Below are 115,343 nucleotides of genomic sequence, written 5' to 3' on the forward strand. Positions count from 1 at the left end.
GCGTATTTACTGATCACCCAATAGTTAGGGTCATCGGGGTATTTGATAAACAAACTGGTGTCATGTCCGTAATTGAAAAGCCTCAGCAATCCTTCGGCAAGCAACAAAATAAGTACCGGGGTGCCGAAAGCTATGACCCTGAACCATCTTAATTTTTTGCGGGAGAGTTGCTGAGGCTTCATATGTTTATTTGGTAGTGGCATTTACTTCGGGAAACCAAACGGTCATTTCGCCTTTACCACGGTTTGCCCATGAATAATAAGGGATGGCCGTAAGCTCTACCTTTTTAGCAGCTTCGCCTTTTGTTTTACTTAGGATCTCTCCTTTTAAAACAGTTACGCCATTTAACAGGCTGGGTTCGGCTACAGGTTTAAAAGTTGCATTTGCAGGGATTGCTAAATTGCTCACCGTTCCGCCGTTATCTTTCCACTCGGCGCAATACATGATCGGGCCGCGTTGAAGGGCTGTTTTACCTTTATCATCAACCAATGCTTTATTGGCAATAACCTTTTTAACTTCCATAGGCAGGTTTAATTGGATGTTATCACCTTTTTTCCATTGCCTGTTAATTACAGCGTAGCCATTTTCAACTTTATAAGCAACCGCTTTGCCGTTTAGTTTCAGGCTGATTTTTGCAGCCGATTTATTTTGGAAAGCATACAGATCAGACGGGATCGCCTCTGCCCTTGCCCAGCCCGGGATCCGGATGTGCATAGCAAAATTAGTTGCCGTCTCCGGTGTTACGGCAAACGACAGTGCACCATTCCACGGGTAATTATTGCTTTGAACAATGCTCACTTTTTTATTATCAATCTCCATATTTGCTGTACCAGCAATAAACAGGTTTACAAATACATTATTATCCTTTTGAGCATACATATAGCCTGATAACGACGGCAGGAAACGCGCCATATTGGTTGGGCAGCATGAGCACTCAAACCAGCCGGAACGCTCGGGCTCAAGCTCATGATGTGTAACCCCATTGGTTACCTGCATGGCATTGGTGTAGAAGAATGTCTTACCATCCAGCCCAACACCCGAAATTAACCCGTTATATAAAACCTTTTCCATCACATCGATATATTTCGACTCACCGTGCAGCAGGAACATCCGCTGATTCCAGAAAACATCGCCTATGGCAGCGCAGGTTTCATTATAAGCAGTTGTATTTGGCAGCTCGTAATCGGCACCAAAACGTTCACCGCCCGGTACTGCGCCGATTCCCCCCTGCACGTAGATCTTTTTGCCAACCATGTTGTTCCAGATCTTGTCAATGGCGGTAATGTATTCCTTGTCACCGGTTAAAGCGGCAACATCGGCCATGCCCGAGTACAGGTACATTGCCCTTACGGCATGACCTTCGGCATCTTCCTGTGCTATAACAGGTTCATTGTCCTGCCAGTACATCCCGTTCTTCCATTCGTCAGTACTGGTTTTATCATAGGTGCGGTGCCCTCTTTCGTCAATAAAAAATTTAGCAAGATCGAGATATTCTTTTTTGCCGGTGATACGGTACAGGCGTACCAGGCCCATTTCCACAATCTCATGTCCCGGTGCTACATGCCTTTTGCCCGGTCCAAAAGTTTTAACCAGCAGATCGGCATTTTTAAGGGCAATATCTAAAAAGTTGCGTTTGTTGGTAGCCAGGTAATGTGCCGCGGCTGCTTCAAACATATGGCCTGAGTTATATAGCTCATGACTTAGTTCATTCTCTTTAACCCAACGCTCCGGGCCCGACCATGCATGAGGATGCAGTGGGTCAATAGTACGAGCGGTGTAAAGATAACCGTCCGATTCCTGTGCTTTACCTACTATTGTGATCAATGAATCAACATAAGCATCCAGCTTTGCATCGGGATGAACGGCCATTGAATAAGCCGCTCCTTCAATAGTTTTATAAATATCGGTATCATCAAAAGGAAACTTAGTACAAAACTTACCGCTGCGGGCAGCCGCCATTTCAAAATTTTTAACCCTGCCGGTATTTTCGCAACGGGCAAATGAGGCCGGAATGGTAACCGTGCGATTGGTTTCGATACGCGAGGTCCAAAACTTATCGTTAAGCTTTACATTGGTAAATGATACCGGCTTAATGGGGTAATCCTTAGTTTGCGCGTAAGCAACGCCGCAATAAAATGATAATGCAATAAGTAATCTTTTTTTCATCCTGATGATATATTATTTCAAAAGCACAGGAGATCAGCCGACCATCCTGTGCCTGGTATTAATTTTATTAGTAGCCTGTATTTTGTTTCAGGTTAGGATTTTTAACAACTTCCTGCCTTGGCAGCGGCAACAAGGCCCTGTAATCGCCATTAGGCGAATGTGAAAGCCAGGATTTTTTGGTAAATACGCCAAAGCGGATCAAATCCTGCCTGCGGCGGCCTTCGGTATTAAATTCCCAGCCAAGCTCATCCAGAAATCTTCCGTATTGAATATCGGCCCCACCCTCAGTTGTGGTTTTTATGTGGTTTCTCAAGCCATAATCATACACGCTGCCCGCCTGCAACTGGGCGCCTGTTACGGTTGCTTTTGCCGGGTTTGCTGCAAAATCACGTTGCCTAACCTGGGTAACCAATGTGGCAGCACCGTTAGCATCACCTGTACGCAGCAAACATTCAGCCTTCATCATCAGCACATCCGCATAACGGAATAACGGAAAGTCATTACTCAAACCTAATAAAGCACCCTGTTTATATTCAAACTTACCTAAACGGAAGCCATGCACTTCTTCTGTTGAATCAACACCCGGCACCACGTTGATATAATTTAACGGTTTACCGGTGTATGCGCCTAACGAACCGTTGATAGGTAACCCGGCCAGCGTATACTGCTGCCCCTGGATCCAGTTATTTTTCAGGCGGCTGTCGTCAGGATCAAACGTATTGATGAACTGTGGTATCGCGCAGATGCCGCCCCATGGCGAATATTGAAAATTATAGGTTGCCTGATTTTCAGGCTCAAGACTTTCCATATGTAAAGCAAAGGCGTTAGCACCATCTGCAGTGTATTTTTCATCAAACGGGATGGCAAAAATGATCTCTTTTGAAAGTTCATTCTCCGTAGCAAAAACCGAACTTTGGTTTGACTCCAAACCAAAGCCTACACCCGAATTGATAATGGCATTACATTCGGTAATACATTTATCCCAGGCCGGAGTGCCGGTATAAACGCCTGCATTCAGGTACACTTTCGCTAATAAAGCATGTGCCGCCCACTGGTTAAACTTCCCATAAGTAGTTTGATCATTAGCAGCGCTCAATTGCGGCAAGTTGGTGGTAACCTCGGATACAATGAAATCATAAACTTGTTGACGGGTACTTTGCGTAGGCAAAAATCCCGATGGCAGATCAAATTTGGTAATGATAGGTACACCGCCAAAAAAATCGCACAGCGGGTAATAGAATGAAGCACGTAGCACTTTCAATTCGGCCAGGGCAGCTTCTTTACCTGTTGTCATCGGGATAAGGCCATTTTCAATCTGATAGATAACACGGTTACAGGTAGTGATACCGGCATAGGCATTGTTCCAGATCTGATAGCTGTTATCTTCGTCAGAGGTCCATTTATGTTCGTGCATGCGGCGATAGATACCACCGTCAACCCACCCGTTAGGACGTTCCGGGATTACTAACTCATCGGCTGAAATCTCATTGGTCCTGAAAACTGAGTTTGCACTGCGGCCCAGTTCAAGCGGGCGCCAATAGGTATATCCTGCGCCAAGCAATGATGCAAGATCTTCGGTACCGGGTTTAAAGTCACTGGCTACAATGGTTGCGTAATCCTTGTCCTTTAATTTCGTACAGGAAAATGTAAAGGTAATTACACTGATTATGATGATACTGCTTAGTATATAAAATATCTTTTTCATGATGTTAATGATTAAAAGCTTGCGCTTGCTCCTATTGTAAATGTCCTTGTAGTTGGATACTTGTCGCGGCCATCGTTACCGGGAGCAAGTCCGCTCCTGTCAACCTCCGGATCAATACCCTTGTACCCGGTTATCACGAACGTATTAAGCGTTGATACATAAACACGTAGCCCATGTACATATTTAGACTTAAGGTTATTAAAGGTGTAGCCAAGATTTATGTTATCAATTTTCCAGAAATCGCCGTTTTCAATATAGTAGCTGTTAAACTCAAGCGGCATGGTATTATTCAGTACCGCAGTGCCAAACACTTTGTCTTTAGCCGACTTTAAGCGATTATAGTATTGAATGGAGGTATTCTCGTAGTACATACGTTGAAAATTCAGGATCTGGTAATCAAAAGCGCCACGCATGGTTACGCTAAAATCCCAGTCTTTATACCGGATATTATTGTTCCAGCCGGCATAGTATTTAGGTAAACCATTGCCAAGTACCCGTTTATCTTCAAACGAGTGAGTGAAATCTTTATAAGCGACCGATTTGCCATTGGCATCTTCGTAAATCCACTGGCCGTCCTGCGATACCCCGGTAACTTTAAAGCCATAAAAATCGCCTATATTTTTACCTATCCTTACTATGTTGGTAAAGGTTTGGATTGGCTCGCCTGTGCCGCCTGTAGTAAAATAATCGCTGGTAGTTTTATAAATGCTGTTTGATAAACTGATGAGTTTATTAGAGTTGGTTGAGAAATTAAAGCTGGTTGTCCACTGAAAATTTGCCGAACGGATCGGTGTAATATTCACAATCGCCTCAAAACCTTTATTTTGCATCGTACCCACGTTAGCCCTTGTGCTGCTGTATAAGTTTGGAGGACTCGGTACCGCATAGTCATATAACAAGCCTTTGATTTTGCGGTCATACAAATCTACCGAACCTGTAACCACGCCTTTTAGCAAACTGAAATCCAAACCAAGGTCAGCCTCGTGCTTCTCCTCCCATTTCAAATCAGGATTTGGATTTTGTGATGGACCAAGCGTTTGGATCCATTGCCCGTTTGATAGTACATAGTTTCCGTATCCTAATAAACCAACACCCAAAAATCCCTGCCTTGGCTGGTTACCGGTAACACCGTAACCCGCACGAAATTTCAAATCATCGAAAATATGCTGGGCCTGCATAAACGGCTCTTTGGTTAAACGCCAGCCTACCTGTACTGCCGGGAATGTACCCCAGGGTTCTTTGGTTCCGTATAGTTGGCTCGCTTCTTCACGGCGTACACTGGCTAACAACAAGTACCTGTCTTTATAGTTATAAGTTGCACGACCGAAAAAGCTGATGAGGTTTGTTTGGGATCTTGAGCTACCTTCCACACCCAAACCTTTAGCAGCGGCGCGGCCAAGGCCAATGTTGTTATAACTGAAGATGTCGGTAGGAAAATCATGGTTTTGTTCAAAAAAGCCGAATGTGTCATTATCCTGGTAGCTATAGCCGCCTAAGACCGAAAAGCTATGACTACCGATAGTTCTACGGTATTCGGCTGTTAGCTCTAATAACCTGTCGACAGATTGGGTTTGACCTACACCTGCATAACCATTCAGGTGATCGCGGATATTGGAGATATGTTGCTTATTTTCTGAATAACCTGCCACCTGGTTAAAACGGGTATACGAGCCCAGTGCCGAAAGTTTAAGTCCGGTAATTGGCGTGTAGGTTATGGTTGAGTTATATTTTGAGGTTGTATTAGATGTACGGCCATCGCTGTTGTACAACATTGATACCGGGTTCTGGTAATTGAAAATGCTTGGCTGCTCAAAATAAGTACCATCGCCATTTTTTATTGGCGATGTAGGATTTTGCAATATGGCCTGGCGATAAGTATAGCCGTTGAAGGTACCACCATCCTGAGTTTGGGTAAAGCTGTTATTTTGCTGCAGTAAACCAAAGTTGATCTTTACCTTATCATCAAACATGTAGTGATTGATATCAACCCTGCCCGAAAATGTTTTATTATCCGACTTTTGGAAAATACCATTCAATGAGCGATAGTTAACCGAAGCCAGGTAATTGGTTTTGCTGGTGCCGCCACGTAAAGTTAGATTATGTACCGTGGTGATGGGCAAATTATTAGATATAGCTTTAAGCCAGTCGGTTGAACTGCCATTGTCATATGATTTATCCCTTGTACCAGCCGCGATTTGCCCACGGTAATCGGCTGCTGTAAATAGCTTAGGTTCACGGGCAAGCGTTTGGGTACTTACGTATCCGCTGTAATCAACAGCATTGGTAAAGTTCCCTGTTGCCCTTTTGGTGGTGATAATTATAACGCCGTTTGTACCGCGTACACCGTAAATAGCTGCCGCAGAGCCGTCTTTCAATACGTCGATGGTTTCAATATCTTCAGGTACTACCGTTTTTAAACTTCCCGGCACACCATCAACCAAAACCAGGGGATCTGAATTGGCACCAAATAATGTAGTGTTACCCCTTAATGCGATCTGCGAACCTGATGTAGGGTCACCGCTCGGTGCCGATACTGTTAAACCGGCTACTTTACCCTGCAAAAGCTGACCGGCATCCAATACAGGGCCTTTTACAAAGTTCTCGGCCTTAACAGTAGCTACCGAACTGGTTACATCACCTTTACGCTGGCTGCCGTAACCAATTACAATTACTTCGTTTAATGAGCTTGGTGTAGCTTTTAACTGCACGTTGATCACTGTACGCCCACCGGCCGGAATTTCCTGTGATGTAAAACCAATAAATGAGAATAAAAGGATAGCCCGTTCCGTTTCAGAATCCGGAATATTAAGGCTGTACATTCCGTTTGCATCAGTTTGCGCGCCCATGGTAGTACCTTTAAGCGCTACTGTAACACCGGGCAGGGGCTGATCATGATCATCAGTTACCTTACCCGTAATGGTTTTGGCAACCGCCAGCGATTCGTTTTCTTTATCATCGGTATTGTTTTGTTTAATTACCGAATTTGCCTTGCCTAAAACTATCTGATCACCTATAATATCAAACGTTATTCCTCTTGGGGTTAGCAATTTATCAAGCACTTCGCCAAGTTTTTCCTGTTTGGCATCAAGCGAAAGGCCCTGTTCTTTTTCAACAAGGTTCATATGATAAACAAACTTGAGGCTGGTTGCTTTTTCCAGCTGTTGGATTGCTTTAATGAGGCTTGCATTTTGAATATTATAATCAACACGCCTGTCAAGCAGGCTCTGCCCCTTGCTGGGATTAGCCAGGGAAACGCCTGTAAAAACGAGCAGGATTATAACTTGACTAAAAGTGATTCTCATAATTTTACACCAGTCAAAGTGGTTTTGTAAATAAATCTTCATACATTTAAGTGTTTCTTTTTGAAAAAATTGAGACAAAGGATTCCCGGATCACCTTGTTAAAGGCGTTGCACACCGGGGATTAAAAGTTTATAGGAGTGTCTCCAGCACTCCTATTTCCTTTTCCAGGAAAATTTGAGGATTGTTTATGTATCGGTTCTTTTATCCATATAGGTTAATTAGGGTTTTATTGGTGTTTTATATAATTGGTTATTTAGTACTTTCCAATACAAACTGGTTACCGTTAACACGATAAGTTACATTCAGCGTTTTTTTCAGGATCTCCAGTATTGTGGGAAGGTTTTCGTTGGTAAAATCAGCCTTCAGGTTATCAGTATTGATCTTATTATCGGCCGAACTGATATTTACATTAAAACTTTCATTCAACGTCCTGAAAACATCCCTTAGCGGCGTGTTATTAAATGACAGGCTCGCCTTTTTCCACATACCTATCGAAACATCTTTGATTTCCATGTTCTTTGTCAGGTTATCAGTAGGCTTATCGTACACAGCCTCCTGGTTGGGCAGCAACATTACACCATCACCAGAATCGGCAATAGCTGTCTGCGTATTATTTACCTGCGTAGTACCTTTACCGGCAACCGATACCGAAACTTTCCCGGTAACTACATCAACCTTAGTTGTTTTATCACCGCTATAGGCCCGGATGCGAAAACTTGTTCCCCATACTTTGGTTATTACGTTACCTGTGTAGATAGAGAACGGGCGCGTGTGATCTTTGGTAACTTCAAAAAATGCCTCTCCGCTTAAGGATACTTTTCGGCTTTGCTTTTCAAAGGCTTTTAAATAGGTTAAGGTTGAATTAGGGCTCACCCATACCCTGCTGCCATCTGACAAGGTGATTTGCCTGATAGTCCCGGTCGTATTGGTAAATACCAGTTGCTGATCGTTAAATGTTTTAAGCGTACTTCCCGCAGGAGATGTTCTTAGCCAAACAAAAAACACTGCTATCAGCACAGCGGCCACACCCGATAGCCAATAAGCTATCTGTTTCAGTCTGGACTTTCCAGACTGTAGCGAAACCACATTTTCATTTTCTGCAACGTCAATATTCTGTTTGATATTCTCCCACATCAGGGCCTTAAACAGGCGCTGTTCATCTTCGGATAAAACAGATATATCATCGGGCGCATGTTGATAAGAAGCATACCAGGCATGAATTGTAGCCAACTCCTGCTCATTGCAGGTGCCGGCAAAATATTTATCCAACAGTTCGGCAGGTAAATTCTTCTTCATTGAGCTTGTTTTAGGACAAGAATTATTTATGGTTTATAATAAGATGTAACCCAGGTAAGGCCCAACCCCTACTTTGATTGTTATTTTTTTCAAAAAAATTTAAGGAAGTGCGATTAAGACAAAAAAGAGAGATGTCTGAATGCCTAAACAACCTCTTGTAAAGCGGGAAAGCTATTTGCGCAGAAATAGGAAAGTAAGTAAAAGCAAGCTGTTAAGATTAACCCTTAAATATCTTAATGCTTTGGTAAGATGATTCTCGACGGTTTTTTCTGAAATACCCATCAATTGGGCTATTTCCTTATTGGTTTTGTATTGCTTGCGGCTTAGCTCAAATACATTGCGGCATTTTGGAGGTAATTGGTTTACCTCTGTTTCAACACGTTCCAACAGCTCTTTGTAGTAGTAATTCTCTTCTGTTGAATTATCAAAGCTGTTATTCACCATCAGCAGGATCTCGGCATATGAGTTTCTTACAGCCTCGGCCCTTTTATAGTTTAATACAAGATATTTGATAGAAGTAAAAAGATAGCCTTGCAATGATGTCTGGATTTTCACCTGCTCCCTGTTGATCCAAAAGCTGGTAAAAAAATCCTGTACAATTTCTTGTGCAGTTTCTCTTTCTTTCACGCGCTTATATGCGGCTGAGTAAAGCTTTAGCCAGTATCTGTTATAGATCTCTTCAAACGCATCAATATCTCCAAGCGTAAAGAGCTCTGTTAATTGAATATCCGTATGATCACTAAGCCTTTTCATTCAAGATAAATCACCTTTACCGTCATTATGCATCCGGCATTATAAGCGTTTAAATTACATTTAATTAAATGCAATAAATTTAATCAATTCAGATTACTGTTTACGTTTGCACACCCTAAGCGGATAATATTGTTAAAGGACAAATTAATTTTAGGTTATAACGGAGCCAATATACAATTAATTTATATTGAAAAAGCAAATTAATTGTATTTAAAACACTAATAAAATTAACAAGACAGCCTTTTTCGCAATTTTCTTTAATAATAAACCATAGGAGGTTGACCTGTTAATTTATGTACTGATACCTTCATCTTTGTTAAATAAGCACAAGCGATTTGGTTCTATAAGGTGGTTTATTAGGTGAGCTCTAATTGAATGAAAATACAAGGCGTTGATTTATAGCGGAAATTAATCCAGTTATTATTCCCTAACTCTCCTCCGCTCTAATTTAGAAAAAAGGCTCTCAGTGCCTCCAGAGGACTTCTCAGATTATCCTGTCCTCTTGGAAACTAAAACGACATTCTCTTTGATCTCGTAATAGTCATATAAATTCTGAATTTGGCTATCTACCGACGAGCATAATTGTATTTTGATATCGAATAAAATTGTATTTTACTAACAAACAATTTTGTATTTTTGTGTCAAATGAATTATTATGGTACTTCAATCCGCTATTAACCAGGTTATCGAAACTCAAAAAGCGAACTTGGCGCAAAAAGATCCTGGTCTGAAAAGAGATGCGCTGGCAACTTTGCCAGACCTTTCGACATTGGCATTAATTGTTTCAGGAATAAGGAGATGCGGGAAAAGTACGCTGCTCTTCCAACTACTAAAAGAGAGATATCCTAATGCATTATATCTTAATTTTGAAGATCCGCGACTTTATGAATTCGGCCCTACCGACTTTGCCAGGCTGGATGAATCCATAAAGGCCAGCGGAAGTAGTGTGCTTTTTTTTGACGAGATCCAAATTATCCCAGAATGGGAAAGATATGCGAGGCAAAAGCTGGATGAGGATTATAAATTAGTAATAACAGGCTCTAATGCCTCTTTATTAAGCCGGGAATTGGGAACCAGGTTAACCGGGCGGCACATCACAAAAGAGCTTTTCCCTTTTTCTTATCACGAATTCTGCGCCTTTAAAGATTTATCTTATGATAAATCCTCCTTATTGAGTTATTTAGAATTAGGCGGCTTTCCGGAATATTTAAAGCAAGGGATCCCTGAAATATTAAATCAATTATTCGAGGATATTTTGATCAGGGACATCGCAGTTCGCTATGGCATCAGGGATGTTAAAACGTTGCAGCGGCTGGCATTTTACCTGCTCTCTAATGTTTCAAAGTTGATCACAGGTAACAGGCTCAAGACACTGTTTGAGATCGGGTCTACCAGTACAGTTATGGAGTATTTGTCACACCTGGAGTATTCATATCTATTACAATTCGTGCCAAAATTTAGTTATTCTTTAAGAAAACAAATCGCAAACCCGAGGAAGGTTTATGCGATAGATACCGGCCTGATCAATGTTAATTCAGGTTCTTTTACAGAAGATAATGGCAGAAAGTTCGAGAATTTGGTTTACCTGCACCTGCGTCAAAAACACCGGGAGATCTATTATTTTGCTGAAAAGAATGAATGCGATTTCGTTACCACGAATAACGGCAAATTGATAGAGGCCGTTCAGGTTTGTTTCGAATTAAACCCTGATAATATCAACCGTGAGTTGGATGGTGTGGTTGAAGCGCTTACATTTTTCAATGCTGATGAAGGCTTTATCGTGACGCTTGATCAAACCGATCGCCTGGAGAAAAATGGTAAAGTTATCCATGTAGTTGCGGCCCATCAATATTTATCAAAATAATGACGTCGAAAAGCATGCATTTCGTGCACATTGCTTTTTTGCCCCCTCTATTTGGAAGGGACTATTAAAGATTTTGTTCCTTCCGCTGACGTTAAAAATACGACCTAAAGTGGGGGCTACATGTGAAAAATTATTCGATAATCTTATTTCTTCTATACACTGGTTCCTGATTGGTTAGAGGAGCAACAACGAATAAATTACTATCGTGAGATTACCTTACTCACCACTATCGCGAAGGTAGTCCAAGCCGGAATAAAATGTCAAGTATTTATGTAATAGCTTTGTTTAAAACCAAACACTAAGCTTATGCAAACACCACGGTTGTTTATCGGCATAGACGTTCATAAAAAGAGCTGGGCGGTTAGTATCAGGACCGACCTTTTCGGCACAAGACGTTCAATATGCCATCAGAGCCTGATACGCTGATTGGATACGTAAATCAGCACTTTAATAATTATCCTGTAGAATGTTGTTATGAGGCATCCTGCTGTGGGTTTATACCTTATCGGCAATTGACACAGGCTGGCTGGGACGTCAAAGTGCTTAATCCATCTGATATACCAACGAGTGCCAAGAACAAAGATCAAAAGAATGACCGGATGGATTGCAGGAGTTTAGCCAAGCAGTTACAATCAGGCCATCTTACCAGGACCTACGTGCCAGATGAGCAGCAGGAACAGCTGAGAAGCCTTTTCAGGCAGAAGAACAACATGGCCAAAGTTATGCGTAAACTTAAAAGCCAGATCAAGGGTGAGCTATTATATTATGGTATAAGTTGCCCTTGAAGTTTGATAATGCTACCTGGACCAGGGAAATGACCACATGGCTGGGTAATCTTGAATGGAAATATCCTACCGGTAACTCCAGCTTGCAAAGTAAACTTAGACATTTGAGCTTTGTGAGGCAAGAATGGCTAGATATTAACATAGAACTTCAGCGGTATATTACGATGCACTTTAAAAGCGATTTTCAATTACTAATGACCATACCTGGAATCGGACCCATCATAGCCATTGGCATACTTGCCGAACTTGGTGATATGAAAAGGGTTCCGGAAGTTTGATCAGTTAGCCAGTTTTGTGAGGCTGATACCGAGCATTTACAGCACGGGTGAAACGGTACAGGTAAGAGGACTAACTCATCGAAGTAAAACGCTGATCAGAAGTTATTTGATTGAAAGTGCCTGGGTATCTGTAAGAAGAGATGCAACAATGCAAACCTATTACCGGACCCATGTGGGGAAACAATCAAATAAGATAATCGTTAAGTAGCCCATAAGTTCTTACGAAGAATATGGCATGTAGTTAAATCAGGGGAGGGTTATAAAACCGGACATAGCGGGAGCAATAAGGAACCAGATAGCACTGCGCCTACGTGTTAGTATATGGAAAACTCTCTGAGTTTACACACATACTAACCCGACAAACAATAATAACAAGAAACCCTTTTGTGCTCGAAAGAAAAAGAGGAGACTGTATTGTATACCCTGCAACTAGTAGTTTGCAACGTCAAGTAGGCAGCACCTTTTATTACAAACCCATGATTAATACTGGCGGCTTCTTTAGGATGATCGCAAATAGGAGGATGAGAAACACGGGGTGATCTTTGGAGAAATGTCAGTGAAAACTGTCAGTGAAATGGTATTGCCTTTCTCGTAGACTTTGAGAAATAAAACGCAAATAATGCTTTAAAATAAAAAAAATCACGAAAAACCCCACTCTGGCGAGTGGGATTAAATCATTGATTTTAAGGCTCCCTAACTGGGCAGAATTCGAACCACTTTTTAGAACAAATGCGCATTCTGAACGAATTAAAGCATTTTTAATGAACTCCTTCTGTGCGTTTCTCGAACCGCACAGTTTAGGGTTCGAGTCTGCTCGGGCTGCCAACCCAATAGAAAATATTGCAGGAATGACGAGCGTTCTATAATAAAACTTGCATAAGCAATATATAATAATGAATCATCGCAAGTTGCTAATGCAAAATATTTATACGGTGTAATTATTCTCTTACACAAATGTAGTGAACAAAGTTTTTATCATCCGGACAAGTTTCGGTTACACATATAGAGCCGGTTAGACAAGCGGAAGTAGAGCTACATTCGTTAGTACAATTAGACGGAGGTTGCGCTGTTCCACCTAAAATATTTTTCATTTCAGCGCGACTGAGTTTGGCAAATTCTGGCATATCGTATTTGTTTTTTTGATTATTATCGGAATTACGCACCGACAGTTAACGGCATATTTATTTCAAAGGATATGCTCCTTTACTTTTGCGAAAAGTTTCTTTACTTTACTATTTGACAAACATTTCATATCGACTTTCACGGTTAGTTTCAGCGAGAAGGATAGGACTATTGTCATTGTGTATTTATCACCCTTATTAAATTGCGGGTAAGCCTTTGTAAAAGTGTAGCATCGTCGGTAATAATATCAGCATCGGCAATCATACCCTGCCGCAATCTTATGCTTTTTTTAATGGTTGGATTAATGGTCTCAAAGCTAACCTTGGATGAGAATACACTATCCCTGTAAGGTACCTCAGAAATATAAATTATCCGACCCTTTAGTATTCCGTATTCTTCAAACTTATAACTACGCAATTTTATTAAAACCTGCTGGCCTTGTTTAAGCTTACCCATGTTGTCCTGAGGGATACTCATATCGCCAAAATAGGTTGTATTGCTTTGATTAATATAAAAGATTTCGGTAGACGGAGATACCATTTGGTTTTGTTGAATATTGCCAGCAAATGTTATCTTACCACTTTGGGAAGCCGATAATACATATTGGTTTTTCCAATCTTCCATTTGGCTTATTAAACTGTTTAACGCCTGAGAGAATTTTGTCTTTTCCTCTATAACCTGGTTATCGAGCTCCAATATTTCCTTTTGCTTTGCCAGTAAATTTGTTTTAGCTGTTATCAGTGCTGCTTCTGATTGTATGAGCGGTGATTTTTTTGCTATGTATCTGCTTTCCTGTTGTCTTAATTCTGCCGGTGTTTCGACTTTTTGATCAGCCAGTTTACGGTGCACATTATAATCTTCTTCAGCGAGAGAAAGGTCTTGTTGCTGTAACATGCGCTCATTATTGAGTTGAACAGTTTGTTGATTTAAACTGATTATATCATCCATTAGAAAGGCGCGCTTTTTTATCAGAAAACCGCTTCGGACAGTAGCATTGTACGTAAGGAACGACTGGCTAAAGGTTTGAAAAGCTGTTTGCAATTCACCGAGTTCATCATAATGCTGCTTATTAAAAAAATCCGCAAATATCGTATTTCCCGATGTAAACTGCCGTTGATACTGTTTTAACGACACTAATAAATTAAGCACCTGTTGATGGTTTGCCGTGCTTTCCAGATACGCCAGCGGCTGGCCCGCATTAACGGTTTCGCCGTTATTTATAAGCAATTTTTGCAATCGGCCGGTAATTTTCGGAACGATGGTCTTAGCTACGTTAGGGGATGTGATGCTGAGTTTTGTTTTAACAATTTCCGGATACTTTATTAGAGCTGACAGACTCAGGATCAGCAACAAAGCAAAAAAGAAAACAGTTGTTCCCCAGCGCAGTATCCATGAAGGTATAGCAGTGATAATATCCTGCATATCATCGCTATGGCGGGTAGAGCTTTCTACTTCTGTATTAAATGGCATAAAATATTTATCAGGTGCCTAATTCAAGCTGATTTTTCACAAGTTCATAATATTTCCCCTTAATTGCGGTTAGCTGCTGATGGGAACCCTGTTCAATAATGGCGCCGTGCTCCAACAAAATAATGTTATCGGCATTACTGACCGTACTTAACCGATGGGCTACAATTACCACCGTTCGGCCAGTAAAAAAATCCCTCATATTATTCATTATAACCCGCTCGTTATTAGCATCAAGTGCGTTTGTTGCTTCGTCAAAAAAAACATACTCGGGATTTTTGTATACAGCGCGCGCGACTAAAAGCCGCTGGCGCTGCCCCTGACTTATGCCATTGCCCTCCGCGCCGATTTTCGTTTTCAAGCCAAGCGGTAAACTCTCTATCAGATCTAGGATATTTGCTACATTAATTGCGTGAGCAAGTTTAACCTTGTCAGGATATTCATCCCCTACGGCTATATTGCGTTCTATTGTATCAGAAAAAATAAAGCCATCCTGCATAACAACGCCGCAGGCGCTGCGCCAACGTTTAAAGCCGATATTATTTAATAATTGCCCACCAACCTTTAAATCTCCCGTATCAGGTTCATAAAAACGCAGCAACAATTTCAAAATTGTCGTTTTCCCGCTACCACTCATACCGACAATCGCTGTGGTCTTGCCTTGTGGAATTTCGAAGTTTAGTCCTCTAAGAACAGGTTCATTCCCGACACCAGGGTACTTAAACGTAATATCATTAAGGCTAATGCTTAAGTTTTGTGGTAAATGCTGACTGAATTCTTTTTCTACAGGTTCTTCATCCGACAATTCGTGTATTTCGTTTAACCGTTCAAGGCTGATCCTTGCATCTTGAAAGTTTTGAATAAATAGCAGGAACTGTTGTACAGGAGCGTTTAACTGCCCGATAATATATTGCACTGCCATCATGGCTCCCAGAGTAAGTTGCCCATCGATAACCGCCTTAGCGCTTAGAAGCGTGATAAGCAGGTTGGTGGATTCATTAATGAATGTGGAACCACCTTGCTGGTATTGATTCAGAGCAAGGTTTTTAACATTGAACTTGAACAAACGCGCTTGCAGGTGTTCCCATTCCCATCGTTTTTGCTGTTCGCAGTTGTTTAGTTTTATTTCCTGCATCCCACTGACCAGCTGCACTACACTGCTTTGGGTTTTGGCAGAAATCTCAAAGCTTTTGTAATTAATATCGCGTCTCCTTTTTAAGAAAGCTGCGATCCAGCCAATATATAGCGCGCTGCTGAGCAGATAGACGCCAAATATCAAGACGTTGTAATAGACCAGTACGACAGAAAAAATCAACAAATTAAATAGGGAGAACAACGTAGTAAGTGTTGATCCCGTGAGAAAACTTTCTATGCGGCGCTGATCATTCATACGTTGCATGATGTCGCCCGTCATCTTTGTATCAAAGAAACTAATAGGCAATTTCATCAGTTTGATCAGAAAATCGGTAAGAATAGATATGTTTACGCGTGTACTGATATGAAGCAGTATCCACGAGCGGATAAATTCCACGCTCACTCTGCCGACAATTAACATAGCCTGCGCAATTATAACAATGTATACGAAGTTTAGATTACGGACATTGATGCCAATATCCACTATCGATTGTGTAAGAAAAGGAGCGACAAGTTGAAGCAGGCTGCCAATTCCTAAACCGAACAAGAGCTGTACTATTAATTGTTTGTAGGCGATCAGATAACGCAATAAAAAACTCCATGTAATCGAGTTGTTTCTTTCATCTTCCTGTTCATAAAAATGCGGTGTTGGGGTAAGTAGCAGCGCGATTCCTTCGTTAACATCTTGATCAGAGACCCAGCTTTTCCGAAAATCCGACTCTGATAAAGTAACAAGGCCGCTGCCCGGATCAGCAATATAATAACGACCGTGCTTTATTAGGTAGAGTATTACAAAATGATTTTGCCGCCAATGGAGTATACAAGGCATTTCCGCTTCTTTAAGATCTGTTAAATTCAGCTTGGCTCCAAGCGACCGGAAGCCGATCTTTTCTGCGGCGTCACTTATCCCTAAAAGAGAAACCCCTTCCCGATTGATTTCGCAAAGTTGACGTAAAGTTTGTATCTTAAAATTACGTCCAAAGTGTTTTGCAACCATGCGTAAACATGTAGGGCCGCAGTCCATTTGGTCGGGCTGCTTATAAAATTGGAAAGCCATAAGTTTGAAATAAGGTAGGCTATACTGTTACTACAACGTGTGCTATGTATCGATTCTTCCACTCAGTTTCACAATAGTGACCTGATCATCAATTCCAAGCTTCGTTGGTTTTTTTGATCGATAGTAAAGTTTTTAAAAGCAATCTTTCCTTGTTTATCAATAAGAAAATTCGTGGGCTCGCTTTTTACTCCGAAGTTTTTTAAAGCAAAGTCGGCGCTACCACGTAATGGAATAAATGAAAACTTGGAATTTTTTAAAAACGGAAGAACATAAGGGTCCTGATCAGGGTAGACGTTTATACCGAGATAAGCAATATCTGTATTATTTAACTTATTGATTACGGATTGAAAATAAGGAAACTCGGCTCTACACGGCCCACAAGCTGGAAACCAAAATGTTATCAAAACTACTTTACCCTTGAGCGAATTCAGATCGAGGCTGTCCCTGCCAGTATAAAGTCCCAATTTAAATGGAGATGCCAGAGAAGCAGTTTTGGCTATAGCAGTTTTAATGTCATCGTTAACTTGTCGATCAGACTTTCCTAATTTTTTGCCAAAATTCTCTATCGCGTTATTCATGCTATCAGTGGGAAGTTTTGCCGCCTTTTCAATTAAACTATCATATGCGGTTTTGACATCGCCCGCTTTCTCCTGTAGCGATGCTTTTTTCAACGTTATAAATTCATCTATGTAATTAAACCGGGGAAGAATCAGCTCATCAAATTCGATAACTGCGGCCTTGTAATTTTTCTGCTTTTCAAGTTCCTTAATTTTGATTAGCTGTAAAGCGGCTTGTTTCCTAAGTTGCCAGTCTTTATTGTCGCCCATGGTATTGATGAGGATCAACGCTTTTTCAGGATCGGTTTGTAAATAGGCATCCGCCAATGATGTCATACCGTATGTAGTCCATTTGTATTCTTTTGGCGGGTATGATTTTCGTAATTTTTCAAAATAATCAATTTTCTCGTTGAGATCCGTTGCATCTTCTCCCAACCAATAGAGAACCTGTGCTCCCTGAGAATCGGTCGGAAAACGATTTATAAATTCGATGGCTTTCTTTCTATAGACATCCTGATCTACATCTTTGAAAGTAGTTAAATAATAGTAAGCGTAGGCAGCGTTTGAAGGCTCAACAGATGTAGCTTTCAATAAATATTTAGATTGCAAAGTGGATTCACCTCTATTGAAAGCGTCGGCCGACAGCATATACCATATTTGCGCGTTGTTCGGAGCGAGTTTCGCAGCCCTTAATAAAAATTCTTTTGCCTGAGACATTTCCGCCTTGTAATATGCGGTACCCAACGATAAAGGGATACTCAGCTTTTGAGGATATTTACTGATCCAGCCACGATATTGACTTAACAAGAGAGGGTTATTCAACCCCATTTTATAAATATAGTCCTGGTGGGCATTAATACTATCCATATTTTGGTTAACAACAGACAATGCTTTTTCGATTTCGATGGCAGAGACAGGGCCCTTTCGCACAGGAATTTGAGCAAAAAGGTTCCCGGACCATATGGTCGACAAAATTGTTAAAACATGAATTAGATATATTATTTTATTCTTCATCTTTGCCTAGGGTTATCTCCGCTGCCAGCAAAATGGGAGCTTATTAGGTTTGAGCAAAACATGCACTGTCGTGAAATTTAAAAGCAATCCGCGACTACGAATTATCGCGAATTGCTTATTTACATCAAATATATATGGCGCAATTATTTAGCCACACATATGTTATGAGTATAGTTTTTATCATCTGGACAGCTCTCACTAACGCAATCATATCCTGTTGAGCATGTGCCGGCGGTGCCGCCGCAATCGTTAGTGCAACTGGTAGGTGGTGGTGGAGCTGTTCCTCCCAATACATTTTTCATCTCAGCACGGCTGAGTTTGGCAAATTTTGACATGTGAAATAAATTTGTTAGGTATTATTGTTGGATTAACGTACCAACAGTTGACGGCATACGTTCTCAAAGGGTAGGCTCCTTTACTTTCGCGAAAAGTTTCTTTGCTATTGTTGTGCTAACAAATATTTTATATCCCTTAGACGGTAATTTTCCGGCAGTACGTGTCCATTTATAAGAAAAGCTGGCGTTGCTTTAATTTCAGCAGTAGAGCACCATTTTTTTTGATTATCCAGTTGGGCAAAATCGCGGTTATTTAACTTAACCGGATATAGTTGCGCCCAGTCGTCATAGTTCTTTTGCTTTTGTTCATACCAGTCGTGCAACGCTTTTTTCACTAAAGTTTTATCCTCCAATTGATTTAATGCCATAAAGTGGCGCACTACGGGTGTTTTATAATCCTCGTCAGTGTTATTAGCAGTAAACAGGATCCGAACCTGGATATCAAAATCCTTGGTTAGCCATTCATCAATTATTTTGTGGGCCAAGCTACAGGGCGGGCAATATGGGTTGCTTACCATAGTTATTATAGTGCTGGCCTCAACGTTACCCAGAACAATACTCCAGTCAGGGCTGGGCATAGCATATTTGGGTTTGACTTTTAATAAGTTCTTAAAAACGTCAGTATTGTATTTAAAGCTTCGTAATTGATCTTCAATCAAATCAACTTGCTGACTTTTCAATAGCACCGGTTTTATTAGTAGCCATCCGATTGCCGGGATAACCATACAAATCAGCATAATCAACAGATTATCATTGGTTGGCAATTTGAATTGGAATTCAAAAATTGTTGCGAATGAACCAAACTCGAACCATAGCAAAATTTGAATTGCACAACAGAAAAGACACCATTGTTTCGCAACCTTCGCCTGATAATAAATTGAATAAACAGTATATGGGAGACTTGCAAAATTTAACAGGGCGAGAATTTGTCGCGTTGATATATCTTTACCAATTATCAAAGTCGTAAGCCATGTGCCGGCAAAGTAGAAAAAACCTATATCACTCCAACTAAGCCCATTAAAAGCGTTGGCTGCCTTTGATGATAGAATGGCATTACAATTTGTTTTACCGACACCGCAAAGTGTTTGAACCAATGGATTATTATGATCTACGCTTTGGACCAACAGTAAGATAGACACTGCTAAACCTACAGTTTTTAAAAACAACTGGGTGATAAATTGCCATGGAGAAGGATCGTTGCCGATCAGTATCCCACCCGCGCAAAGTAACAAAATAGCGAATGCTAATATTACCGGGTTCCGGATTTGATCGAAATGAAAATAGTTAGATTTAGCGGCAGTTTTGTTTTCCATGATTTTGATATCTTCGGGCACAAGGATTACACCGGCAAATGCATCTTTAAATTGAGATAGCGACAATACCTCTGGCTTCCGGCTATTCCCCACTAATTCGGCTTCTTTTTCATCCACCCGTGCAACAATTAAAAATTCCTGTCCCCTTTTTTTCGTATTTACAATGAACGGGGACGGAATTTCTGTAAGATGCTCAGGGGGAATCCGATAAGCGTTTGTATTCAAACCGTAATTATTCAACACGTCGTTTATGGCGAGTAAGTTTGGAAAATCAGGGTGCTGTCGTAATTCTTCAACAACAGCCTCCGAAGTTACTTTAGCCCCCATTCTTCTTAGAAACTCAATAGTGATTATTTCGGAGTTAGTGTAACGTGACTTAGATATCATAAATGGCTTAGGGTATAGTTATTAAACTAGCGCCTTTCAACAAGCGCGAGTAATTTTTAATATATAAAACTTTAAATTCATACATAATCTACTGCGCTATTCCATCCTTCTGAACACGGATAGTAGTAAATATAAATTTTGATAAAATGTCCATTTTCAGCAATATGCCCTTGTTAAGTAAGCCAGGCATAGGCGCATTGATATTTTCATTCGTCACCAGGTAAATATGTATATGTACAATTTCTATAATATAAATTAATATAACAAGCGGTCATAAAAATAATATTCGCCTCATTTTTAGTATATTATATCCAAAATGCTTTTCATTTTTAAAAAAATGAATAAAATAAACCTCTTTTTAAAGATGAAAAGAATTAAAATTAAAAAAAGCGTTTTAAAAGATGCACTGGTTACTTTTTTTTAAGTATTATAAATTATCAAGAAAAAAATTACGGAAATAAAAGATAAATATCATCAGTTACGCAAAAGGGCAATTTATACAAAATAATTTCTCGTTTTTCTATCTGAATTTTAGGTTAAAACCACTTTAATCATGCAATAACGAAAGTTACAGCAAACCAAACAATCATTATCCATGAAGCTAACTCCTCTTCACAAAAAAATAACTTGAATTACCGATCAATAAAAAGAAATAAATTTCAAGTACCGTTATTATATTTATAACTAAGTTTTAAGCGCCATGAACCGGGTTAGCCTTCGTTTTATTCATTTTTAGCAGTAATTACCACGATCACCATTATCATTTTAATAGTTGCTGAGCATTACCACGATTTCCTACCACTCGGGGATTATTATAATATCGCCAGTATTATCCAAGGCACAGTCGGGGTAACGGTTAGTTTTGAGGGTGCTTTAGTAGCAATTAGACTAGCCCAACTCGGTACTGCTATTGTCGAAAAAGAGAAAAGCGCGAGGATGGAAAAACATTATACGAGGTTATAGATAGCGCTTTAAAACCGATGAAAAACTTAACCAATAGCTTTCTACCACTCTTTGATACGGCGATAAACTATAGCCAGGTGCTTGTTGAACAAGCTAAAGGGATAACCTCAGTTAAAGAAGCTGATTTAAACCGATTAAAACAAGACATTTTGGACAATTTAGATGGCATTGCAGAAGCAGTAAAGCAAGTCGCCGAAAGTCAGGTCGCCCATTCACTTTGGTTATTTCCAAGCTAAAAAAAGATCTACTTTAAATAAGTTTGTCGGGCAAGGTTCCATAATGGACATTGTAGCCGACAGCCAAAGGTATTTTGCCCTATGTTAAATTCACATTCTTTGCATTGGATTTATCACGAAGCGATTTAAATAATACAAAATCCAAGGGTGCCGTCTGGTTACCCTTCACAAAATTCTTAGTTAAGAGATAGCAAATTTACCGGATGGAGTATGATAAGTAGCTATTCTGAGATACCGCGCAATGGCAGGAACATTTAATAACCCAGTAGGTTTCCCCTTTGTCCTCCCAAAAACATAGATTGGTAAAAGGCAGGTTTATCAATACTCTACCCGCCGCCAACACGATCCACAATTATGAAAGTGCCCTTTGAATTGGGACTGCGGCCTAACAAGGAGGAGAAATCGACTAAACACTTCATCATATACCTATTAGATGGTTATCATTAGCTGCAAAACCATTAGGAAGAAATAAGGTTGGTCGTAACCAAAATGGGGGTTATGTATGCAAATTTTATGCAAATAAAAAAACCACTTTGGCGAATGGTATTAAATCATTGATTTTCCGCACACTAAGACTGTGCTCGAACCAACGACCCTCTGATTGACAGTTAAAAAAATTCTTTTGCGCTGATTTAACCCCGGCTGATAACAGTTATTTATTACAAGCATAATTCCTGAATTACTTTTTTGATTTGAGCTAAACATTCTATCCTTATTCAGGATTTGCGCCACGTAAAAAGGCAAAAAATGGTAAGTCACCCGGTGAGTCATTTTTTTTATTTAGTTAATTTACTGATAATAAATAATATACATGGAAATGTTCGAATCCCTCCCTCTCCGCAAAATAAAACCGAACCCAAAAGTTCGGTTTTTTGTTTTGATATTTATTTGAAAATTTATTTTTTAGGTTTTTAAATAAAAACATCTGGGTTCAAATCCACCATACTACAAATCCCTTAGTCAATAAAAACAAGGTGGGTTCCTATCGCAGCTTTTACTTGTACAAAATTGCCATTTCGAACAGGAAATAATTATTCAGTATAAAAACCACTGTTCTTTTTCAGCATAAGTGTCAAATTCAAGAGCATTCAGCAAAACCAAGCCGGGCAGCGGTATTATAGTAATAGCATCATCTCTTTACAAAAATAGGATATTGAAAAAAGTCAATCTATACTGGATATAATGTGTATATTTATTGTCGCTATCCTTATCATAAATTTTAATGATTTCCTCTTTTTCTGTTTGCTTAAAATACCATTGGCAACATACAAGTAGCCCTAATATCTATAGGTATATCTTTTTAATATGCCTGTTGCTATCCTTTACGAAGCCCGCATTTTCCCAGTTTAAACAGCTACATGTTGAAGCTAATGAAAACAGCCATATACATCGCGTAGATTTTTACGCCGGTGCCGAAGGTTATATCGCTTTTTCTAAAATGCTTGGTTTTACTGCGGATAGCGGCAAAACAATTACTTATAAGCCCATTACCAACACCAATGTTAATTTTAACGGCTACACGGTTAACCTTACATTTGGTTTTGAACTGAGCGGTGTAAAAGCTTTCGACCGGAACAGAGTTTTGATTTATGGTAACTATGGGTTGGTACCTGCTATTCTTTATTCAACTAATGGTGGTAGTACCTATAAAGTGGTATTTCATTCGCAGTTTAGCCAAATTCCCGATTCCTATATCACCGACATGGCTTTCGCTGCAAACAACCTTACGGGATATGCGGTTGACAAACACCGTATCTTAAAAACGACTGACGGCGGGCTTACCTGGGTAGTGAGCTTTACCCAGGAAAATTTCAATTTCACTAATTTACAAGTGTTAAGCGAAACCGTTGTACAGGCCTACCGTGCCAATTTGGGGGGCTTTGCTCCGCGCTACGCCACGGTTGACGGCGGTAGCAACTGGACCCTCAATGCAATAATTAACCACGGCGTTAGCTGTATGTATTTTGTAAATAATAATAATGTTTGGGCAAACACCGATGATGGAAGGCTTTTGATCTCGGCCAACAGCGGCAATACCTGGGCCCAGCAAAACGATGAAGTGTTGGCACCTGTCAAATTCTCAAAAATGATAGTAGTGAACGATAGCACCGCGTATGCTATCCAAAACGTAGGTTTTGATGTATTTAAAACAACCAATAAAGGTAAAATATGGGAGCGCCTGTATCGCGATAACAGTTACAGTTATTTTAATTATTCACTTAATGACATCCAGATAAAAGGTAATGCAATTTGGGTTGGCGGTGGCCACGGGTATCTTGCACTAAGTGGTAATAGCGGCGGAACGGTGGTACCGAGGGCGTATTTTACCATGGATGAAACAGGTGCCACCAGCACTGGCATAATTAAGTTAAATAATTATAGTAAAACGGGCAACACCTATAAATGGTTAGTAAATGGTAAGGTTATAGCAAACACATATAATGCCTCTTATACTATTGATCTTTATGGCCCTAATGATACCTTGAAGTTGGTTGTAGGCAATAAGCTATATACCGATACCTTAATCAAAGTAACCACCTTTAGCCAGGCTGTAAAAATAACCGATATACAGCCGCTTGCCGCGGCCTCCGGCCAAAGTGTTAGTATTTATGGCGAGCATTTTGTTAATGTCACAAGCGTAACATTTGGTGGTGTGCCGGCTGCATCTGTAACGGCAAGTTCCAACGGCTATATCACAGTGGTTGTTGGCAAAGGTGCAAGCGGCGATGTAAAAGTAAGCACTAAAAAAGCAAGTTCAACTTTTGCCGGCTTTACATATATCCCTCCGCCAAATATCTTATCATTTTTGCCGGCCAATGCTGTTAAAAACGATACCGTAACCATTAAAGGCACCGGCTTTGATTGGGCCAATAAGGTGTTCTTTAATAATATTGAAGCAAAGTTCAGATTAGTATCTAAATCAGAAATCCGGGCTGTTGTACCATACGGTAATGCTACCGGCAATATTATAGTGAAAAGTGATTTCAACGGAGCCGATACAACAGCCACCGTCTTTAAACTCAAACCAGTCATTAAATCGCTGAATAATAAAGATGGTTGCTATAATTCGACTGTTGTGATATCAGGCATCGGTTTTTTTGATGTTAAAAGTGTTACCCTGGATGGTAACGCTGTATTAAGTTTTAATGTATCCAATTCCTACTGGAACGATGACGAGATCTCGATACAACTGGGAGAAGGAAATAAGGAGGGCAAATTGGTTATAACCATGAAGAATGGCCTTACTGTTGCTTATAACGGTTTTAAATATCATTTTACACCACTTATTACATCATTTGCCCCGGCAACTGGAAGCCCCGGTACCCTGGTTACCATCACCGGTAATAATTTCAGTACAGTAGCTGCAGAAAATTTTGTGTATTTCGGCGCAGTAAAGGCCCGGGTTGTTACGGCCACAGCCAACTCATTACAGGTTAAGGTGCCTATAGGTGCTACCTACTCATCGCTTACCGTCGCAACAGCCTATGCAACAAGCACTTCTACAAGATACTTTACACCTACCTTTAACGGTGGAGGGGATTTAAGCGAAGATTTATTCGGCGCTCCTACTAATACTTGGGCCGGCAACAACGCCCGGTCGTTTGTTGTTGTTGATTACAACAACGATGGCAAGCCCGATATATCAGTTTCTGCATATGGTGACGCAGGTAATTTAAACTACTTTGTAGATAACAAAAGTACTCCGGGCAATATTAGCATTCAACGTGTACAAAGTGTTTACATTTCGGGCGGTTCGGATAGTTACCGGAATGGATCGTCGCACCTGGCAGTGGCCGATTGGGATCTGGATGGTGATCTTGACGTAATATTGGCGGGTTTAAACAACCAGAAACCTACCTATATCAAATCAACCTATAACCCAACTAACTTTTACGGCAGCGCGAGTGTGGTAAAAACAGTTTCGGGGTGGGAAGCCGACTTTTTTTATGATGACAGGTTTGCCCCAACAGGTATAGCGGTTTCAGACATGGATGGCGATGGGCAGTCAGATTACCTGGTTTCAGGTTCGTTTCCGCAGCAGCCATTTTTACCCAACGTTACCTTAGCTGATATAGACGGAGATGGAAAAACCGACATATTAGTGCACCTTGCCGATACCCTTGGGGTTTATCGTAATATCAGCACCAAAGGCAGTGCCACTTATGCACCGAGGGTAGATTTTTTAGCTGGTGGTACAATTAACGGTATCACAGTTGGTGATTTTGATAATAACGGAAAAACCGATGTTGCCATGACCATGAAAAGTACGCCGGGCATAGCGGTGTGGAAAAACAGCAGCACTCCTGGCAACATTGCTTTAGTTAAAGCAACCTCAATGAGCACGTCGGCCGTACCATCAGCTATTGTTGCTGCCGATATTAATGGGGATGGTAAGGTGGATATAGGCGTATCCAACGATGGCAAAGTATTGCTTTATCAAAACAAGAGTGGTGTATCCATTAACTTCGGCACACCTGTAACTATAAACCTAAGTGCGCCTATGGACCTTGCATTTGCCGATCTTGACGGCGATGCCAAACCTGAGATAATAGGGCTGGATGGTACAGGGGGCGAACCTGGCATTAACATTATGCGTAACCTAACCGGTGTTCCGCAAATAACCTCGTTTAGTCCCGATGGTGGACCGGCCGGCACTACCGTTGAAATAAGGGGAACCGATTTTACAGGTACCACAAGCCTTACCATAGGTGGTACGCCGGTACGCTCGTTCAAAGTAAATTCAAGAACGAGTATAACCGCTGTAGCAGGTGAAGGTAGCAAGGGCTATATCGCACTTGATGGCCCATCCGGTCCGGGCACGTCATTATCGGTATTTCATTTTTTGACTAAGCCTGCTGTTTACGTAAATAGTTATATCACCACCGAGGCCGCCGTTAATCTTGGCGATTCGGTTTTTATGAGTGTTTATCCCTATGACGAGAAATTTAAGGTGCAATGGTATAAAGACGGTAAGGCGATAATCAAGGCAACAAGTCCGGGCCTTTCGGTGAAGAATACCGGCAACTATACTGCCAGTATGTTTTATGGCAATGATATAGTAACATCAGATCCGGTGCGGCTACGTGTGATATTATCGTTACCGGTTGATAATTTCAGACTGTCGGCTACAAGTGTAACCTGTAAAGGCAGCAATAACGGCAGCATTGCTATTCATGCCAACATAGCTATCAATTATACGGCCACGATAAGCGGGGGAACTAACCGAACGATTAAGTTTAAATCAGACACCCGGTTTGACGACCTGCCTCCGGGCAATTACTACGTTTGTATTACCGTAGATGATTATCCCGAATATCAGCAGTGCTTTAACATTTTGGTTAACGAGCCTAAAGACCTTTGGGCTTATACCACTGTAAACAAAACCAACAATACCGTTAGCCTTGAACTGGCTGGAGCCGATGTTTATAATATAACCGTTAATAATAAACTATACACCGTAGGGGGTAATACTACACTGCCCCTTGATAATGGTGTTAATAAAATTGCAATAAGCACCGATAAACTTTGTCAGGGTATAATTGAAAAGCTGATCGATTTGGCCGATAATATTGTTCTTTACCCAAATCCGGTGCATGATGTGCTGAATGTTAACCTTGGTAGCCGCACAGCCACAAACGCGTCAATAAGTATTACCGGCATAAATGGCGGCAGGGTGCTTTACAGTAAAGAAATAGCTAACCCTTATGGCGTACTACAGGTAAACATAGCCGATTTTCAACTTGGTGTTTACCTTTTGCGGTTAAAGCTGGATAATAAAGAAAATGTTTACAAGATAATAAAGCAGTAATGAAAATAAAGTGGTTATTATTGGCTCTTTTGATAGTGACAGCAGGTTGCGGCAAAAAAAGTGACAACCCAATCGTTAAACCTGATGATAAGCCGGCTGGCCCATTGCTGATTACTCCGGCACCAAACGAGATCTGTACCAGCGGCACCATATTATCTGATACTACCGCTGCTATAACATTTAAGTGGGGAGCCGTTAGCAACGTTAGCAGCTACCGGTTTTATGTACAGGATTTATTTCATGAATCCGGGATTATGAAAATCTTAAATACCAATTCGTTTACTATAACACTGAAACGAAACAAACCTTATAGCTGGACTGTTGTGGCAGTGAACAAAATAGGCGAAGGGCAAAGCGAAGAGCGAAGGTTTTACCTGGCCGGCAAAGGGGTAACTACTTACGCGCCTTTCCCGGCCCAACTGCTAAGCCCATACCAGGGCGAAAGCCTGGTAACATCGTTTCCTACTGTAACAGTATCCTGGAAGGGAAGCTCTGTATCCAATAATATTGTGGATTTTGATCTTTACTTCGGTAATGTTAATGATCCACCCCTGTTTAAGAGCGATTTGCCTTTCAATGCCAATATTGTTTATTATCCTGTGCCCGTAGAAAACGGAAAAACCTATTTCTGGCGCGTTGTAACTAAAGACGCCAATGGAAATACATCCACATCTCCCCTGTTCCAGTTCAACAACAGGTAATAGTTTAGTTATTTGTTTGGTACTATGAACCAGCAACCCACCTCCGCGAACCCTTTAAAGCGGTTCCTCACAACAAGCCTGATCGCCGCCATTATCGAGTTTTTCGATTTGTATATTTATCCCGATGCTGTGGTGCTGGTATTTCCAAAATTATTTTTACCGGCCGTTGCCCATGGGCGAAGAGTGCAATAAATTCATACGTGATCTTTTAGAGAAATATGGAACTGCCATATAAATAGTATTATATAGCACACTTGAAAGTTCAACTGATTCAACGCATATCATGCCGCGATCTGCAAATAAAAAAGCCGCCCACAAACGTGGGCAGCTCCTCAATCAACTATTATCTGGTATCTCACTTTACATCCCAGAAGATCTTTGTTGTACGTGTATCTTTTGCTTTTACATCATTATAATGGCTGTTGAAACCAGTTTCGACACTTGGATATACCAAGCGGGTTGGCGGCGTAGTGTAATTGGCCAGTTTACCAGTACTTGGAAACGTCAGTTTAGGGTATTTTGTACGTCTGTATTCGCTCCAGGCTTGAGTGCCTTGCATAAAGCCAAAATGTACCCATTTCTGTATCCATATTTTTGCCAGCTTCTCTGTTTGTGAACCCGTATACAGCACAGTTGGTCCGCCCGCAACCGTCGTGGTGTTATTCAGAAGAAATGCTTGTACATCTGCTGCGTTCAACGTTGGCTTAACACCGGTACCTAAACTATTCAGATAAAAATAGAAATAAACAGACTGGCTTACCGCAGTTTCGTATGCCTTTTTAGCATCACCGCCTCCCCAACGCTCAAAAGCTTCAGCTTTCAGGAAGTTAACTTCAGGCGCGGTCATCACGATACCTGGAAGTTTATTATTGGTTAAAAAAGTGGTTGGGTTAACAACTGAATACTGAGTAAAAGTTCTTGAACCTTCCTCACCTGGCATTGTTACTACCTGTGCCTTATACTCTGTGTTCGGTTTAGGGTTATTCGGATCTGTCAGATCAACACCCTTATCAAATATTACAGGTATCCTGGGGTCATTAGCCGGCAACATCACAGTGTTTAACATATAATCAGGTGCACCATTACTATTTCCTTCAGTAAGAGCGTCTTGTAATGATCCTGTGTAGTTGGTTAATGGAGTAAGTAACACATCTGTAGAAGCAGGATTGTAATTAGCAGCATTGCCGCCGTCAATCAATGGATATGAAGTTGGGTCAGCCAGCATTTTAGCTACTTCAGCTTTTGATCCGGCTTCGTCATAAAAAGACATACGCATTAGTAATCGCAAACGGATAGAGTTAGTATATCTTCTCCATTTGTCAACGCTGCCACCTAACAAAATATCCTGTTTTGTAAACGCCTTAGTGGCCTGATCTGATAATGTAGCTGTTTTAAAATAGGTTGAAGCAGCGTCCAAACCAGCGATGAAGCTTTTGTAAAGCGCTACCTGATCATCAAACTTAGGGTTTTTAACCGTTGCGCTTGTTTCAAGGCTGCCAGCCTCGCTAAACGGAATATCGCCCCAGCAATCAACCATTTGTGATGCCTGATCATATAAAGTTACCCGGGCAGCATTCATGATCACATCATTAGTTGCCTTATCTGTAGCCGACATTTGGTTATACGTAACTTCCATTGTGCGATACAACGCCATTACACCATTGGCTGAGCCGTTAGGGTGGTAAAAGTCCTCCCAACGGTTACCCATGTAGCCGTCATTCGGCTGATATACAGTGTTGGTGTTTGGTAAATAAGAGGTTTGCCCAAAATAAGATGTAGCGGTTAATACAAACGTTCTGTATTGCCAGTACTCGGCCCTTACCCTGGTATTATTTAACATACCGGTAAACATGTACGGAATAGTTACCGTTGCTGTTTTTTCAGGGTTATTAAATTTTTCGTCGATGCTTTTTTTGCAGCTCCCTAATGATAAAGCAAGCAAAAACGCGTATCCTATATATTTAAAATTCTTTTTCATAATTAATGACTTCTACTATTAAAAATTCGCGTTTAATGAAAATCCAAAACTCCTGGTTGCAGGTGAGGAACCTTCATCCACACCTTGCCTGTACCATTTGTCGCCAATCGGCGCTTCCGGATCAAGGTTTTTAAGTGTGCGGTATACATACAATAAGTTTCTGCCTACTAAAGAGAACCTTAAGTTGTTTAGGTGCAGTGCTTTGCTTACGCTTGCAGGCAACCTGTATCCCAACACAACTTCACGTAATTTCACGTAGTTGTTTTTAAATACTGCGTTTTCGTTTACAGAGTTTTCGCCCCAGTCATAGGTATTCAGGTAATATGAAGCTGCATCAACAATAGTGGTGTTTTTTTGCCCGTTTTCGTTTACACCAGGCAACACAACACCATCGTTATAGGTTTTTCCTCCGTTTGGAGCAGTTCCTAAATGCTTGTCGCCGCTGCCATCAATGTAATAGGCCAAACCACCATGGGCTGCATCACGATACTGTAAAGTACTTTCGTACATGCCGGCAGCAGTACCATATTTTAACGGATTTGATACCATTTTGCCACCCCAACGATAATCAACCAATACATCAAGAGAGAAGCCTTTATAGTTGAAAGTGTTGGCAATACCGCCTACAATTTTAGGTTGTATATTACCTACGTTCACATATTTTGATTTATCAATAGTGTATAAACCATCGCTATTAACAATCTTGTTGCCATTAGCATCTTTGGCTATAGGGTAAACCAATATGTTACCTATAGGCTGATTTGGCTGGGCCACCACCAATAATGCAGATTGATCGCCTGTGTAGAAGGTAAGCCTGTCAAAACCTGGTGCCAGGTTGTTTACTTTTGAATGATTGATAGCAAAGTTTAAACGCACATCCCAGTTAAATTTACCAACAATTGGCTTGCCGTTGAAACCAACCTCCAAACCATTGCTGTGTAAAGTAGCGGCATTAGCCAGTAAGCTGCCACCACCCGTTGATGGAGCAACGTTCAACGCCATAATTACGTTTTTAACCTGATTGCTGTAGTAAGTGAAATCAAAACCTATGCGGTCTTTCAGGAAACGGGCCTCCAGGCCATATTCCTGCTCGTATTTCATTTCGGGCTTTAACTGCAGGTTACCATAGGTAGCATCAAAAGTAAGTTGGGTAACTGAGCCATTTTGTGTTTGTAATGATGATTGGTTGTACAATACGTTAGGGACATATCTTGGTGCTTTATTACCAACCACACCATATGATGCCCTTAATTTTCCGTAGCTGATAAATTCAGGCATTTGAAATGCGTCTGTAAATACAAAACCCGAGTTTACCGATGGATAAAAATAGGTATTGTTTTGTGTAGGAAGCGTCGAAGCCGATTCATTACGTGCGGTACCTTCTAAAAATAAATAGTTTTTGTAGTTAAAGTTCAAGATTCCGAAAACGGCCTGGCTTTTCAGGAAACCACGGGTAGCGCTTGTATTTGCCACACCGTATGAGTTAGATATAGAAAAGAAATTTTCGGTAACCAAGCCCCCATTAGTACCTGATGATTGATCGCGGTATGTTTCGCTGCGCGAAGTATAACCACCGCTAACAGACATACTTAGATCTTTGGTTAATTTGGGCGAATAGGTTAACAATAAGTCACCGTAAGTAACTGAATACTGTCCTTTTGTAACACCATAATAACCTGTGCTTGACGGGGAGTTAAAAGCTATAGGATATTCATTGTATTGTTGTGACTCGGTATTACGGCCGGTATAATCACTGCCAATACGTCCGCGGAACTTTACATTTTTAAGTACATCCCAGTTTAACGTAGCACTGGTGATCAAACGGTTTTCGTTTTCATCTTCGCTGTTCTTTAACTGAGTCCAAAAAAAGTCCATAATATCCGCACCGCTCATATTATATTTGAAAGCTTCAACTGGGTTCCTAACTGCATTGGCAAGCGTTACGTATTTATAACCTGCTGATGTTTGATAATTATCAAGCAATACATCCGCTTTTTCCGAACGGTTTAAAAAGCCACCAAAGTTGGCTAAAACACGGCCCAACTGGTACGGACGGTTATGGGTTAAGGTATTTACATAGCTCGCAACGATATCCGCGCTAATTTTATTACTTAACTTAACAGTGGTATTTAAGTTAAATGAGTTTTTTTGTTGTTTTTGACCGCGCTGGATACCGGTATAATCCAAACGGGTTGCCGACAAACGGTAGTTAACATTATCTGTTTGGTTTGATATAGCGATGTTGGCGTTTGAGCTATAGCCTGTTTGAAACAGATCTTTGTAGTTATTTGGCTGCGGAGTGTAATCCCTGATCTCGCCATCCCACCACCTGATTTTCTGGCCTTCCATTTTAGGGCCAAATTGCGCATATGAGCTAAAACGCGGCCTGTATCCTGATGGTGAATTAGGATCAGCTAACCAGCCATCTTCGGTAAAACCACCTGCAAGGTTGGTAGCACGGTCATAACCCGGGCCATAAACGTTTTGAAAATTTGGTGTAAAAGCAACCTGCTCTGCAGTGCCTACATAGTTGAAATCAACACCAAGGCCTCTTGATTTTGAACCTTTTTTGGTTGTGATAACAATGGCACCGCTCATAGCGTCAGATCCGTAAAGCGCAGTAGCACTTGCGCCCTTTAACACGGTAAGCGTTTCGATATCCTGTGGGTTGATATCCAGGATACCGTTACCCCTGATCCGCTGATCAGACCAGTATCCGTCATTATTTGAACCACCGGCACCTGCCTCGCTGTTATTACGGATAATAACACCGTCTACAACATACAGGGGTTGAGTGTTGTAGTTAAGTGAGTTGATACCGCGGATCTGCACGTTTACAGCACTGCTTGAACCACCTGGAGCAGTAGTAATTTTAACACCAGGAGCCTTACCGTACAATGCCGAAGCAAAGTTAGTATTACCGGCCTCCGTTAATTGCTTTGCGGTAATGGTAGTAGTGGCATAACCCAATGCTTTTTCCTGCCGTTTGATACCAAATGAAGTAACTACTACTTCATTTAATTCGCCTTTGCCCGCAACCAATGTTACGTTGATCACGGCATCGTCACCAACGGTAACTTCTTTTGGTGTATAACCTACAGATGAAAATTTAAGCACTGCGCCTTTAGCCACTTTAATGCTGTATGCACCGTTTATGTTGGTTTGTACACCGGTTGTTGTACCTACAACTAACACGGTAACACCCGGTAAAGGCCCGGCGTCATCGCGCACCACTCCCGTAACATTGGTTTGGGCAAATAAATTTGCCGAGATAAAAAGGGGCAGTAGCAGTACCACCCACCTTTTCAAGTTTAGATAAAATTGTTGCATGAAAATTGATTAATTGAGTTAAAAAAAAGACCTTGAATATGTTTATGTCGGCTCAGAAATATTGGCCTGCGGATTAAGTTTATATAGATTTTCAATCACTGTGGTTACGCCTCCTAACAGTTGCGCGTTATTACCCAGGTTTGAAACCGCTAATTGGGTGTAGGTGGTTAAGTGGGGAATGCAGTGCTCGTTCATGGCCTGCTGAATGGGGCTGAGCCATAATTTACCGATAACGCTCCCCTTTCCGCTTAAAATGATGCTTTCGGGATTCATTAAATGCAGCAATATGGCCAGGCCCTGGCCAATAAAATAAGCTGCCTCGGCAATGATTTTTATTGCAAAGGCGTCACCTTTAAGTGCTTCGTCAATGATATTATCTGCCGATACATTATCGTATTTTAGGAGGCTGCTAACCTGCCCCTGTTTCAGGCCCTCAGCAGCTTTAGCTTCAATAGCCAGCAAAGAAGCCTCTGTTTCCAGGCAGCCCTGCTTACCGCATGAGCATAGCTTTCCGTTTTTATGAAGCGGCAAATGGCTAAACTCTCCCGCAAAACCGCTGTGCCCTTTAAAGATCTCTTTATTGATGATCATCCCCAAACCAACGCCCCAGCCCAGGTTGATGATCATGGAATTATTACGGGCAATAGGGAGCCCAAATTTTTGCTCGGCCAGGGCTATGGCCGTCGAGTCGTTTTCAATAAATACAGGAAGTCCGGCTTGTTTCGTAATGTAGCTTACCAATGTTTCTTCCGGAGCTTTAAGAAAGCTCAGGTTATTACCCAAAAACGCGTCAATAAACCCAGGCATGGTAATGCCTATAGCTAAAAATTTATCTTGTGGTAATCCTGAATTAACAACTACTGCTTTGATAAAGGTTATTACTGAATGGATTGCATCCTTGTTATCGCCCAGTTTTAACTCAAACTCCTGCACCCCTCCCACAAACTCATTATTCATATTGACAATTACAATTCTTGTCAAAAACTGGTTCATAGCTACCGAAATGATAAAACCGGTATCAGCTATCAATGAATAAGTTGCAGGCTTTCTGCCCCCGCTTGAGGCCCTTATACCGAATTCCTTAACAATATCTAACTTCATCAAATCGGCTATCCCCTTGGTCACATAAGGAATGCTTCGGCCCGTATAAATACTCAGGTCGTTAAGGGAAGCTGTTTTACTGTAATACAGGCCTTTAATGAGGTCAATATGCTTAAGAAACATGCGGCAGGGGTTTATATCTGCATATTTAAATAAATTAATTTAATAAAGAAAGAAAACTTTTTATTTTTTTTAAAAAGTATGGCTTAGATTTATAAAACCAATAATTACTTTTGAAAATGAGAAGAAATCTATCACACCTTTTTATGGTATTTTTTACCATGTTATACACTGGTTACGCGCAGGCGCAACACCGTGTAAATCCTGATGAGATCAAAGAAAAAATGCAATGGTTTGCCGATGGTAAGCTGGGCATATTTATTCATTACGGCATCTATTCTGTAAAAGGGATAGATGAAAGCTGGAGTTTTCATAACAAAAAGATCAGCTACCCTGATTATATGAGCCAGCTAAAAGGCTTTACGGCAAATCAATATAACCCAGATGAGCTGGCAGAGCTGATTAAAGAAAGTGGCGCCCGTTATGCGGTAATGACTACCAAACACCACGATGGTGTAGCTTTATGGAACAGCAAACACGGCCCGCTGAATGTAGTACAAAAAACTCCTGCCAAAAAAGATCTGTTAAAGCCATTGTATGATGCCTTGCGCGCACGTGGTGTAAAAGCAGGCGCCTACTTTTCGCTGATAGATTGGAGCCATGCAGACTATCCGGGCTTTTTGAAAGACAGCAGCAGGTACCAGGTAAATGCACAGCCGGTGAAATGGGCAAAATATTTAACCTTTATGAACGGACAGCTGGATGAACTGGCCAAACAATATAACCCCGACCTTTGGTGGTTTGATGGCGATTGGGAACATAGTGCCGAAGAATGGAACGCACCGGCAGTGCGACAAAAACTATTAAGCTACAACCCCAACACTATCATAAACGGACGCCTGCAGGGTTTTGGCGATTATGATACCCCTGAGCAAAACTTCCCGGTATCAAGGCCTAATTACAAATGGTGGGAACTTTGTATGACCATTAACGATAACTGGGGCTATCAGCCACAGGACACAAATTTTAAAACCCCTTATGAAATCATCAGCATTTTTACTGATGCCGTAAGCTATGGTGGCAATTTACTACTGGATATCGGGCCCAAAGGCGATGGCAGCATTCCGCCGCAGGAAGTTAATATGCTTAAAGAATTGGGTGCATGGAACAAAAAAAACGGCGAGGGTGTTTTTAATACGGTAGCCGGTATGCCACAAGGGCATTATTATGGTGCAAGTACCCTGTCAAAAGACTCAACAACTGTATACTTGTTTGTTCCGGCTAAAACAAGCGCGCCGGTATTGGTGAAAGGTTTAAAAAACAGCATCAAAAAAATAACCGTTCTCGGCAGCGATACAGCGTTAACGTATAAAATTGTAGGTAAAATTTCATGGAGTGCGGTACCGGGCTTGTTGTACATCCCCATTCCCGAAAGCCAGCAGGATAAATATATGTCTGTAATAAAAATTGAGCTTAACGGCAAGCTTGATCTTTATCATGGTAAAGGAGGTTTTCTTACCAATGAGTAGCAGGAAAACCGAAAGTTAAAAGCAGAGGGCCGAAAGCCTGTATTGTCTGCACGACTCCTGCTTTCCTTGATATCATTTTATCAAAAGCCTGTAATCAATTGCAGGCTTTTGTTTTTATATTGATCTCTACTCTTAATCGGGCCCCAACCCACCATTCATTATGCGGATAAACCGTATCAGGAAAAAAAAATTTAATTTTTTTTTCCATTAAAACAGCTCCCCCAATCGCGAAGTGCCATTGTGGACAAAGCGTATCGACAAGATTACATCTTGCTTTTAATCAATACTTTACAATAATTTTGCTTCATCAAACCAATTATCCGGCACCTTCTTAAAACAACAGCAAAACCTAATGCAGGCAATAACGCGCCTCGTAACCTTAAGTTGTTTGTTTTATAAGCTATGCCAGTAAAACCAATTGTAAACAAAAAAACCAATTTATGAACAGCAAACCAAAAACTACCTTTGCAACTCTATTGGGCCTGGCCCTTTTTGTGGCGTTATTTTTTACTTATTGCACTAAAAAACAAATCTCGCCGGCGGGGGCGAGCAATGATGCTACCTCACCGGCATTAAAAACCCAGGCTACCGGCTTTATCCATCCCGGCATCCTCAACACGCAGCAAACGCTTGATTATGTGGGGCAGCAAGCCAATTCAAATGATGCCAACCGGCTTGCGGCTTACCAGTTTGTACTCAACTATTGCAACAACCACAGTCCCAGCGGCGCCTACAAGGCCACTGTACAGGTTGCCGGCGGCGTTACCACGCCCGATGAAATTGCTTTTAAAGGCGATGCCTTGTTAAGCTATGCCCTGGCACTACGCTGGGCTAAAACCGGTAACGCCTCATATGCAACTACCGTAAAACAAATACTTGATGGCTGGGCCAATAGCTTTCAAAACTTCAGTGTAACCGGCTCACAGCCTAACCAGGCTTCGCTTGAGGCTTCGTGGGCAGCGCCTACCTTTGCAGCAGCAGCCGAAATCATCAAATATTATATCCCGGCCAGTGGCGTTGGCGGCGGCTGGACTACAGCCGAAAATACCCAGTTTGTAAACTTTCTGAACAACATGAAAGATAATTACATCAATAACGTGCCCAACTTTAACAACAACTGGAATGTATCTGCCGGATATGCAAAAATGGCTATCGGTGTGTTTGAAGATAGCCAAACTGTATACCAAAACGGCATTACCGCTGTAAAAACTGTATTGCCCAATGTAATTGCCTCAGATGGCTCGATGAACGGCGAGATCTGCGGCTCGCACAATGATTATGTGCATTACCAGTACTCACTTACCGGATTGAGCTATGCCGGAAACATCGCAGGCATCCAGGGGGATCTGTCTATTTACTCAGCCAGCAGCAGCCGTTTGTTAACCGGGTTTAATTATCAATACAAATTGATGCATGGCACCGTGTCGCCGCCATGCTCTCCTAACGGAAATGTAAACAACCCCATCTGGCCGGGCATTGAGGTGGCTAACCGTCACTATGGTACTGCCGAAACCAGCTACATCGCCAGCAATTATGTATGCGACAGTAACGGCCTGCCTAATGGTGATATCGGTTTCCTATGCTGGACAAACTACACCCATAACAATGTGCCAACCACATTTTAATAAAGCATTCGCTTAATAAAAATTTTATCCCGGCTGCTCCGTTTATGACTGACCTCATTTAACGGAGCGGCTTTTATTTTGCTTTATACAGATTGACTTCTGCATTACCGGTGAGCAACATCCGCAAAATATATAACTGAAATTATTCCCAACATGCCGAAATTAACCCGGTCTGTTTTTGTATGGATCACTTATAATTATAAAGCTTGATTCGCTGGATCCCATATTCGCCCAACGGGATCCTTAAGTGCCTTCCCTGGTGATCTTCATCTCCATTTAAACGGCGTTCCGGCTGCCACTTTCCGTTAACAAATATCCCTTCGTCTACCTGTAAAATACCTGCACGTAGTCCATCTTTTACCGGCTTAAAACTGATGACCAAACCTGTGCCGGCTACATAAAACTCATCATTAGCCAAAGCTGTTATAATGCCTCCGGTTAACGGCCAGTTTGCATCCTTTGCTTTGGGCGACCAGCCCAGGGCTAAATCATGCGAAACCGTGAGCATGTAATCGCCCATTTGCAGCCGTATAGTATCCGCATCCTTACTTAACAATACACCATCCATAGTTCCCTTGCGTTTAGCCTTACTAATCTCACCTGATAACTGATGAATGATATTATACGATTGGGAAAGTGGCTCTCCTGCCGTTATGTTATCGGTTTCGATAGAAAAAGGAGAAAAGCCCAGCGCTTTGTAATGGCCAATGGCATAAAAAGCTTTGGCATCCATTCCATCCTCAAAACGATGCTCGGGGATAAACAGGGCATTATCAGGCCGGGTATAACGGTCATTCCAGTACTTAAAGTTAGGGTTATAAAAATCGGGCGACAGCAAGTCAATATCCGGTGCTGCTGCTTTCCATACGTCAATCAAATGCGGCAAGGGGCCTGCAGAAGGGTACTGTCCCGGCTTTTTACCCGGAGCGTTAAGGGCTGCGTTCACATACATCGGCAGCGGGTAAACGGCCTTACCTGCTTTAGCTACAGCGTCAGCGTATCCGGCAAAGTACCAGGCCATAAACAGCTCGTCGGTAGTCGGGCTTTTGCCAAAAACCGATTCCCAGTTACCTGAAGTTTTACTTCCTCCATCCTGCCATATTTTTTGCATTTCGGGTACAAGCTTGTCTTTGTGCGAATTTAACCAGGAGATTAGCTTTGTCGGGACTGGCCGGTTAAAAGCTTCATCGGCCAGTTTCGAATGATCGCGGGCATCCGGCAGCATACCTATCTCATTTTCAACCTGCACCATCAGCACTGTGTGGAGCTTACTATCGACCTCCTTAATATGCAGCATTAACGCGCTAAAAGCTTTAATATCTGCCTGCAAAGCATCTTTGGAGAACGGCGTAATGATCTCTTCAGGCCCACATGCACTGTTTGCCACACGTGGGAAACGTTTTTGATCGGTTTTAACCCAACCTGGCGCATAACAGCTCATGCTGTTTTTCCAGGTGCCAAACCAAAGCAGCACCAGTTTCATGTGGTACTGCCGGGCACTTTTAATCAAATCATCAACCAGTGTAAAATTAAACTTGCCCTCTTGTGGCTCCAATAGTTCCCAATAAACCGGCGCTATCACTGTGTTAAGGTGCATTTTTTGCAGTTTGGGCCAAATTGGGGTCATGTAGGCCGCGCTTGAGGCGCTCGAGTTTCCAAGTTCACCGCCTGTCATTAAGTACGGCGCTCCATCTACCAATAATTCAGCATTATCGCCATAATATTGTAAATGTGGTATTGCTTTTACGGTATTTTGTGCCTTAGGTTTAAAGGCTACCAAACAGCACAAAACAAATATCAATATGCGAGCCTTCATAACTCTTTTTGAATACGCGGATATAAAAAACAATCTTATCTGTTACTTACGTGCATACGCCCATGCCAAAGCCTTGAGCATGGTAACAGGTTTACCCGATAAATGAGTAACATCATCAATAATGATATGCTTAAAAACAAGATTTTCATAATGACGGCTTTCCAATAACGCCACCAATTGTTTGTTAGGCACAACCTGTCCCGGAGTTTCCAATCCGCCCACTTCCATAAATACATTTACGGGCAGGCTTTTATGTTTGGCTGCATATTGCTTTTCAGTTTCAAATACAGCTCCGTTACCATAACCCAATGCAGGGCTGCCTATCAGGATATTTTTAAACAGCGTTGGCTTTTCAAACAAGGTATAAGTTGCAAATAGGCCCCCCATCGAATATCCGTACAGCGTACGGTTTGTAGGATCGGCCTTTAAACCGGCATCTATCGCTGGGATCAATTCCTTCTCAATAAAAGCAAGGAATGCCGGCGCACCACCGCTTTCGGCCACATTGGGAAATGCAACCGGTGTGAAATCACGGTTACGTTTGTTGCCGGGCGTACCAATCAGGCCGCCATCGCCAATGGCCACCAATATAGGTTCAGGAATATGATATTCGGCCATCAATAGTCCCAAATACTCCAGCGACGGTGAAAAGTCGTTATCACCATCAACCACATACAATACCGGAAATTTTTGTTTGGCGGTATCATAGCCTGCCGGGTAATGAATATAAATATCATAATCATTACCGGCCAGTTCAGAGTGCATTTGCCGGTGTTCGGAGTTGGGGATAGTAACCGGCTTAACCTGCTGCGCAAAACCATGCGTCCCCAACAAATCAAGCAATAGCAGTAACAGGGTTAAAGCTTTAAGGATTTTCATATCGATGAGATTACAAAAACGGATCGATCAGTTTAATAGATCCATCAGCGTTATGCTGCAGTTCGGTTACCTTCACGTTGCGCAGGTGTGTTTTGCCCGATAGTTGGGTATCATGATAAAATATATACCATTTACCTTTTATCTGGATAATGGAATGGTGGGTTGTCCAGCCTTCCACCGGTTTCATAAATATGCCCTTATAAGTAAATGGCCCAAGCGGACTATCACCTATTGCATAGCAAAGCAAATGCGTATCGCCGGTTGAATAAGTGAAGTAATATTTACCATTGTATTTATGCATCCATGAACCTTCAAAAAAGCGACGGTCGTGATCTTTGGTCAACAGCGGCTTGCCCAGGCTATCTAAAATAACCGCGTCTTTTACTGCACCATCAAAAGTTTTCATGTCGGGTTTTAACAGGGCTACTTTACAGCTTATGGCTGGGGCATCTTCCTGTTTCGAATCTGTTTTCGATCCATCTGCCTCGTATTTACCGGAGATCCAGCGCTGAAGCTGACCACCCCAAATGCCGCCGAAATACATGTAGGTTTTACCATCGGTATCCGTAAAAACGGCAGGGTCAATACTGTAACTTCCTGCTATCGGTTCAGGTTCGGCTTTGAACGGGCCAACCGGGCTTGCAGCAGTCGCCACACCAATATGGAATACATCTTTTTTATCCTTTACCGGAAAATACAGGTAATAAGTACCGTTTTTAAAAGCTGCATCAGGCGCCCACAGCTGCCGACCAGCCCAGGGGATATCCTTGATATCAAGTGCCACACCATTATCTGTAACCTTGCCGCCAATACTATCCATCGACAGGATGTGATAATCTTTCATGGCAAAATGGTCGCCGTTATCATTTTCGGGGATGCCCGCATCGATATCATGCGATGGATAGATATAAATTTTGCCGTTAAATACATGGGCCGATGGGTCCGCTGTGTAAATGGAACTGATGAGCGGCTCGGAAAGATATTTTACTTTTTTGCCGGTATCTGTTTTTGTACTATCGCCTGCATTAGCTGTCTTTTTTGTTGATGAGTCACATGCACTCAAAATGCATAAGGATGCAAAAAGTGCGGGGATTAATTTTGCGGTGATAAATTGCTTGTTCATTGGCGTTTGGTTTATGGTGGTGATTAATTGGTCATGTAGTTATTGCCCCCTATGCCCGGCACATAATAAAACTTCATCTTTTTATAATAGTCCAGCGGGTGCTCCGGCTTGGGGTAGATAACCGGGACAGGCATTTTTGAAAATGTTTGGAAATATAAAACACAGGCATCGCGCCAGGTTATTGCCTCGCTTAACTGAACCTGCATCAGTTGTTTTACTTCCGTAAAACGTTCGGCATCTATCCTGCCCTGCATTTTATCCCAGGTAAGGCCCATTTGTTTAACAGAATCGGCCCCCATATAGTAATGATGAACGAGCTCATCCCACAATGATCTTCCGGAACGCATTTTATAGGTCCAGCTTAAATGGTGAAACCACAGCAGGTATTCGTCAGGGCAGGTTTGCAAGTTTCCCCAGTGTGCCTTAACTTCGGGTGCATATTGTAATAGCGCATTACTGCCTGTTCCGGTACGGTCAAAGCCTATCCCAGCCGAATCGGCTTTATGGTAATAAGTGGCATTCCAATCGGGGCGACCGGCATTATCTACCCAGGGACCAGGGCCGTAGTGCGTTGACACCCCCATAATATGGTGCAGCCCAAGCGGGGTCATGTAATTAACTGTATTTTCCCTCGATTGCAGCATGAAGTTTTTTACCGGCGACACAAACCTATCGTCATTAGTAAAAGTCATTTTGAGCCAATCGGCGGCAATTACACCTGGAGACTGGTCAGGGTTCCAGGCCATGCGGCCGAAGGCATACCAGTTAGCCTGAGCAAAGGGATGACCGCACCAGTTTAAATCAGTGCCAATATTAGCCACGCCCGCCATGCCGGTTATCAGTTTTTTGTTAAAATCACCCTTGATCACCCGCGCAACGGTTGTACCTTTTCCAGGCGTATATGTATCCGATTGCAGGCATTCGGCAAACAAAGGCGCTTCATAAACCAAATGGGTTGAAAAGCCAAGATATTCCTGGGTAAGCTGGAACTCCATCATCAGCGGGGTATTGGGCATAGCACCAAACAATGGGTGAAATGGTTCTCTTGGCTGAAAATCTATCGGACCATTTTTTACCTGGATAATCACATTATCCCTAAACTTTCCATCAAAAGGTTTAAATTCATTATAGGCCTGCTTAAAGCGATCGTCGGGTACCTTATTATCATAAACAAAGGCACGCCACATCACTATGCCATGATGAGGAGCTAAAGCATCGGCGAGCATATTTGCTCCATCGGCATGGGTACGGCCATAGCTTTGCGGACCGGGTTGTCCCTCCGAATTAGCCTTCACTAAAAACCCGCCGAAATCAGGGATGTAGCGATAAATTTCACTAGCCTTATCGGCCCACCATTTTTTTACCGCGGGATCAAGCGGATCAGCAGTTTTTAGGCCCCCCAGCTCAACCGGGCTGCTGAATTTTACCGACAGGTAAATCCTGATACCGTATATTCTGAATACCTTGGCCAGCGCCTGCACTTTTAACAAATATTGGGGCGAAAGGATCAGTGCATCGGCATTTACATTATTGACAACCGAGCCATTGATCCCTACCGAAGCATTGGCCCGCGCATAATCAATATAACGTTGGTCAACCACACCTGGCAGCTTGTGCCAGTTCCAAATGGATGAGCCCGCGTAGCCCCGCTCCACGGTACGGTTCAGGTTATCCCAGTGATCCAGTACCCGGTACATCATCCTCGGGTGACCTGAAAGATCAAGTTTATTAATAGATTGATTGGTTTGGATCAGCTTTAAAAAATTAAAAACACCGTACATAACCCCTGCATCGGTGTTGGCCGTTATGATGATACATTTCTTTTGATTGACAAGGGCAGTTTTGATAAGATACCCTTCGCTGCCGATGCTATCGGGGGCAGTTATCGAAAAAGCCTTTAGTGACCGCGGCGTACCTATTATAATAGTTTGCCCATTGATTATGCTTTTAGTATCTCGTGGCTTTAGGGCCAGCATTCCATCAAGGCCAGTTAAGAACTCGGCCTTTGCAGCTTTAAGCTGATCAGACTGTGCCGGGAAGATCATGAATTGCAATTGTTGCCTGTAAGTAACGGCCAATTGCCGATTGGTTACCTTATTATATTCAAGCCATAATTTATAGCTATCGTCTGCATACACTCTATTTATCGCTGCCATGAAAAGCAGCACCAGTAAACACCTGTTCGTTAATGAATATTTGGCCATGGCGTTATTAAATTCAAGCTTTATAAACCCATAGGCGGTTTATAAAAACACAATTGATCTGTTGAAAAATTCATGAACGAAACGGGTAAAATCCCGCTTCATTTAGTATGGTTTATAAAGTTTTAGCTTTATGCAATCGATTGCAAGATAAAAACTTTTATGACTTTTAACAATAGGAATTTAATTATTGATTCCTAATTTAAGCTACCTTACTTATTGCAGCTATTGCTCGTCGTACAGTATGTGTTTAATCCCCATCTCCAATCCGCGTAACTCGGCCAGGCCCTTTAACCTGCCAATTACCGAATAACCGGGATAGGTATTATAATTAAAATCATCAAGTAGTTTATGCCCGTGATCAGGCCGCATGGGGATAGCTATATCGCTCCGGCCTGCATTTTTACGGGCTATCTGTTCATTGATAATGGCTTTCATCACGGCATACATATCAACGTTGCCTGTTAAATGATCGGCTTCATAAAAACTGCCATCCGACTGCCGGGCCACGTTGCGCAGGTGTAAAAAGTAGATCTTATCACCCAGACAACCTATAATTTCAGGAAGATCATTTTTGCCCGATGCACCTAACGAGCCGGTACAAAGCGTGATACCATTGGCAACTGAAGGATAACTATTTACAATATCAGTAAGATCATTTAAGGACGATGCTACACGGGGCAGCCCCAGGATAGGAAACGGGGGATCATCGGGGTGGATACACATTTTAATGCCCAGTTTTTCGGCATATGGGACTATCGCCCGTAAAAAATAAAACAGGTTTTCCTTTAATGCTTGCGCGTCTACCTCTCTGTATTTATTAAGATGCTCTTTAAATTCCACAATGGTAAAAACCTCGTCTGTACCGGGTAAGCCTGCCAATATTGTATTGGTTAATAACGTTCTATCTTCGTCATTCAGCCCATCGAGGTAATGCTTTGCAGCTACCTGTTGTTCGGTGGTAAATTCGTTAAAGGCATTCTCTCGTCCTAAAATATACAAGTCAAAGGCTGCTAAAGCCGGGGCGTTATAAAGCAATGCCGAGGCACCGTTTGCTAATCGATAATCAAGATGCGTGCGGGTCCAGTCCAATACGGGCATAAAATTGTAACACACCGTAAAGACTCCCTCCGATGCTAAATTTTGCAGTGTTTGAATATAATTATCAATATACTGGTCACGTTCCGCACTACCAATTTTGATACTTTCATGAATATTCACACTCTCTACAACCGCCCAGTTAAAGCCCGCACTTTCAATTACCGCTTTCCGCTGCCTGATTTCTTCACAGTCCCAGACGTCCCCGCAAGGTATATGATGAAGCGCGGTAACTATCCCGCTTGCTCCCGTTTGTTTTATTGCGCTTAAAGTTACCGGGTCGCCGGGGCCAAACCACCTGAAAGTTTGTTTTAAATCTGGTACCATATTGTTTAAAAACCAATTGCTATCAACGCGATAAATTTATGCAACCGATTGCATAAATTTTAAATAATCTGTAATAATTTTATATTTTTATCCCTGAACAATCTGACTGCGGTTATTATCGAACCTGCAACATCGTTTATGTATTTTAGATTAACTATATGTCGGGCAGCGGAAAAGAGATAACCATATATGACATTGCCGAAAAATTAAAGGTTTCGGCAGCTACAGTTAGTCGTGCGCTTAAAGATCACCCGCGGGTTAATAAAAATACCAAAAAGAAGATTATTAAGGCAGCCGAAGAAATGGGTTACCGCTCCAATTCATTCGCCAGCAATTTACGCCGTAAAAACAGCAACATCATCGGCGTTATTGTACCGCGGCTCAACAGCAGCTTCATGTCGGATGTGATTGCAGGTATCGAAAAAGTGGTGAACGACAATAACTACAACCTCATCATCAGCCAGTCGTTAGAAACGATAAAGAAAGAGATCAGCAACGCGAGGGCCATGCTGAATAACCGGGTTGACGGCTTGTTGGTTTCATTAGCTTATGATACCACCAGCATTGAGCATTTTGAACCATTTATCAAACGCAATATCCCGGTGCTTTTCTTCGACAGGATTTTTGAGCACGAGCAGTATCCGCAAATCTATATCGATAACTTCAAAGCCGCTTATGAGGTAACTAACCACCTGCTTGAACAGGGCTGCAAACGGATAGTACATATTACCGGCAATCAACTGCGCAATGTTTACGCCGAACGCCTGCGCGGATATAAAAAAGCGCTTGAAACACACCAAATTGATTTTGATGAGCAGTTGGTGATCATCAACGACCTGAGCGCTAAAGAAGCTGCGGCCGCGGCAGAAACTATTTTACAAATGAATCCCCTGCCCGATGGCATATTTACAGTTAATGATGTCAGTGCCGTTAGCTGTATCCAGGTGCTGAAAAAGGCAGGCATCAAAATTCCCGAACAGATAGCAGTTGCGGGCTTCAATAATGACCCGGCGGCCTGTGTGATTGAGCCCAATCTCACTACAGTAAATTATAAAGGTTATGAAATGGGCGAAGTTGCAGCCAACATGCTTATCAATCATTTGGCAAACAGGCAAGATCTGCAACAAACGCATAGCCTCATCCTCAGATCGGAATTGATAATACGTGAATCCTCCAGAAGAAAATAATTTAAAAAATCTATGAACTCAAAGACCAAACTTGCTATCGTAACCGGCGGTGCCTCGGGCCTTGGCCTTGCTACCACCAAAAAATTCACAGAGCAGGGCATCAAAACCATCATCATAGGCCGCGACGAGGCAAAACTCATTACGGCAGTAAAGCAGTTTGGCGATCTTTGCAGTTACAGGCAATATGATCTGAGTGATACCACCGGTATACCGCAACTGATAGCAGAAATTGAAGCTGAATTTGGCGCACCTGATATTTTAGTTAATAATGCCGGCATTAACCATAAAAAAGCTTTCGCCGAGGTAACCGATGAGGAATTTTCAAGGGTAATTCAAACCAATCTTACTTCCGTATTTGCGATAAGCCGCGAGGTAGTAAAAATCATGTTGAAGGCAGGCGGCGGGAACATAGTTAATATCAGTTCGATGGCTGCACAATACGGCATTCCCTATGTTATTGCCTATTCCGCATCTAAAACCGCTATCGAGGGCATGACAAGGGCCATGGCCACCGAACTTTCACCGCAAGGCATCAGGGTTAACTGCGTTGCTCCGGGCTTTATAGCTACAGACATGTCGGCGAAGGCGCTGGATAATGATCCTGCCCGCAAACAAAAAGTGATGGGTCGTACCCCAATGGGCAAATTAGGTGAACCTGCCGATGTGGCCGAAGCCGTTTATTATTTAGCTACAGATAGCGCCAAATACGTAACCGGGGTTGTTTTACAGGTTGATGGGGGTAATTCGATAGGGTTTTAATAAATTCGGCATGACGTGAAGGAGACGTCATTTTCCGTTTCCTTCCTTACCATAATGCATCAGCTTATTGGCCCAGGCGATAAAATATTTTACGTTTGGAGCATCGGTATGCCCACCATCATGCTGACGCCAGGCGAGCTCGCCATCAAGCAAGCCAGTATTAACCGGCGGCATTTTTTCGGTTTTATAATCGTTTGAAACGCCGAGGTCCTTTGCGCCAAGCAGTTTAAATACAGAACCCGCAGCTACAGTTGCCATGTAGCTGCCCTGCTGATCGAGCCATTTGGCGTCGCCCTGTTCCGGCACGCCATAGCTTATAAAAGTATGCCGCGGGGCACATAAGGCAATCAGCTCATGCGCATCTACCGGAAGATCTTTAGCTGTTTTGTCACCAGACACAGCATCCGACGCGCCATATTTCATAAAGTTACCGGCCATCCAGTAGTATTCGCCGCCGGTAAGGCTTTCAACTGCTTCGCCAAAGTTCCGGCGATGCAGCTTAGCCCCTCCCTCACCCGACGAACCTATCAACCCCATGGCAAACCTTTGTTCAAAAGCAAGTGTTACCAGCGCTGCCTTTCCATAGCGGGAAACACCTTCAATACCTACATGTTTGGCGTCAACCGCAGGTTCTGTTTCCAGGTAATCCAATGCGCGTGCCGCTCCCCACGACCAGGCACGTAAAGCTCCCCAATCCTCCGGCTTACGGGGCTGGCCTTTATTCACCAAGCCGATGATCCCTTTGGTTAAACCTTCGCCATTATCTGCCTGGATAGACGACGGATCTATAAGTACATACCCCCATCCATTGGCAATTAGTTGCGTGGCAGTCGGTGGGTCGCCTTTCATCACTGGAAAACCACCGGGGCCAAAGGGAGATTGTTCGGCAATAGGATTATAAGCGGGATATTGCTCAAAAATAGTTTTAAACTCGGGATGTTCTTTTAAAAGAAGTTCTTTCAATGCAGCGTTGATTTTTTCAACATCAACAGCCAGCGGCTGCGCCGGCGCCGGTAGCGCGCTCCGACCAAACATCATCAGTACAGGTACCGGTCCTTTGGCATTTGCGGGGAGCACTAAGGTCATTTCAATATTGACGTTGATAAGCGGATAAGCCGTATTATCAACATGGCCGATAAGCTGTTTGGCAATCACCGGATAAAAGCCAACCCGCTCTTTATCGGTTACTTTAACCGTCCAGGTTACCTTGGGTACATTAGCAGGGATGCGGCCATAAACCTCACGCTCCATATCCTCCACAATTTCGGGGCGGCGCTGTTTCCACCACATTTCAGCTGTAGTTACCTTTTTACCATTCTTTAGCGTAAGGGCGTCAGGCAAATCAGGGTAGGGGTTAGCCAGCGCTTCATCATAATTAGCATGATTAGGGGCCGATTCATCGCCGCTGGGTCCATTACGCAAGGTTTTAATTCCTAACTGCTTCATCATATACTGATGGTCCTGATCAGCAGTGAAATTTACCGGGGCCGGGGTTTGCGCTTTCGCCGCAATGGCCCATGTGAGTAAGAAAAAGAAGGCAGTACTTTTCATCGCCCCTGGTTTCAAATTAGTTTATGGTTATTGCAGTTTACCGGTTTGGAAAGGTGATGCCGGCAAGCCTTCTTTATTATAAAGGTTCGCGCCATCCGGGTTATCGGCCCAGGCATACCTTACGTAAAGCGGTGCAGGGATTTTATCGCTCCAAACCAACACCTTACCTCCATTAATAATTGCCTTTGCCCAAACAAACTTTTTATCAGCCCCGGCGATGGCAAATTGTGACAGTTCCTCGCCATCAATAGCGACAAGCCCCGCACCTGTATTTTTAAAAGCAATCTCAATCTTATTCCCCTCAATTTTAGCCGATTGGTAAATCGGGCCGGATGGTACTACATTCACATCGCCATAAGCAACATTTTCGGCAGCGCGGGCAAGCCTCTCACCCACTGTTTTTTTATTAAGAGGATGGATATCATTCCATTCGCCGGCCTCAATGGTTACCGCCATCCCAGTATTGGGCACTTCAAGGGCCTCAAGCTGACCGGCGCGTATTTGCGCCCAGTCGCTTTCTGTTGGCGAATATTGCACCTCGTTAAAGTTAGGAAGCTGTGCATATATAAAGGGAAGAATACCTTGTTGCCAGCGATTCCGCCAGTCGGCAATAAGAGCCTTTAACAAGGTTCCATATTCGGATGCGCGGCTGGAATTGCTTTCTCCCTGGTACCAAACCATGCCTTTAATGGTATAATTGATAACAGGCGCTACCATGGTATTATAAAGCCCGGCAGGTTCATTTTGGGCCGAAAATTCCGGTTTCATCCTAACCGGTTCAAACACCTGCCCTACCTTGTATTGCCAATCGCCGCGAAGATCGATAGTATCACCGGCTATCGCCAAATAGTAACGTTTATCGGGCACAAAACCACCTTTGCCCGATGTATTGGTAATGCGTACCACAATAATATTTTTGCCCGGCTTTAATAAACCAGCAGGTACCGAGTAACGCCTTGGCGGATACTGATAGGTAATGTTCCCCACCTTTTTGCCGTTAACATAGGTTTGATCGGCATCTATTATCCTCCCTAAATACAGCTTGGCCGCTCTACTCTGTGCCGATGCGGGCAGTGTGATTTCTTTCCTGAACCATACCACGCCATTCAGGCCTTTTACTCCCTGATCGGCCCAGTAGCCCGGCAGCCAGAAACGGTGCCAGTTATGCGGCTGATAGGTGGTATCATACCATGCTTTAGGCTCATTCAAGCCTTTATCTGCATCAAGCGGTTCCACTGGTTCCGGATGCTTTTTCAATACACTATCCATAAATGCCGTATTGCTGAACTGGGCAACCCGGTCGTGATAGGATTTAATATCTTTCAGGCCATCGCCGCTGATCCATGCCTCAATAGGTGTGCCGCCGACGCTTGAGTTAATGATACCGATGGCCACATGATATTTTTGATATAGCTGTTTAGCAAAAAACCATGATGCGGCACCAAAACCTAAAACGGTTACAGAATCGGCCTTAACCCATTTACCAGGTAACAGATCCGAATGTTGCCTGGTTACGTCAGACTCCGTTTTAACAAAAAAATTCCTGATCTGCGGATAATTGGCTTTTGCTATTTCATCAGGATATTTTTCCTTAACCCGCTCCATAGGCAAAACCATATTCGATTGCCCCGAACAAAACCATACATCGCCAATTAAAATGTCCCGGATAGTAGTACGGTTATTACCGGTGATTTCCATAGTATACGGCCCCCCGGCTTTCATTGGCTGAAGGGCAATTTTCCAGGAACCGCTTTCGTCAGTAACGGTGCGGTATGTTTTATGCTGAAAATTAACGGTGATCTTTTCGCTTGCATCGGCCCATCCCCAGATCTTCACTTTGGCATCGCGCTGTAATACCATGCCATCGGCAACCAGTTGCGGCAGGCGCACTATTCCATAACACGGTAATATTAAACAAGCGAACAGCGCGACAAGTAATAGCTTCACCGACCTCATAACTCCGAAATATTTATTGATGGTTTATTTGACTAAGTAACAAATAAAAAAAGATTTGTGCAATCGATTGCACAAATCTTTTTCATTTTAATTTCAGATTAGTCAGTAAACGATCATAAATGTGTTCATAGTCCTGCAACGCAGTAGCAATGAACATTTTTTTGTTTAAAATCGCATTTATCAAAACCGGCAGATGGCTAAAACAAGAAATATCAAACCAGAACAAAAGATCTCATTCAGAGAGCGCTTGTCGGCATTAAGCAATCTCCCTGGGTTTTTCAGGCTGGTATGGCAAAGCAGTCCTGGTAAAACAACAGCAAGCTTTTTGTTACGTATTATGCGTTCAGCCATGCCGGTTGCCTTGTTGTACGTAGGTAAGCTGATCATTGATCAGGTAGTATTACTCAACCGCCACGGCGGAAGCCAGCATGAATTATGGAAACTGGTTATTATCGAGTTTTTGCTTGCTGTGGCAACCGACGGCCTAAACCGGATGATCAGCCTGATGGACAACCTGTTGGGTGATCTTTTTGCCAACTATACCTCCATGCGTATCATGCGCCATGCGGCCACGCTGGACCTGGAGCAATTTGAAGATTCTGTTTTTTATGATAAACTGGAGCGTGCCCGGCAGCAAACCGTTGGGCGTACTGTGCTTTTATCACAGGTGATGAGCCAGATCCAGGATTTTATATCCATGGCTTTCCTGCTTACCGGTTTACTGACTTTAAATCCCTGGCTGATCCTCTTGCTGCTCATATCAATCATCCCTTCGTTTCTGGGCGAAAGCTATTTTAATAGCCAGAATTACGCACTTACGAGGAGCCAAACACCTGAAAGACGAGAGCTGGATTATGTACGCTACCTGGGCGCTAGCGATGAAACAGCTAAGGAAGTCAAGATCTTTGGCCTGTCTGATTTTATTATTAACCGCTTTAAAACGCTATCAGATAAATTTTATGCCGATAACAGCAAACTAGCCGTGCGGCGTTCGGCCTGGGGCACCTTCTTTTCTGTCTTAGGCAGTGTTGGCTACTATGCCGCGTATGGTTTTATTATTTATCAAACTGTTACGGGTAAGTCTTCTGTAGGTACGCTTACTTTCCTGGCGGGCTCAGTCCGGCAGTTGAGCAGCCTGATGGAAAATTCGCTTAACCGGTTTACATCAGTTTCACAGGGTGCTATCTACCTCAACGATTTCCATGAGTTTTTTGAGATCAAACCAAAGATCAAAGTTGCTGCCTCTCCTTTACCATTTCCAAACCCAATAAAGCAAGGGTTTACTTTTGAGGACGTTGGATTTAAATATAACAATGCCGAATCATGGGCCAACAGGCACCTGAACTTCACCCTGCATCCCAGCGAAAAGATTGCGCTGGTAGGCGAAAATGGTGCCGGCAAAACTACACTTGTTAAATTATTGGCCCGCTTATATGACCCAACAGAAGGGCGCATCCTGCTGGATGGTGCAGATTTGAGGGATTATAACCTCACCGACCTTCGGTTAAACCTGGGCATTATTTTCCAGGATTATATCCGTTACCAGATGAGCTTTTCGCAGAACATTGCGGTAGGAAACATTGATGAGCAGGACAATACCGAACTGATCCGTAAAGCTGCCCGGGAGAGCCTTGCAGACGCGCTTGCAGGCAAACTTCCTCTTGGGTACGAGCAATGGCTGGGCAGACGGTTTAACGAAGGTGTTGAGTTATCGGGCGGCGAATGGCAGAAAGTTGCATTGGCAAGGGCCTATATGAAAGATGCACAGGTGCTCATCCTTGACGAGCCTACTGCAGCGCTTGATGCCCGGGCCGAGTATGAGGTATTCCAGCGTTTTTCGTCCTTAACCCAAGGTAAATCGGCTGTGCTTATCTCCCACCGGTTTTCAACAGCAAGGCTCGCTGACAGGATCATCGTATTGGAAAAAGGCAAAATCCTTGAGGCTGGCACACATCAGGAACTAATGGCAAACAACGGCCGTTACACCGAATTATTTAGCTTGCAGGCGGCAGGGTATCAGTAAGGGATGATATTTAAGCAAACATCCTTTGGGCTTTGAAGAAGAAATGCCAAAAGAGGGCCCGTCACCCTGAGCTTGTCGAAGGGTCGCGCGCAGAGGCCAGCCCACCATGCTTCGAGGGCCTACCCATGACAACTTAAAAAAAGGGGTGTCATACTGAGTGTTTAAATCCGTGGCCTCTGAAGGTGAAATGACATAGATTTGCTGAACCGTGCAGTGTGGCCGACCGAGTTATAGTGCTTATTGCCTGTTGCTGAGTATGGTTCCGAAGCAAGAGTCTGAAGGTATGGTACGATCCCTTGTGTGGGTGATTTGTCCGATGGGTAGCCTGTCTTTTCTTTAAACTCCTTCGGGCACGGTTTAAAAAGCGTTATAAGTATGGAAAAGATGCATTTTCATGCGGCAGGTATAGATATTGGAGCCCGCAAGGTATTTGTGGGTCTTGAAGGCCAGCCGGTTCGTTCGTTTGAGACTTTCACCAGTGATCTGGTATCACTTAAGAACTATTTATTGGAGCATAAGGTAAGTACAGTGGCAATGGAAGCCACAGGAGTATACTGGTATGTACTTTACGATATTCTTTTAGATGGGGGATTGGATGTGTGGCTTGTTGACGGAAGACAGACGCGCCAGTTACCAGGCAGGAAAACAGATGTAAAAGATTGTCAGTGGATACAGCAATTGCATAGTTATGGCTTGCTGAACCGCTGTTATGTATCCGAAGGTCATATCAAAGAATTGCGTAGTTATCAGCGCCTTCGTGAGGATCATCTTCGGAGTGCGGCCATGCATGTTCAGCACATGCAGAAGGCCTTAATAGAAATGAATATCCGTTTGCCGGAGGTATTAAGCCAGGTCCATGGAGTAAGCGGGATGGCGTTAATCGATGCGATACTGCAAGGCGAGCGAGATCCTGATAAGTTGTTTTCACTTTGCCATAAAAAGATCAGGGAGAATAAAGGGGAAGAGCTATTGAAAGCCCTGCAAGGTCATTATACAGCGCAAGGGCTTTTTGCATTAGGTCAGGCCTATAAGGCTTATGGTTTTTATCAAGGTCAGATAATGGAATGCGACAGCCAGATTGATAGTGTTTTACAACGGATCAACAGGGATAAGAACCTGCCGCCGGGAATAAGCGAAGGAAAACGCAAGGCGATCCGTCACAACAAACCTCATATCAACAACCTGGGAGATCATCTGTTAAAAATATTTGATGGTAAGGATGCAACTAAACTTCCGGGTATTACAGATTACAACTGGTTACAGTTATACACAGAGGTGGGTTCGGATCTTAGCCGATGGCCAAGTGAAAAACATTTCACAAGCTGGCTTGGTTTATCTCCCGGCCAGGATCGTTCAGGGAAAAAGAACAAAAGTAAAAGTAAGGGTAAACCGGCCGTCGGGCAAATATTCAAACAAATGGCCCATGGATTATTGAACAGCAAGTATATCGGCTGGGGTTCATTTGCAAGAAGATTAAGAGGCAGAAAAGGTCCGGCAATAGCTATTAAAGCAACAGCCAGAAAACTGGCCGCTCAATACTGGCGTTTAATTGTAAAAGGAGCCGACTTTGTGGAAAAAGGGCTGCAAGCCTATGAAAATATCATTAAGAAACAGAAACAAAGGCGATTAGAAAAACTCGCCTTTGAATTAAATAGGGAACTTGTACCTGCTTAAATTATTATGTCATGGGTAGCCCGTCGAAGACTCGCGCGCAGAGGCCCTGCCCACCATGCTTCGACGGGCTCAGACTGACAAGCCCCCTTTGTCATCTAACCTTCAGCGTCCATGAATTTAATCACTCAGCATGACACCCTTTTTAAGTTGTCATGAGAGATGAAAGCACCATCTTCGCCCTGTATAGCAACTCCACTTATCGAAAAACTCTTTCGCCACCGCTCATAACAACCATGCTTATATCTACGATTTCTTTTGCCCGCTCATTTTAGCAACAACCAGGTTCCCCACTTTATTCCCCTGTACGATACCATTGTCAATAGCATCCATAAAATGAATACCGCCCCAAAACCTTGATATAGCAGCTTCTTTGGCAGCCTGTGTAAACGAACTGAAATACCTTGGCGGAATGCCATAATTTACTTCCACATCATCGGTATATGTAAAATTATCGCCAAAATAATGCGTGAGGATAACCGCAGCTGTTGATGAAACTACCGAATGCCCGCTGATATATTCCGGGAACGGAGGGGTTTGCAGCAGGGGTTTCCAATGCGGGTCTATATACCTGCGGATGGCCGTTTCCGGCCTGATGCGGTTGGTGCGGTATTTATCTTCCCAGCAGCAAATGAAACCATCCAGCAGGCCTATGGCTACAGCGGTATTGATCTGCACCGTTTTAGAGAAACCGGTTTTGGCCTGCTTACAGGCGATGGCCGTTATCCCCATCCAATGTGCACCCGGCGAGATCTTTTTTAGGCCAATAAGCATGTGCCCGTCATTTTGAACGGCAAAAGGGTTACAGTCCCAAAAATTGGCAATATCTTTTTCTTCCTGCTTTAAGCCGTTACCGCTTTTGGCATAGCTCATTTGCAGGTATTTATAAAAAGTTGAGTTTTTATCCGTTGAAAATGGGATGGGCGCATCAGGCACAAATTGTGCGGCCGAATCAAGCGTCATAGGCCGGATAGTGTTAAAATATGGCTCGACAGGTAGCATATAAGCAGGCGGGGTAAGGTCCCAGCTACCGGGTGTTTGCTTAAGCTTATAGCGTGGATAGTTACTTATTTTCCGGTAACCATCGGCCCTGGCATAAGCCAGGATCTGTTTACTGATTGTTTTGGCATAGCTTTTTGAGCTGTCGATCACTTCGCTGCTGAAGCCAATATTTTTGCACGAATCAATAAAGGAAGACTCGTAGCCCAGCATTAAGGTACCCGATGGTAACAGCCTGGCAGATGTTTCAAACATGGCCAGTACCGCACTTAGCTGATAATTATAACCGGTATTTGGTTTGGGATGTTTGATATCCGGATATTGATTCAATACCCCGCGCATACTGTTGATCTGTTTGTCGTTTTCGGCAACTACCTCATACCCGGCAAGGCAGGTATAAGCAAAAAAACGGGCGGCCAATGGCGGGTTGGTAACGTCATGGATCATTACGCTGGTCATATGGCCAACAACTTTGCTCACGTCCTGGTTGGTTAGTTCGGGTTGCTTTTTCGGGCTGCAGCTTATCATCGCAAATAAGCCGCAGGCAGGTATTAGCATTAACAGTTTTTTCATTGCCTTTGTATTATTGCTTATAAGCCTTTAGTTTGCCTTTATCAAGGGCAAATAGTAAAACGTTATTTAATGGAAGTACGCTCCTGACATCGCCCCGGATGTTGAAGCCCGATTGCTGCTGGTTTATATATTGGTAATTACCCCTGCCATCCCCCTTTAGCAATACGCCATAGTTAGCATCATATTTACCAAAACGGATGCGGGCCTTGTTGATGTTGCCGCAAAGCAAAAGATCCTCCTTGCCATCATGGTCATAATCAAATGAAGTAATGGTAAAAACCGGCGAATACTGGGCCTGTAAGGGTAATACCGCCTGTTTTAATTTTCCTTGTGCATTACTGATAAAACATGCTGTAGCCAGTTCATTGGCTGTCAGTTTTTTTACATCTTTCATTTCTTCGGCAGTAAAAATCTTGTCCATGGTAGCATCGGCATAGCTTTTATAATCGGGGAACCGGCCGCGCATGACACTCATCTGGTCAAGCAATTCATCACGGCTTACAAAGGGGTAACTTTTATGCTGAATGTAAAAACAAAGCATCGGGTCAACGGAGCCGTTATCATCAAAATCTTTATAAAACATTTCCGCAGGCTCGGCGTCGCTTGCTTTACATTGCGTATTTAAACCTACGTTTCCGGCTATAAGATCCGGATGGCCGTCATGGTTGATGTCGCTTACCTGTAAACAGTTCCACCAGCCGGCATATTTTTTATCAAAGTATTTTGTTGTGGCATCGGTTAGCTTAGTGCCGCTATTTTCAAAAACCGTGATCGGCATCCATTCGCCGGCCAGCACCAGGTCGGGCTTTTTATCGCCATTCATGTCAACCCAGGCGGCATCGGTCACCATCCCTATATTTTTTAACGCCAGGTTATATTTTGCGGTTTCATTAGTAAAATGCCCCTTGCCATCATTGATCAAAATATAGCTTTCTGGCGCTTCGGGATACTCTCCGGGTATTACCCTGCCGCCAACAAACAAATCGGGGAAACCATCGCCATTGATATCGGCCGCTTTTACACAGCTTTTACTGCTGATCATTTTGGGCAAAGCGTTGTTTGTCTTGTTAAAATTTCCTTTGCCATCATTGAGATAAAGCCTGTCCTGCAATAAGACATCATCCGGTTTATAATCGGCATAGCCACCAGAGGCTACATACAGATCGGGTTTACCATCGCCATTGGCATCAAAAAATAAAGCGGCGGCATCGGTACTGTTTTTATCGGCTTCAAAGGTGGGTACAGCTTTGCTGATAAATTTTCCATCCTTTTGCTGCAGGTACAAAACACCGGCTTTGCCATCATGCGCGCCGGTGTAAATATCCTCAAGCCCATCGCCATTTGCATCGCCTTTGGTAAGGATGGAACCCGAAAATGATATGGAGTTAACCATTAATGGCTGCCGTTTAAAATCATTGGTGGTATTATCGCTTTCGCTGCCTGCGATAGGGGCAGGTACCTCTTTAAATATTGGGTTGATCTGTTTTTGTGCAGGACTGCCGTCCGTGGCGTCCTTTTCATTTAAAACAACCTGTTTGTCAGCTTTTACTTTTTGAAGCACCTGCGATTTGCCGCTTTGCCAGGTAATTCTTAATGAATCTACCTGCTTATCTTTTCCCAATCCAAAATGAAGTACTGTTGAAACGGTTGACTGGTAACCACGGTTTGGCATCTGCTCCAGGTATTGCGTTTTATTGCCCGAATAAATGCTCACCTTAGCACCTACCCCCTGCGTATTTGCACCGCTGCCGTTTAATTTTACAGCTAAATAATGGTTGTCATTTTGTTTAGCCGCCTGGTTTTCATAAACAAAAGCAGGCTGATTGATATTATTTACCACCAGGTCAAGGTCACCGTCATTATCCAGATCGGCATAAGCGGCGCCGTTACTGTTTGATGGCAGCGTTATGCCCCATTGCTCACTTTTATTGGTGAACGTTGTATTGCCATTGTTTTTAAACAGGTAACTTTTCATTTGCGATGATGGCATCTGGCTTACAATATCCAGGAGGTCCTGCCGCATTACACGCCGGTCTTTAAGGTTATCACCCATAAACTTCAGGAAATCCATGTTGGTGTAGTCACGGGTATAACCGTTACTTACAAACAGGTCTTTCCAGCCATCATTATCATAATCGGCAAAAAGGGGCGACCAGCTCCAATCCGTATTGGAGATGCCTGCCAGCTGTCCTATCTCGCTGAACGAGTTATTGCCGTTATTGACCTGCAGCATATTACGCATGTACTGGTAATAAAAGCCTACCCTCAGGTTCAGGTCAAAAGCTTCGTAATTATCAATGCCGAACAGCAGTTTTTGCCGCTTGTTATCTTCGGGAAGCATATCCAGGGTGTAGATATCGGGTTTGCCGTCATTATTAATATCGGCTACATCATTCCCCATAGAGTAAAACGAGCTGTGACCAATCTGTTTCTGGAGCTCATCGGCAAAACTGCCCTTGCCATTATTAATGTACAACCTGTCGGGAATGCTGTAATCATTGGATACATAGATATCCGGCCATCCATCGCCGTTAATATCGGCGATACCGGCTGCAAGGCCATATGACAGTGGTGTATTGATAATGCCTGCACCGACGGTAACGTCAGTAAAATGATTATTGTCATTCCGCAGCAGCCTGATCCCCGATTCGTTATCCCTTTTGGCCGACATCTCTTTAACAAAGGCATCATCCATAATACTGATCCGCCCTGGGTTGTGGTTAACTAACAACAGGTCGAGGTCACCGTCCCGGTCATAATCAAAAAAGTATGCCTGTGTACTGAATGATGGGAAATCGAGGCCAAAATCAGCGGTCTGGTCTTTAAACATGGGTACACCTGCGGCATTGTTTCCCTGGTTTATAAACAGTTGGTTAACCCGCTTCTCGGCCCGTACCTTACCCGAATAACATATGTAGATATCCAGCTTACCGTCACCGTTAACATCGGCCATGGTAACCCCCGTTTTCCAGGGACCGGGCCTGCCTGCTACTCCGGCATCTGCGGTAATATCCTTAAACTGCATATTGCCCTGGTTCAGGTACAATTTATTATCGGTCATGTTGCCGGTAAAATAAAGGTCCTGCAGGCCATCGCCGTTTAAGTCCCCAACTGCCACGCCGCCGCCGTTATAAAAATACTCGTACATCAGCACATTGGTGTTCAATCCTTCGGTTAAGGTATTGGCAAAATCAACATGGGTTTGTTCCAGCTGCAACAGTTTAAATAAAGGCTGACCGGAATTTTCGGAAGGCCCATGGCTACATCCTGCAAATAACATCAGCGTACATACAGCAGGGAATATCAAAAACGATCGTTCTTTTCGCGTTTTAAGCGGGAGGGGGAACCGGAATATCTTCATTGTGGTTTATTGTGGCTGCGATAAATAGGCATCGCAAATTTGATGTCAATATAACAATTATTCTACATGCAAAGCATTTTTAGAAAAATCGCTTTAAGAAGCTACATATAGTGACTCTGCAAATTGGAATTGTCCTTACTTATCCTATGATAAAGCCAAAGCGTATCATGATCCTCCTATTCAAGGGACAGCCGAATATGGTATTGTTTACTAATGCTGTCATAAGTAGCCATATGCGCATTAATATTTCCCTGTTTATCAACAAAGGTTTCGCCCCAGCTAAAGGGCTCCCAAATAAAAGTGCCTTTAACTTTATTACCAGGTAATGAAAAAGCTATATCATTTACCTCGCGTTTGCGCTGCGAATATTCCACCACTATCACATCCTGTTTATAACGGGCGGTGAGGTCGGCAAGGTTGTTGCGTAAACTATCCGGTGTGCCATGCCACTCGGGATAATATGATTGGCCAATGATATCGAAATTAACGCCGCGTTTGAGCATGTTATCTACAAAGTATCTTGATTCTGCATTTTGTCCGCCGCAGGCAATATGCAGCATTACCCTGATATTGCTGCTCACGCTTTTGACACAGTTAATGCCAGCCTTTAAAAAGCCGGCCAGGGTATCCGGGTTTTTGACACGGCCGTCGGGCCATAAAATGCCGTGGTTAATTTCGTTGCCTACCTGCACCATATCGGGCAGCGTGCCCTGCTTTTTTAGGGCCAGCAAGGTAAGCCGGGTAAATGCCTTTATAGAATCCTGCAGTTGCTGGTTGTTGAGCTTTTTCCAGGCGGCAGGTTTGTATTGCTTACCGGGATCGGCCCAGTTATCACTGTAATGAAAATCGAGTAAGAAGCCCATTCCGGCTTCTTTAATACGCAGAGCCATCTTCTTGGTATCTTCCAAACCACAATAGCCTTTTGCCGAGTATCCGCTATCGGCCTTAGGATTATTGAATATACGAAGCCGTACATAGTTAAAGCCATGATCTTTCAAAATGGTGAAAGGGTCCTTGTTTACGCCGTTATCATAAAACTTATGTCCCTCAGCTTCCAACTGAGGGACAAATGAAATATCGGCGCCCATGATCTGCTTAAACTTAACCGGAACGTTTTTAGCCGGCGAATATTTGTAGGCAGATAAAGCGCCGGTGCATACCAGGCTAATTGCTGTTAATAGCAGTTTGTTTATTTTAATTTTCATGTACCCCGCTTTGATAATCAAAAATACATAGTATATTAATCATAGCCTGGTAAAGGTTATCGAAATTAATCTACATCAACAAAATTCACACGCACATTATTTAATTTCATATCGTAAAAGGAATTGCCATAAATGGCGCCAAATGCAATTATTATGGATTTCACAGCATATCAGCAGCTATTTTTCGATATTTTGAACAGCCCTAATCCGCCGGCCCCGTACGACAACCCGGATTATTTAAATTATACAAAGCTTAATTGGTCGCGTCAGCAGCGCTGGCTAAAGGTTGGTGTACTGAACCCGGATCTGACAAATGCCATCGAAAAGATCAGCAAACCACAATTATGGACGGTTATTACCGAGGCTTGGTGCGGCGATGCTTCGCATACCATACCGTTCCTGCATCGCCTTTCGGAACTAAACCCGCTTATTAAAGTTGATTATCAGCTAAGGGATTCGCCGCCGTTTTTGATTGAAAGCTATCTTACCAATGGTACCCGGTCAATCCCCAAGATCATTATTGCAGATGAACACCATCAAGACCTTGCGACATGGGGGCCGCGACCGGCCGAATGCCAGCGATTATACCTTCAAATGGTTAAAGACCATATTGAAATGAGCGAAAAAAAGATAGCATTGCAGAAATGGTATAACGAGGATAAAGGTGAAAGTTTTCAGCTGGAGTTTTTGGATATTATTAACCAGATATTATAACTCCGAAAAAGCGTCATTGCGAGGTACGAAGCAATCCCCGAATAGCAGAGAAGCTTTGCAAATCCGACTTGTAAAGTCGGGGATTGCTTCGTACCTCGCAATGACGATTCTTTATATTATGTTACTATTTTACTTTAAGTTCTTTGCCCGCTATATCTTCCCAGCGATAATAGTGAAAAGTTTTATCGGTACTCATTACCACAAAAATGCCATGTTTAAAGGTATCATTTAAAGAAGTAGCAGTTACATCACTGCCGTCACTTTGCCTTGCGGCTACGTTGGCTATTTTTAGCAACTTGTGTTCAAAAGGATTTGCTTTGGTGCCTTCCCTGCTGAAGATTTGAAAGCGGTTGGCACCCTGGTCAGATACAAGGATATATCCGGTTGTATCCGTAAGCTTATAAATCGAGATTCCTTCATGATCGGCATTAAAGCCTGTGGTGCCAAATAAAGCCAGTTCCTGGTCGCCTTTTTCAGGGTCGGCATAATACTGGCGTACCCCTACCTGTTCGTCTGAGTAGTAGATGTACCCCAGCTCATTATCAACAGCTATTGATTCAATTTCTTTTTTGCCGCTGTATTTGCCGAACTTACGTACCAATGTAGCCCTAACATTTCCCGTACCATCATCTTCAAGCAAATACTGCCAGATATATCCGCCGGTTTGCGGACCATTTTTGCGACCCGCGATGGCATACATTTTCCCATCTTTTGCAGTATAGATGGAGATACCCATTAAATCGCGGTATTCAAAGCCGGTTTCTCCAACAAAGGCATCCATACCGCCATTGTCTACGGGTTTCATGTCAGGCAATGAATAGATCCGCAGTTTATGGGCCATGCGCTCGGTAGTAATAGCAATATCGGTGGGTTTGCCGCCAAGCATCAACCCATAGGCCAGGTCAACATTGTTTGGCCGCTTTAAGCCACGAACAACCTTATCCTTAATAATTTTACCCTGCAGGTCGAACACATAAAGGGCGCCTTCGCTGTTTTTATCGGTGCCGATGATCAGGCTTTTAGCCGGATCAGCCGAGTTGATCCATATGGCCGGATCATCAGTATCATATAATACAGGTTCTGTGATAACTACCGGTTTTATTTCGGGTGCTGTGCTGCCCGGGATGGTAAGCCCTTTACCGTTTCGTATCTGGCTTTGGCCGCAGGCGGTATTACCTATGGCAACAGCAAGTAGTACAAATGTTAATTTGCTCAGTTTATTCATTTTTTATTAATAATAAAAAATGATCCTGCAGAAGTATGCAGGATCATTGCCATGAGTTAATTTATTTTGTTCCGAAAGCGCCAATGTAATTAGCCGGAGCAGGAGATACGTAATTTATCCCGTTTACGGTGATACCCGCAGCGTGGTGACGGGTGAAGTTGGTTATACCATGATTTAAAGCAGGAGAACCGCTTTGCAAATGAAAATCCCAGTTTACATCATAAACTGCGTTCAGTACCGGGGTAGATTCAGGATAATTCACAAATTTAGGATCGTTATCGCCTGCTTTTGTGCCTCTGACCTCATTAACACCACCAATAATATCTTTTGATGGCTGAAACTGGTTTACCGTAGTTTGATCGTAGCCGTAGTAAAGGTTATTGCTGATCACGGTACGTTTATCTTCAGTTGATTTGGTGTCGCGTTTGATACCAAAACGGGTGTTTGCAAACAGGTTGTTGTAAATATCGGCATGTACGTTGTTTTCCAGCCAGATAGAACCGCCCTTTGCCGATGGCCTGCGCCAGCCGGTATTTACCATGGTGTTATTATAACAGATGATGTAAGCCTGCGGCGTACGGTCGCCCGAGTTCGATAACTTCAATGCATTGGTGTTGGCGCTGTAAACCAAGTTAAAGCCAACGTCAGCCAAACAGCCCGATTTAAAGTTCATGGCCTCACCGCCTGTTACCCCTGTGGTATAAAAAGTATTGTTGGCAAAAATGATCTTGCCACCCTCTATATAAGTACAATCTTCCTGAAAGTTGCGGATAGTTGAGTTTACAACAATCAGTTTGCCGTTAACGTTCGAAAACCACAACGCGGGTACATTTTCGCCGGCTACTGCTTTGTAAAGGCCTTGTTTTACCGACGTTGAAGCATCAGAAGTGGTATTACCGCCATACTCCAAAATAGTATGGTCAAGTACCAGCTCGGCGCAGGTTTTAGCTGCAAGGATCCCACCCCACATTTTTCCGAATTTTTTGGCGTCGGTACGATATGCCGGGTTTACGGTTATCCTAACCGGGTTTTCGGCGGTACCTAATGAGTACAGATTCCCTTTTACTATAAATTCAGGTTTAGCAATGGTATCCATCAACACGGTTACCCCCTCTTCAATAGTAAGCGATTTACCTTCGGGAATAATAATATCACCCTTAATGATCTGCATGCTGCCTTTAGCCCAAACGCCTGATACTTCACCGCTTGCCGATCCATCGTTTGAGCTGGTGTCAACATCAAGGTTGGCTTTCCTGCAACTGCTAAAGGCTATGGCCGATAGCAGCACTGCCGCGAATATTTGTTTTAGTTTCATTATAATGCCTTTTATTTATGATTGATAAATTATTTTAAAGTTTGTATCTAACACCTATCAGGTAAGTTTGCTTATAGTAGTCACTGCGGATTAAGGTTTGTCCGTTTGCTACGATGTTATCATCTTTCAGCGTAGCATTTTCAGGGTTGGTACCTTTCAGGAACAACTTAGCTGGGGTATTAAGCAGGTTGCCCGCTTTGATAAATACGCTCAGGTTATTTTTAAAACGTTTTTCGGCTGATGCATCCATCTGGATAAAGCCACGCTGCCAAAGGTCATTATTCACAAACTGCGATACAGTGTTGATGCGCGGACCGGTATAGGCTCCGGCAATTTGTGCATCCCAGCCCTTCTTAGTGTCCTTATATAATAATGACAGGTTGGCGATATGCTCAGACTGACCATATAAAGGCCTGGTTTGATTCACCGTAGTCAAGTGGGTATCACCATTTGCATCGGCGATATAAGTATCTTTGATGGTAGTGATGCGTGAATGGGTATAAGTATAATTAGCTTTTACGCCAAACTTGTTAAAAAACTTAACCAAATCAAGCTCTAATCCATAGTTTTTAGCTGTACCGAAATTGCCCGGAACATAATAAGTATCCTGGCCGCGTGTAGCATCCGCCTGGAAACTATACTCTATCGGGTTCTTAATCTGTTTGTAAAACGCCCCGGCTAAAAACTGCATGCTTGCGTCAGGGAAAAGTTCATATCTTAAATCGTAATTATCTGCAATAGCATGTTTCAGATCGGCATTACCACGTTCGTCATAGTCCTCACCCGGCCTGGTTCCTGGTATAATCTCGTAAAAACCAGGTCTGTTAATCGATTTGAAATAAGAGGCATGCAGTTGCTGTTTATCGGTTAAAAAGTATTTGAGCGTTAGGCTTGGCAATACATCAGTGTATGTTTGATTACCTGTCGGCCGTGATTCACCCTGGGGAAAAAGCATGTGATAACCCTGATTAGTGTGCTCAACGCGTGCACCACCAACTACCTGAATAGTTTTTGTAGTAAATTTAAACATACCATAGCCGGCACCTACCTTTTCAGATGCATCATTAGTTAATGAATTGGCAACTGCACCCGCCTGATTTGTAACGTTAAAATTCAGTTGGGTGTAATTCGTAAAATCAGTACCATACAATGCGCCTGGATTGGCGGCAGCAAGGTTATAATTGTTATAGAAGCTGCTGCGCTCTTTATCGCGGTATAAACCACCGGCAGAGAAATCGACATTAACACCGCCAATTGGTGCGGTATAGGTGAGGTCTAAATAACCTGCTTTATCTTCGTCTGTATTGCGTTCCCAGCGGTGGGTAAGCGATGTGCCGTTAGTGAGATAAGTGCGCCTGTCGACAAAGTTTTCGCGTACACCGTTTAGGCTGATGGTGGTATTGTTAGGCACTTCGTTTTCGGCCGAAGAATAAACTGCCGACCATTGTACCTTAAGTTTATCGTTAAATAACTTATGATCACCACGCAGCGTTCCGCTGTAAATTTGTTGCTCGGTAAAACGGCTGCGGGTTGAATAACCTAACTGGGCATTTCCTTTATCCGGGTCGTAATCAGTTGAAAAATTGGTAGATTTTTCGTCGCGGACCTGGATACTGGTTAAGTTAACATAGGTATTAAAAAAGCTCAGTTTATTGCGGCTATCTAACAAGTAATCAATTTTTGAAAATAAGCCGTAACGTTTTTGCTGTTCAGAATATTCCCTGTCATCCCGGCTGGTAACCGCGGCATACTCGGCCGTTGGATTTACTTTAGTGTTGTAGAATACACTGTTGCTACCCCGATAGGTATTTTGATAGCTACCGGCTACCAGCACGCCCAATTTGTTATTAAAAAAGCGCTGACCTAACGATAAGCTACCAACAAGGTTTGGTGCAGGATGTTTAAGCGAATAATTTAAAGTTCCGGTACCAAAATCGGCCTGCGTTGCCTGATAGGCTTTACCGTTAATTTCATAAGGGGACTTATGGTTAATACTTGAATAATCATAGCTCATAAACTTACGATCCAATAGCAGCTGGCTGTAACCGCCCGCGATGTTAGCGTTAATTTCAAAACGCTCAGGAGCATCTTTCATGACCATGTTAACAACACCACCAACAGCATCACCTTCCAGGTTTGGGGTAAGTGTTTTATAAACCTCCAGCCTTGATAGCAGATCTGAAGGGAAGATATCGAGCGGCACGTAACGGTATTTACTATCAGGACTTGGGATTTTGATGCCGTTTACCAGGGTATAGTTATAGCGTTTATCCATACCACGTAAAATGGCATACTGGCCATCGCCGTTGGTATTACGCTCAACCGATACACCTGATACGCGGGAGATAACGTTAGCTACCGTTAAATCGGGAGATACCTCGATAGCCCTGCCCGATACGATGTTCATTACCTGTGTGGCCTGCTGCTCAATTCGGCGGGCTGTCCTTTCGGTCGAGCCATTTTTTTGCGATACAACGCTGATCTCCTGTAATTGCTTGTTTGCTTCATCCAGGTAAATTTTCAGATGCGGGTTATCATCTTTAGTAATTTCAACCTGTTGCGTTGCGGTAGTGTACAAGATGTAAGATACCCGAACGGTAAAAGAACCTTTCGGTACATCTTTTAACTCAAACGAACCATCCAGACCGGTGGTGGTGGCAATCTTCGTTCGGTCGAGGCTAACGGTGGCGCCTACCATAGGCTCACCCGTTTTACGGTCATAAACATGACCTTTTAGCTTTGTTGCGTTAGCGGCTGTAACGCATAAAAGCATGAGTAATAATGTTTGTAAGTATTTTTTCATTTTGCGAAACGATTAATGCAATTGTGATTTGCTTTTTGACGGCGCAAAGGTGTTTAAACAACTCATACTTGCATTAATACATAGCGTTACAAAAAGGAAACAGCGTTACATGCAGTGTATACGACAGGGCAACATAAAAGTATAATAAACTGATTATCAATAAAATAAAAAAAATAAAAACCTCCATTATCATTCAATTACCGTTACATTAAGCTAATGTTAAGCCACAAAAAGACAAGTAAATCAGCGGCAATTAAACTACAGCGCCTGTATAAAAGTGGTAAGATTTTCGCCCTGTTCAATATTGAGTTTTTTCCTTAAACGATATCGTGCAACCCGCAAGCTATCAATAGAAATCCCTAATAAACCGGCAATATCCTTAGAATCCATATTAACCTTAAGGAGGGCAATCAGGCGTAGGTCTGTTGAGGTGAGATCATTAGTGCGCTGCTTGAGCTTATCGAAAAAGCTTTGGTGAACCTGTTCAAATGCAACGGTAAACTCCCTCCAGTGCTGCTCGTGGTTAAAGCTTTGATTTATTTGCTGAATAATTTGCTGCATCTGCCGCTTCTGATCGCGTTTATCCTCTTTCACCATATCCTGCAACGTATTGCGCATGCCCTCTAACAACTGGTTATTCTTGATCAGGTTTAAGGTGTGCGATGACAGCTCCTGCCCCTTAAGGTCCAATTGCTGTTTAAGGCTTTCTTCTTCCAGTTGCTTGTTCTTCAACTCCAATTCCATTAAATCGCGTTGGGCTTCAAATATCGAGCGGTTCTGTTCGGCCAGGGCACGCTGGTCACGTATTTTAAGGCGCTGCCTGCTGAAGGTTACAAATCCCAGGATAATAAGCAGCAGGGATATAGTAACACCTGCAATAGTGACTATCTGGTTGGTTTTACGGATATTGTTAAGGCGCGTAATTTCATCGCTTTTCTTATCCATATCATATATCACCTGTAAAAATGAGGTTTGCTTAATGCTTTCTCTTGAGTAAACCTCAAGCGAATACCTACGGCTGAGTTCCAGGTAATGATAAGCACTATCCAATTTGTTAAGCAGCTGATATGATTTGCCCAGATCACGGCAGGAGGCTGCCAGCTGGTACAGGTTATCTGTTTTCAACGATAATGCATAAGCTTTACGCGATTGAATGATCCCCTCTTCGTACTTACCGGTTTTCCGCAAAATATCGCCTATATTATTGATCACCTCAATACTGGCAACTTCATTATTGTACTTGTTGTAGATCTCTAACGATTTTTTAAAGCAGGAATATGATGAATCGTAATTTGCCAGGTCCTCATGAATGCTGCCAAGGTTCTCGTATATTTTTGCCTGTCCGTAATCGTCGCCTATCCGCTTGTAGCTACTTAGGGCCAGTCGCTGGTAATAAAACGAACTGTCGTATTTATGGTGCTTTTCGTACAGGTGGCCTATAGCGCCAAAGATCTCGGCCTGGCCTTTTTTATTATTGGTTACCTTATATAAAGTCAGTGCTCTTTTGTATAACTGGAATGACTTATCTGATTGCCTGTTGTAATAATACAGGATCCCCATTTTACCCAAATTTTCGGCCAGCAGGTCCTTATTGCCAACCTGCCCAAATACCTTATTGGCATGTAAATAAAAATCAAGGGCCTGGGCATAATGCCCTTGGTTAAAACAGATCTGCCCCATTTGCTGCAGGCTCAAACCAGCAGCAAGGTTATCATTATCCTGAATTGCATCAGCATGGATCTTTTTCAGCACGAGGAGTACCGAATCGGGATGTTGCTGAGAGAGCAATTGCAGCTGCTGAAACCGGTCGGTTTTGTTGGATTGTGCACGTACCGCTGTACCAGATATTAATATAAACAGGTAAAAGGTTAATTGAATAAGCCTGATGTAGCGTTTAATCATATCTGAAAACTAAGCGGATTGTCATTGCAAAGAAGTTGTCTCTTGGTGCCTGCGCACAAAAAGACAAACAAAAGAAGTATTTCAATATGAACTTAATGTTAACAAACTATCGCGTGTTAACTATTTTATATTCATGAATATGCATCGTGAGTTTTTTATTCCCTCCCTTGGGAGGGGTGCGTTGGGATTGTGTATTGGCAGGCAGGGGCTTATTGGCCATTGCAATGATCAGGCATCTCGCTAAAACCCTTCCCTACCCCCTTCCCAGGGGAGGGAATCGCACAATCCCTGCTTTTATTTCTTTTGCAAATGAAATCGGCAGACTATCAGACACTCTTAGTCTTAGTCTTCGTCTTGTGTCTCCTTAAGTTCATCTTCTTTTTTGCCTTTACCCAAATGGATGATGGGCTTATCCTGGGTGCCGGTAATGGTCATTGGGATACCGAAGATGCCGAAAGGAGGCAACCCTAACCTGAATTTCAGGTTTAGTTTACCATCCAAGCCTACCTGACCTTCAAACCTTGGCCTGAAGCCGGCAATACGCATTTTGGTGCGCTCGATAGTCATGATGTTATTAGCTATGGTACTTTTGATATCAACCTTTTTCACATCACCATGTCCAACACTGTCATGACCGGTTTGCTTGCCAACCGCGCTTAATAATTTTAATCCGTATACTTTTACTTGTTTTACAGAAAGTACACCGCCGCCTTTTAGTGACGGATAAACAGGTTTCATATCGCTGTTAAGCTTACCTGCCAGCTTATAATCTAAAGATACAACACCTTGTACATGCTCGGCCGAAGTTGCCATATCATGAAACAATTTGATCTCACGGTAAGCACGTTGAATGTCAAACTCTTTGGCGTTGATATGGTAATCAAAAAATGCTTTTTGCGGGTTGATGCTGCCATAAGTGGCATCCATATCTACGGGAGCACCTATCAGGCTGAAACCGGTTTGCTTAAGTACAATTTGCCCGTTCGTGACGTTCATTGCACCTTTAGCATCACTGATATCCAAACCGTTATATTTTATCTTTTTAACATCAGCAGCAAAATTAAGATCAAGATTGGAGGGCACCAATATCACACCCGATGATTTGGTTGGTTTGGCAGATGCAGGCACACCGGCAAAAGCCATAAAATCATCGGCAATGATCAAATCGCTCTTCAAATTAAACTCACCTTTTAACGGCGAGTTTGGTTGCATGGCATAGCCTATCACATTGGATAAAGCACCGTCAAGCACTACTATTGATTTACCATAGTTAGCCTTAAACTGATCAAACTTCATTTTATCCTGGTTAAAGCTGAATACGCCGTTGGTGATAAAAAATGGTTTCGGGAATAGCTCAGTTGTAAGCTTGATATTCTTCACCTTCATGCTGCCCGAGTTATCCAGCTTGTCATAAGGACCGCTGGTTGCATCGCTTTGCTTTCCTTTCAGTTTAAAGTTGGTGCTTACAAAACCATTTACATCATATCCTTTTATGGCAAATACTTTATAAATTTTACCAAGGTCAAGGCTACCGCGTGAAGTTACGTTATAATCAAGGTCATCAAAATTACGGAGGTTAGCCCTCAGCAAAAATTGCTGTCCTTCAAAATTGAACGATACCGGTTTAATGTTCACTTTAAGCCCTTTTAACGAGCCGGTGTTGTTAAAAATGTTTACGCTAACCTGCACATTTTGCATGGGGTGCGGATAGTACTTGGTTTGAATATATCCGTTTTTCAGGTTGATCTCCGCATTGGTAACCGGAAAGATGCGGCGGGCCGGAATATACCTGCCTTTACTTTGCAGGTTGGCATCAAAATCACCGCGGAAATCAATACTATCAACCGGATAAAACTGCTTGATATCATCTAAACGGAATTTAGCATTCAACCCGGCATCAATCAATGCGCCTGCTTTATTGCTTAATTTTAGATAGCCTTTGATGTAATTATTAAGTGCATTAATGTTCAGGTTGCGCACATCCACAGTGGCATTGCCAATGTTATGGTCCGGACAAGCGGCATCCAGGTCAAAACTAATATTGTTGATAGACTGCGGCAGCTTGCTGTATTTAAAATAGCCATTTCTGAAAGTTGACCTGAGTTTAAATTGGGGAATACTGGTTATCACGGTATCAATCTTTTGCCTTAGTCCCGTTTTCCTGATGCCGGTGGTGTACTTACCCTCGGCCAGTAAATGCAAACCATACCTTCCTTTTACCTGGAATGGCTTAATACCAAAAACCTTGTACCATTGCTCCAGGTCAATTTCGGTATTCACTTTAGCATAAATATATGGCGATTTGATTCCCTTTAATTTCAGCACCGAACCAAAGTAGTCCTTACCAATATTAAAATAAACCGAATCAATATTAACTTTTAAACTGTCGGGGTTGAGGCCAGGCAAACTGGCATCCATATTCAGGTACAGGTTTTTAACCGGCGCAGGAGTACTTTTGTTAACGATGGAACCGTCGCGCACTTTCATGCTGATACCCAGGTTGGGCATAATATTTTTTGAGGCGATGTACTTTCCGCTAAGATCAAGCTGGATGATGCCATTACCGCTGATATCCATGTTATCAACATATTTGGCGTATTCATCCGGAATGGCGGTAAAAACGTCACCAAGGTCATTCTGATCGCTCCTGATCTTGAAATCCATATCATAACCATCTTTCAGGAACTCAAACCGGCCTTTAAATTTAACCGGGAGTTTGTTAATAAGCAGATCATTTTTTTGAAATGCGAAGGCCAATGATTTGGTATTGATACTGGTAACCAGATCTGCATTTACTTTTTTCTTAAGTACGTAAGCTTTGTTACCGTAATAAAAATCTACTGACGCCGCGTCCACATGGCTATAAAGGTCAAAGATATCTTTGCTTAAATCACCGCTGCCTTTGTAGTTAAGCTCGCGCGCGTTGATCTGCATGGGCAGCGAACGGTCGTCATAAACCAGGTGGCTTTTGTCTATCAAAATCTGTTCTATGCCTAATGATGCGCTTGCGGTATCCGCTGTGTTATCCTGTTTGGGAGGAGATGATTTGTAAACATTATAATTGGCTTTACCGGCACTGTCAACCTGGATGTTGATTAACGCGTGATCAAGATAGATCTTGTTTACGTTGATCTTGCTTTTAAAAACCGAAGAAAGATCGATAGCCAGCGAAATTTCTTTGGCAGAAACCAGCGTGTCATTTTGAAAAGGTGTGCTGCCATTCAGCACAAAATCATTAAGCGTAAGGGTTAGAGACGGGAACTTTTTAAAGAATGACAAGCGCGTACTTGAAAACGAAAGCTTGCTGTTTACGCTGCCTGCGGCCCATTGCTTTATCTTTTGCGTTACCGTTTCGGGAAAAAGATAAGGCAACAGGAACATTAACAGCAATAAACTAACAACGGTGATGGCGCTTATTTTAAGCGTTTTAACCAATATTTTTTTAAAGGGGAGCGGCATAGAACTTATTATAGCTAACGAAGCATGAAAGTAATCATAAAACCCAATTATTGAGTATCAAATAATGTTAGGAGAAAATGATGGGGGGATGGCGCAAGTAGTGCGGTGAAAACACTGACCACAAGCTGTATAGACTGTGCACTATAGTTTGATTATTCAATGCAAAATTTACAACCTTATCGGAAGTCATAAAACTCCAAAGCCTATGGTCAGTGTTTTCACCGCACCATATGATTCCTTACAACCTATGCTCACTATAGACTGTATTACGATTAAAATCCCAAAAGCCTGTGGGTTGGTGTTTTCACCGTACCACATGATTCGTTATATTCGTATTACAAACATCAATAATGCATCAGGGCATAGAATTTTTTACTGCAACCTGCCTTAACTGGCAACCCTTACTTGATCCGGATAATCACAAAGAAATCGTAATCGACAGTTTAAGCTTTTTAGTAAAGAATAATAGGATATGGCTTTATGGTTATGTGATAATGCCTAATCACGTACATATTTTGTGGTGCAAACAACCTCATTGGCTTAACAAAAATGTACAACAGCATTTCAGCAAATTTACCGCGCAACAACTCAAGTTTAGCTTAATAAACACCTCGCAAAGTTTGGACAATTACAAAAGCACTCAGAACGATCGCGAGTATCAGTTTTGGGAACGGCGACCATATAAGGCAACAATGTACAATCGCACAGTGCTCGAACAAAAGTTAGATTATATACACAACAACCCTGTTAAAGCCGGGCTATGCCAATTACCTGAAAATTATTTGCATTCATCAGCTTCGTACTATATCAATAATGAGGACAATGAATTGATAACGCACTATATGGAACACATGTAGAAAAAAGTTGTTGGTGACAACACCATATCCGTTAACCTAAGGGATTGAATATGTCGTAAACAATCTCAAAGGCTGCTTTTTTCCGTTTCTTAGGTTCAATGAGCATGTTTTTTATAATTGGGAAAATGAATATCTCGCACCACTGTTCAAAGCTCATGGAGCTTTTTACCACTTTTCTTAATGCATAATCAAACTGGCGTGCCTGCTTGAAAAACTTCCACATAGAGCAAGCGTATCCGGGCACTCCCTTTTGAATAGCTGCATCGATACATCGGAAGATCTTCCAGTTGAGTAATATCCATATGAATTTGGCGATCAACTGGCATTCCAATCTGTCTTTTTTAACTGCCTTGATCTGATGTATACCGAACAACGATTTCCATGTTTTGAATACTAATTCAATCTGCCATCGTAAGCGATACAATTGAATAATAGCTGCCGCGTTAAGGGATTCTTTCGTTGTATTGGTAATGAATACGCTGAATTTACAACGGGTCTTGTACTTATCAGTAAGTTTACTTTTCTGACTTTTTGCTTTTTGTTCAGCTTTTCTTATTCGTTCTGACCATACCGCCTCCGGTACAGGTAAAGCGATCAGGCGACAAGTGATGGCATCTTTACCTGTTCCAACAATAACCTCCGTATCAAAATGATTATTATTATTCTGCATCTTTTGGTACAGCTTTACCCAATCTATCTGCTTACCATTGCTGCACTGGACAAACTTTACCTGTGGGTGAGGTCTGTTCAGGAAAAATGCCTCTTCCTTAATTACTCTTGCAAGATATTCTAATGTTACAAACCCCAGGTCCCGGATATGCAATTCGTCTTTGCAGATCCGGTCTAATGTCTTTCCCGAATGACTTTGGTCATTTTCAGTTGCTTTTGTTAATTCAAGGTTCTCCCAGTTCCCGTGCTTCAAATCAAAAGAATACTGAATGTTCATAATAGAAGATACTCCAAAGTTTCCAAAGCCTGGATAATCTTCCGCGAATTGGTCGGGTAGCGTAAACTTAGAGGAATCAGCGATTAGCACACGTGAAAAAGGCTGCCAGCTGTTTAGCTGGCCATGATCCAGCTTTAAAGCCATTTGGGTTGACAAAACCGATTTCAGAAAGTCAAGCGTTCTTGTATTGAAGCGTTTGTGCAGTCCAACTTTACTTAAAGATTTCTGATGTTGCTGGGCCAGATCGTTACAGCAATCCTGCAGACTAAGCTGGCTATGGTCTAAATCACTAAACATCAACGTGTCGATAAACTCCGATGGTTTTAGCTTGGACTGCCTTTGTAGGAAACCACTTTTTCGAGCTAATTCAGAAAGTTTATCAGGGTCTATAACTGAGCGGATGCTGGTTTGTAGTTCGGATGCATAATCAGTAACAAATGTACTTTGATCGAAAATAAAAGGCGCTTTTCCCCTTAAAATGAATGATTATCGCGAAAAAAAACTTATTTTTATAAAAGAAAAGGCGGTAATTGCCTCGAAAACAAACCGCCTTTTTAATAAATATTAAACTATACAAATATGGGAAAATCTAAGTGGTTTTGCCCAATGGCGAAGCCCCGTCATTTATAACTCCTCAAAAAAACTTTTTTAAAATCCTTAGGTTAACGGCTATGGTGAAAACACCGACCACAAGCTGTATCAGTACAAGGTAAGACCTTCGCTTACTGGCTGAAGTTTAGTGGTCGTAACTTTGACCAGACTTTAACAAAAAAGGGGAGCTTGCGTAGCGGGCTCCCCTTTTTCAATTGATATTTTAGCCTGTGGTCGGTGTTTTCACCGCACCACTCATCATCAAGGCTTATTACCCGCCAATTTATCTCTTAAAGTTTTCATATAATAACCACCAATTACACTCCGAGCCTGGAAGCCTACCATTTTACCATTGGTAGTTTCATGCCAGTCGCTTAGTGGTACGCGCGATGAAGTTTCGGTAGCAAATTTGTAAACCGGGGCAACTAAAGCGTTGAAATCAACTTGGTTATCGGCCATTGCTGCTGTCCAAAGGATCCAGTCGCTTTTGGTGTAGGTTTTACGGCTATCAAGCGGCAAACCAAACTCCTTTTGGTGTGCTAAATAGTATTTAAGCTCGGTATCGTACACTTTTTGAGGGAATAATTTCAAGCCCAACACTTTATCCCAAACCATGTTGTATTTCTGGCTCCAGGTATCTTTGCTGTCAAACACCAGGCCGTAGTGATCGCCCGCGTTGGCTTTGTCTTCCCATTTTTTAGCCATGTCTTTAGCCATAGCTTTGTACTTTTTAGCTGTTGCGGCATCACCTAACATACCGGCTAATTCGCCGTAGGCGTCAATGGCTACAATAGCTTTTACTGATAAGTTGGCATTGTGTGCCAGGTGACCGGCGAAGTCATCAGTACACAATTGGCTACCCGGATCAAAACCTGATTTAGCAAGGTATTCAGTCCAGATAGTTAATGTTTTCCAGTGTTTTTTAGCATAGTTGGCATTGCCTTCAACTTTTGCTAAAGCAGCGTTAAGGATGATCATATTACCACTTTCTTCAACCGGCATGTCCTCGCCATAAGTTTGGCCGTTAGCCAATGGATAAGTACCTAAATCGTGCGATGAGTAAGGTTTATTCCATTTACCGCTTTCGCTGAAATAGAAGATGCCGTTCATCATGCCCTTCAACAAATCAGGATTGTATAGCAGGTACATTGGAGCCGAAGGGTAAGTAATGTCAACCGTGTTGATTGAGCCATTGCTAAAGTTCTCTTTAGATAGGAACAGCAATTCACCCTCCGGGCTTTTAACCAATTGGTGTGCGGCGATACTTTGACGATAAGCCATTACACATAACTTGGCATATTTTTCACCGCCGGCTTTAACCGCGTCGGCCCAGATCTTAGCATCTGTTTTTACACAAGTGCCCATCACTTTAGCGTAGGTTTTAGTAGCATCGCTCAGTACGCCTTCAATAGTAGCGCCTGGAGTATTTCTCCACCATGGCCTTAAATTGGTTTTAAAATATTGGATAGCATAGATATCATCATACCCAACAGAAATAAATTTAGATACCGGCGCAGCAGTTACTTTACCAAATGGTAATACTGTGCTTAACATGAATTGTTTACCAGTAGCCGTATTTTCACCTTTTTGGGCGCCCAGGAATGATGAAACAGCATCACCTTCGGGAGTGATGTATTGCTTAGCACCGGCAGTTGATGAAGCTACATAAACATAGCCCCAGTCAATACGCAGGTTATCACCTTTTTTCTGTAATACGGGTTGTTCCACAGTGCCGGCTTTTAACAGCTTAAGGCCGTTTTGACTGTATTTTGATGCAGTAACTTCCTGTGATGGTGTATTTACAGCCAGATTACTTGATACCCCCTGATAGATCTGAACATCATGAGCTTTCCCATCGGTTGATTTCAATTGGTAAGTGATGTATGATACCGGGGTGGTAAGTAATTTCAAATCGCCCATAACCAATGGCGAAGTGAACGTAACTTTCAGGTTTACCTCACCTGCTTTAAAGTTATATACGGTTTGGGTAGCTGTAACTTTAACGCTGGTTTGCTCAGCCAGTTTAACGGCTTCGTCATCCTTGCTCAACACTTCTTCAGCAAGACCGGCATCAATAAACGAGCCGCCACCGGTGTTTTTGCAATGAATAGCCAAAACGTTTTCACCCGCTTTCAGATTCGATTTTGCACTGGCAGGCAACGCAACAGTTTCAAAATCGCCGTTAGCGCCACCTTCGGCAGCAATCTGCTGGCCGTTCAGGTATACTTCGGCTTCATCATCATGATAAATTTTCAGCATTAAACGGCCTTTCGGTAATTCGGCAATATTGAATTTGCGACGAACCCAAATGTCTTTACCTCTCCATTCGGTGCCTTTGCTTGCACGTTCATCGCCAAATGGCGCAGCGCTGCTTTTCCAGGCCTGATCATTAAAGCCCGGTTTTTCCCAACCTGCTGCCGGGGCAGTTTCGGCCAGGTATTGGCTGTTGTACGATTTTTCGTCGGTAGCTGCTAAAATGGTTTTATAATTAACGGCCGATGCGCCCATAAAACGGTAGTAATTGCCATCAACCTTAATGAGGCCCAGTAACGATTGGTCTTTCCCGGTCCAGTGTTTGGTGGTTGATTCATTTAACTTATCGGTGTTTGACCAGATGCTGAAATAAGTGTTGTGCGTGATCAGCGGATAAGACGGCATCTTATCCTGTGCCAGCGCTGTTTGTGCAACAAACGATGCTGCCAGTCCGGAAACAAGCAAGTACGTTTTTTTAAAAATGCGGTTCATAAACTACGTTTTACTTTTGGTTTTAATTTATTGTTGGTTTTTTATTATTTACTCTTATTTCCGGGCTTTGGAAAAACCTGGTGCGTATTTGCCCAAATATGCCAAAGGCTATCCAGTTGGTGCACTTTTTCCGGGTATTTCGATTTCAGATCGGCAGTTTCGGTTTTATCCCGCGACAGATCGTACAAATGCCAGGTAGTATCATTACTCAGCGATACCAGCTTCCAGTTCCCTGAACGCGCATACCTCGCGCCGAAGTGCTCGTTAAACAAATCCTCATGACCCGGAGCATATTTTCCTTTAAAGCTTGGCACCAGGCTGATACCTGTAGTCGGTAGAATGTTGTACCCCTTATATGTTTTAGGGTATCTGGCCCCGGCCAGCTCAACAAAAGTGCTCATGAAATCCATCACATGGCCCACATGGTCATTAAAGCCACCTCTATTAGCAGTAATCCCCTTTGGCCAAAAGGCGATCATCGGTGTATGAATACCTCCTTCATATGATTCGGCTTTCCAATATTCATACGGCGTGTTGGCTACGTTTGCCCAACGCGGCCCGATTGACGAATAAGTAGTCTCCGGGCCCGGCAAAGCTTCTTTCTTTGTGGCATAAACAATTTTCCGTCCGTCGCGGGTTTCATTAGGGCGATCAAATCCCGGACCATAAGCAGCGCAGTTTTCAGCACTTGCCCCATTATCCGACAGGAAAACGATAAGCGTGTTATCCAGCTGCCCCGTTTCTTTCAGCGTTTTAATAATGCGGCCAATACCCTGATCCATCCTGTCAATCATGGCGGCATGAACAGCCATGGCCATGGCATCCCACTCTTTATCAGGATTGTTTTCCCATTGTAGATCGCCTTTCCAGCGATCGGACAGCTTCGTTTTTGCAGGGTCGATAAGGCCAAGCTTCACCATTCTTTTATACCGCGCTTCGCGAATAGCCTGCCAGCCCGCTTTATAAGTGTCTTTATATTTGGCAATATCTTCGGGTTTTGCCATCAGCGGCCAGTGCGGTGCATTTTCGGCAACGTACAAAAAGAACGGCTTTAACGATTTAGCGTAGCCTTTGATATAAGCTACCGCTGTATCGTTAATAGCATCTGTATGATAGTAGTTTTTGGGGACTGTTTTAATGGGCTTAGTACCGCTAACCAAACTAAAAGGATCGTAAAAATCGACCACGCCCCAAATGGTTCCGAAAAATTTCTCGAACCCGCGGCTGGTTGGGTACTGGCTAATGGGCGAAAAATCGCCAAAGTCTTTATGATGATTTAACCAGGCCATCTGGTCCTGCGCGTTAGGCTGTCCGTTGGTGTTGGACACATGCCACTTTCCCGACATGGCGGTATGGTAACCTGCGGATTTCAAAACTTCGGCAAGGGTTACTGCATTTTCTGTAATATGACCGAGATAGCCGGGTTCGTCTTCGGCGTCGGTCATTTTGCCTATGCCTGCCTGCTGATTGTATAAACCGGTAAGTAAAGATGCTCTTGTTGGGCAGCAACGCGATGTGTTATAGAATTGCCTGTAGCGGATACCATTTTGAGCAAGGTAATTGATGTTGGGGGTATTAACCTCACCACCATAACAGCCCAGATCAGAAAAACCCATATCATCGGCCAGGATCACGATAATATTCGGGCGTCTCCTTGCCTGCCCAGCTTGCTTCACGACTTTAGTTTGCCACGCAACTGAAACAAGCGCTATTGCACCGGCACCAACTAAACCGGCATATAGTTTATATTTATTCATAGGTGATCAAAATACCTGCGCCAGTTCGGTTAAATTTACGTTTTAATAAAGCAGGAAGGTTAAAAAATGACCGGGGCTTTTATGCCTGAACATATAGCACTACGGACAGTATTACACATTCCAAATTAAAGCAATCATTTTACACAAAACGGCTCAATCATTGGTAAAATCGTATCATTTTTGTGATGAATTTTTAAATTAACCGTAAGGCATATGAGCTTATATACATCACTCTCCGAAAGACTAAAAACCCAGCATCTTACCATAGAACAATTGGTTGCCTATATAAGCAACGATAAATTAATTACGCCACCGGTACCCGGCAAATGGAGCGCTTTAGATAACATAGCCCACCTGGCCCGGTACCAGAAAATATTTACAGACCGTATACACCTGATATTGAATAAAGATACGCCTGTTTTTGATCGTTACACCGGAGATCTCGATCCTGAGTTTATACCTTTCAGATCAATGGGTTTAAGAGAACTGCTGGACGTGATAAATACGGACAGGACAACAATTATCGATCTGTTATCGGGGCTTAGCGACAGCGAATTATCGTGCATTGGCGTACATCCTAAATATGGCAGGCTAACCATCTTAAAATGGGCCGAGTTTTTTGTATTACATGAGGCCCATCATTTATTCACTATTTTTCAGTTGGTTAACGGTACCGAATAATTTTATCTAACAAAAAAGGCAGCCCAATGAGCTGCCTGTGGTTTCCATTGAAAATTTTTATTTACTGTGCCAGCTTAACCTCAACACGACGGTTAAGTACACGGCCATCTTCGGTAGTGTTATCAGCTATCGGTTTGCTTTCGCCCCAGCCTTTTACAGTAAGGTTATCGCCATTAACACCGCTGTTTACCAGGTACAATTTTACAGAGTTTGCTCTATCTACAGATAATGACATGTTATGCTCGGCAGTACCTTCGGCAGAAGCATTGCCATTTAAAACGAATTTCGCCGACGGGTCTTTTTTCAGCTCTTTAACAATATGATCTAAAGTTTGGTACGAAGCAGTTTTTAACACTGCTGAGTTAAACTCAAACTGGATATTGCTGAAATTATAATCTGGTTTCTCCGGTGCAGGAGCAGGTGCCGGCGGAGGGGTTGGCGCCGGTTTTGGTGCGGGCGGAGGTGTTGCAGCTTGTTGTGTTGGCTGGGCCGGCGGTGGTGTTTGCACAACCGCTTTTTTGGTTTTGCAGGCTTGGGTAGTGATAGCTAAAACAGCTATTGCAAGAGCTAATAAAGGTGTTTTTAGAGTTTTCATATCTAATGATTTGCGTAAACATAAAAAACGTTGGCATAATGTTTATAGTGCCTAACCATAATTTTATGGCGGAATAACGCTTTTTACATACTGATGTAGATTATTTAATCAATAGTTATGCCATTTGCCAATTATTGAGTTGAAACTTTATTCCCCTTACCTGGATTTAGATTGTTGTTAAGTATATTGTTAAACTTATCTGCACATTATAACGAGTTATTATGACCAAAGCAATCTATCTTTTTGAATCAATCCGATGTTATCAATTATTTGAAAAGCCATTTAGATGAAACCGACGTTACGTTATATGAGGGTGCAACCGATCAACAGATAGCAGAGCTTGAAAATAGTGCAGGTGTTAAGTTGCCCAACGATGTTAAACAATTTTATAAGTTTAGTAACGGTTTTATATCCGACGAGTACCAGTTTCGTATCGTTCCGCTTAATGAACTTTTATCTCACGATAGAGGGCAAAATATACTATACATTGGCGAATATTTGTGTTATTGTGACACGTGGGCATTGATCATCAATCCTGAAAACAATTGTTATCAAATAAACTATCCGGACGAAAGGGGTTTTGTGTTAACCAATTCTTTTTCCGAATTTCTTTCAAGGTTTTTTATAGGAGGCGTATTTGAGCAGAATGGCCTTTATGATTGGCGGGAAGATAAAATCAAAAGAAACTGAATAGCGTCCCCTTCAAATCCCCTACACTTCAAAAACAGCTACCCAATTTCATTGCCTATCGTTATCTTGTCGGCACCATTATAAACCATCGCCATGAAAAAATTATTTGCTGTAATTTTAATTGCTGTTACAACCTTAACGCAATTTGCTTTTACGCCCGTACAATCAAAATCAGATAAATCTCCTGTAGAAAAAACTGCAGAACAAACCCTTAAAAAGCAAATAATGACCGAGGCCGCCTGGGCCATGCAACAGCAGCCGGTTACAGTTACAGCGACATCTTCACCCAGAAGTGCGGGCGGTAAACACGACTTTTTTTCAGAAGCCGATTATTTCTGGCCGGATCCTAAAAACCCCGATGGTCCTTACATCAACCGCGATGGCATGACCAACCCGGATAATTTTGTAGAACACCGCAAAGCCATGATCCGCTTTAGCAAGATCATCGGCGCCCTGGCATCGGCCTATAAAATAACCGGAGATGTAAAATATGTTAAACAGGCTGTAATCCACCTTAAAGCCTGGTTTATTGATCCCGAAACGTTGATGAACCCAAGTCTTTGGTTCGCCCAGGCAGTTAAGGGGCAGTTCACCGGCCGTAATTATGGCATTATTGACACCATTCATCTCATGGAAGTTGCACAAGGCATTATTGTAATGGAAAAAGCCATGGACGCGGAAACTACAGCCGCTGTTAAAAAATGGTTTACCGATTATACCAACTGGCTCATGACCAGTAAACCCGGTATGCAGGAAAGGGATGTTAAAAATAACCATGCCACCTGCTGGGCTATGCAGGTAGCCTCCTTTGCCAAACTTTGCAAAAATGAAATAGTACTCGATTCGATTCGCATGCGATACAAAACGATATTGCTTCCCCGCCAAATGGGTACCGATGGCAGCTTCCCCTTAGAGATGGCACGTACCAAACCCTATGGCTATTCTATTTTCAACCTCGATGCCATGACCATGCTATGCCAGATCCTTACAAGCCCGCAGGATAATTTATGGAACTTTGAAACACCGGATGGCAAGTCCATCAAAAAAGGAATAAGTTATCTATATCCTTTCGTAGCAAATAAAAGTAAATGGACTTTAAAACCCGACGTAATGTATTGGGAAAACTGGCCTATTGCGCAGCCTTTCCTGCTGTTTGGCGCTAATGCCTACCATGAAAAAGCGTGGTTAACAACCTGGCAAAAACTGGATCATAACCCTCAGGTTGAAGAAGTTATCCGAAATTTACCCATCAGGCACCCGCTTATCTGGTTTTAAATCGGGTAAGCGATTTCCCCACTCAACGCTTTTTCCCGTCTATAATAATATATAAACTGTGAGTTAAGCGTATCATCAAAATATTTTTTTGTCGGGAAGGCGGGTTTTCTCCGTATATCATCACACTACAAAAGCACTACCACGCTTGTGATCGAATCGTATTGAGGTTATTATAAGGTATTTATAATAAGATGTTTATATAATTTTACTCATACAAAAACATCTGTTACACCTATTAACGCGCCTTTCCTGGTATTAGTATATGATATTCATAAGTATCATGAATTTGGTTAACAGGTTTGTGTTTTATTGCCCGGCTTATTTATAAACCCAATAATACATCTAAAACCACTTAACAAATTAACTTATGAGATCGAAATTTAACTCTTACCTCCTTGGCCTTTTTCTGGTCGCACTGGCAGCACTATCATCCTGTAAAAAGGATAACATGAACCAGTTTAAAACCGGCAGCGATTCAAACAACGATAACAGCAGCAAGCCTGTTGCTGTTAATAATGCTGTACCTGTCGCCTCGTTTAAAGTAATTGGTTACCTACCCAGCTGGCAGGGCGATGTAAATACAGTACAATACAGCAAACTGACCCACGTTAACTACGCCTTTCTTACCCCCACCAATACCGGAGGGCTGAACCCGCTTGATAACCTTTCAAAATTCACCAGCCTGGTATCAAACGCACACAGCCATAATGTTAAAGTAATGATATCTGTCGGTGGCGGTGGCGGCGGAGATGCCTTTCATCCTATTGTAGCCAATGCCGGTTACCGTACCACTTTTGTTAATAATATGGTCAACTTTTGTAACCAGTACAATGTTGATGGCGTGGATATCGACTGGGAGTTCCCATCGGCAGGTACTGAAACCAGTAACTTTTATTTATTACTGCAGGAACTATCAACTGCCATGCATAACAGCGGCAGGTTATGTACCATCGCCTCCATCTCGGTTGGGGCTACTTACGTTACCAACAATATGTTCTCTATCCTTGATTGGATCAACATCATGGATTATGACGACAACAACTTTCAGCACTCTACCTACCAATCGGCTGTTGATTGTTTAAGCTATTGGGCAAACCGTGGTTTACCTGCAGCCAAAACTATACTGGGGGTTCCGTTTTATGCAAGGGATAACCGGTACGATTATTCGACCATGAACTATGTTGATGTTTTAGCTATAGGCGGTAGCCCCAACTCGGATACCTTTCAAACTTTTGGCTATAACGGTATCCCAACTATTAAAAGCAAAACAACACTGGCGCTTAACCAGGCAGGGGGCATGATGATCTGGGATTTGGGCGGCGACGCTTCGGGTGCCAACTCCCTGCTTTCGGCTATGAACACTATTATTACCGGCGGAGCTACCAATCCTCCGCCAACTCCTCCAATAGGTACAGTAATTTCGCTTAAAGGCTTTAACGGCAAATATGTAAGCGGCGAAAACGGCACGCAGGCTATGACCTGCACCCGCACCGTCGCCGGCGACTGGGAACATTTCACCGTTCTTGACGCAGGCAACGGCAAAATCTACCTGCGCAGCATGGGTAAATATGTTTCGACCGAAAACGGCACACAAGCCATTACCTGTAACCGCACCACGCCAAGCGACTGGGAAAAATTTGACTGGATAGTTACCACCGACGGAAAAATAACGCTGCGCGGCAACAACGGCAAATTCATTTCCAGCGAAAACGGTACGCAGGCCATGACCTGTAACCGGGCTACCGCATCGGGCTGGGAAGCATTTGGGTTGAATCAGTAAACTATTAACTGCTTATACCAAAGGCCGGGGCTATGATACTAAAATCATAGCCCCGGCTGTTTTTCAAGAGGATTGGTATATTCTTTTAATGTATTTTACTTCGCAAACCTGGGCGGCAGGTTAGTCGCGGCACCCATCATTTTTATTTTGTAGCGATACCCCCCTCCAAAAGAATCCTCCTCTTTTAAAAACTCATGATTCTTTTTACTGATCCAGTAGGTTTCGGTAAAATGGCGGCCATTGTAATCGCTTTCGTTATATAGCTTCCAGCAATCAACTTTGTTACCATCCAATGTAGTAATTAACTCGCTGCCGGTTACTTTGTATAAAACATAAAGCGGTGCAGGGATCCCGGCCTCATAAAAAGGGATAGCAAAACTTTTGCCTTCGGCAAGCGGTAACATCTCGAAGGTTTCAATGTCTAAATTCCAATTAAAGTTGGCGAAGGTAAAATCAAGCTTAAAGTTCTTAGCCTCATTATTGGCAACGGTGTCGGCACTTATCACTTTATCGGCAGCCCAGTTAAAGGCTTTTGTTTTTTTGCCGATGGTTTCTGAATGATAAATCGGCGCGAAATCAGGCACCTTGTTAACGGAATAAATGGAACGGTATGATAAGCTATCGCTGCCATACCAGTGCTGGGTTATAGTAAATACCTTTTCACCGTTACGGGTTTCGAGGTTTATATCACGCAGCCAAAGCCAAAATTTCAGGCTCCGGTTGTCCTTTGTATTTTGAAAATACACAAGGTATTGCTTTAACCCAGGTTTAAGCGCCGATGTTAGCAGGCGTTTGTCTTTTACACGGATGGTATCGGTTTGAGCAAATACTTTTGGCGTATGCGATAGCAGCAGCAACAAGCTAAGGCTTACAGCTACTATTTTTTCGGCTAATTGTTCGGTTTTCATGATAATTTGATGGTTTGATAAGGATACATTTCTGTTAACAATTCAAAACTGCCTTTTATCAACCATCCGACGAAACCGCTTAAACCACTGCTGCGTTCTTTTTAGCCTAATCCTGTATTTATTCAATAATATACCTGCAGACCAACTTATTGAACATTTAGTGCCATTTATTGAATAAATGCCGGCAACTATTTAAAACCGGCATCCACAAACAAAAAGCTTAGTAATTTTAAAAATGCAACTACTTAAAACCCGTCCATCCATTACACAACTCCAGCTTTTGATATGGTTAGCGGTGTCGCTGTTGCTATTTTTTTCTTATCTGCCGATGGATGGAGCAGGCCAATCGGCTGTTTATACCATTGTTAACACCACGTTTTACGCGGCCATTATATACGGTAACATCCTGTTCCTGTACCCTGTGTTTTACCAAAAGGAAAAATATGTTTGGTATGTATTACTTGTCATCATTTTTTTAGTGGCAACGGGTGTGCTCCGGGGCTATTCAACGCTGCTTATTTATAATACCTTTTTTGCAAAAACACCAGAGCATATCAGTCAAAAAGCCATCATTAATTATGTTTCGGGTGGAGTGCTCATTTTCATTATGAGCCTGATCTTTCGCATAGCAATAGCTTATTTTAAGCTAAAGCAGCAAACGGAAGAGATTATGATTCAAAAAAGCCAGGCCGAACTGAACCTGCTTAAATCACAGGTTCAGCCGCACTTTTTGTTCAATACACTCAATAACATCTATTACGAAGCTTACCGTGAGGCCCCCCGTACCGCGGCATTAATTGAGCGGCTTTCGGACATTATGCGCTATTTTGTTGATGAAAGCCCCAAGGATGATGTAGCCATCGGAACCGAAGTACAGTTCATTGAAAACTACATCGCATTAGAAAAAATCAGGATCAGGCATGAGGTGGTTGTTTTTTTTGAAAAAAACTTCAATTCAGATCTCCGCATCCCGCCTATGCTGCTCATGACCTTTGTAGAGAATATTTTCAAGCATGGCATCGACAAATCAAGCGAGCAAAACCTTATTGGCATATCTTTGGTTCAGCAGGGTGATTACCTTTTTTTTAAAACCAACAATGCTATCCATGCCGAAGTAGCAAGCAAACGCGCTGCCGGTTTCGGCATTGTCAACTTAACCAAAAGGCTAACCATGCTGTACGGTTCAAATTTTGACCTGAAAATTGATAAAAGTAACAACACCTTTGCCGCGTTTTTAAAGATCCCGATAGCATGAATTTAAGCTGTATCATAATTGATGACGAACCTAACGCGGTTAACCTGCTGGAGATGCTGGTGCAGCAAAGTACGCAGTGGCAGCTTAAAGCCAAATGTTATAACGCGCTTGAGGCACTGGCCTTTTTAAAAACCAATAAGGTTGATTTTATTTTCCTGGATATCAACATGCCGCAATTAACGGGCATGGAGCTGGCAGGCTTGCTTCCACCGCAAACCAAAATTGTGTTTACCACTGCCTATTCAGAATATGCTGCCGAAAGCTATACCTATCAAACTATTGATTATCTGCTGAAACCCATTACACTGAAACGTTTCCTGGCAGCCATGCAAAAAATTGAAGGGTATTTTGGCCAGTCCGAACCGGTGATGCAACAAACCCCGGTTAATGATGAGGGCTATTTCTTTATAAAATCGGGCAAGGTATTACGCAGGATCCTGTTGGACGAGATCTTATACTTTGAAGGCGAAAAGGAATATGTGCGGCTTGTTACCAGTCAGGAACAGCTACTAATTTATCGCAGGCTCAAGGATATTGAAGAGCAGCTTTCGGCCCCCTTTGTGCGGGTACACAACTCTTATATTGTAAATACCAAACAACTGGTAAAAATTCAGGACAACCATATTTATATTGCGGATAAACACATCCCTGTAAGCGAAAAATTTAAAGATAGTTTTATGAAGCTTATTAATAGAAGGATATTTTAAATCTTACATGAACATCTCCGCTTATTAACCAAAACTCAATGTTTAGATTTTGAAAATATCCGCGATGCAATAAAAGGGATGCGAAAAGATCTTTAGGAATTTTAAACATGGGCTAATGCAGCCTCATACTGCTCTTCGCTTTTAATTGGCTTTTACATAACTCACTGTTTTAGCATTAGAATCCAGACTTACGAAGTTTTTGAAACTTCGTAAGTCTGCAAAGATATCTCATTCAGTAATCGATGAATTTATGATACCGTAATCTCGCCTCTCAAATCCGTTTCCAGCCATTCTTTTACCTGCAAAGGATCATCGCTTTGGCCCAGCAGGTACATCATTTTGGTAACAGCCGATTCAAAGGTCATGTCATAGCCGTTGGCTACGCCGATATCTTTGAGGTGTTTGCTGGTTTCGTAACGGCCGAGTTCAACCGTACCTACCTTACATTGCGAAATATCAAGGATCACCTTACCGCTGTCGATAGCGTTTTTAAGCAAATCGATAAACCAGCTATCGGTTGTGGTGTTACCGGCCCCAAAGGTTTCCATTACTATGCCCCGCACATCGGCGCTTAAAATGTTCTCAACCACTTTAGGGCTTATGCCTGGGTATAACTTCAATACGCCAACATCATTCACCAGGTTATTGTGTACAATCAGCGAGCTTTCGTCTTCTGGCTGCCTGATATCATTCGCGCTAAAGCGTAAATGAACGCCCGATTCGGCCAATATAGGATAGTTTGGCGAGCGGAAAGCCTCAAACTTTGATGAATTATATTTAAAAGCCCTGTTACCACGGAACAGTTTATAGTCAAAATAGATACAAACCTCGGGCACGCGGGCGCGGTCATTTTTTTTAGCTTTAGCTATTTCAATAGCTGTCATCAGGTTTTCCTTTGCATCAGTACGGATGGCGCTTATCGGCAGTTGCGAGCCTGTGAAAATAATGGGCTTGCCTAAGTTTTCTAACATAAAACTTAATGCAGATGCGGTATATGCCATCGTATCCGAGCCGTGCAAAATCACAAAACCATCATTATCATGATAGTTTGACTGGATCAAACCGGCCAGCTCGCTCCAGATTTCAGGGTTCATGTTTGATGAATCAATGATCTCATCAAACGAGTGTACTTTGATACGGCAGTTAAGCTTTTCAAGCTCGGGCACGTTATCCATTATTTGCTCAAAGTTGATAGGCTTGAGCACCTTTGTAACCGGATCACTCATCATACCTATTGTCCCTCCGGTATAGATGATCAAAATTTGGCTCATTAATTAAGTTTATGCTGTATATAAATATTAAACAATTTTAAATTCCGAATACAAGCCTGGAATTTTCGGTAGTGACCTCTGCCACTTTTTCAAGGCTTGTTTGGTGAAGCTCTGCTACCTTTTGGGCTATATATACCAGGTATGAGCTTTCGTTAGGTTTACCCCTGAACGGAACAGGCGTAAGGTACGGAGAATCTGTTTCTAAAACGATATGTTTAAGGTCAATTTCCGGTATTACTTTATCAAGCCCCGAGTTTTTGTAGGTAACTACCCCACCTATGCCCAGGTAAAAATTAAGGTCGATCACTTTTTGGGCTTGCTCAACAGTACCTCCAAAACAATGAAAAATACCCCGTAACTTTTCATCCGCTTCCTGCTTCAGCACCTCATATACCTCATCAAATGCATCGCGACAGTGGATCACAATGGCCAGATCAAGGCTTTTGGCCCAGTTGATCTGTTTCACAAACGCATCTACCTGCTCCTTTAAATGCGTTTTATCCCAATACAGGTCAATACCTATCTCGCCTATGGCATAGATCCTGTTTTGCTGATGGGCATTCATAATAGCCGAAAGTTCTTCTTCCCAATTCTCCTTTACATCACAGGGGTGTAGGCCCAGCATCGGATAGCAATATTGAGGATACTCATTCGCCAAACCATAAACCAGCGGAACGGAAGCCGCATCAACATTGGGTAAAAACAAACGGGTAATATTATTATCGATACAACGCTGCATTAACGCCGCGCGTTTTTCAGGAATGGTTTCGTAGTATTGATGGGTGTGCGTGTCGGTTAAAACCATGCTGCAAAAATAAACCTTGAATACTTAATAACGAATTTATGGCGGTAAAGTATAAACCACTTTAACTAAAAATTATGCCTTATAAACAAAAAACCTCCCGCTTTTGGCGAGAGGTTTCTTCAATCAGTTCTTTTTAGCGACCGGTTTCTTTGCTCCGGCTTTTTTTAGCGGGGCTTTACCGGCAGCAGGTTTCGGGGTTACCAGAGCATGTTTACCCGGTTTTATTTTAACCAGTTCGATATCGAATACCAGTGTGCTGTATCCTGGGATTTCCGATCCGTAAGGACGTTCGCCGTAGGCAAGGTTTGAAGGGATGATGAATGTTGCTTTTGAACCTTCATTTAATAAAAGCAAACCTTCATCCCAACCTGATATTACCCTATGTTCGCCCAAAACAACGCTTATAGGCTCATACGGGCGGCCAGGTTGTTGTATACCTGCCGCTTTGGCGTTAGCTTCAATACTGGTATCAAACAGTTTCCCGTTAAGCAACTTTCCGGTATAATTTACCAGCACTGTATCGCCGTTAAGCGGCTTTCTTTTGGCTGTTGGGCTGGTTATCACGTATTTTAAGCCTGAAGCTGTAGTAACAGGTTTAAGACCATGTGCCGTAATATAGCTTTCTCTGTCGGCTGTTTCAGCTTGTTTTAGTTTTTCAAGGCCTGCATTCCTTTCGGCAATGGCATCATTTAATGATTGCACCTTCTCTATCTTTAAAATAAAAGTAAGAAAGCTGCCTTTAGGTAAAAATGGCGGACGGGCTTCTTCATGACCAACAAATACCGAATCGGTTGGAATTTTAACCAGGGCACTGTCTTTTGCTGCAAGCAGCGGGAATATCTCCATCAGGTCGCCTACATTTTGCGAGGCCTGCACCTGGGCTTGTACGGGATGCCCTGCCTTATAACTACTGAACAGTACTGAATCTTTATCGGTTTTCTGGATAAAGTTAAAAGTAAGCACATCGTTGATCTTAGCTTTGTTACCCGGGTTAGCAGTATAGATCTGGTAAAGCGCGCCTTTAGCGGTTTTCTGCAAACCAGTCGTTTGCGCACCTGCATTTAAAGCAAGCGCGGAAAGCGCCGGCAATAAAAAAGAAAAAATATGTTTTTTCATACGTTATAAATAAAAAAGCCTTTCCTGTTTTAAGCAGGAAAGGCTTTGTAAAACATGATAACTATTTAGTCGTCGGAGTTGGCATTTGCATTTGCGGCATAACCGGTTTTGGTGCATTTGGATTTGGGTGGACAATATTTACCAGCTCAACTTCAAACACAAGCGGCGTATAAGGCTGCATTTGCTGACTTCCCTGATCGCCATAACCTAATGATGACGGAACAACCAATACTGCCTTAGTACCTTTGTTAAACAATTGGAAGCCTTCATCCCAGCCTTTGATCACTTTACCTTCACCTACCGGAATACGGATTGGCTGATAAGGGTTCATCGGGTTGATCTGCATCTTTTCTTTTACAGCCACTGCTTTAACACTTGTTTCCAAAACTTTGCCAGTAACAAGCCTTAAAGTATAATTAATTACTGCTGTATCACCTACTGCTACGTTAGCACCGCTGCCAGGTGTAGTAACAGCATAATTTAAGCCTGATGCAGTTTTAACAAATTTCAGGTCTTTATGTGCATCCAGGTAGCCCTGGATCTTAGCAGGCTCTTTACCTTTAAGGGCGTCGGTTTGACCTTTCATGTATTGGGTAACGCGATCGCGGAAAACTTGCTCGGTAAGTGCGCCTTTAGCAACTACCTTTTCAATTTTAATAGTATAAACCAGGTACTTACCTTTAAAGCCCGGCGGGCGTTGCTGACCGCCTTTAAATACCGAATCGGCAGCAATTTTAAATGTGGCGCTATCACCTTCGCCCAATAATGCCAAGCCAGAAACAATATCACCTTTCGTTTGGGGTTTAGGCATCAGCGTTGGTATAGGCTGGCCGTTATCATAAGAGTTATTGATAATTGAATCCTTATCGGTTTTGAGGATCATGTTCAGTGTCAAAAAGTCACCTTCCTTAACTTTAGGATTGCCTTTTGAGGTGTGGATATTATAAAGCAAGCCGCCTTCGCCCTGCTTAAACCCACCGTTGCAACTTGCAAATCCAATAGCCGCAAGTGACAGAAACATCAGTTTTCTTTTCATCATTACTTTTTTACTGTATTAATAGTTTTTTATATTCGGGTAAAATTTGTTTAAATTGTTGTATAACCTGTTCAAGGCTGTCCTCAGAATGGCCGCCGGCTGCATTGCGGTGACCGCCGCCATTAAAGTATTTTTTGCAAATCTCGTTGGCCGGGAACTCACCTTTCGAGCGTAATGAAAGTTTTACCCTGTCGCTTCGTTCAACTATGAAAGCAGCCAAACGGATGCTTGCCATCGATAATGCATAATTTACCACACCTTCTGTGTCGCCTGTTTCAACATCAAAGCGTTCCAGGTCATGTTTGTTAACTGCAATTATAGCTGTATTAAACTCAGGCAATACTTCCAGGCAATTAGCCAGGCAATGACCTAAAAAACGCAGCCTGTTTTCAGATGCGCTATTATACACCAGCTCATGGATGCGCCAGTTAACCGCACCAGCATCTATCAAATCGGCAACTATGCGGTGAACTCCGGATGTTGTGTTAGGAAGCCTGAATGAAGCCGAATCGGTCATGATGCCTGTGTAAAGGCAGGTTGCCACATCCTTATTTACAAGTTCTTTGTGGTGAAGCTGGTTTACTATAAAATCATACACTAACTGCGCGGTAGCACAGGCATTGATATCCCAGTGCCTGTAATCGTCAAAATCGGCAGGCTCCAGGTGATGATCGATCATGATCTTATAGGCATTACTCTCGCCAACCAGCTCCCCCATATCATTGATACGGCTCAGCGCATTAAAGTCGAGGCAAAATATAAGTTTCGCATCGGCTATCAGGGCGGCAGCTTCTTCGCGGTGCTCGGTATAAATAATAACATTCTCGTTACCCGGCAGCCAGCTTAAAAAGTCAGGATAATCTGTAGGGGCAATAACCCTGGCATGATGGCCCTGCTGTATCAAATAATTATATAAGCCTAATGACGATCCCATAGCATCACCATCAGGTTTATGATGGGTAGTGATCACTATTTTTTGAGGTTTCGTTAAAAGGTCAGTAAGCGAAGCTAAATCTAACATCAATTCTTAAAAAAAGAGTTGCAAAGCTAAATAAATAAATGAAATACAAACCATCTAATTTAATTCAAAAAGCTTTATCTTACAGTTACAAAAGCCTATTTTTGCCGCAAATTTTAAATGTCATCATAAGCAAAGTAAGCTTATGTTTTTAAACTAACGTAACAAAGGCATTTAATCTATTAATAACCCAAAAAAGAAACAATTATTTCAATGAAAAACAACAGGACATTTACCATGATAAAGCCTGATGCTGTTGCAGACGGGCATATCGGTGCTATTTTAGACATTATTACTAAAAACGGCTTTAAAATCGTGGCGCTTAAATACACTAAATTATCTGCCGAAAAAGCGGGCCAGTTTTATGAAGTGCACAAAGAACGCCCTTTTTATAACGGATTGGTTGAATTTATGTCATCGGGCCCTATTGTAGCAGCTATTCTTGAAAAAGACAACGCTATTGCCGAATTCCGTAAACTGATTGGCGCTACTAACCCGGCCGATGCCGCTGAAGGTACCATCCGTAACCTGTATGCAAGATCAATTGGTGAAAATGCCGTTCATGGCTCAGACTCTGACGAGAATGCCGACATTGAAGGAAACTTCTTTTTCTCGGCTTTTGAAAGGTTTTAAGTAACCTATTTCGGGTGTAATTATATAAACCAAAAGTTACACCCGAATTTTTTACGTTTTTTTTGTAATTGTGGTTACGTTTTTTGTAACTTTACATTATCCACCTAAACAATATTACATAATTTAATCAACCAACAATATCACAGAACATGAAACCATTATTCAAATACATATTTTACGTACTTATATTGGTAATGTTGGTTATTGGATCGCTAATGCTTTACAGAACACACCCCGAAGCCCAGCTTGCGCTTACCATTCCCGGTCTGTTTATTCTTGCTTATTCAAAGCTTACGGATGATATCAAATTAAAACATAACAGCTTACGCATGCTTAGAGGAAGATAATTTCCTCAACAAGCACACTTTTAGCTTCGTTATTTATCTTTTCAATTATCTGGCTGCGCATCAGCATCAATTCATTTTTTATTACTGACGATTCTATCCGCAGGAATAATTTCTTATCGCGTACAAATAACTCTTTAGTGCGATTGGCTACCGATTTGCCTACCAGGTCGGGCCAGGCAGTAATAACACCGGTTTCGTCAAAACGCCGCTTAATCTTATACACATTAAGCATTTGCTCAATAGCTTCCTTAAGTGTTTTGTCATTGGTTTTACGCATCAATCGCTCCTCCCTTTACTTTAAATAGTTTAACAGGTACCCCTATTTTATTAAAAACGCTTTCAACCCGCTCAACCCCGGTATCGGTTATAAAAACCTGGCCAAAATCGTTGTTGGATACCATTTGCATTAATTTGGTAACCCGGCCGTCATCAAGCTTATCAAAAATATCATCAAGCAAAAGCAAGGGTTTAAATCCCTTTTGCTGATATAAAAAAGTATATTGAGCAAGCTTAAGGGCAATTAAAAATGACTTTTGCTGCCCCTGCGACCCAAACTTTTTCATAGCCATACCATGGATATTGAATTGCAGATCATCTTTGTGAATGCCCGCCGTGGTACGCTCTAACGCCCTGTCACGGTCAAAACTCTTTTTTAATAAACTATCGAAGTCATCAGCAAGCAGTTGCGATTCATACACCAGGTCGACATGCTCGGCATTATCGCTCAAAAAACTGTAATGCTTATTAAATATAGTAACAAAACCCTCCATAAAGGCCCGGCGCCTTTCAAAAATGCGATTGCCCGAAGCGTTCAATTGCTCATCAATCACTTCAAATAAGCCGGCATCATATCGCCCTGTATCCGCTACCTGTTTTAAAAGCGCGTTACGATTGGTAAGGATTTTATTATAGGTGATCAACTCATCTAAATAATGGTTATCTGTTTGTGATATCACATTATCAATAAATTTGCGGCGTTCTTCGCTCCCTTCGGTTATGATACTGGTATCATTTGGTGATATCATTACCAGCGGTAACAGTCCGATATGATCGGCCAGGCGCTGATAATCTTTTTTATTGCGCTTAAACTGCTTCTTTTGATTACGCTTTACAGAGCAGGCAACAGCTTCGGGCTGATTGTTTTTATTAAAGATGCCGGTGATGATAAAAAAATCGCCCCCCTGCTTAATCTGCTGGCTGTCTATCGGGTTAAAATAGCTTTTGCATAAGGACAGGTAATGAATAGCATCAAGCAAATTGGTTTTGCCGGCGCCATTATTACCTGTAAAAGCGTTAACCCCCTCACTGAAAACCAGTTCGGCCTCATCGTAATTTTTAAAGTTGATAACTGACAGCTGTTGCAGGTGCATGGGATGGCAAAGTTAATGTTTTTTGAGTTGTTCATGGTTCATGGTTAATAGTTCATAGTAATCTTTAGATCTGTTAGGCATTAACATCCTTTTTAACGTGTAAAGAAGCTACCAGCTAAAGCTATAAACCATGAACTATTAACCATGAACCATTCACTTTAAAGATTTAATACAAAAGGTATTGCCAGTAAATTTGAAAACCGTATTTTTGCAAACTTAATTTTAGAACAACAATGTCAAAAACCCAGGCGAACACCAAAATTGCAGCACCAGAAAACAATTTTGGTCAGAGTGGCAAATTTGTACGCGAGAACCAGAAAAGCTTACTATTTATTGTAGGGGCTATTATTGCCCTTATTGCTATTTATTTCATTTACATTAAATTATACTTAGGTCCACGTGAAGTTACTGCCGCTAACCAAATGTACAAAGCGCAGGATTTTTGGCAGCAAAAAAACTGGGACAAAGCTATTAAAGGCGATGCCGGTTTCCCTGGTTTTGAAAAGATCATCAGCGATTACAGCAATACCAAAGCTGCTAACCTTGCTTATTTTTACCTGGGTACTGCTTATTTAAATAAAGGTGACTACCGCAAAGCCATTGATAACCTAACCAATTACCGCGGTGACGACAACATGGTAGCAGCCGAAGCTTTTGGCAGCACAGGCGACGCTTATGTTGAACTGAAAGATTACGAAAAAGCAGAAACTTATTTCAGCAAAGCTGCTGATAAAGCAAAGAATAAATTTTTATCGCCGCTTTACCTTAAGAAGTTAGGCTTAACTTATGAGGCTCAAAAAAACAATAAAGAAGCTGCTGAAGCTTATAAAAGAATAAAAACCGAATATCCTGAAAGCGCTGAGGCTCAAAATATCGACGAGTATATAGCCCGCGCCGAAGCAAAACAATAATTTTAATATCGGATTTGAGAATTTCGATTTCGGATTTATCTGGTTTTAAATACCTTTAAATTCGGAATCGATTTTTTTTATAAGCAGATTTTGATCGTCGATCACAAGGCTTAACAAATCCGAAATCGAACCTTCGAAATAAAAAATATCCGAAATCGAAATTCCCAAATCCCGAAATCAAATGGCTACCCATCTTAAAAACCTTTCCGATTTTTCAAATACCGAAATACCATCTGCAGCACCGTACCGTTTTGGCATAGTTGTGGCCGAATGGAATGCCGAAATTACTAATGCACTTTACCAGGGTGCATACCAAAGCCTGATAAGCAATGGCGCACTGGCCGAAAACATTTTTTCATACCAGGTACCGGGCAGCTTTGAGCTTACATCAGGAGCAGAGCTGTTATTAAAAAAGGGCAACCTTGATGCCGTAATTTGCTTGGGCTGTGTAATCCAGGGCGAAACGAGGCATTTTGATTTTATTTGCAACGCGGTAGCAAACGGAGTAAGTAATGTTGCCATAAAATACTCAAAACCTGTTATATTTGGTGTTTTAACTACCGATAATCAGCAACAGGCTATTGACAGGGCCGGCGGCAAACATGGTAATAAAGGCGATGAGGCAGCTATCACGGCCATTAAAATGGCAGCTCTTGCTGAAACTTTAAACAGTTAAAACCCGTTAAAGCAATTAATTTTAGCTCAACATGAAAAAATTAGTTTACATAGCACTTATAGCCGCGGCAGTTGCAACAGCATCATCCTGCTCAAATAAATTATGCCCGGCTTATGGTTCATATCCTAAAACAGGCCGTTAACAGTTAATTGTCATTTTTAAACCTGTTTAAACACACTACACAGTTTTTGTGTTATAATTACGTTATAGCATTTTAACTATTAATAATATGAACTGGATTTCGTTGGAGACGGCCGATCAGCTAATGGCGATCAAACAACAAGAAGGATATAGCCTTATATTTAAACATAGCACACGCTGCTCCATCAGCATGATGGCCAAAAGGCGTTTTGAGCTTGACTGGGATAGCCTTCCCGAAAATATGCCCCTTTACTTTTTAGACCTGATCAAATATCGAGACCTGTCAAACCAGGTAGCACAATTGTTCCAGGTACACCACGAATCGCCCCAACTGTTACTCATTAAAAATGGCGAATGCATTCTTGACCAGTCTCACAGCGGCATCTCCGTTGATGAAACTTTAGAAGTGCTGATTTAGATTTTGTTCATGGATCATAGTTCATGGTTCATGGGTTCATAAAGTATTTTTAGTATTAATTACGGTACTGCAAATGCTGATGATCATTTTGCAGTCATTTGCTGCTACTATGACCTATGAACCATTCCCCATCAACTAAATATTTAACTACATTTGTACCATGATTGAATTGCCGGTAGTTCCTGCTGTTAGCCAGCCTATACGTAAGCCTGATTGGCTTAGGGTTAAGCTTCCTACAGGAAAAGAATATGCTCACGTACGCAGCCTTGTTGATACCCATAAACTGCATACCATATGCGAAAGCGGTAACTGCCCTAATATGGGCGAGTGCTGGGGTGCCGGCACAGCCACTTTCATGATCCTTGGTAATATTTGCACCCGTTCGTGCTCGTTTTGTGCCGTTGCAACCGGCAGGCCTTTAGCTGTTGATGTTGATGAGCCAAACCGCGTAGCAACTTCTGTAAAATTAATGCAGGTAAAACATTGCGTTATTACCTCTGTTGATCGTGATGACTTGAAAGACGGCGGCTCCATTATCTGGGCCGAAACCATCAATGCCATTCGCCTTGAAAGCCCTGATACTACTTTAGAAACCCTGCTGCCCGATTTTAAAGGCAACTGGGATAACCTTGCCCGCGTTTTGGAAACCAGGCCTGAGGTTGTATCACACAACCTGGAAACTGTAAGGCGCCTTACCAAAGAGGTGCGGATCCAGGCAAAATATGACCGCAGTCTTGAAGCCCTGAAACATATTTCGGAAGCGGGTTTACGCACAAAATCAGGCATTATGCTTGGCTTGGGCGAAATCGAGGAGGATGTTTTAGAAGCAATGGATGATTTGCTGGCTGCAGGTGTTCATATACTTACACTGGGGCAGTATTTACAGCCTACACGTAACCATCATCCGGTGATTGACTGGATCCATCCCGATCAGTTTGCACGTTATAAGGAATTGGGTCTTCAAAAAGGATTCAGGTATGTTGAAAGTGGGCCGCTGGTGCGCTCATCTTACCATGCAGAAAAACACTTGTTTGAAATGTGATAATTCCTTTATATCTTCATCGGGTTGAGTAAGAAACGAAAAATATCGATGTCAGAAGAAGAACTGGTGTTGTCATTACGGCACCGGGAAAAAATTGCCGTCGAAGCTTTATATGATATGTATTCGGCCTCGTTATTCGGGGTTATATCACGCATTATAAATGATACCGCTATAGCCGAAGATGTTTTACAGGAAACTTTTGTAAAAATCTGGCATTCCTTTTCAAGCTACAGTGCTGAAAAAGGCCGTTTATTTACCTGGATGGTTAATATCGCGCGCAACCTTGCAATTGATAAGACCAGATCGAAAGATTTTAAGAATCAGAATAAAAACCAGGATATTGAAAATAACGTAACTTTCATTGACGAGCAACGAAACACGGTTTACAAACCTGAGTTAATGGGGGTTAAAAATTTAGTGCAAACACTAAAACCTGAGCAAAGACTGATCATTGAGCTGGTTTATTTTAAAGGCTATACCCATGTGGAAGCTGCCGAAGAATTGGGCATTCCGTTGGGTACCATTAAAACCCGGTTAAGAATGGCTATCCAGGAACTCAGAAAACATTTTAATTGAAGTGGAAGATTTAAAAGCATATATTGAAACAGGGATACTGGAGCTTTACGTATTAGGGGATGTTACCCCTGCCGAAAAGCTACAGGTTGAAGAACTGGCTTCAAAGTACCCTGCTATTAAGGCAGAGCTTGCCGCAATTGAACGCTCAATGGAATTGTATGCCGGAGAAAACGCAATTGAACCATCTGAATATTTACGTAGCCGCATATTGGGAAGTTTACTAACTAATTTTGGCGACGATAATGACTTTCCTACACAAACCCATACAGAACGGGAGAGCGTTATGGTTACACGGCCCGATAAAGAAAAAGAAATCAATTTTTATAAATACGCATTTGCCGCATGCCTTGTTTTATTGTTAGCAAGCGCAGCGGCTTTGTATAGCCTTTACCACCGCCTTAATGATACCAATACCCGGCTAAATGCCATGCAATTGCAAAACCAGCATTTTAGCACTACGGTTAGCGCAAAGGATAACGAGCTGAACCTCTTACGGGATACCTCATTTAAACTGATCCGTCTGAAAGGAACTAAAAAATCGCCTGAGTCGGTGATGACCGTAGCCTTTAGCCCATCCAAACAAAAAGTGGTGATTGACCTGGAAGGCCTTAAATTGCCTGCAAATGACCAGGCTCATCAATACCAGCTTTGGGCACTGGTGGGCGGTAAACCTGTTGATTTGGGTGTATTTGACGCCACGGCAGATTCAAGCGGATTCAAAAATATGAAAGCCATAGCCTCGGCCGATGCCTTCGCGGTAACGCTTGAGCCAAGAGGTGGTAGTCCAAGTCCAACACTATCACAAATGGTGGTAATGGGCAAATTTTAAAGCGAAAAAAGGCATCCCAGGGCTCAATAATGATTAAAAGCTTACATTTTTCGGGAATAAATCCGAAAAAATGTAAGCTTTTCGATTTTTATACGTTAATTACTTGTATTTTGTGTAAACCTAAACTACACTGGTTTAATAATTTAACATTTTTTTAACGAAAACCAAAACCAATTATTAGTTTTTTTGTAACTAATAGGAACGTGCAAACGTCTTATGATTAGTTAGGACATAACGAGAAACAGTGAACCTGGTAAACCTAACTCCCCGGATTTGAGTATTTAGTTCTTTATAAGATCAGTTAATAGTTAATTAAAACGGCTGTATGATACTTGCAGCCGTTTTTTTATGCCCTTAACTTTGCCATAGCAACAGGCAATTGCGCAATGAGCTTACCGGGTAAAACAACATGCATCCGGTTTGGCAATGCGAGTTCATCGCCGGCCTTACCGTGAATGTAGGCACCAATGATGCAAGCCTGATCCGGCGGATACTTTTGCCCAAGCAACGCAGCTATTACGCCGGTAAGTACATCGCCCATACCTCCGCTTGCCATAGCAGCATTTCCTGATGAGTTAAAATAAGCTTTGCCATTGGGTGTAGCGACGATGGTGTAATCATTTTTCAGCAGGACACACAAGTTTAACTCCTTTGCCTTTTTTATAGCGGTTTGCAGCCGCTGCCACCAACTGGTATGTTCGCCAAAAAGCCTGTCAAACTCTTTCATGTGCGGGGTTAAGATGCTTCCCGCGGGTAGCTGAGTTAATAATGTCTTATTTTCTGCAATCAGGTTTAACGCGTCGGCATCAATAACCAACGGTTGTTTATAGTTTTTGATGATTGCTTTTAATAATGTTAAAGCCTCAGCGTCTTTGCCTAAACCAGGCCCCACAGCTATCGAACTAAATTTATCCCATTCAATATCAGGCAGTTTATCACCGTTCCTGACTATGGCCATAATCTCGGGCTGATAACTGTTTAATGCGGTTAAACCACTTTCGGGGATGCAGGCGGTTGTCAGGCCGGCACCTGCGTGTGCTGCAGCTGATGAGCTTAATAGCGCCGCTCCCATGGTTTTTGCCTGCCCTGCAATAATCAGCACATGACCAAATGTGCCTTTATTGCTGAAACGATGACGTGGTTTTAGAATTTGTCTCACATCTTTCTCTTCAACAAGCTGGTATGTTGAATTTAACGACTGGATAAATTTTTCATTAATGCCAATATTCACGGCCTCCCAGCAATTGATATAAGGTGCCGATTCCGGTAACAGGAAATTGATTTTAGGCTGCTGAAAAGTAATTACAAGGTCGGCTTTTATTGCAATGGTATCCCTGGCTACCTCCCCTTCCGAAAAAAAACCTGTGGGTATATCAACAGCAACAACTGTTCGGCCCAAATCATTAATGAACTTAACCAGCCGTTCATAATTGCCGGTGAGCGGTTTGTTCAAGCCGCTGCCAAGCAGGGCGTCAATAATTACCGGGCTGCTATCCGCCGGGATCTCTTCATCTTTGGCAAGTTCTTTTATAGATACGCAAGTTTGTTTTAGCCTTTCAAAATTGATGTTAAAATCCTCCGATGCCTTATCAGAAAACCGGGCTATGACAACGTTGAGCCTATTATAATGATGATCACATAAAATACGCGCAATGGCAAGCCCGTCGCCGCCATTATTCCCTGTACCACAGTAAAAAGTTATCGGCTCGTTTTTATCGGGGAAACGGTTAACGAACCAACCCACAAAAGCTTTTGAGGCACGTTCCATCAAATCAATAGAAGCAACAGGTTCATTAGCGATAGTATAAGCATCGCCCTCGCGAATTTGTTCGGCAATTAATAAAGGAAGCATATATCCTAAAGTAAGGATTTAATGGTTTTGTTTTAAGAGAAATTATTGGCAGAGATACCGAACTGCGGAACAAATAACAATATCCAAAAATCTGGCTGCAAAATTTATTTTAACAGAAGGACTGGCAAGCTGTTTTACAATATTTAAGTGCCCGTTTACGGGACTTTAGTTTATTAGAAATGCGGGTATTTAACATCTTTTTTGTTTTCATATTAGTTGCATTTATAATCCAGCCTTGCGAAATATTTGAATAGATAAAATCAATATTTATTACCTTTACATAGCATTTATCTATATTACATGACTATCACACAACTGGAGTATATTGTGGCTGTTGATACTTATCGCAGCTTTGTTTTGGCAGCCGAAAAATGTTTTGTTACCCAACCAACATTAAGTATGCAGGTACAAAAACTGGAGGATACGCTTGGCGTTAAGATCTTTGACCGAAGCAAACAACCCGTTGTGCCTACCGAAATAGGGATTGAAATAATTACCCAGGCCCGTGTAATGCTGTCTGAGAGCGAAAAGATCAAGGAAATTATATCCGACAGGCAAAAGGAACTGTCGGGCGAATTACGGGTAGGCATTATCCCTACCGTTTCACCCTACATATTACCCAAAATCATCCATGGCTTTATTGAAAAATATCCGCAGGTAAAACTGATTGTATGGGAACAAACTACCGAAGAGATCATTCAACAGCTAAAACTTGGTATGCTTGACTGCGGCATTCTTTCTACCCCGCTTCATGAAAACAACCTTATCGAAATCCCTGTATTTTATGAAAATTTTGTAGCCTATGTATCCAAAAACAGCAAACTTTCTAAAAAGAAAAATATTGTGCCGGATGATATAGATATGGAGGAGATCTGGATCCTGAACGAAGGCCATTGTATGCGCGAGCAGGTTTTAAATATTTGCCAGCGACGGAAATCAACCCGTGGCTTTCAGCATTTTGAATACAATACCGGCAGCGTTGAAACCCTAAAACGCATGGTCGACCAAAATAACGGGGCTACCATCCTCCCCGAGTTGGCTCTGTCTGAGCTTACCGAAAAGCAACTGGACAAGGTGCGCTATTTTAAATCACCCGAACCTGCCCGTGAGGTAAGCATTGTGATACAGCGCAACTTTTTAAAACGCCGCATGATTGAAGCACTAAAAGCTGAAATCCTGGAATTTGTGCCAAAGCGGATGAAAAGCAAAAAGAAAAAGGAAGTGATGGATATTTAGTAATTGCTTATCTATCTACCAGATTCACGAAGTTTGGGGGACTTCGCAAGTCTTCATTAGATGATGACAGCCTTCAGGATTATAGAAGGAACCCGTTTACATGATTCTTAAATTTAACTACTCTTTTTCTGAAGAATTTCGGTGGTATTGCTTTGGCAATCCCTTGCCGGATTAGCAATTTTCCATTCTTATATCCACAAGCATCTGAACAACAGGTACATTAAGTGTACTATTTAGATTTATTATAAATAATTTGCATTATAACACCCGCCTGACTACTTTTGCGCTATTATTTATATTTAGTCTAAATAAAATGGATCAACCCAAACCATCTTTCTCAAAAATCTTTTCACTTTCATTTATAGTGCTACTTATCGGCACCATCCCGGCCCTTGCCCAGCAAGCCAGAGGCATCCTTAAAGGTAAAATTGTCACCATAAAAAATGGGCCTGCCGAAAACGTTTCGGCAGTACTTAAAGGCACCAGGTACGGTACCATAACCGATGAAAACGGCTTATTTGAAATTAAAGCCCCGCAAGGAGATTATATACTTGTAGTATCTGAAGTTGGCACAAAAGGACAGGAAAAACCAGTAACCGTAACAGCCGGGCAAACAACTGTGTTGCCTGTTATTACGGTTGATCATACTATTCATGGTTTGCAGGAAGTAAATATAAATGCTAATAAAACCAATAAATTTAAACGTTCACGAAGCGAGGATGTTGCCAAAATGCCTTTAAGCAACCTCGAAAACCCACAAGTTTATAATACCATAAGCAGCCAGTTGATGCAGGAACAATTGATATTTTCTGTTGATGACGCTATAAAAAATGCCCCTGGGATCCAAAAAATGTGGGAAGCTACCGGTCGTGGCGGCGATGGCGGCGCTTATTATAATAGCAGGGGCTTTATTGTACAAAGTACCATGCGTAACGGCATTGCAGGGATTATAACTAATGGCATCGACGCGGCTAACATCGACAGGATTGAGATTATTAAAGGCCCCTCTGCTACTTTATTCGGAAGTTCTTTAACCTCATATGGCGGCCTGATCAACCGTGTTACCAAGAAACCTTATGATACATTTGGCGGAGAAGTAAGTTTATCTGGCGGCAATTTTGGTTTTTACCGGGGCAGCGCCGATATTAACACTCCGCTCGATAAAGATAAAAAGGTACTCTTTCGTTTAAACACCGCTTTTAATCATGACGGCAGTTTCCAAAACAACGGCTTTTCGCGGAATGTGGTTATTGACCCAAGCATTGTTTATAAGGCTTCCGACAGGTTAACCATTAATGCCGATGCTGAATTGTCATATGGTACCAATATCGGAAAATCTATTTTCTTTTTCCCTTACGGACAAACCATCGATGCCCTGGGTTACAGTCGTGCCGATCAGCTCAAGCTCGACTACAAACAAAGCTATCATGGAAATGACCTGACTCAAACCTCACAAAACAGGAATTTTTATGGCGAAGTAAAATACAAGATCTCCGACGCCTGGACAACACGTACCAACCTGAGCCTCACCCATAGCTATTCGAACGGCTTTGGCCCTTACTACTACCTGTTGCCAGGCGATTCTATTTCTCGTAACGATCAGTCAACCCGCAAAAGTAAAGATGACATGATCGAGATCCAGCAAAACTTTAACGGCGACTTCAAAATAGGTAAATTCCGTAACCGGTTTGTAGGCGGCCTGGACTTCTTCAGGGAAAACTCGCAGCAATATTTTTTTGGCAGTACGCTCGATACTATATCTGTAACCGGCAATCAAAACTACCGCAATTTCAACAAAGCGGCTATGGACGCCCTTTATGCTACCGGCATTTATGGTTTTACCTACCCTTCCATGTTTAAACGGAATACCTACAGCGCTTATATCTCTGATGTGTTTAATATTACGGATCAACTGATAGCATCGGCAGGTTTACGCGTAGACAGGTTTGACAACAAAGGCAACTATGACCCAACGACTCAAACCACATCCGGGGCATATAAGCAAACCGCCTTTTCGCCAAAATTTGGTTTGGTTTACCAACCCGTTAAAGACCACATATCGCTGTTTGCCAATTATCAAAACAGCTTTAACAACAAAACCGGTACTACCGAAAACAACCAACCGCTTAAGCCTGAGCAAGCCAATCAAATCGAAGGTGGCGTAAAACTTGATCTCTTCGATGGTAAATTGAGCGGTACGGTAAGTTACTATGATATCAAAGTGAAAGATATCGTGCGCCCTTCCACCATAAATCCCATTCTTTCGGTACAGGACGGAACCCAATACAGCAAAGGCTTTGAAGCCGAAGTAATAGCCAACCCAATAATTGGCCTTAACATCGTAGCAGGTTTTTCATATAATGATTCAAAGCTTACCAAAAGCGCCGATGCCGGCGTTGAAGGTCTTCGGCCAGCAACCGCCTCATCGCCATATCTGGCAAATTTTTGGATAAGCTACAAATTTCATCAAGGTGCAGTGAAAGGTTTTGGTCTGGGTTTCGGCGGCAACTATGCCAGCGATAATAAGATCGTAAACAGCCGGACCATTGGGGTATTTACCCTGCCGGCTTACACCGTATTAGGAGCATCAGCATTTTATGATACTAATAAATACCGGTTTGGCGCTAAGCTTGACAACCTTACCAATGAAAAATACTGGATAGGTTACACCACCATTAACCCTCAAAAACTAAGAAGTTTTGCATTAAGCGCAACCTATAAATTTTAAAACAGCCATTAAATAAAAAGCAGGAGTGTATTACAGTTCCTGCTTTAAGTTAACAACCCTATCATTCCTGTTAATCCTGAATAAAATGTCCAAATCCATACACTCTTTCTGTAAGCTTCCTCCTTTTTTATTATGTGCAGTTTTGCTGCTCTTCAATATACCCGTGCTGGCCGAGGTAAAACCCGGCACCATAACCGGCACGATCACAACGGCCGATGGCCAAACCGTTCCCGGTGTAACCGTAAGCCTTAACGGTAATGGGATATCTGCCGGCACAGTTACCAGCGAAAGCGGAAGGTTTACCTTTAACAAGGTAAAACCGGGAAGCTACACCATCAAAGTAACGTTTGTGGGCCGGGCTCCTGAAGAAAAAGCAGTTGAACTGGCCGATGGACAACGCGTTACCGTAAACTTTATGCTGCGCGAAAACGCCAACCAGATTGGTGAGGTCTTAATTTCGGGCAGGAAACAAAAATATAAGATCGATGCACCCTCACACAGCCTGAGGCTAAACGAGCCTTTACTTGAAGTGGCACAAAACATCCAGGTGGTATCTTCCGACCAGATTAAGGATCAGCAGATCTTTAACATGCTCGAAGGCGTATCGCGCAATGTGAGCGGCTTAACCATGCAGGAGCATTGGGGCAATTATGCCCGTGTAAATGCCCGCGGCGACAGGCTTGCACCTTTCCGCAACGGTATGAACATCGAAGCTACCTGGGGCCCGCTAACCGAGGATATGTCATTTGTTGACAGGATTGAATTTGTAAAAGGCCCAGCTGCATTCATGCTGGCCAACGGTAACCCATCGGGCTTTTATAATGTAGTTACCAAAAAGCCCACCGGCACTACCAGCCGGGCATTCAGTTTTACTGCAGGCAGTTTTAACAGCTACCGTGCCACTGCCGATTTTGACGGCGTACTTACTAAAAACGGTAAACTGCAATACCGCCTCAACCTGATGGGCCAGCTTTCAAAATCATGGCGCCCGTATGATTTTACCAACCGTACGGCTATCGCTCCCGTATTACGCTACAAATTCGACAGCAAAAACACCCTCACTGCCGAGTATACCTACCAGTACCAGCGCATGAATGCCTTTGGTACCGCGTACCTGTTCTCCACTGATGGCTATGCAACACTGCCGCGCAACTTTACTAACGCGCCTTCAAATTCGCCTTCATCGGGCATCCAGGACCAAAGTGCGTTTTTAACTTATGAGCATACCTTTAACAGCAAGTGGAAAGTTACCGCGCAGGGTGCTTATTTTTATTATAAGCAAACGGCGTATAGCTATTGGATAAACAGCATCAGCAGCAATGGCGATGTTGACCGTAACCTTGGTTTATGGGATGCCGTTAACAAAAACAAATTTGCCCAGGCTTTTTTAAACGGCGAATTTAATACAGGCAAAGTTGTTCACCGCCTGCTAAGCGGCCTTGATATTGGCGACAAGTACTACATTCCGGATTATTTTCAATCAGGCTCGCTTGATCCTGATCCCGCAAACCCTTTCAATATCCACAATCCAAATAATGGCCCTGTTACTTTACCTGTGTTTGATAGATCGGTTCCGCTTAGCGAACGTGGTAAAAACGCTGTAAATACCGAAAAATATCAATCATTTTATGTACAGGATGAGTTGGGCTTTTTTGATCAGAAATTGCGTTTAACTGTAGCCGGTCGTTACACCCATGCCACTACAACCGATCCTTATGCCGGCGATACCAAAGGGCATAAATTTACGCCCCGTTTTGGGTTAAGTGTTAACATTGATCCCACTACAACTGCTTATGCGGTATATGATCAATCTTTTGTGCCGCAAACAGGTAAAGTATACAGCGGCCAAAAAGTTAAGCCTATTACAGGCAACAACATGGAACTCGGTTTAAAACGCGACTGGTTTGATGGAAAGTGGAATACTACCTTATCTGCTTACCAGATACTTAAAAACAACCAGTTGGTAACCGACCCCGACAAACATGGTGAATCTGCAGCAAATTACGTTTTGCAATTAGGTCAAACTAAAACAAAAGGTGTTGAATTTGATGCCCGCGGCGAAATCATAACCGGCCTCAGCCTGATGGTTAACTATGCGTATACCGATTCGAAGATCTCTAAAGATACCGACCCTGCAAATGTTGGCAATCCTGTTCCCGGCTTTGCAAAACATGTTACCAATGCCTGGTTAACATACCGTTTACAGCATGGCAGCTTAAAAGGTTTGGGCTTTTCAACCGGATATCAGTGGCAGCTTGACCGCCTGCCATGGAGCCTCGGCACAGGCACTTCTGATCTGCCAAACTACTTCCGTTTAGATGCAGGCGCATCCTACCAGATCAAGAAGATGAGTTTTGCGTTAAATGTAAATAACGTCCTTAACAAATACCTTTATTCAGGCGGTCATGAGGGGTTGAGCACCGACGGCAAAACTGTTTACAGCTGGCAGGCAGAAGCACCAACAAACGTACGTTTAAGTATCGGCTACAAATTTTAATGAATGACACCTTTTAAAAAAACACTGTTGTTTATACATCGCTGGCTTGGATTTATATCCGGGCTGGTGGTATTTATAGTAAGTATAACTGGCTGTATCTTTTGCTTTCAGGACGAGATCCAGGATGCGATACACAGTTACCGTAAGGTTGAGGTACAAGCTAAACCCTACATAGCACCATCAATACTTAAGTCCGAAGCACTGAAAGGCCGTAAAGGCGCTACGGCCAGTTATGTTTACTATTACGGTATCGGTCGCCCTGCAGGGGTTTTGGTAACTGACAAGAAAGAGGGCCTCCTTTTTGTATATCTGAATCCTTATACAGGTAAGATCACCCATACCGAAAGCCCCACCACAAACTTTTTTATTATTGTTGAATATATTCACCTGTACCTGTTGCTCCCGGCTAATATCGGCACCCTGGTAGTAGGCATATCGGTGATAATTTTTGTGGTGCTGATGATCACCGGCATAATACTCTGGTGGCCCAAACGTAAAAGCGACCGTAAACGCAGCTTCACTATTAAGTGGGGTGGCCGCTGGCGCCGTGTTAATTACGACTTGCATAATGTTTTGGGCTTTTATGCCACCAGCGTAGCTATCATATTAGCTATAACAGGTCTGTCAATATCATTTGACTGGATGCGTGAAGCTATTTACATAGCTGCTAATCTTGGCAAAGCGCATCCCGAAGAAAAAGTAGTTTTCAAGTCTGATTCGTTGTTGAACGGCAAAATGGATACTACCCAGGTTATCAATAAAGCATATTTATCAGCCAAAGCCGCCTCGCCAAATGCCGAAATGTTTTTAATTTACGACGATGCTGCTAAAGCCGGTGCCATAGGCGTAACCGCATACGCGCAAGCCCTGCACTACTATAAAAGTGATAGCTATTCTTTCGATAAATACACCGGCAAATTATTGAACCGTATCGCGCATGAGCAAAAAAGTGCCGGCATGAAAATGAATAACATGAACTATGATATTCACGTAGGGCAAATCTTAGGCCTTCCCGGTAAGATCATTGCTTTTTTGGCCAGTTTGATTTGTGCAAGCTTGCCAATCACCGGCTTTATCATCTGGCTCGGCAAACGCAAAAAATCCAAATCAAAAAAGGTAAAAACGGTGGTGCATAGAAGGACAGTAAGGCAACATTTGCCAACTGATCGTTGATTTTTCTTGATTACACTGATTCCGTTGATTATTCTTTTCGCGTCCTGGTATAAGTCCCCCTTTTAGGGGGCTGGGGGGCCAATCACCACCTCATCATCCAAGGGATGCCCGGTGCAGGTCAAGATCCATCCTTGTGCAAGATCCGCTTCGGTAAGTACATCATTCTTCACCATTTCAACTTTGCCGCCGGTGCATTTAACCATGCAGGTAGAGCATATTCCTCCCCGGCAGCTGTAAGGTAAAGGGATATTGTTTTGCAGGGCAGCCTGAAGTATGGATTGGTTTTCGCCCACCACAATATCATGTAGCTCGCCACGGTATTTTATTTTGATGTTTTTAGGTGGAAAGTTAGTAAAGCTGCTTGTTACGGCAACTGTTTCGAGCACAAAATTTTCGCGGCGGATCTTTGCCTGATCAATCCCCATATACACCAGGTCGAACCGGATCATTCGCATAAAAGCAAACGGGCCGCAAAGGTAAAACTCAGCATTTGCCAGGTTAAAACTGGTGTATTGCTTAACCAGCTTTTCTACCTTATCGGGGTTGAGGCGGTTACCTTCGCTGCTAAGCAGGTAAATGATCGTCAACCTTTCGGGGTGTTCGGCTGCCAGTTTATCCAGCTCGTTTTTGAATAAAATGGAAGCGGCATTTTGATTACTATAAATGAGGGTTAGCCTGCTTTTACCCTTCCGGTTTAAAATATATTTCAGTTGCGAAAATATAGGGGTAATGCCGCTGCCGCCCGCAAATAAAAACAGATCCTTTTCCTGCTGATGGTCACTGATGATAAAACGGCCGGCAGGGGCTAATGCTGTTAACTCATCGCCTTCCTTTATTTTAGTGAGCATAAACCTGGAGATTTCACCGTTGGTAATGCGCTTAATAGTTATTGCAGGGTATTGTTCATCGGGCGACGAGCTTAACGAATACGAGCGCCTGATCTCTTCCTGCCTGTGGTTAAATATCAGTGTGATGAACTGCCCTGCGGTATAAGGGATAAGATTACCATCAATACTGCTCAAATAAAATGTAGCCGTATCTGGAGTTTCCCATTTTATGCGTTCAACTTTTAGTTTTAAAATCTCTTCGGTCATCAATTGATGGCGTTATTGTTTATCTGCAAGCATTTTGCGGATAACGCTGTTCTTTTTGCCGTAAGTATAGTAGATAACCAAACCAATTGCAAGCCAAATGACCAAACGCAACCAGGTATCGCCGGGTAGAAACGTCATCATGGCAAAACAGGTCAGGATACCCAGCACCGGCACCAATGGCACAAAGGGTGTTTTAAACGGCCGGTGAATATCAGGCTGCTGCTTTCGTAAAATAAGCACACCGGCGCAAACCATAACAAATGCAAGCAGGGTACCAATACTGGTCATTTCACCAACCACGCGTATCGGAACAAATGCGGCAAAGAGGGCTATAAAAGCGCAAAGCATAATATTCGATTTCCAGGGTGTGCGAAATTTGGGATGCACTTCTGAAAAAACCTTCGGCAGCAAACCATCTTTCGACATAGAGAAAAACACGCGTGATTGGCCTAACAGATCGACCAAAATTACCGAGGTATAACCTATTAAAATAGCCAGCACAATAGCTTTGCTCAACCACTGGTAATGCGTTTTTTCAATGGCGATGGCAACCGGTGCGCCTGAACCTATAAATTCCTTATAGTTGGCCATGCCGGTCATTACATGTGCAAATACAATAAAGAGTACTGTACAGATCAGCAGCGAGCCGATGATCCCGATGGGCATATTGCGCTGCGGGTTTTTGGCCTCCTGCGCCGCGGTTGATACAGCATCAAACCCAATAAACACGAAAAACACTAACCCCGCCCCTCTCAATATGCCCGACCAGCCATAATCACCCCAAACACCGGTATTTTGCGGAATATAGGGGTGATAGTTTCGCGGGTTAATAAATGACCACCCAACCGCAATAAACACCAGCACCACGCCCACTTTCAAGGTTACAATAATAGCATTAACCAATGCCGAACCTTTTGTGCCCCGGATAATGATACTGGTAACCAAAATCACAATGAGCGCAGCTGGCAAATTGATGATCCCGTTAATAATATCGCCATTGGCAGCCTTAGCTGTTTCAAAAGGCGAAAGCGTAAGCTGTGGAGGTAAATACAGGTCAAACCAGGATAAAAATTTAGTAAGGTATTGCGACCAGCTGATGGCCACTGTTGCTGCGCCCACGGCATATTCAAGCGCGAGGTCCCAGCCTATGATCCAGGCAAAGAGCTCGCCCATGGTAGCATACGAATAGGTGTAAGCGCTCCCCGCAACAGGTATCATGGCCGAAAACTCGGCATAACAAAGGGCAGCGAAAGCACAGCCAATAGCAGCAATTAAAAAAGAAATGGTTACCGCAGGCCCCGAATGCTGGCCCGCCGCTATACCGGTTAACGAAAATAAACCGGCGCCTATAATGATGCCTATCCCAATTAAAATAAGGTTAACGGGCCCAAGCGAGCGTTTTAATGAATGTTCCCCCTCCTCCTTCGATTCGCGGAGCAGGGTTTCTATGGGCTTTTTGATCATGATATAAAAAAGTCCACAAAGTTAGTAGATTATTGCAGGGATTAAGCGTGGGTGTATAATTGGAAGGTAAATAAACAAACTTCTCGGGCTCGTTACAAACGGGCGCAAGAGTTATGAAGTAAAACAAAAGCGGCAGAACCATCAGATCCTGCCGCTTTAAATTTATGAGCTTAAATAATATTAAGCGGTTGCTTTTGCGTAAAGCTCGGCAACGTGATTCCAGTTGATCACATTCCAGATAGCTGCTAAGTAATCCGGACGACGGTTTTGATATTTCAGGTAGTAAGCATGCTCCCAAACGTCGATACCTAAAATTGGGGTACCTTTAACTTCAGCGATGTCCATTAATGGGTTGTCCTGGTTAGGAGTGGAAGTTACAGCTAATTTTTTATCAGCAGTAACAATTAACCATGCCCAGCCAGAACCAAAACGGGTTGCACCTGCTTCAGATACTTTGGTTTTGAAATCGGCAAATGAACCGAAAGTGCTTTTGATAGCATCAGCTAAAGCGCCCGTAGGCTCGCCGCCACCGTTTGGTGATAACAAGGTCCAGAACAAAGTATGGTTGTAGTGACCACCGCCATTGTTACGCACAGCAGCGGGGAATTTAGAGATATTTTTAATGATATCATCGATATTGCTTTCAGCCTCAGGCTTACCTTCCAAAGCTTTGTTTAAATTGGTAACATAAGCCTGGTGGTGTTTGCCATGGTGAATTTCCATGGTAAGTTTATCAATGTGCGGTTCCAGAGCATCAGTAGCGTAGGATAACGCCGGTAGGGTAAATGCCATAATTTTAGTTGTTTATTTTAAAGTTTACTGTTTGTTGTGACGTAACAAATATAAGCGTTGATTGAAGTTTTTGTTCTAAATAATTGTCATGTTTTCTTTTAGTTCATAGTTGATGGTTCATAGCTATTTTTATTACTATGATCCATGAACCATCAACCCTACTTCCGCTTACTTTTAAAAAAATCTTTCACCAGCTGGCTGCATTCAGCTTCGCGGATACCGCCGGTGATCACTGTTTTGGGATGGGTTATTTTTTGGTTGATGCGGCCGAACCCGAGTTTGTTATCATAGGCCCCAAAAACGATCTTACTTACCTGGAACCAGTATGAAGCCCCGGCACACATTACACAGGGCTCCATAGTAACGTACAGCGTACAGCCTTGCAGGTATTTGCCTCCAATTAAATTAGCGGCCGCAGTAAGGGCCTGCATTTCGGCATGGGCCGATACATCGTTAAGCCGTTCGGTAAGATTGTGCCCTTTTCCTATAATGCGGCCATTGTAAACCACAATTGCCCCTATCGGGATTTCATCTTCCTCTAATGCATAGCGGGCTTCTTTTAGCGCTTCGCCCATAAAATATTCATCGGGCGATATAGAGGCCTCGTCCTCAAAACTGATATATCTCATTTAAATAAGTTTGCTGCCGTTTGGCACTGGCTTTTCAACAGCGGTTAACACAATGTCTCCGTTCTCGTCGGCGAAACCCGTAACCAGGAACTCCGACATGAAATTGGCGATCTGCTTTTTAGGAAAGTTAACCACGCCTACAATTTGCCTGCCCACCAGCTCTTCTTTGGTATAATGCTTCGTGATCTGTGCGCTCGACCACCTGACACCAAACTCACCGAAATCGACTCTTACCTTAAAAGCCGGCTTACGGGCTTCGGGGAAATCAATTGCCTCCAATACAGTGCCTACACGTAGTTCTACTTTTTCAAAATCATGCCAGGTGATGGTTTCCATAGGGGCAAAGGTAAAAAAATATGTCTCTCCCTCTTCTTCAAAAGCTACCCTTGCCTCAATTTTAAGTAAAGGGTTTGATATGACATTAGTAAACAAAATCAATGCGTCATGTATCATGAACTAATGAGTTATAACAATGAAACGCGACAACTCTGCCCTTGAGGCCGGATGTAAAAGCGTTGTTCCAAACCGCTTAGCCATTGCCTCTAACTCGTCAATTAATATTCGTCCCGTCCTTCACCTCATCGCTGGCATTTTTAAGAATGATATCGTTGGCCTTCAGGTTTCCAAACACTTCGGTTGAGTCATGTCTGGATAATCCTTCCTTTATATCAATTAATGCTGCCTTGCCGTCTTTTACGGCTATTACATATTCCCTCTCGGTTGACCTGATGATGGCATTGTTGGGCACTAACAACGATTTGGCGCCCGAAAGCATCGGGATCTTTACTTCGGCATACATTCCCGGTTTTAGTATTCCATTTTGGTTTTGTACGTCTATTTCAATAGCTTCAGAACGCATACTCCCTAAAGCATTGGCCGAGCGACTGATTTTGGCTGTTTGTTCCTGCCCCGGCATAGCATTAAAAGTGAATTTTACCTGCTGCTTTAAGTCAACTTTGTCTACGAAATCTTCGGGGATGTAAACCTCTAAACGCAGCTTGCGGGTATCCTGCAAAATAAGCATAGGCAGGTCTGTACCTTTACCCGGGGCCACCAAAGCTCCCGGAGATACGTTACGCTGAATGATCATGCCATCAAAAGGAGCACGAATGTTCAGGTAATCCTGCATGGTGCGTACCGATGCTACGATCGAACTTTCTGAACGGGCCATTGCGTCATCAGCTTTCATTTTTGCTAAAGCGTTATCCAATTCAAGCGGCGAAACTGATCCGGGCTCTTTCGCAGCCTCTTTTAAACGCTGATACTTTTCCTTACTGGCAACAGCATTTTCCTTAGCTTGCATATACCGCGAATCCGCAGCCTGCAGTTGCGACTCCATTTCCGGCGCTTCTAAGGTGACCAGTAATTGTCCCTTTTTAACCAAGGTACCACGGTCAACAAAAACGGTTTTTACAAACCCGTTCACTTTCGGGAACAGGTTCACCTCGTTATAGGGCTTTAACTGGCCCGGAAGGCGGGCTTCGCTTGACAGTGCTTTTTCCGACACTTTCCCGGTTTCATATCCGCTTGTTTTTTGGGTGGATTTTTTGGTTTCTGTGAGGTCCACCGGTTTTTGATTGCCTGCACATGCGGCCATTAAACTGATACTGCTAAGCAGTATAATATATTTTAGTTTCATAATATTAGCTATTGGAGGTTTCAAGTTGTTGAGGATCATTAACATTTACGCCCTTCATTAAGCACGGTGAATCATAAGTGGTTTTTTGCTGTATCCAGGCAAATACCTGCGGTAGTATAAACAGCGCGGCTAATGTTGAGGCAAATAAGCCGCCTATCACCGCGCGGCCCAATGGCGCGGTTTGCTCGCCGGCCTCCCCCATCCCGGATGCCATCGGGATCATACCTGCCATCATGGCCAAACTGGTCATGAGGATTGGCCTTAACCTGATGGACGCACTGGTAATGGCTGCCCTTGTAGAGTCTTGATAATCCAGTCTCAGGGTTTCAGCATTGGTTACGATCAGGATGGCGTTTGCCACCGATACCCCTGTAGACATGATCATACCCATATAGCTTTGCAGGTTAAGTGTTGAACCGGTAAGCAGTAATGCTGTTAGCGATCCCAATATTACTGCCGGTACGGTAGATAGTACTGTAAGGGATAGTTTAAACGATTGGTAGTTAGCGGCCAGCAATAAAAAGATCACCAAAATGGCAAACATCAAACCGTTCTGCAAGCTGTCGAGCGTTTCTGTCAACAAGCTCGACATACCCTTAACTTCAGCAATCAGGCCTTTAGGCGGTGCTCCGACAGATTTGATTACCTGCTGCACCGCGGCAGTAGCAGTGCCCAAATCCTTCTTGTAAATATTGGCGCTCACGGTTAAGAAGCGGCGCGGGCCAGTACGGTCATATTCACCAGGAACGTAATTAACCTTAAAGCTGGCGATATCACCCAGTACAGGTGTACTTTGGCCTTTCACCAGTGGGATCTCTTTCAACTCATCCATGGTATTCATCACATACTCTGGAATTTGCACCTGTACCTGGTAGGTATAGGCCGATTTATCATCCAACCAAAGGTTTTTCTCGGTAAAACGGCTTGATGATGTACTTGCTGTAACCGAGCGGGCAACATCCTTAATATCCAGGCCTAATTGAGCAGCTTTCAACCTGTCGAGCGTTATTGCCACCACAGGAAACTTTAAAGGCTGACTGATCTGCACATCCCTCAGGTAGCTGATCTTTTTAAGTCCGGCCAAAACTTTGTTCGAGTAACCTTCTATCTGCGCCATATCCTTACCCGCCACCCTTATTTCGATAGGTGTGGATGCACCCTGGCTCATGATCTTTTCGGTCATGTCGATAGGTTCAAAAGTGATGCGGAGATCGGGCATGCGCGATGCTATGTTTTTACGGAGCGCATC

83 protein-coding genes and 1 pseudogene (2 of these 84 running past the window's edge) are annotated in these 115,343 nt (G+C 42.6%); 34 read left to right on the forward strand and 50 right to left on the reverse strand.

Features of this window, described 5'->3' with window-relative positions:
* From ACP26M_RS18505 to ACP26M_RS18530, 6 genes are all read right to left on the reverse strand, one after another.
* Positions 1 to 182 carry the 5' portion of a hypothetical protein gene (locus tag ACP26M_RS18505; RefSeq protein ID WP_426582169.1) on the reverse strand. The gene continues 1,645 nt to the left of window position 1, outside the view, so the window shows 182 of its 1,827 coding nt (coding positions 1-182); its start codon is at positions 180 to 182; its stop codon lies beyond the left edge, outside the window.
* A 4-nt stretch (positions 183 to 186) separates the two neighbouring features.
* Positions 187 to 2,166 carry a glycoside hydrolase family 127 protein gene (locus tag ACP26M_RS18510; protein ID WP_426582171.1) on the reverse strand — a complete coding sequence of 660 codons (1,980 nt, stop codon included), beginning with the start codon at positions 2,164 to 2,166 and terminating at the stop codon, positions 187 to 189.
* A 67-nt stretch (positions 2,167 to 2,233) separates the two neighbouring features.
* Positions 2,234 to 3,871: a RagB/SusD family nutrient uptake outer membrane protein gene (locus ACP26M_RS18515; RefSeq protein ID WP_426582173.1), complete on the reverse strand. Its 1,638-nt coding sequence runs from the start codon at positions 3,869 to 3,871 to the stop codon at positions 2,234 to 2,236.
* 11 nt (positions 3,872 to 3,882) lie between these two features.
* Complete coding sequence (locus ACP26M_RS18520; RefSeq protein WP_426582175.1) at positions 3,883 to 7,173, reverse strand: SusC/RagA family TonB-linked outer membrane protein; 3,291 nt, start codon at positions 7,171 to 7,173, stop codon at positions 3,883 to 3,885.
* Between the two features lie 249 nt (positions 7,174 to 7,422).
* Entirely contained in the window at positions 7,423 to 8,469 is a 1,047-nt protein-coding gene (locus tag ACP26M_RS18525) for a FecR family protein (protein ID WP_426582177.1), read from the reverse strand.
* 171 nt (positions 8,470 to 8,640) lie between these two features.
* Positions 8,641 to 9,222 carry an RNA polymerase sigma-70 factor gene (locus tag ACP26M_RS18530; RefSeq protein WP_426582179.1) on the reverse strand — a complete coding sequence of 194 codons (582 nt, stop codon included), beginning with the start codon at positions 9,220 to 9,222 and terminating at the stop codon, positions 8,641 to 8,643.
* Positions 9,223 to 9,877: 655 nt separating this feature from the next.
* Here ACP26M_RS18530 and ACP26M_RS18535 point away from each other — a divergent pair.
* The 4 genes and pseudogenes from ACP26M_RS18535 to ACP26M_RS18550 all read left to right on the forward strand — a co-directional run.
* Positions 9,878 to 11,086, forward strand: a complete 1,209-nt coding sequence (locus ACP26M_RS18535) for an ATP-binding protein (protein WP_426582182.1) — start codon at positions 9,878 to 9,880, stop codon at positions 11,084 to 11,086.
* A gap of 401 nt (positions 11,087 to 11,487) precedes the next feature.
* Positions 11,488 to 11,871 carry an IS110 family transposase gene (locus ACP26M_RS18540; RefSeq protein ID WP_426582184.1) on the forward strand — a complete coding sequence of 128 codons (384 nt, stop codon included), beginning with the start codon at positions 11,488 to 11,490 and terminating at the stop codon, positions 11,869 to 11,871.
* Positions 11,872 to 12,065: 194 nt separating this feature from the next.
* Positions 12,066 to 12,149 (forward strand): transposase, encoded by an 84-nt coding sequence (locus tag ACP26M_RS18545; protein ID WP_426589740.1) that lies wholly within the window; start codon positions 12,066 to 12,068, stop codon positions 12,147 to 12,149.
* Positions 12,145 to 12,357: pseudogene (locus ACP26M_RS18550) on the forward strand (transposase); the annotation flags it as partial. The gene ACP26M_RS18545 and the pseudogene ACP26M_RS18550, both read left to right, overlap by 5 nt.
* Before the next feature lie 1,088 nt (positions 12,358 to 13,445).
* Here the strand turns inward: ACP26M_RS18550 and ACP26M_RS18555 are convergent.
* The 6 genes from ACP26M_RS18555 to ACP26M_RS18580 form a co-directional block, all read right to left on the reverse strand.
* Positions 13,446 to 14,741 (reverse strand): HlyD family secretion protein, encoded by a 1,296-nt coding sequence (locus tag ACP26M_RS18555; protein WP_426582186.1) that lies wholly within the window; start codon positions 14,739 to 14,741, stop codon positions 13,446 to 13,448.
* A 10-nt stretch (positions 14,742 to 14,751) separates the two neighbouring features.
* The gene (locus ACP26M_RS18560; protein ID WP_426582188.1) at positions 14,752 to 16,929 is read right to left on the reverse strand and encodes a peptidase domain-containing ABC transporter; all 2,178 of its coding nucleotides are present in this window, start codon (positions 16,927 to 16,929) and stop codon (positions 14,752 to 14,754) included.
* A gap of 68 nt (positions 16,930 to 16,997) precedes the next feature.
* Complete coding sequence (locus ACP26M_RS18565) at positions 16,998 to 18,500, reverse strand: redoxin domain-containing protein (RefSeq protein ID WP_426582190.1); 1,503 nt, start codon at positions 18,498 to 18,500, stop codon at positions 16,998 to 17,000.
* A gap of 143 nt (positions 18,501 to 18,643) precedes the next feature.
* Positions 18,644 to 18,835, reverse strand: coding sequence for a hypothetical protein (locus ACP26M_RS18570; protein WP_426582192.1), 192 nt, complete (start codon positions 18,833 to 18,835; stop codon positions 18,644 to 18,646).
* A gap of 104 nt (positions 18,836 to 18,939) precedes the next feature.
* On the reverse strand, positions 18,940 to 20,475 hold the full coding sequence (locus ACP26M_RS18575) for a vitamin K epoxide reductase family protein (RefSeq protein ID WP_426582194.1): 1,536 nt from the start codon (positions 20,473 to 20,475) through the stop codon (positions 18,940 to 18,942).
* 148 nt (positions 20,476 to 20,623) lie between these two features.
* Entirely contained in the window at positions 20,624 to 20,752 is a 129-nt protein-coding gene (locus ACP26M_RS18580) for a hypothetical protein (protein WP_426582196.1), read from the reverse strand.
* Between the two features lie 763 nt (positions 20,753 to 21,515).
* Here ACP26M_RS18580 and ACP26M_RS18585 point away from each other — a divergent pair.
* The 4 genes from ACP26M_RS18585 to ACP26M_RS18600 all read left to right on the forward strand — a co-directional run bounded on the left by ACP26M_RS18585 (position 21,516) and on the right by ACP26M_RS18600 (position 28,436).
* The gene (locus ACP26M_RS18585; RefSeq protein ID WP_426582198.1) at positions 21,516 to 21,734 is read left to right on the forward strand and encodes a hypothetical protein; all 219 of its coding nucleotides are present in this window, start codon (positions 21,516 to 21,518) and stop codon (positions 21,732 to 21,734) included.
* A 1,312-nt stretch (positions 21,735 to 23,046) separates the two neighbouring features.
* On the forward strand, positions 23,047 to 27,543 hold the full coding sequence (locus ACP26M_RS18590) for an IPT/TIG domain-containing protein (protein WP_426582200.1): 4,497 nt from the start codon (positions 23,047 to 23,049) through the stop codon (positions 27,541 to 27,543).
* Positions 27,543 to 28,244, forward strand: a complete 702-nt coding sequence (locus ACP26M_RS18595; protein ID WP_426582202.1) for a hypothetical protein — start codon at positions 27,543 to 27,545, stop codon at positions 28,242 to 28,244. The genes ACP26M_RS18590 and ACP26M_RS18595 overlap by 1 nt, the downstream gene beginning before the upstream one ends.
* Positions 28,245 to 28,268: 24 nt before the next feature.
* On the forward strand, positions 28,269 to 28,436 hold the full coding sequence (locus tag ACP26M_RS18600) for a hypothetical protein (RefSeq protein ID WP_426582203.1): 168 nt from the start codon (positions 28,269 to 28,271) through the stop codon (positions 28,434 to 28,436).
* 163 nt (positions 28,437 to 28,599) lie between these two features.
* Here ACP26M_RS18600 and ACP26M_RS18605 read toward each other — a convergent pair whose 3' ends face one another.
* The 3 genes from ACP26M_RS18605 to ACP26M_RS18615 are packed head-to-tail and all read right to left on the reverse strand — an operon-like array spanning position 28,600 to position 34,776.
* The gene (locus ACP26M_RS18605) at positions 28,600 to 30,222 is read right to left on the reverse strand and encodes a SusD/RagB family nutrient-binding outer membrane lipoprotein (protein ID WP_426582205.1); all 1,623 of its coding nucleotides are present in this window, start codon (positions 30,220 to 30,222) and stop codon (positions 28,600 to 28,602) included.
* An 18-nt stretch (positions 30,223 to 30,240) separates the two neighbouring features.
* Positions 30,241 to 33,552: a SusC/RagA family TonB-linked outer membrane protein gene (locus tag ACP26M_RS18610; RefSeq protein ID WP_426582207.1), complete on the reverse strand. Its 3,312-nt coding sequence runs from the start codon at positions 33,550 to 33,552 to the stop codon at positions 30,241 to 30,243.
* Positions 33,553 to 33,594: 42 nt separating this feature from the next.
* Complete coding sequence (locus tag ACP26M_RS18615) at positions 33,595 to 34,776, reverse strand: ROK family protein (RefSeq protein ID WP_426582209.1); 1,182 nt, start codon at positions 34,774 to 34,776, stop codon at positions 33,595 to 33,597.
* Positions 34,777 to 34,892: 116 nt separating this feature from the next.
* On the opposite strand from ACP26M_RS18615, the gene ACP26M_RS18620 reads away from it, so the two are divergent.
* Together ACP26M_RS18620 and ACP26M_RS18625 are read left to right on the forward strand one after the other, a co-directional pair.
* Positions 34,893 to 36,242 carry an alpha-L-fucosidase gene (locus ACP26M_RS18620; protein ID WP_426582211.1) on the forward strand — a complete coding sequence of 450 codons (1,350 nt, stop codon included), beginning with the start codon at positions 34,893 to 34,895 and terminating at the stop codon, positions 36,240 to 36,242.
* Between the two features lie 440 nt (positions 36,243 to 36,682).
* Positions 36,683 to 37,867: an alginate lyase family protein gene (locus ACP26M_RS18625; protein ID WP_426582213.1), complete on the forward strand. Its 1,185-nt coding sequence runs from the start codon at positions 36,683 to 36,685 to the stop codon at positions 37,865 to 37,867.
* A 187-nt stretch (positions 37,868 to 38,054) separates the two neighbouring features.
* Here the strand turns inward: ACP26M_RS18625 and ACP26M_RS18630 are convergent, their stop codons facing one another.
* The 5 genes from ACP26M_RS18630 to uxuA all read right to left on the reverse strand — a co-directional run bounded on the left by ACP26M_RS18630 (position 38,055) and on the right by uxuA (position 45,311).
* Positions 38,055 to 39,683: a DUF5597 domain-containing protein gene (locus ACP26M_RS18630; RefSeq protein WP_426582215.1), complete on the reverse strand. Its 1,629-nt coding sequence runs from the start codon at positions 39,681 to 39,683 to the stop codon at positions 38,055 to 38,057.
* Positions 39,684 to 39,725: 42 nt separating this feature from the next.
* A complete protein-coding gene (locus ACP26M_RS18635) occupies positions 39,726 to 40,562 on the reverse strand; it encodes an alpha/beta hydrolase (protein WP_176625501.1) in 837 nt (278 codons plus the stop codon).
* Positions 40,563 to 40,572: 10 nt separating this feature from the next.
* Entirely contained in the window at positions 40,573 to 41,685 is a 1,113-nt protein-coding gene (locus tag ACP26M_RS18640) for a glycoside hydrolase family 43 protein (protein ID WP_426582218.1), read from the reverse strand.
* Between the two features lie 23 nt (positions 41,686 to 41,708).
* The gene (locus ACP26M_RS18645; protein WP_426582220.1) at positions 41,709 to 43,889 is read right to left on the reverse strand and encodes an alpha-glucuronidase family glycosyl hydrolase; all 2,181 of its coding nucleotides are present in this window, start codon (positions 43,887 to 43,889) and stop codon (positions 41,709 to 41,711) included.
* Between the two features lie 222 nt (positions 43,890 to 44,111).
* The gene (gene uxuA, locus ACP26M_RS18650; RefSeq protein ID WP_426582222.1) at positions 44,112 to 45,311 is read right to left on the reverse strand and encodes a mannonate dehydratase; all 1,200 of its coding nucleotides are present in this window, start codon (positions 45,309 to 45,311) and stop codon (positions 44,112 to 44,114) included.
* 158 nt (positions 45,312 to 45,469) lie between these two features.
* Here uxuA and ACP26M_RS18655 point away from each other — a divergent pair, with 158 nt between their 5' ends.
* Entirely contained in the window at positions 45,470 to 46,498 is a 1,029-nt protein-coding gene (locus ACP26M_RS18655; protein ID WP_426582224.1) for a LacI family DNA-binding transcriptional regulator, read from the forward strand.
* A 12-nt stretch (positions 46,499 to 46,510) separates the two neighbouring features.
* A complete protein-coding gene (locus ACP26M_RS18660; protein ID WP_426582226.1) occupies positions 46,511 to 47,257 on the forward strand; it encodes an SDR family NAD(P)-dependent oxidoreductase in 747 nt (248 codons plus the stop codon).
* Positions 47,258 to 47,284: 27 nt separating this feature from the next.
* On the opposite strand, the gene ACP26M_RS18665 is transcribed toward ACP26M_RS18660, so the two are convergent.
* Positions 47,285 to 48,808 (reverse strand): acetylxylan esterase, encoded by a 1,524-nt coding sequence (locus ACP26M_RS18665; RefSeq protein ID WP_426582228.1) that lies wholly within the window; start codon positions 48,806 to 48,808, stop codon positions 47,285 to 47,287.
* Positions 48,809 to 48,835: 27 nt separating this feature from the next.
* Positions 48,836 to 50,764: a sialate O-acetylesterase gene (locus tag ACP26M_RS18670; protein ID WP_426582231.1), complete on the reverse strand. Its 1,929-nt coding sequence runs from the start codon at positions 50,762 to 50,764 to the stop codon at positions 48,836 to 48,838.
* Between the two features lie 193 nt (positions 50,765 to 50,957).
* On the opposite strand from ACP26M_RS18670, the gene ACP26M_RS18675 reads away from it, so the two are divergent.
* Together ACP26M_RS18675 and ACP26M_RS18680 are read left to right on the forward strand one after the other, a co-directional pair.
* Positions 50,958 to 52,787 (forward strand): ABC transporter ATP-binding protein, encoded by a 1,830-nt coding sequence (locus tag ACP26M_RS18675; RefSeq protein ID WP_426582233.1) that lies wholly within the window; start codon positions 50,958 to 50,960, stop codon positions 52,785 to 52,787.
* A gap of 375 nt (positions 52,788 to 53,162) precedes the next feature.
* Positions 53,163 to 54,461 (forward strand): IS110 family transposase, encoded by a 1,299-nt coding sequence (locus tag ACP26M_RS18680; RefSeq protein WP_426582235.1) that lies wholly within the window; start codon positions 53,163 to 53,165, stop codon positions 54,459 to 54,461.
* A gap of 243 nt (positions 54,462 to 54,704) precedes the next feature.
* Here the strand turns inward: ACP26M_RS18680 and ACP26M_RS18685 are convergent, their stop codons facing one another.
* The 3 genes from ACP26M_RS18685 to ACP26M_RS18695 all read right to left on the reverse strand — a co-directional run bounded on the left by ACP26M_RS18685 (position 54,705) and on the right by ACP26M_RS18695 (position 60,596).
* Complete coding sequence (locus tag ACP26M_RS18685; RefSeq protein WP_426582237.1) at positions 54,705 to 56,030, reverse strand: vanadium-dependent haloperoxidase; 1,326 nt, start codon at positions 56,028 to 56,030, stop codon at positions 54,705 to 54,707.
* A 10-nt stretch (positions 56,031 to 56,040) separates the two neighbouring features.
* Complete coding sequence (locus ACP26M_RS18690; RefSeq protein ID WP_426582239.1) at positions 56,041 to 59,391, reverse strand: VCBS repeat-containing protein; 3,351 nt, start codon at positions 59,389 to 59,391, stop codon at positions 56,041 to 56,043.
* A 176-nt stretch (positions 59,392 to 59,567) separates the two neighbouring features.
* Positions 59,568 to 60,596: a glycoside hydrolase family 53 protein gene (locus ACP26M_RS18695; RefSeq protein WP_426582241.1), complete on the reverse strand. Its 1,029-nt coding sequence runs from the start codon at positions 60,594 to 60,596 to the stop codon at positions 59,568 to 59,570.
* 153 nt (positions 60,597 to 60,749) lie between these two features.
* Between ACP26M_RS18695 and ACP26M_RS18700 the strand changes: the two genes are divergently transcribed.
* Positions 60,750 to 61,310 carry a thioredoxin family protein gene (locus tag ACP26M_RS18700; RefSeq protein ID WP_426582243.1) on the forward strand — a complete coding sequence of 187 codons (561 nt, stop codon included), beginning with the start codon at positions 60,750 to 60,752 and terminating at the stop codon, positions 61,308 to 61,310.
* Positions 61,311 to 61,434: 124 nt separating this feature from the next.
* Here ACP26M_RS18700 and ACP26M_RS18705 read toward each other — a convergent pair whose 3' ends face one another.
* The 5 genes from ACP26M_RS18705 to ACP26M_RS18725 form a co-directional block, all read right to left on the reverse strand.
* Positions 61,435 to 62,535, reverse strand: coding sequence for a phytase (locus tag ACP26M_RS18705; RefSeq protein ID WP_426582244.1), 1,101 nt, complete (start codon positions 62,533 to 62,535; stop codon positions 61,435 to 61,437).
* 61 nt (positions 62,536 to 62,596) lie between these two features.
* Positions 62,597 to 63,850, reverse strand: a complete 1,254-nt coding sequence (locus ACP26M_RS18710) for a right-handed parallel beta-helix repeat-containing protein (protein ID WP_426582246.1) — start codon at positions 63,848 to 63,850, stop codon at positions 62,597 to 62,599.
* A gap of 34 nt (positions 63,851 to 63,884) precedes the next feature.
* On the reverse strand, positions 63,885 to 66,653 hold the full coding sequence (locus ACP26M_RS18715) for a TonB-dependent receptor domain-containing protein (protein ID WP_426582247.1): 2,769 nt from the start codon (positions 66,651 to 66,653) through the stop codon (positions 63,885 to 63,887).
* Positions 66,654 to 66,911: 258 nt separating this feature from the next.
* Entirely contained in the window at positions 66,912 to 68,555 is a 1,644-nt protein-coding gene (locus ACP26M_RS18720; RefSeq protein ID WP_426582248.1) for a tetratricopeptide repeat protein, read from the reverse strand.
* Positions 68,556 to 68,897: 342 nt separating this feature from the next.
* Positions 68,898 to 72,014 carry an AsmA family protein gene (locus tag ACP26M_RS18725; RefSeq protein ID WP_426582249.1) on the reverse strand — a complete coding sequence of 1,039 codons (3,117 nt, stop codon included), beginning with the start codon at positions 72,012 to 72,014 and terminating at the stop codon, positions 68,898 to 68,900.
* A 350-nt stretch (positions 72,015 to 72,364) separates the two neighbouring features.
* On the opposite strand from ACP26M_RS18725, the gene ACP26M_RS18730 reads away from it, so the two are divergent.
* Positions 72,365 to 72,871 carry an REP-associated tyrosine transposase gene (locus ACP26M_RS18730; RefSeq protein WP_426582250.1) on the forward strand — a complete coding sequence of 169 codons (507 nt, stop codon included), beginning with the start codon at positions 72,365 to 72,367 and terminating at the stop codon, positions 72,869 to 72,871.
* Between the two features lie 31 nt (positions 72,872 to 72,902).
* Here ACP26M_RS18730 and ACP26M_RS18735 read toward each other — a convergent pair whose 3' ends face one another.
* The 3 genes from ACP26M_RS18735 to ACP26M_RS18745 all read right to left on the reverse strand — a co-directional run bounded on the left by ACP26M_RS18735 (position 72,903) and on the right by ACP26M_RS18745 (position 78,910).
* Entirely contained in the window at positions 72,903 to 74,297 is a 1,395-nt protein-coding gene (locus tag ACP26M_RS18735) for an IS4 family transposase (protein ID WP_426589699.1), read from the reverse strand.
* Between the two features lie 372 nt (positions 74,298 to 74,669).
* Positions 74,670 to 77,153, reverse strand: a complete 2,484-nt coding sequence (locus ACP26M_RS18740; RefSeq protein ID WP_426582251.1) for a glutaminase domain-containing protein — start codon at positions 77,151 to 77,153, stop codon at positions 74,670 to 74,672.
* A 44-nt stretch (positions 77,154 to 77,197) separates the two neighbouring features.
* Positions 77,198 to 78,910, reverse strand: coding sequence for an arylsulfatase (locus ACP26M_RS18745; RefSeq protein WP_426582252.1), 1,713 nt, complete (start codon positions 78,908 to 78,910; stop codon positions 77,198 to 77,200).
* Positions 78,911 to 79,123: 213 nt separating this feature from the next.
* Here ACP26M_RS18745 and ACP26M_RS18750 point away from each other — a divergent pair, with 213 nt between their 5' ends.
* Positions 79,124 to 79,591: a DinB family protein gene (locus tag ACP26M_RS18750; protein WP_426582254.1), complete on the forward strand. Its 468-nt coding sequence runs from the start codon at positions 79,124 to 79,126 to the stop codon at positions 79,589 to 79,591.
* Between the two features lie 61 nt (positions 79,592 to 79,652).
* Here ACP26M_RS18750 and ACP26M_RS18755 read toward each other — a convergent pair whose 3' ends face one another.
* Complete coding sequence (locus ACP26M_RS18755; protein ID WP_090530934.1) at positions 79,653 to 80,186, reverse strand: OmpA family protein; 534 nt, start codon at positions 80,184 to 80,186, stop codon at positions 79,653 to 79,655.
* Between the two features lie 243 nt (positions 80,187 to 80,429).
* On the opposite strand from ACP26M_RS18755, the gene ACP26M_RS18760 reads away from it, so the two are divergent.
* The 3 genes from ACP26M_RS18760 (at position 80,430) to ACP26M_RS18770 (ending at position 83,931) form a co-directional block, all read left to right on the forward strand.
* Positions 80,430 to 80,876 carry an SMI1/KNR4 family protein gene (locus tag ACP26M_RS18760; RefSeq protein WP_426582256.1) on the forward strand — a complete coding sequence of 149 codons (447 nt, stop codon included), beginning with the start codon at positions 80,430 to 80,432 and terminating at the stop codon, positions 80,874 to 80,876.
* 93 nt (positions 80,877 to 80,969) lie between these two features.
* Entirely contained in the window at positions 80,970 to 82,151 is a 1,182-nt protein-coding gene (locus tag ACP26M_RS18765; protein WP_426582258.1) for an alginate lyase family protein, read from the forward strand.
* Positions 82,152 to 82,518: 367 nt separating this feature from the next.
* The gene (locus tag ACP26M_RS18770) at positions 82,519 to 83,931 is read left to right on the forward strand and encodes a glycosyl hydrolase family 18 protein (protein ID WP_426582260.1); all 1,413 of its coding nucleotides are present in this window, start codon (positions 82,519 to 82,521) and stop codon (positions 83,929 to 83,931) included.
* A 95-nt stretch (positions 83,932 to 84,026) separates the two neighbouring features.
* Here ACP26M_RS18770 and ACP26M_RS18775 read toward each other — a convergent pair whose 3' ends face one another.
* Positions 84,027 to 84,839, reverse strand: coding sequence for a hypothetical protein (locus ACP26M_RS18775; protein ID WP_426582262.1), 813 nt, complete (start codon positions 84,837 to 84,839; stop codon positions 84,027 to 84,029).
* Between the two features lie 235 nt (positions 84,840 to 85,074).
* Here ACP26M_RS18775 and ACP26M_RS18780 point away from each other — a divergent pair, with 235 nt between their 5' ends.
* A complete protein-coding gene (locus tag ACP26M_RS18780; protein ID WP_426582264.1) occupies positions 85,075 to 86,094 on the forward strand; it encodes a sensor histidine kinase in 1,020 nt (339 codons plus the stop codon).
* Entirely contained in the window at positions 86,091 to 86,801 is a 711-nt protein-coding gene (locus ACP26M_RS18785; RefSeq protein ID WP_426582266.1) for a LytR/AlgR family response regulator transcription factor, read from the forward strand. The genes ACP26M_RS18780 and ACP26M_RS18785 overlap by 4 nt, the downstream gene beginning before the upstream one ends.
* 248 nt (positions 86,802 to 87,049) lie before the next feature.
* Here the strand turns inward: ACP26M_RS18785 and ACP26M_RS18790 are convergent, their stop codons facing one another.
* The 5 genes from ACP26M_RS18790 to ACP26M_RS18810 all read right to left on the reverse strand — a co-directional run bounded on the left by ACP26M_RS18790 (position 87,050) and on the right by ACP26M_RS18810 (position 92,050).
* Positions 87,050 to 88,072, reverse strand: coding sequence for an asparaginase (locus tag ACP26M_RS18790; protein ID WP_426582268.1), 1,023 nt, complete (start codon positions 88,070 to 88,072; stop codon positions 87,050 to 87,052).
* A gap of 37 nt (positions 88,073 to 88,109) precedes the next feature.
* Positions 88,110 to 88,877 carry a TatD family hydrolase gene (locus ACP26M_RS18795; RefSeq protein ID WP_176625548.1) on the reverse strand — a complete coding sequence of 256 codons (768 nt, stop codon included), beginning with the start codon at positions 88,875 to 88,877 and terminating at the stop codon, positions 88,110 to 88,112.
* Between the two features lie 123 nt (positions 88,878 to 89,000).
* The gene (locus tag ACP26M_RS18800; RefSeq protein ID WP_426582270.1) at positions 89,001 to 89,993 is read right to left on the reverse strand and encodes an FKBP-type peptidyl-prolyl cis-trans isomerase; all 993 of its coding nucleotides are present in this window, start codon (positions 89,991 to 89,993) and stop codon (positions 89,001 to 89,003) included.
* Between the two features lie 61 nt (positions 89,994 to 90,054).
* Positions 90,055 to 91,032: an FKBP-type peptidyl-prolyl cis-trans isomerase gene (locus tag ACP26M_RS18805; protein WP_426582272.1), complete on the reverse strand. Its 978-nt coding sequence runs from the start codon at positions 91,030 to 91,032 to the stop codon at positions 90,055 to 90,057.
* Positions 91,033 to 91,039: 7 nt separating this feature from the next.
* Positions 91,040 to 92,050: a DHH family phosphoesterase gene (locus ACP26M_RS18810; protein ID WP_426582274.1), complete on the reverse strand. Its 1,011-nt coding sequence runs from the start codon at positions 92,048 to 92,050 to the stop codon at positions 91,040 to 91,042.
* 210 nt (positions 92,051 to 92,260) lie between these two features.
* On the opposite strand from ACP26M_RS18810, the gene ACP26M_RS18815 reads away from it, so the two are divergent.
* Both ACP26M_RS18815 and ACP26M_RS18820 read left to right on the forward strand, forming a co-directional pair.
* Entirely contained in the window at positions 92,261 to 92,680 is a 420-nt protein-coding gene (locus tag ACP26M_RS18815; RefSeq protein ID WP_091172728.1) for a nucleoside-diphosphate kinase, read from the forward strand.
* Positions 92,681 to 92,829: 149 nt separating this feature from the next.
* The gene (locus tag ACP26M_RS18820) at positions 92,830 to 93,027 is read left to right on the forward strand and encodes a hypothetical protein (RefSeq protein ID WP_091172734.1); all 198 of its coding nucleotides are present in this window, start codon (positions 92,830 to 92,832) and stop codon (positions 93,025 to 93,027) included.
* Here the strand turns inward: ACP26M_RS18820 and ACP26M_RS18825 are convergent.
* Positions 93,014 to 93,304 (reverse strand): DUF721 domain-containing protein, encoded by a 291-nt coding sequence (locus ACP26M_RS18825; protein ID WP_090530976.1) that lies wholly within the window; start codon positions 93,302 to 93,304, stop codon positions 93,014 to 93,016. The two genes, ACP26M_RS18820 and ACP26M_RS18825, sit on opposite strands and share 14 nt — an antisense overlap.
* Entirely contained in the window at positions 93,297 to 94,397 is a 1,101-nt protein-coding gene (recF, locus tag ACP26M_RS18830; protein ID WP_426582277.1) for a DNA replication/repair protein RecF, read from the reverse strand. Before recF ends, ACP26M_RS18825 begins: the two co-directional genes overlap by 8 nt.
* 233 nt (positions 94,398 to 94,630) lie before the next feature.
* On the opposite strand from recF, the gene ACP26M_RS18835 reads away from it, so the two are divergent.
* The 6 genes from ACP26M_RS18835 (at position 94,631) to ACP26M_RS18860 (ending at position 98,990) form a co-directional block, all read left to right on the forward strand.
* Positions 94,631 to 95,308, forward strand: coding sequence for a tetratricopeptide repeat protein (locus tag ACP26M_RS18835; RefSeq protein ID WP_090530982.1), 678 nt, complete (start codon positions 94,631 to 94,633; stop codon positions 95,306 to 95,308).
* Between the two features lie 181 nt (positions 95,309 to 95,489).
* Complete coding sequence (ribH, locus tag ACP26M_RS18840) at positions 95,490 to 95,984, forward strand: 6,7-dimethyl-8-ribityllumazine synthase (RefSeq protein WP_413321160.1); 495 nt, start codon at positions 95,490 to 95,492, stop codon at positions 95,982 to 95,984.
* Positions 95,985 to 96,213: 229 nt separating this feature from the next.
* Positions 96,214 to 96,543, forward strand: a complete 330-nt coding sequence (gene ytxJ / locus ACP26M_RS18845; protein ID WP_426582280.1) for a bacillithiol system redox-active protein YtxJ — start codon at positions 96,214 to 96,216, stop codon at positions 96,541 to 96,543.
* 160 nt (positions 96,544 to 96,703) lie between these two features.
* Positions 96,704 to 97,585, forward strand: coding sequence for a lipoyl synthase (lipA, locus tag ACP26M_RS18850; RefSeq protein ID WP_426582282.1), 882 nt, complete (start codon positions 96,704 to 96,706; stop codon positions 97,583 to 97,585).
* A gap of 48 nt (positions 97,586 to 97,633) precedes the next feature.
* Positions 97,634 to 98,161 (forward strand): RNA polymerase sigma factor, encoded by a 528-nt coding sequence (locus ACP26M_RS18855; protein ID WP_426582284.1) that lies wholly within the window; start codon positions 97,634 to 97,636, stop codon positions 98,159 to 98,161.
* Position 98,162: 1 nt separating this feature from the next.
* Entirely contained in the window at positions 98,163 to 98,990 is an 828-nt protein-coding gene (locus ACP26M_RS18860; RefSeq protein ID WP_426582286.1) for an anti-sigma factor, read from the forward strand.
* 346 nt (positions 98,991 to 99,336) lie between these two features.
* Here the strand turns inward: ACP26M_RS18860 and ACP26M_RS18865 are convergent, their stop codons facing one another.
* Positions 99,337 to 100,842: an NAD(P)H-hydrate dehydratase gene (locus ACP26M_RS18865; protein WP_426582288.1), complete on the reverse strand. Its 1,506-nt coding sequence runs from the start codon at positions 100,840 to 100,842 to the stop codon at positions 99,337 to 99,339.
* A gap of 300 nt (positions 100,843 to 101,142) precedes the next feature.
* On the opposite strand from ACP26M_RS18865, the gene ACP26M_RS18870 reads away from it, so the two are divergent.
* From ACP26M_RS18870 to ACP26M_RS18885, 4 genes are all read left to right on the forward strand, one after another.
* A complete protein-coding gene (locus ACP26M_RS18870) occupies positions 101,143 to 102,078 on the forward strand; it encodes a LysR substrate-binding domain-containing protein (protein WP_426582290.1) in 936 nt (311 codons plus the stop codon).
* 313 nt (positions 102,079 to 102,391) lie between these two features.
* Positions 102,392 to 104,806, forward strand: a complete 2,415-nt coding sequence (locus tag ACP26M_RS18875) for a TonB-dependent siderophore receptor (protein ID WP_426582292.1) — start codon at positions 102,392 to 102,394, stop codon at positions 104,804 to 104,806.
* A gap of 85 nt (positions 104,807 to 104,891) precedes the next feature.
* Positions 104,892 to 107,303 carry a TonB-dependent siderophore receptor gene (locus tag ACP26M_RS18880; RefSeq protein ID WP_426582294.1) on the forward strand — a complete coding sequence of 804 codons (2,412 nt, stop codon included), beginning with the start codon at positions 104,892 to 104,894 and terminating at the stop codon, positions 107,301 to 107,303.
* Positions 107,304 to 107,306: 3 nt separating this feature from the next.
* Positions 107,307 to 108,476, forward strand: a complete 1,170-nt coding sequence (locus tag ACP26M_RS18885; RefSeq protein ID WP_426582296.1) for a PepSY-associated TM helix domain-containing protein — start codon at positions 107,307 to 107,309, stop codon at positions 108,474 to 108,476.
* A 62-nt stretch (positions 108,477 to 108,538) separates the two neighbouring features.
* Here the strand turns inward: ACP26M_RS18885 and ACP26M_RS18890 are convergent, their stop codons facing one another.
* The 7 genes from ACP26M_RS18890 to ACP26M_RS18920 all read right to left on the reverse strand — a co-directional run.
* Positions 108,539 to 109,570, reverse strand: coding sequence for a 2Fe-2S iron-sulfur cluster-binding protein (locus tag ACP26M_RS18890; RefSeq protein WP_426582298.1), 1,032 nt, complete (start codon positions 109,568 to 109,570; stop codon positions 108,539 to 108,541).
* A 12-nt stretch (positions 109,571 to 109,582) separates the two neighbouring features.
* The gene (locus ACP26M_RS18895; protein ID WP_426582300.1) at positions 109,583 to 111,034 is read right to left on the reverse strand and encodes an amino acid permease; all 1,452 of its coding nucleotides are present in this window, start codon (positions 111,032 to 111,034) and stop codon (positions 109,583 to 109,585) included.
* Between the two features lie 180 nt (positions 111,035 to 111,214).
* Positions 111,215 to 111,826, reverse strand: a complete 612-nt coding sequence (locus ACP26M_RS18900; RefSeq protein WP_091172779.1) for a superoxide dismutase — start codon at positions 111,824 to 111,826, stop codon at positions 111,215 to 111,217.
* 158 nt (positions 111,827 to 111,984) lie between these two features.
* Complete coding sequence (locus ACP26M_RS18905) at positions 111,985 to 112,455, reverse strand: nucleoside deaminase (RefSeq protein WP_176844544.1); 471 nt, start codon at positions 112,453 to 112,455, stop codon at positions 111,985 to 111,987.
* On the reverse strand, positions 112,456 to 112,791 hold the full coding sequence (locus ACP26M_RS18910; RefSeq protein ID WP_091172783.1) for a tRNA-binding protein: 336 nt from the start codon (positions 112,789 to 112,791) through the stop codon (positions 112,456 to 112,458).
* Between the two features lie 214 nt (positions 112,792 to 113,005).
* On the reverse strand, positions 113,006 to 114,094 hold the full coding sequence (locus ACP26M_RS18915) for an efflux RND transporter periplasmic adaptor subunit (RefSeq protein WP_426582303.1): 1,089 nt from the start codon (positions 114,092 to 114,094) through the stop codon (positions 113,006 to 113,008).
* Between the two features lie 4 nt (positions 114,095 to 114,098).
* Positions 114,099 to 115,343, reverse strand: the final stretch of a protein-coding gene (locus ACP26M_RS18920; RefSeq protein ID WP_426582305.1) for an efflux RND transporter permease subunit. Its footprint extends 2,007 nt past the window's final position; only the last 1,245 of its 3,252 coding nucleotides appear in the window; its start codon lies beyond the right edge, outside the window; the stop codon is at positions 114,099 to 114,101.

It is taken from the genome of Mucilaginibacter sp. R-33, assembly GCF_049949235.1.
Taxonomy (GTDB): domain Bacteria; phylum Bacteroidota; class Bacteroidia; order Sphingobacteriales; family Sphingobacteriaceae; genus Mucilaginibacter.

Coding starts and splice junctions, on each gene's coding strand:
- ACP26M_RS18895 (WP_426582300.1), bottom strand. CDS start 111,034: ATGATCAAAAAGCCCATAGAAACCCTGCTCCGCGAATCGAAGGAGGAG.
- ACP26M_RS18680 (WP_426582235.1), top strand. CDS start 53,163: ATGGAAAAGATGCATTTTCATGCGGCAGGTATAGATATTGGAGCCCGC.
- ACP26M_RS18805 (WP_426582272.1), bottom strand. CDS start 91,032: ATGATGAAAAGAAAACTGATGTTTCTGTCACTTGCGGCTATTGGATTT.
- ACP26M_RS18790 (WP_426582268.1), bottom strand. CDS start 88,072: ATGAGCCAAATTTTGATCATCTATACCGGAGGGACAATAGGTATGATG.
- ACP26M_RS18870 (WP_426582290.1), top strand. CDS start 101,143: ATGACTATCACACAACTGGAGTATATTGTGGCTGTTGATACTTATCGC.
- ACP26M_RS18640 (WP_426582218.1), bottom strand. CDS start 41,685: ATGAACAAGCAATTTATCACCGCAAAATTAATCCCCGCACTTTTTGCA.
- ACP26M_RS18795 (WP_176625548.1), bottom strand. CDS start 88,877: ATGGTTTTAACCGACACGCACACCCATCAATACTACGAAACCATTCCT.
- ACP26M_RS18725 (WP_426582249.1), bottom strand. CDS start 72,014: ATGCCGCTCCCCTTTAAAAAAATATTGGTTAAAACGCTTAAAATAAGC.
- ACP26M_RS18690 (WP_426582239.1), bottom strand. CDS start 59,391: ATGAAGATATTCCGGTTCCCCCTCCCGCTTAAAACGCGAAAAGAACGA.
- ACP26M_RS18560 (WP_426582188.1), bottom strand. CDS start 16,929: ATGGCTTTCCAATTTTATAAGCAGCCCGACCAAATGGACTGCGGCCCT.
- ACP26M_RS18730 (WP_426582250.1), top strand. CDS start 72,365: ATGCATCAGGGCATAGAATTTTTTACTGCAACCTGCCTTAACTGGCAA.
- ACP26M_RS18520 (WP_426582175.1), bottom strand. CDS start 7,173: ATGAGAATCACTTTTAGTCAAGTTATAATCCTGCTCGTTTTTACAGGC.
- ACP26M_RS18695 (WP_426582241.1), bottom strand. CDS start 60,596: ATGAAAATTAAAATAAACAAACTGCTATTAACAGCAATTAGCCTGGTA.
- ACP26M_RS18665 (WP_426582228.1), bottom strand. CDS start 48,808: ATGAAAAGTACTGCCTTCTTTTTCTTACTCACATGGGCCATTGCGGCG.
- recF (WP_426582277.1), bottom strand. CDS start 94,397: ATGCACCTGCAACAGCTGTCAGTTATCAACTTTAAAAATTACGATGAG.
- ACP26M_RS18595 (WP_426582202.1), top strand. CDS start 27,543: ATGAAAATAAAGTGGTTATTATTGGCTCTTTTGATAGTGACAGCAGGT.
- ACP26M_RS18740 (WP_426582251.1), bottom strand. CDS start 77,153: ATGAACCGCATTTTTAAAAAAACGTACTTGCTTGTTTCCGGACTGGCA.
- ACP26M_RS18535 (WP_426582182.1), top strand. CDS start 9,878: ATGGTACTTCAATCCGCTATTAACCAGGTTATCGAAACTCAAAAAGCG.
- ACP26M_RS18555 (WP_426582186.1), bottom strand. CDS start 14,741: ATGCCATTTAATACAGAAGTAGAAAGCTCTACCCGCCATAGCGATGAT.
- ytxJ (WP_426582280.1), top strand. CDS start 96,214: ATGAACTGGATTTCGTTGGAGACGGCCGATCAGCTAATGGCGATCAAA.
- ACP26M_RS18610 (WP_426582207.1), bottom strand. CDS start 33,552: ATGCAACAATTTTATCTAAACTTGAAAAGGTGGGTGGTACTGCTACTG.
- ACP26M_RS18540 (WP_426582184.1), top strand. CDS start 11,488: ATGCCATCAGAGCCTGATACGCTGATTGGATACGTAAATCAGCACTTT.
- ribH (WP_413321160.1), top strand. CDS start 95,490: ATGGCTACCCATCTTAAAAACCTTTCCGATTTTTCAAATACCGAAATA.
- ACP26M_RS18745 (WP_426582252.1), bottom strand. CDS start 78,910: ATGAATAAATATAAACTATATGCCGGTTTAGTTGGTGCCGGTGCAATA.
- ACP26M_RS18900 (WP_091172779.1), bottom strand. CDS start 111,826: ATGGCATTTACCCTACCGGCGTTATCCTACGCTACTGATGCTCTGGAA.
- ACP26M_RS18770 (WP_426582260.1), top strand. CDS start 82,519: ATGAGATCGAAATTTAACTCTTACCTCCTTGGCCTTTTTCTGGTCGCA.
- ACP26M_RS18825 (WP_090530976.1), bottom strand. CDS start 93,304: ATGCGTAAAACCAATGACAAAACACTTAAGGAAGCTATTGAGCAAATG.
- ACP26M_RS18685 (WP_426582237.1), bottom strand. CDS start 56,030: ATGAAAAAACTGTTAATGCTAATACCTGCCTGCGGCTTATTTGCGATG.
- ACP26M_RS18515 (WP_426582173.1), bottom strand. CDS start 3,871: ATGAAAAAGATATTTTATATACTAAGCAGTATCATCATAATCAGTGTA.
- ACP26M_RS18810 (WP_426582274.1), bottom strand. CDS start 92,050: ATGTTAGATTTAGCTTCGCTTACTGACCTTTTAACGAAACCTCAAAAA.
- ACP26M_RS18530 (WP_426582179.1), bottom strand. CDS start 9,222: ATGAAAAGGCTTAGTGATCATACGGATATTCAATTAACAGAGCTCTTT.
- ACP26M_RS18865 (WP_426582288.1), bottom strand. CDS start 100,842: ATGCTTCCTTTATTAATTGCCGAACAAATTCGCGAGGGCGATGCTTAT.
- lipA (WP_426582282.1), top strand. CDS start 96,704: ATGATTGAATTGCCGGTAGTTCCTGCTGTTAGCCAGCCTATACGTAAG.
- ACP26M_RS18875 (WP_426582292.1), top strand. CDS start 102,392: ATGGATCAACCCAAACCATCTTTCTCAAAAATCTTTTCACTTTCATTT.
- ACP26M_RS18575 (WP_426582194.1), bottom strand. CDS start 20,475: ATGGGGGCTAAAGTAACTTCGGAGGCTGTTGTTGAAGAATTACGACAG.
- ACP26M_RS18525 (WP_426582177.1), bottom strand. CDS start 8,469: ATGAAGAAGAATTTACCTGCCGAACTGTTGGATAAATATTTTGCCGGC.
- ACP26M_RS18765 (WP_426582258.1), top strand. CDS start 80,970: ATGAAAAAATTATTTGCTGTAATTTTAATTGCTGTTACAACCTTAACG.
- ACP26M_RS18700 (WP_426582243.1), top strand. CDS start 60,750: ATGGATTTCACAGCATATCAGCAGCTATTTTTCGATATTTTGAACAGC.
- ACP26M_RS18510 (WP_426582171.1), bottom strand. CDS start 2,166: ATGAAAAAAAGATTACTTATTGCATTATCATTTTATTGCGGCGTTGCT.
- ACP26M_RS18715 (WP_426582247.1), bottom strand. CDS start 66,653: ATGAAAAAATACTTACAAACATTATTACTCATGCTTTTATGCGTTACA.
- ACP26M_RS18775 (WP_426582262.1), bottom strand. CDS start 84,839: ATGAAAACCGAACAATTAGCCGAAAAAATAGTAGCTGTAAGCCTTAGC.
- ACP26M_RS18605 (WP_426582205.1), bottom strand. CDS start 30,222: ATGAAAAAGAATTTTAAATATATAGGATACGCGTTTTTGCTTGCTTTA.
- ACP26M_RS18755 (WP_090530934.1), bottom strand. CDS start 80,186: ATGAAAACTCTAAAAACACCTTTATTAGCTCTTGCAATAGCTGTTTTA.
- ACP26M_RS18880 (WP_426582294.1), top strand. CDS start 104,892: ATGTCCAAATCCATACACTCTTTCTGTAAGCTTCCTCCTTTTTTATTA.
- ACP26M_RS18705 (WP_426582244.1), bottom strand. CDS start 62,535: ATGAATAAACTGAGCAAATTAACATTTGTACTACTTGCTGTTGCCATA.
- ACP26M_RS18720 (WP_426582248.1), bottom strand. CDS start 68,555: ATGATTAAACGCTACATCAGGCTTATTCAATTAACCTTTTACCTGTTT.
- ACP26M_RS18545 (WP_426589740.1), top strand. CDS start 12,066: ATGACCATACCTGGAATCGGACCCATCATAGCCATTGGCATACTTGCC.
- ACP26M_RS18905 (WP_176844544.1), bottom strand. CDS start 112,455: ATGAGATATATCAGTTTTGAGGACGAGGCCTCTATATCGCCCGATGAA.
- uxuA (WP_426582222.1), bottom strand. CDS start 45,311: ATGGTACCAGATTTAAAACAAACTTTCAGGTGGTTTGGCCCCGGCGAC.
- ACP26M_RS18800 (WP_426582270.1), bottom strand. CDS start 89,993: ATGAAAAAACATATTTTTTCTTTTTTATTGCCGGCGCTTTCCGCGCTT.
- ACP26M_RS18915 (WP_426582303.1), bottom strand. CDS start 114,094: ATGAAACTAAAATATATTATACTGCTTAGCAGTATCAGTTTAATGGCC.
- ACP26M_RS18910 (WP_091172783.1), bottom strand. CDS start 112,791: ATGGAAACCATCACCTGGCATGATTTTGAAAAAGTAGAACTACGTGTA.
- ACP26M_RS18655 (WP_426582224.1), top strand. CDS start 45,470: ATGTCGGGCAGCGGAAAAGAGATAACCATATATGACATTGCCGAAAAA.
- ACP26M_RS18600 (WP_426582203.1), top strand. CDS start 28,269: ATGAACCAGCAACCCACCTCCGCGAACCCTTTAAAGCGGTTCCTCACA.
- ACP26M_RS18620 (WP_426582211.1), top strand. CDS start 34,893: ATGAGAAGAAATCTATCACACCTTTTTATGGTATTTTTTACCATGTTA.
- ACP26M_RS18820 (WP_091172734.1), top strand. CDS start 92,830: ATGAAACCATTATTCAAATACATATTTTACGTACTTATATTGGTAATG.
- ACP26M_RS18585 (WP_426582198.1), top strand. CDS start 21,516: ATGAAAAACTTAACCAATAGCTTTCTACCACTCTTTGATACGGCGATA.
- ACP26M_RS18835 (WP_090530982.1), top strand. CDS start 94,631: ATGTCAAAAACCCAGGCGAACACCAAAATTGCAGCACCAGAAAACAAT.
- ACP26M_RS18890 (WP_426582298.1), bottom strand. CDS start 109,570: ATGACCGAAGAGATTTTAAAACTAAAAGTTGAACGCATAAAATGGGAA.
- ACP26M_RS18570 (WP_426582192.1), bottom strand. CDS start 18,835: ATGTCAAAATTTGCCAAACTCAGCCGTGCTGAGATGAAAAATGTATTG.
- ACP26M_RS18670 (WP_426582231.1), bottom strand. CDS start 50,764: ATGAGGTCGGTGAAGCTATTACTTGTCGCGCTGTTCGCTTGTTTAATA.
- ACP26M_RS18565 (WP_426582190.1), bottom strand. CDS start 18,500: ATGAAGAATAAAATAATATATCTAATTCATGTTTTAACAATTTTGTCG.
- ACP26M_RS18780 (WP_426582264.1), top strand. CDS start 85,075: ATGCAACTACTTAAAACCCGTCCATCCATTACACAACTCCAGCTTTTG.
- ACP26M_RS18885 (WP_426582296.1), top strand. CDS start 107,307: ATGACACCTTTTAAAAAAACACTGTTGTTTATACATCGCTGGCTTGGA.
- ACP26M_RS18855 (WP_426582284.1), top strand. CDS start 97,634: ATGTCAGAAGAAGAACTGGTGTTGTCATTACGGCACCGGGAAAAAATT.
- ACP26M_RS18675 (WP_426582233.1), top strand. CDS start 50,958: ATGGCTAAAACAAGAAATATCAAACCAGAACAAAAGATCTCATTCAGA.
- ACP26M_RS18630 (WP_426582215.1), bottom strand. CDS start 39,683: ATGAAGGCTCGCATATTGATATTTGTTTTGTGCTGTTTGGTAGCCTTT.
- ACP26M_RS18785 (WP_426582266.1), top strand. CDS start 86,091: ATGAATTTAAGCTGTATCATAATTGATGACGAACCTAACGCGGTTAAC.
- ACP26M_RS18710 (WP_426582246.1), bottom strand. CDS start 63,850: ATGAAACTAAAACAAATATTCGCGGCAGTGCTGCTATCGGCCATAGCC.
- ACP26M_RS18635 (WP_176625501.1), bottom strand. CDS start 40,562: ATGAAAATCCTTAAAGCTTTAACCCTGTTACTGCTATTGCTTGATTTG.
- ACP26M_RS18750 (WP_426582254.1), top strand. CDS start 79,124: ATGAGCTTATATACATCACTCTCCGAAAGACTAAAAACCCAGCATCTT.
- ACP26M_RS18815 (WP_091172728.1), top strand. CDS start 92,261: ATGAAAAACAACAGGACATTTACCATGATAAAGCCTGATGCTGTTGCA.
- ACP26M_RS18660 (WP_426582226.1), top strand. CDS start 46,511: ATGAACTCAAAGACCAAACTTGCTATCGTAACCGGCGGTGCCTCGGGC.
- ACP26M_RS18625 (WP_426582213.1), top strand. CDS start 36,683: ATGAACAGCAAACCAAAAACTACCTTTGCAACTCTATTGGGCCTGGCC.
- ACP26M_RS18615 (WP_426582209.1), bottom strand. CDS start 34,776: ATGTTTCTTAAGCATATTGACCTCATTAAAGGCCTGTATTACAGTAAA.
- ACP26M_RS18645 (WP_426582220.1), bottom strand. CDS start 43,889: ATGGCCAAATATTCATTAACGAACAGGTGTTTACTGGTGCTGCTTTTC.